This is a genomic window from Pseudomonas sp. R25(2017) (assembly GCF_002112565.1).
Classification (GTDB): domain Bacteria; phylum Pseudomonadota; class Gammaproteobacteria; order Pseudomonadales; family Pseudomonadaceae; genus Aquipseudomonas; species Aquipseudomonas ekonensis.
Map to the genome: position 1 here is coordinate 1 of NZ_NEHZ01000021.1, position 110,323 is coordinate 110,323.

At 63.1% G+C, this 110,323-nt stretch carries 114 protein-coding genes, 4 tRNA genes and 1 rRNA gene (1 of these 119 cut by a window edge); 78 read left to right on the plus strand and 41 right to left on the minus strand.

Annotated features, from left to right (window positions below; all coding sequences use genetic code 11):
* The first annotated feature begins 10 nt into the window (after window positions 1–10).
* The 51 genes from rrf to bfr all read left to right on the plus strand — a co-directional run bounded on the left by rrf (window position 11) and on the right by bfr (window position 36,860).
* Window positions 11–126, plus strand: a 5S ribosomal RNA gene (gene rrf / locus CAG31_RS23665).
* Window positions 127–259: 133 nt separating this feature from the next.
* Window positions 260–1,213, plus strand: a complete 954-nt coding sequence (birA, locus tag CAG31_RS23670) for a bifunctional biotin--[acetyl-CoA-carboxylase] ligase/biotin operon repressor BirA (RefSeq protein ID WP_085586008.1) — start codon at window positions 260–262, stop codon at window positions 1,211–1,213.
* Window positions 1,203–1,952, plus strand: a complete 750-nt coding sequence (locus CAG31_RS23675; RefSeq protein ID WP_085585784.1) for a pantothenate kinase — start codon at window positions 1,203–1,205, stop codon at window positions 1,950–1,952. Before birA ends, CAG31_RS23675 begins: the two co-directional genes overlap by 11 nt.
* A 7-nt stretch (window positions 1,953–1,959) precedes the next feature.
* Entirely contained in the window at window positions 1,960–2,397 is a 438-nt protein-coding gene (locus tag CAG31_RS23680) for a hypothetical protein (RefSeq protein WP_085585786.1), read from the plus strand.
* A 143-nt stretch (window positions 2,398–2,540) separates the two neighbouring features.
* Window positions 2,541–2,625, plus strand: a tRNA-Tyr gene (locus CAG31_RS23685).
* 25 nt (window positions 2,626–2,650) lie between these two features.
* Window positions 2,651–2,724, plus strand: a tRNA-Gly gene (locus tag CAG31_RS23690).
* Between the two features lie 26 nt (window positions 2,725–2,750).
* Window positions 2,751–2,826: transfer RNA gene (locus CAG31_RS23695), tRNA-Thr, on the plus strand.
* 83 nt (window positions 2,827–2,909) lie between these two features.
* The gene (gene tuf / locus CAG31_RS23700; protein WP_085585788.1) at window positions 2,910–4,103 is read left to right on the plus strand and encodes an elongation factor Tu; all 1,194 of its coding nucleotides are present in this window, start codon (window positions 2,910–2,912) and stop codon (window positions 4,101–4,103) included.
* 53 nt (window positions 4,104–4,156) lie between these two features.
* A tRNA-Trp gene (locus CAG31_RS23705) sits at window positions 4,157–4,232 on the plus strand.
* A gap of 45 nt (window positions 4,233–4,277) precedes the next feature.
* Entirely contained in the window at window positions 4,278–4,646 is a 369-nt protein-coding gene (secE, locus tag CAG31_RS23710) for a preprotein translocase subunit SecE (RefSeq protein WP_085585790.1), read from the plus strand.
* Between the two features lie 9 nt (window positions 4,647–4,655).
* Complete coding sequence (gene nusG, locus CAG31_RS23715; RefSeq protein WP_007957598.1) at window positions 4,656–5,189, plus strand: transcription termination/antitermination protein NusG; 534 nt, start codon at window positions 4,656–4,658, stop codon at window positions 5,187–5,189.
* Window positions 5,190–5,306: 117 nt separating this feature from the next.
* Window positions 5,307–5,738, plus strand: a complete 432-nt coding sequence (rplK, locus tag CAG31_RS23720; RefSeq protein WP_003176435.1) for a 50S ribosomal protein L11 — start codon at window positions 5,307–5,309, stop codon at window positions 5,736–5,738.
* Window positions 5,738–6,433, plus strand: a complete 696-nt coding sequence (rplA, locus tag CAG31_RS23725) for a 50S ribosomal protein L1 (RefSeq protein ID WP_085585792.1) — start codon at window positions 5,738–5,740, stop codon at window positions 6,431–6,433. Before rplK ends, rplA begins: the two co-directional genes overlap by 1 nt.
* A 197-nt stretch (window positions 6,434–6,630) precedes the next feature.
* On the plus strand, window positions 6,631–7,131 hold the full coding sequence (rplJ, locus tag CAG31_RS23730) for a 50S ribosomal protein L10 (protein WP_085585794.1): 501 nt from the start codon (window positions 6,631–6,633) through the stop codon (window positions 7,129–7,131).
* Between the two features lie 80 nt (window positions 7,132–7,211).
* A complete protein-coding gene (gene rplL, locus CAG31_RS23735) occupies window positions 7,212–7,583 on the plus strand; it encodes a 50S ribosomal protein L7/L12 (protein WP_085585796.1) in 372 nt (123 codons plus the stop codon).
* 218 nt (window positions 7,584–7,801) lie between these two features.
* Window positions 7,802–11,875 carry a DNA-directed RNA polymerase subunit beta gene (rpoB, locus tag CAG31_RS23740; protein ID WP_085585798.1) on the plus strand — a complete coding sequence of 1,358 codons (4,074 nt, stop codon included), beginning with the start codon at window positions 7,802–7,804 and terminating at the stop codon, window positions 11,873–11,875.
* Between the two features lie 63 nt (window positions 11,876–11,938).
* The gene (gene rpoC / locus CAG31_RS23745) at window positions 11,939–16,138 is read left to right on the plus strand and encodes a DNA-directed RNA polymerase subunit beta' (RefSeq protein ID WP_085585800.1); all 4,200 of its coding nucleotides are present in this window, start codon (window positions 11,939–11,941) and stop codon (window positions 16,136–16,138) included.
* A 216-nt stretch (window positions 16,139–16,354) separates the two neighbouring features.
* Entirely contained in the window at window positions 16,355–16,726 is a 372-nt protein-coding gene (gene rpsL, locus CAG31_RS23750; RefSeq protein WP_003186084.1) for a 30S ribosomal protein S12, read from the plus strand.
* Window positions 16,727–16,834: 108 nt separating this feature from the next.
* Window positions 16,835–17,308, plus strand: a complete 474-nt coding sequence (gene rpsG / locus CAG31_RS23755; protein WP_016772941.1) for a 30S ribosomal protein S7 — start codon at window positions 16,835–16,837, stop codon at window positions 17,306–17,308.
* A gap of 30 nt (window positions 17,309–17,338) precedes the next feature.
* A complete protein-coding gene (fusA, locus tag CAG31_RS23760; RefSeq protein WP_085585802.1) occupies window positions 17,339–19,471 on the plus strand; it encodes an elongation factor G in 2,133 nt (710 codons plus the stop codon).
* Window positions 19,472–19,501: 30 nt separating this feature from the next.
* Entirely contained in the window at window positions 19,502–20,695 is a 1,194-nt protein-coding gene (tuf, locus tag CAG31_RS23765) for an elongation factor Tu (protein ID WP_085585788.1), read from the plus strand.
* 156 nt (window positions 20,696–20,851) lie between these two features.
* Window positions 20,852–21,163, plus strand: a complete 312-nt coding sequence (gene rpsJ / locus CAG31_RS23770; RefSeq protein WP_003186070.1) for a 30S ribosomal protein S10 — start codon at window positions 20,852–20,854, stop codon at window positions 21,161–21,163.
* 80 nt (window positions 21,164–21,243) lie between these two features.
* Window positions 21,244–21,879 (plus strand): 50S ribosomal protein L3, encoded by a 636-nt coding sequence (rplC, locus tag CAG31_RS23775; RefSeq protein ID WP_085585804.1) that lies wholly within the window; start codon window positions 21,244–21,246, stop codon window positions 21,877–21,879.
* 12 nt (window positions 21,880–21,891) lie between these two features.
* Window positions 21,892–22,494 (plus strand): 50S ribosomal protein L4, encoded by a 603-nt coding sequence (rplD, locus tag CAG31_RS23780; protein ID WP_007924200.1) that lies wholly within the window; start codon window positions 21,892–21,894, stop codon window positions 22,492–22,494.
* On the plus strand, window positions 22,491–22,790 hold the full coding sequence (gene rplW, locus CAG31_RS23785; RefSeq protein ID WP_002555488.1) for a 50S ribosomal protein L23: 300 nt from the start codon (window positions 22,491–22,493) through the stop codon (window positions 22,788–22,790). Before rplD ends, rplW begins: the two co-directional genes overlap by 4 nt.
* Window positions 22,791–22,804: 14 nt before the next feature.
* The gene (rplB, locus tag CAG31_RS23790) at window positions 22,805–23,629 is read left to right on the plus strand and encodes a 50S ribosomal protein L2 (protein ID WP_011063775.1); all 825 of its coding nucleotides are present in this window, start codon (window positions 22,805–22,807) and stop codon (window positions 23,627–23,629) included.
* Between the two features lie 16 nt (window positions 23,630–23,645).
* Window positions 23,646–23,921, plus strand: a complete 276-nt coding sequence (gene rpsS, locus CAG31_RS23795; RefSeq protein ID WP_085585806.1) for a 30S ribosomal protein S19 — start codon at window positions 23,646–23,648, stop codon at window positions 23,919–23,921.
* Window positions 23,922–23,932: 11 nt separating this feature from the next.
* Window positions 23,933–24,265: a 50S ribosomal protein L22 gene (gene rplV / locus CAG31_RS23800; RefSeq protein ID WP_003304070.1), complete on the plus strand. Its 333-nt coding sequence runs from the start codon at window positions 23,933–23,935 to the stop codon at window positions 24,263–24,265.
* Between the two features lie 13 nt (window positions 24,266–24,278).
* Window positions 24,279–24,965 carry a 30S ribosomal protein S3 gene (gene rpsC / locus CAG31_RS23805; RefSeq protein WP_003176422.1) on the plus strand — a complete coding sequence of 229 codons (687 nt, stop codon included), beginning with the start codon at window positions 24,279–24,281 and terminating at the stop codon, window positions 24,963–24,965.
* A gap of 12 nt (window positions 24,966–24,977) precedes the next feature.
* A complete protein-coding gene (rplP, locus tag CAG31_RS23810; protein WP_003228729.1) occupies window positions 24,978–25,391 on the plus strand; it encodes a 50S ribosomal protein L16 in 414 nt (137 codons plus the stop codon).
* Window positions 25,391–25,582 (plus strand): 50S ribosomal protein L29, encoded by a 192-nt coding sequence (gene rpmC / locus CAG31_RS23815; protein WP_002555481.1) that lies wholly within the window; start codon window positions 25,391–25,393, stop codon window positions 25,580–25,582. The genes rplP and rpmC overlap by 1 nt, the downstream gene beginning before the upstream one ends.
* Before the next feature lie 2 nt (window positions 25,583–25,584).
* Window positions 25,585–25,851 carry a 30S ribosomal protein S17 gene (gene rpsQ / locus CAG31_RS23820; protein WP_003194644.1) on the plus strand — a complete coding sequence of 89 codons (267 nt, stop codon included), beginning with the start codon at window positions 25,585–25,587 and terminating at the stop codon, window positions 25,849–25,851.
* 23 nt (window positions 25,852–25,874) lie between these two features.
* Window positions 25,875–26,243: a 50S ribosomal protein L14 gene (gene rplN / locus CAG31_RS23825; protein WP_024778329.1), complete on the plus strand. Its 369-nt coding sequence runs from the start codon at window positions 25,875–25,877 to the stop codon at window positions 26,241–26,243.
* Window positions 26,244–26,254: 11 nt separating this feature from the next.
* Window positions 26,255–26,569 (plus strand): 50S ribosomal protein L24, encoded by a 315-nt coding sequence (gene rplX / locus CAG31_RS23830; RefSeq protein ID WP_003186046.1) that lies wholly within the window; start codon window positions 26,255–26,257, stop codon window positions 26,567–26,569.
* Window positions 26,570–26,589: 20 nt separating this feature from the next.
* Window positions 26,590–27,129 carry a 50S ribosomal protein L5 gene (rplE, locus tag CAG31_RS23835; RefSeq protein WP_022641376.1) on the plus strand — a complete coding sequence of 180 codons (540 nt, stop codon included), beginning with the start codon at window positions 26,590–26,592 and terminating at the stop codon, window positions 27,127–27,129.
* Window positions 27,130–27,142: 13 nt separating this feature from the next.
* On the plus strand, window positions 27,143–27,448 hold the full coding sequence (gene rpsN / locus CAG31_RS23840) for a 30S ribosomal protein S14 (protein ID WP_022641375.1): 306 nt from the start codon (window positions 27,143–27,145) through the stop codon (window positions 27,446–27,448).
* A gap of 208 nt (window positions 27,449–27,656) precedes the next feature.
* On the plus strand, window positions 27,657–28,049 hold the full coding sequence (gene rpsH, locus CAG31_RS23845; RefSeq protein WP_003228724.1) for a 30S ribosomal protein S8: 393 nt from the start codon (window positions 27,657–27,659) through the stop codon (window positions 28,047–28,049).
* Window positions 28,050–28,061: 12 nt separating this feature from the next.
* On the plus strand, window positions 28,062–28,595 hold the full coding sequence (rplF, locus tag CAG31_RS23850) for a 50S ribosomal protein L6 (RefSeq protein WP_085585808.1): 534 nt from the start codon (window positions 28,062–28,064) through the stop codon (window positions 28,593–28,595).
* Between the two features lie 10 nt (window positions 28,596–28,605).
* Complete coding sequence (rplR, locus tag CAG31_RS23855; protein WP_085585810.1) at window positions 28,606–28,956, plus strand: 50S ribosomal protein L18; 351 nt, start codon at window positions 28,606–28,608, stop codon at window positions 28,954–28,956.
* A 3-nt stretch (window positions 28,957–28,959) separates the two neighbouring features.
* Window positions 28,960–29,460 carry a 30S ribosomal protein S5 gene (gene rpsE / locus CAG31_RS23860; protein WP_085585812.1) on the plus strand — a complete coding sequence of 167 codons (501 nt, stop codon included), beginning with the start codon at window positions 28,960–28,962 and terminating at the stop codon, window positions 29,458–29,460.
* Between the two features lie 2 nt (window positions 29,461–29,462).
* On the plus strand, window positions 29,463–29,639 hold the full coding sequence (gene rpmD / locus CAG31_RS23865) for a 50S ribosomal protein L30 (protein WP_026144795.1): 177 nt from the start codon (window positions 29,463–29,465) through the stop codon (window positions 29,637–29,639).
* A 3-nt stretch (window positions 29,640–29,642) separates the two neighbouring features.
* Window positions 29,643–30,080 (plus strand): 50S ribosomal protein L15, encoded by a 438-nt coding sequence (gene rplO / locus CAG31_RS23870; protein WP_003228720.1) that lies wholly within the window; start codon window positions 29,643–29,645, stop codon window positions 30,078–30,080.
* Window positions 30,081–31,409: a preprotein translocase subunit SecY gene (secY, locus tag CAG31_RS23875; RefSeq protein WP_003228718.1), complete on the plus strand. Its 1,329-nt coding sequence runs from the start codon at window positions 30,081–30,083 to the stop codon at window positions 31,407–31,409.
* Window positions 31,410–31,436: 27 nt separating this feature from the next.
* Window positions 31,437–31,553: a 50S ribosomal protein L36 gene (gene rpmJ / locus CAG31_RS23880; RefSeq protein ID WP_002555468.1), complete on the plus strand. Its 117-nt coding sequence runs from the start codon at window positions 31,437–31,439 to the stop codon at window positions 31,551–31,553.
* 130 nt (window positions 31,554–31,683) lie between these two features.
* A complete protein-coding gene (gene rpsM / locus CAG31_RS23885) occupies window positions 31,684–32,040 on the plus strand; it encodes a 30S ribosomal protein S13 (RefSeq protein WP_003186020.1) in 357 nt (118 codons plus the stop codon).
* Window positions 32,041–32,070: 30 nt separating this feature from the next.
* Window positions 32,071–32,460, plus strand: coding sequence for a 30S ribosomal protein S11 (gene rpsK / locus CAG31_RS23890; RefSeq protein ID WP_002555466.1), 390 nt, complete (start codon window positions 32,071–32,073; stop codon window positions 32,458–32,460).
* An 18-nt stretch (window positions 32,461–32,478) separates the two neighbouring features.
* Window positions 32,479–33,099, plus strand: a complete 621-nt coding sequence (gene rpsD / locus CAG31_RS23895) for a 30S ribosomal protein S4 (protein ID WP_011063772.1) — start codon at window positions 32,479–32,481, stop codon at window positions 33,097–33,099.
* Between the two features lie 22 nt (window positions 33,100–33,121).
* A complete protein-coding gene (rpoA, locus tag CAG31_RS23900) occupies window positions 33,122–34,123 on the plus strand; it encodes a DNA-directed RNA polymerase subunit alpha (protein WP_003186012.1) in 1,002 nt (333 codons plus the stop codon).
* A 42-nt stretch (window positions 34,124–34,165) separates the two neighbouring features.
* Window positions 34,166–34,552, plus strand: coding sequence for a 50S ribosomal protein L17 (gene rplQ, locus CAG31_RS23905; protein WP_007955635.1), 387 nt, complete (start codon window positions 34,166–34,168; stop codon window positions 34,550–34,552).
* Between the two features lie 239 nt (window positions 34,553–34,791).
* Complete coding sequence (locus CAG31_RS23910) at window positions 34,792–36,246, plus strand: catalase (RefSeq protein ID WP_085585814.1); 1,455 nt, start codon at window positions 34,792–34,794, stop codon at window positions 36,244–36,246.
* A gap of 149 nt (window positions 36,247–36,395) precedes the next feature.
* Window positions 36,396–36,860, plus strand: coding sequence for a bacterioferritin (bfr, locus tag CAG31_RS23915; protein ID WP_085585816.1), 465 nt, complete (start codon window positions 36,396–36,398; stop codon window positions 36,858–36,860).
* 63 nt (window positions 36,861–36,923) lie between these two features.
* Here the strand turns inward: bfr and uvrA are convergent, their stop codons facing one another.
* The gene (gene uvrA, locus CAG31_RS23920; RefSeq protein WP_085585818.1) at window positions 36,924–39,758 is read right to left on the minus strand and encodes an excinuclease ABC subunit UvrA; all 2,835 of its coding nucleotides are present in this window, start codon (window positions 39,756–39,758) and stop codon (window positions 36,924–36,926) included.
* Window positions 39,759–39,949: 191 nt separating this feature from the next.
* On the opposite strand from uvrA, the gene CAG31_RS23925 reads away from it, so the two are divergent.
* Together CAG31_RS23925 and CAG31_RS23930 are read left to right on the plus strand one after the other, a co-directional pair.
* A complete protein-coding gene (locus CAG31_RS23925; RefSeq protein ID WP_085585820.1) occupies window positions 39,950–41,347 on the plus strand; it encodes an MFS transporter in 1,398 nt (465 codons plus the stop codon).
* Between the two features lie 9 nt (window positions 41,348–41,356).
* Window positions 41,357–41,881, plus strand: a complete 525-nt coding sequence (locus tag CAG31_RS23930) for a single-stranded DNA-binding protein (RefSeq protein WP_085585822.1) — start codon at window positions 41,357–41,359, stop codon at window positions 41,879–41,881.
* A 216-nt stretch (window positions 41,882–42,097) separates the two neighbouring features.
* On the opposite strand, the gene CAG31_RS23935 is transcribed toward CAG31_RS23930, so the two are convergent.
* The 7 genes from CAG31_RS23935 to CAG31_RS23965 form a co-directional block, all read right to left on the minus strand.
* Window positions 42,098–43,255 carry a glutathionylspermidine synthase family protein gene (locus tag CAG31_RS23935; protein WP_085586010.1) on the minus strand — a complete coding sequence of 386 codons (1,158 nt, stop codon included), beginning with the start codon at window positions 43,253–43,255 and terminating at the stop codon, window positions 42,098–42,100.
* Between the two features lie 2 nt (window positions 43,256–43,257).
* Window positions 43,258–43,947 carry a DUF1190 domain-containing protein gene (locus CAG31_RS23940; protein WP_085585824.1) on the minus strand — a complete coding sequence of 230 codons (690 nt, stop codon included), beginning with the start codon at window positions 43,945–43,947 and terminating at the stop codon, window positions 43,258–43,260.
* A gap of 17 nt (window positions 43,948–43,964) precedes the next feature.
* The gene (locus CAG31_RS23945; protein ID WP_085585826.1) at window positions 43,965–44,390 is read right to left on the minus strand and encodes a DUF350 domain-containing protein; all 426 of its coding nucleotides are present in this window, start codon (window positions 44,388–44,390) and stop codon (window positions 43,965–43,967) included.
* Between the two features lie 13 nt (window positions 44,391–44,403).
* A complete protein-coding gene (locus tag CAG31_RS23950) occupies window positions 44,404–45,054 on the minus strand; it encodes a DUF2491 family protein (RefSeq protein WP_085585829.1) in 651 nt (216 codons plus the stop codon).
* Between the two features lie 215 nt (window positions 45,055–45,269).
* Window positions 45,270–45,968, minus strand: coding sequence for a PspA/IM30 family protein (locus CAG31_RS23955; protein ID WP_085585831.1), 699 nt, complete (start codon window positions 45,966–45,968; stop codon window positions 45,270–45,272).
* 17 nt (window positions 45,969–45,985) lie between these two features.
* A complete protein-coding gene (locus CAG31_RS23960) occupies window positions 45,986–46,654 on the minus strand; it encodes a YjfI family protein (protein ID WP_085585833.1) in 669 nt (222 codons plus the stop codon).
* 153 nt (window positions 46,655–46,807) lie between these two features.
* Window positions 46,808–47,362, minus strand: coding sequence for a cysteine hydrolase family protein (locus CAG31_RS23965; protein ID WP_085585835.1), 555 nt, complete (start codon window positions 47,360–47,362; stop codon window positions 46,808–46,810).
* A gap of 101 nt (window positions 47,363–47,463) precedes the next feature.
* On the opposite strand from CAG31_RS23965, the gene CAG31_RS23970 reads away from it, so the two are divergent.
* The 4 genes from CAG31_RS23970 to CAG31_RS23985 all read left to right on the plus strand — a co-directional run bounded on the left by CAG31_RS23970 (window position 47,464) and on the right by CAG31_RS23985 (window position 53,913).
* Window positions 47,464–48,459 carry a GlxA family transcriptional regulator gene (locus tag CAG31_RS23970; RefSeq protein ID WP_085585837.1) on the plus strand — a complete coding sequence of 332 codons (996 nt, stop codon included), beginning with the start codon at window positions 47,464–47,466 and terminating at the stop codon, window positions 48,457–48,459.
* 42 nt (window positions 48,460–48,501) lie between these two features.
* Complete coding sequence (locus CAG31_RS23975) at window positions 48,502–51,873, plus strand: hypothetical protein (protein ID WP_085585839.1); 3,372 nt, start codon at window positions 48,502–48,504, stop codon at window positions 51,871–51,873.
* Between the two features lie 182 nt (window positions 51,874–52,055).
* Window positions 52,056–53,192 (plus strand): DUF3182 family protein, encoded by a 1,137-nt coding sequence (locus CAG31_RS23980; protein WP_085585841.1) that lies wholly within the window; start codon window positions 52,056–52,058, stop codon window positions 53,190–53,192.
* Window positions 53,155–53,913, plus strand: a complete 759-nt coding sequence (locus tag CAG31_RS23985; RefSeq protein ID WP_085585843.1) for a S9 family peptidase — start codon at window positions 53,155–53,157, stop codon at window positions 53,911–53,913. The genes CAG31_RS23980 and CAG31_RS23985 overlap by 38 nt, the downstream gene beginning before the upstream one ends.
* A gap of 66 nt (window positions 53,914–53,979) precedes the next feature.
* Here CAG31_RS23985 and CAG31_RS23990 read toward each other — a convergent pair whose 3' ends face one another.
* The 5 genes from CAG31_RS23990 to CAG31_RS24010 form a co-directional block, all read right to left on the minus strand.
* A complete protein-coding gene (locus tag CAG31_RS23990) occupies window positions 53,980–54,963 on the minus strand; it encodes a lysylphosphatidylglycerol synthase domain-containing protein (RefSeq protein WP_085585845.1) in 984 nt (327 codons plus the stop codon).
* Entirely contained in the window at window positions 54,960–56,243 is a 1,284-nt protein-coding gene (gene clsB / locus CAG31_RS23995) for a cardiolipin synthase ClsB (protein ID WP_085585847.1), read from the minus strand. Before clsB ends, CAG31_RS23990 begins: the two co-directional genes overlap by 4 nt.
* Window positions 56,240–57,037, minus strand: coding sequence for an endonuclease/exonuclease/phosphatase family protein (locus CAG31_RS24000; RefSeq protein ID WP_085585849.1), 798 nt, complete (start codon window positions 57,035–57,037; stop codon window positions 56,240–56,242). The genes clsB and CAG31_RS24000 overlap by 4 nt, the downstream gene beginning before the upstream one ends.
* A gap of 323 nt (window positions 57,038–57,360) precedes the next feature.
* On the minus strand, window positions 57,361–58,566 hold the full coding sequence (locus CAG31_RS24005; protein ID WP_085585851.1) for an MFS transporter: 1,206 nt from the start codon (window positions 58,564–58,566) through the stop codon (window positions 57,361–57,363).
* A 130-nt stretch (window positions 58,567–58,696) separates the two neighbouring features.
* Entirely contained in the window at window positions 58,697–62,986 is a 4,290-nt protein-coding gene (locus CAG31_RS24010; protein WP_085585853.1) for a DEAD/DEAH box helicase, read from the minus strand.
* A 298-nt stretch (window positions 62,987–63,284) separates the two neighbouring features.
* Between CAG31_RS24010 and CAG31_RS24015 the strand changes: the two genes are divergently transcribed.
* Together CAG31_RS24015 and CAG31_RS24020 are read left to right on the plus strand one after the other, a co-directional pair.
* The gene (locus CAG31_RS24015; RefSeq protein WP_085585855.1) at window positions 63,285–64,169 is read left to right on the plus strand and encodes a sugar nucleotide-binding protein; all 885 of its coding nucleotides are present in this window, start codon (window positions 63,285–63,287) and stop codon (window positions 64,167–64,169) included.
* Window positions 64,162–65,091 carry an NAD-dependent epimerase/dehydratase family protein gene (locus tag CAG31_RS24020; protein WP_085585857.1) on the plus strand — a complete coding sequence of 310 codons (930 nt, stop codon included), beginning with the start codon at window positions 64,162–64,164 and terminating at the stop codon, window positions 65,089–65,091. The genes CAG31_RS24015 and CAG31_RS24020 overlap by 8 nt, the downstream gene beginning before the upstream one ends.
* A gap of 244 nt (window positions 65,092–65,335) precedes the next feature.
* On the opposite strand, the gene CAG31_RS24025 is transcribed toward CAG31_RS24020, so the two are convergent.
* The 8 genes from CAG31_RS24025 to CAG31_RS28780 all read right to left on the minus strand — a co-directional run bounded on the left by CAG31_RS24025 (window position 65,336) and on the right by CAG31_RS28780 (window position 71,627).
* Window positions 65,336–66,034, minus strand: coding sequence for an OmpW family protein (locus CAG31_RS24025; protein ID WP_085585859.1), 699 nt, complete (start codon window positions 66,032–66,034; stop codon window positions 65,336–65,338).
* A gap of 213 nt (window positions 66,035–66,247) precedes the next feature.
* The gene (locus CAG31_RS24030; RefSeq protein ID WP_085585861.1) at window positions 66,248–66,766 is read right to left on the minus strand and encodes a DUF3299 domain-containing protein; all 519 of its coding nucleotides are present in this window, start codon (window positions 66,764–66,766) and stop codon (window positions 66,248–66,250) included.
* Window positions 66,767–66,777: 11 nt separating this feature from the next.
* Window positions 66,778–68,043 (minus strand): FtsX-like permease family protein, encoded by a 1,266-nt coding sequence (locus tag CAG31_RS24035; protein ID WP_085585863.1) that lies wholly within the window; start codon window positions 68,041–68,043, stop codon window positions 66,778–66,780.
* A gap of 1 nt (window position 68,044) precedes the next feature.
* Window positions 68,045–68,755 carry an ABC transporter ATP-binding protein gene (locus CAG31_RS24040; RefSeq protein WP_085585865.1) on the minus strand — a complete coding sequence of 237 codons (711 nt, stop codon included), beginning with the start codon at window positions 68,753–68,755 and terminating at the stop codon, window positions 68,045–68,047.
* 29 nt (window positions 68,756–68,784) lie between these two features.
* On the minus strand, window positions 68,785–69,378 hold the full coding sequence (locus CAG31_RS24045) for a DUF2796 domain-containing protein (protein WP_085585867.1): 594 nt from the start codon (window positions 69,376–69,378) through the stop codon (window positions 68,785–68,787).
* Between the two features lie 157 nt (window positions 69,379–69,535).
* The gene (locus CAG31_RS24050) at window positions 69,536–70,102 is read right to left on the minus strand and encodes a hypothetical protein (protein ID WP_085585872.1); all 567 of its coding nucleotides are present in this window, start codon (window positions 70,100–70,102) and stop codon (window positions 69,536–69,538) included.
* The gene (locus CAG31_RS24055; RefSeq protein ID WP_085585873.1) at window positions 70,099–71,049 is read right to left on the minus strand and encodes a CHAP domain-containing protein; all 951 of its coding nucleotides are present in this window, start codon (window positions 71,047–71,049) and stop codon (window positions 70,099–70,101) included. The genes CAG31_RS24050 and CAG31_RS24055 overlap by 4 nt, the downstream gene beginning before the upstream one ends.
* The gene (locus CAG31_RS28780; RefSeq protein WP_256575572.1) at window positions 71,046–71,627 is read right to left on the minus strand and encodes a PAAR domain-containing protein; all 582 of its coding nucleotides are present in this window, start codon (window positions 71,625–71,627) and stop codon (window positions 71,046–71,048) included. The genes CAG31_RS24055 and CAG31_RS28780 overlap by 4 nt, the downstream gene beginning before the upstream one ends.
* A 134-nt stretch (window positions 71,628–71,761) precedes the next feature.
* Here CAG31_RS28780 and CAG31_RS24070 point away from each other — a divergent pair, with 134 nt between their 5' ends.
* Complete coding sequence (locus tag CAG31_RS24070) at window positions 71,762–72,115, plus strand: hypothetical protein (RefSeq protein ID WP_085585874.1); 354 nt, start codon at window positions 71,762–71,764, stop codon at window positions 72,113–72,115.
* A gap of 4 nt (window positions 72,116–72,119) precedes the next feature.
* Here CAG31_RS24070 and trxA read toward each other — a convergent pair whose 3' ends face one another.
* The 3 genes from trxA to CAG31_RS24085 all read right to left on the minus strand — a co-directional run bounded on the left by trxA (window position 72,120) and on the right by CAG31_RS24085 (window position 74,175).
* Window positions 72,120–72,992 carry a thioredoxin gene (gene trxA, locus CAG31_RS24075; RefSeq protein WP_085585876.1) on the minus strand — a complete coding sequence of 291 codons (873 nt, stop codon included), beginning with the start codon at window positions 72,990–72,992 and terminating at the stop codon, window positions 72,120–72,122.
* Window positions 72,993–73,060: 68 nt separating this feature from the next.
* A complete protein-coding gene (locus tag CAG31_RS24080) occupies window positions 73,061–73,714 on the minus strand; it encodes a methyltransferase (RefSeq protein WP_085585878.1) in 654 nt (217 codons plus the stop codon).
* Window positions 73,711–74,175: a YbaY family lipoprotein gene (locus CAG31_RS24085; protein ID WP_085585880.1), complete on the minus strand. Its 465-nt coding sequence runs from the start codon at window positions 74,173–74,175 to the stop codon at window positions 73,711–73,713. The genes CAG31_RS24080 and CAG31_RS24085 overlap by 4 nt, the downstream gene beginning before the upstream one ends.
* Window positions 74,176–74,303: 128 nt before the next feature.
* Between CAG31_RS24085 and nrdR the strand changes: the two genes are divergently transcribed.
* The 12 genes from nrdR to CAG31_RS24145 all read left to right on the plus strand — a co-directional run bounded on the left by nrdR (window position 74,304) and on the right by CAG31_RS24145 (window position 83,029).
* Window positions 74,304–74,768, plus strand: a complete 465-nt coding sequence (gene nrdR / locus CAG31_RS24090) for a transcriptional regulator NrdR (RefSeq protein WP_007906838.1) — start codon at window positions 74,304–74,306, stop codon at window positions 74,766–74,768.
* Entirely contained in the window at window positions 74,765–75,895 is a 1,131-nt protein-coding gene (gene ribD, locus CAG31_RS24095; RefSeq protein WP_085585882.1) for a bifunctional diaminohydroxyphosphoribosylaminopyrimidine deaminase/5-amino-6-(5-phosphoribosylamino)uracil reductase RibD, read from the plus strand. Before nrdR ends, ribD begins: the two co-directional genes overlap by 4 nt.
* A gap of 47 nt (window positions 75,896–75,942) precedes the next feature.
* Window positions 75,943–76,608 carry a riboflavin synthase gene (locus CAG31_RS24100; protein WP_085585884.1) on the plus strand — a complete coding sequence of 222 codons (666 nt, stop codon included), beginning with the start codon at window positions 75,943–75,945 and terminating at the stop codon, window positions 76,606–76,608.
* Between the two features lie 31 nt (window positions 76,609–76,639).
* Complete coding sequence (ribBA, locus tag CAG31_RS24105) at window positions 76,640–77,731, plus strand: bifunctional 3,4-dihydroxy-2-butanone-4-phosphate synthase/GTP cyclohydrolase II (RefSeq protein ID WP_085585886.1); 1,092 nt, start codon at window positions 76,640–76,642, stop codon at window positions 77,729–77,731.
* Between the two features lie 91 nt (window positions 77,732–77,822).
* A complete protein-coding gene (ribE, locus tag CAG31_RS24110; protein WP_003228649.1) occupies window positions 77,823–78,299 on the plus strand; it encodes a 6,7-dimethyl-8-ribityllumazine synthase in 477 nt (158 codons plus the stop codon).
* A complete protein-coding gene (gene nusB, locus CAG31_RS24115) occupies window positions 78,296–78,796 on the plus strand; it encodes a transcription antitermination factor NusB (RefSeq protein WP_085585888.1) in 501 nt (166 codons plus the stop codon). Before ribE ends, nusB begins: the two co-directional genes overlap by 4 nt.
* A gap of 17 nt (window positions 78,797–78,813) precedes the next feature.
* On the plus strand, window positions 78,814–79,779 hold the full coding sequence (gene thiL / locus CAG31_RS24120; RefSeq protein ID WP_085585890.1) for a thiamine-phosphate kinase: 966 nt from the start codon (window positions 78,814–78,816) through the stop codon (window positions 79,777–79,779).
* Window positions 79,776–80,279 carry a phosphatidylglycerophosphatase A gene (locus tag CAG31_RS24125; RefSeq protein WP_085585892.1) on the plus strand — a complete coding sequence of 168 codons (504 nt, stop codon included), beginning with the start codon at window positions 79,776–79,778 and terminating at the stop codon, window positions 80,277–80,279. Before thiL ends, CAG31_RS24125 begins: the two co-directional genes overlap by 4 nt.
* 28 nt (window positions 80,280–80,307) lie before the next feature.
* Window positions 80,308–81,054 (plus strand): ABC transporter substrate-binding protein, encoded by a 747-nt coding sequence (locus CAG31_RS24130; protein ID WP_085585894.1) that lies wholly within the window; start codon window positions 80,308–80,310, stop codon window positions 81,052–81,054.
* A gap of 141 nt (window positions 81,055–81,195) precedes the next feature.
* Window positions 81,196–81,813, plus strand: coding sequence for a GTP cyclohydrolase II (gene ribA, locus CAG31_RS24135; RefSeq protein WP_085585896.1), 618 nt, complete (start codon window positions 81,196–81,198; stop codon window positions 81,811–81,813).
* Window positions 81,810–82,229: an MFS transporter gene (locus CAG31_RS24140; RefSeq protein WP_085585898.1), complete on the plus strand. Its 420-nt coding sequence runs from the start codon at window positions 81,810–81,812 to the stop codon at window positions 82,227–82,229. Before ribA ends, CAG31_RS24140 begins: the two co-directional genes overlap by 4 nt.
* Window positions 82,229–83,029: a cobalamin-binding protein gene (locus tag CAG31_RS24145; protein WP_085585900.1), complete on the plus strand. Its 801-nt coding sequence runs from the start codon at window positions 82,229–82,231 to the stop codon at window positions 83,027–83,029. Before CAG31_RS24140 ends, CAG31_RS24145 begins: the two co-directional genes overlap by 1 nt.
* Window positions 83,030–83,183: 154 nt before the next feature.
* Here CAG31_RS24145 and CAG31_RS24150 read toward each other — a convergent pair whose 3' ends face one another.
* The 4 genes from CAG31_RS24150 to CAG31_RS24165 all read right to left on the minus strand — a co-directional run bounded on the left by CAG31_RS24150 (window position 83,184) and on the right by CAG31_RS24165 (window position 88,328).
* Complete coding sequence (locus tag CAG31_RS24150) at window positions 83,184–85,067, minus strand: TonB-dependent receptor domain-containing protein (RefSeq protein ID WP_085585902.1); 1,884 nt, start codon at window positions 85,065–85,067, stop codon at window positions 83,184–83,186.
* A gap of 144 nt (window positions 85,068–85,211) precedes the next feature.
* Window positions 85,212–87,110, minus strand: a complete 1,899-nt coding sequence (dxs, locus tag CAG31_RS24155) for a 1-deoxy-D-xylulose-5-phosphate synthase (protein ID WP_085585904.1) — start codon at window positions 87,108–87,110, stop codon at window positions 85,212–85,214.
* Between the two features lie 91 nt (window positions 87,111–87,201).
* A complete protein-coding gene (gene ispA, locus CAG31_RS24160) occupies window positions 87,202–88,089 on the minus strand; it encodes a (2E,6E)-farnesyl diphosphate synthase (protein ID WP_085585906.1) in 888 nt (295 codons plus the stop codon).
* Window positions 88,086–88,328, minus strand: coding sequence for an exodeoxyribonuclease VII small subunit (locus CAG31_RS24165; protein ID WP_085585908.1), 243 nt, complete (start codon window positions 88,326–88,328; stop codon window positions 88,086–88,088). The genes ispA and CAG31_RS24165 overlap by 4 nt, the downstream gene beginning before the upstream one ends.
* A gap of 468 nt (window positions 88,329–88,796) precedes the next feature.
* Between CAG31_RS24165 and CAG31_RS24170 the strand changes: the two genes are divergently transcribed.
* The 4 genes from CAG31_RS24170 to CAG31_RS24185 are packed head-to-tail and all read left to right on the plus strand — an operon-like array spanning window position 88,797 to window position 96,538.
* Entirely contained in the window at window positions 88,797–89,588 is a 792-nt protein-coding gene (locus tag CAG31_RS24170) for a YfaP family protein (RefSeq protein ID WP_085585910.1), read from the plus strand.
* A gap of 37 nt (window positions 89,589–89,625) precedes the next feature.
* Window positions 89,626–91,332, plus strand: coding sequence for a DUF2138 domain-containing protein (locus CAG31_RS24175; protein ID WP_085585912.1), 1,707 nt, complete (start codon window positions 89,626–89,628; stop codon window positions 91,330–91,332).
* Window positions 91,302–91,967, plus strand: coding sequence for a DUF1175 domain-containing protein (locus tag CAG31_RS24180; protein ID WP_371856128.1), 666 nt, complete (start codon window positions 91,302–91,304; stop codon window positions 91,965–91,967). Before CAG31_RS24175 ends, CAG31_RS24180 begins: the two co-directional genes overlap by 31 nt.
* Window positions 91,964–96,538 (plus strand): alpha-2-macroglobulin, encoded by a 4,575-nt coding sequence (locus tag CAG31_RS24185; protein ID WP_085585916.1) that lies wholly within the window; start codon window positions 91,964–91,966, stop codon window positions 96,536–96,538. Before CAG31_RS24180 ends, CAG31_RS24185 begins: the two co-directional genes overlap by 4 nt.
* On the opposite strand, the gene CAG31_RS29105 is transcribed toward CAG31_RS24185, so the two are convergent.
* Window positions 96,531–96,836, minus strand: coding sequence for a hypothetical protein (locus tag CAG31_RS29105; protein WP_371856129.1), 306 nt, complete (start codon window positions 96,834–96,836; stop codon window positions 96,531–96,533). The genes CAG31_RS24185 and CAG31_RS29105 overlap by 8 nt on opposite strands.
* On the opposite strand from CAG31_RS29105, the gene CAG31_RS24190 reads away from it, so the two are divergent.
* Together CAG31_RS24190 and CAG31_RS24195 are read left to right on the plus strand one after the other, a co-directional pair.
* Window positions 96,735–98,159, plus strand: coding sequence for a DUF2300 domain-containing protein (locus CAG31_RS24190; protein WP_371856130.1), 1,425 nt, complete (start codon window positions 96,735–96,737; stop codon window positions 98,157–98,159). The two genes, CAG31_RS29105 and CAG31_RS24190, sit on opposite strands and share 102 nt — an antisense overlap.
* A 3-nt stretch (window positions 98,160–98,162) precedes the next feature.
* Entirely contained in the window at window positions 98,163–98,975 is an 813-nt protein-coding gene (locus CAG31_RS24195; RefSeq protein ID WP_085585921.1) for a YfaP family protein, read from the plus strand.
* Here the strand turns inward: CAG31_RS24195 and CAG31_RS24200 are convergent.
* The 12 genes from CAG31_RS24200 to eat form a co-directional block, all read right to left on the minus strand.
* Complete coding sequence (locus tag CAG31_RS24200; RefSeq protein WP_085585923.1) at window positions 98,962–100,137, minus strand: GGDEF domain-containing protein; 1,176 nt, start codon at window positions 100,135–100,137, stop codon at window positions 98,962–98,964. The genes CAG31_RS24195 and CAG31_RS24200 overlap by 14 nt on opposite strands.
* Window positions 100,138–100,372: 235 nt before the next feature.
* Window positions 100,373–101,458 carry a macro domain-containing protein gene (locus CAG31_RS24205; RefSeq protein WP_085585925.1) on the minus strand — a complete coding sequence of 362 codons (1,086 nt, stop codon included), beginning with the start codon at window positions 101,456–101,458 and terminating at the stop codon, window positions 100,373–100,375.
* Window positions 101,455–102,099 carry a DUF4433 domain-containing protein gene (locus CAG31_RS24210; protein ID WP_085585927.1) on the minus strand — a complete coding sequence of 215 codons (645 nt, stop codon included), beginning with the start codon at window positions 102,097–102,099 and terminating at the stop codon, window positions 101,455–101,457. Before CAG31_RS24210 ends, CAG31_RS24205 begins: the two co-directional genes overlap by 4 nt.
* Window positions 102,096–102,677 (minus strand): DarT ssDNA thymidine ADP-ribosyltransferase family protein, encoded by a 582-nt coding sequence (locus CAG31_RS24215; RefSeq protein ID WP_085586014.1) that lies wholly within the window; start codon window positions 102,675–102,677, stop codon window positions 102,096–102,098. The genes CAG31_RS24210 and CAG31_RS24215 overlap by 4 nt, the downstream gene beginning before the upstream one ends.
* Before the next feature lie 478 nt (window positions 102,678–103,155).
* On the minus strand, window positions 103,156–103,899 hold the full coding sequence (locus CAG31_RS24225; protein ID WP_085585931.1) for a helix-turn-helix transcriptional regulator: 744 nt from the start codon (window positions 103,897–103,899) through the stop codon (window positions 103,156–103,158).
* Between the two features lie 207 nt (window positions 103,900–104,106).
* Window positions 104,107–104,634 (minus strand): inorganic diphosphatase, encoded by a 528-nt coding sequence (ppa, locus tag CAG31_RS24230; protein WP_085585933.1) that lies wholly within the window; start codon window positions 104,632–104,634, stop codon window positions 104,107–104,109.
* A gap of 100 nt (window positions 104,635–104,734) precedes the next feature.
* Entirely contained in the window at window positions 104,735–105,547 is an 813-nt protein-coding gene (locus CAG31_RS24235) for a zinc-dependent peptidase (protein ID WP_085585935.1), read from the minus strand.
* Window positions 105,548–105,551: 4 nt separating this feature from the next.
* On the minus strand, window positions 105,552–106,208 hold the full coding sequence (locus CAG31_RS24240) for a DedA family protein (protein ID WP_085585937.1): 657 nt from the start codon (window positions 106,206–106,208) through the stop codon (window positions 105,552–105,554).
* Window positions 106,209–106,464: 256 nt separating this feature from the next.
* Window positions 106,465–106,926 (minus strand): N-acetyltransferase, encoded by a 462-nt coding sequence (locus tag CAG31_RS24245; RefSeq protein ID WP_085585939.1) that lies wholly within the window; start codon window positions 106,924–106,926, stop codon window positions 106,465–106,467.
* 116 nt (window positions 106,927–107,042) lie between these two features.
* Entirely contained in the window at window positions 107,043–107,867 is an 825-nt protein-coding gene (gene eutC / locus CAG31_RS24250; protein WP_085586016.1) for an ethanolamine ammonia-lyase subunit EutC, read from the minus strand.
* 5 nt (window positions 107,868–107,872) lie between these two features.
* On the minus strand, window positions 107,873–109,267 hold the full coding sequence (locus tag CAG31_RS24255) for an ethanolamine ammonia-lyase subunit EutB (RefSeq protein ID WP_085585941.1): 1,395 nt from the start codon (window positions 109,265–109,267) through the stop codon (window positions 107,873–107,875).
* Between the two features lie 106 nt (window positions 109,268–109,373).
* Window positions 109,374–110,323, minus strand: the 3' portion of a protein-coding gene (gene eat / locus CAG31_RS24260; protein WP_085585943.1) for an ethanolamine permease. Its footprint extends 421 nt past the window's final position; only the last 950 of its 1,371 coding nucleotides appear in the window; its start codon lies beyond the right edge, outside the window; the stop codon is at window positions 109,374–109,376.

Sequence of the window (110,323 nt, forward strand, 5' to 3'; positions counted from 1 at the left end):
CACAGAATTTCTTGACGACCATAGAGCGTTGGAACCACCTGATCCCATCCCGAACTCAGAAGTGAAACGATGCATCGCCGATGGTAGTGTGGGGTTTCCCCATGTGAGAGTAGGTCATCGTCAAGATTAAATTCCGAAACCCCAACTGCGAAAGCGGTTGGGGTTTTGTTTTGCCCGCAGGAAAGTTCCTACGTCGAGTTTCTATGCAACGGTGCAGGGCATGGCTATCATTCGGGCCTCATTACGAGGCGAGATCCGCATGCTGACGTTGTTGAATCTCCTGAAGGATGGCCAGTTCCATTCCGGTCAGGCCCTGGGAGCCGCACTAGGCATCAGCCGAAGTGCCGTATGGAAGCAGCTCCAGCATCTGGAGAGCGAGCTTGGGCTGTCCATTCATAAAGTCCGGGGGCGGGGCTATCAATTGGCGGCTCCCTTGACGTTGCTTGATCCTCACAAGATAGCGGAGGAGCTAAAGGACTGGCCGTCTTTCATCCTTGACTCAACTGACTCGACCAACGCGCAAGCATTGCGTGCGATTGACGAGGGGCGGCCTGCGCCATTTTTGGTGCTGGCCGAGCGGCAACTGGCGGGCCGCGGTCGCCGTGGTCGCAAGTGGGTGAGTCCGTTTGCCGAAAATCTCTATTACAGCCTCGTCTTGCGCATTGATGGCGGCATGCGTCAGCTGGAGGGGCTGAGTCTTGTTGTGGGCTTGGCGGTTCTGCAGGCCTTGCGCAAGCTGGGTGTGCCTGGATTGGGGTTGAAGTGGCCTAATGACGTCCTGGTTGGACGAAAGAAAATTGCCGGCATCTTGCTCGAAATTGTCGGTGATCCGGCTGATGTCTGCCATGTAGTGCTAGGCATCGGTATCAACGTCAATATGCAGGCCACGAACGAGGTGGATCAGCAATGGACGTCCATGCGGCTTGAGTCAGGCAAAAGCCATGACCGGAACCTGCTTGTGGTTGAGTTGAGCCATCAGCTTCAGGCTTATCTGCGGCGTCATCAGGTTGAAGGGTTCTCTGTGCTCCAGGCAGAGTGGGAAAGCAATCACCTGTGGCAGGATCAGCCGGTTTCTCTCACTGCCGGCGTCAATCGAACGGACGGCGTGGCACTTGGCATTGACAGTCATGGTGCATTGCGTCTGAAGGTGGATGGTGTGGAAAAGACTTATAGCGGTGGTGAGCTCAGTTTGAGGTTGCGTGATGATTCTTGAGCTCGATTGCGGTAACAGCTTTATAAAGTGGCGAGTGTTGTCCGTCCAGGCCGACGCGGTGATCCAGGAGGGGGTTGTCGACTCTGACCAGGCGCTGCTCGACGCTTTGCGCGAGCTGGATGGTATTTCGCTGCAGCGGTGCCGCCTGGTTAGCGTCAGAACCGCGGAGGAGACGAGCGATCTCATCAAGCTTCTGGAGCGTGATTTCCGTTTGCCTGTTGTGTGCGCGGCGCCGGCGCGTGAAATGTCCGGAGTCAGAAATGGATATGAAGACTATGAGCGTCTGGGGCTCGACCGTTGGTTAGCGATGCTTGGAGGCTTTCGCCTGGCCTCGGGCGCATGTCTGGTGCTCGATTTCGGTACAGCGGTGACCGCCGACTTCGTTGCGGCGGACGGTGAACACTTGGGGGGCTTCATTTGTCCCGGCATGCCGCTCATGCGCAACCAGTTGAGGACTCACACCCGAAAGATTCGTTATGGAGATCAGGCGGCCGAGCGCGCATTGGTCAGCCATGCGCCGGGGCGCAGCACGGTGGAGGCGGTGGAGCGCGGTTGCTCATTGATGCTGAGGGGGTTTGTATTGACTCAGATCGAGCTGGCCCGCGCCTACTGGGGGGAAGACTTCACGGTATTTGTGACGGGGGGCGATGCTGGCCTAGTATCGGGAGTAGTGCCGGAGGCAAAGGTCGTTCCCGATTTGGTGTTCGTGGGCTTGGCGATGGCCTGTCCTTTTTCCTGAGGTACGTATGCGTTGGTTGTTCCTGCTGCTTTTGGTTCTCAATGTGTTTTATTACGTCTGGCATCAGCAGGAAGCACCTTTGCGCGCAAAGGACGTCACGACTCTGAGCCTCTATCGAGGGGCGCAGCAGGATATCCGTTTGCTCAGCGAGGCCAAGGGTGTCTCTCGCGAGAAAAAGAATGTCACGTCGGCCAATGGTGAGTGCCTGTACGTGGGTGTCGTTGGCAGGTCTGAAGAGGCACAGCTTCTCGGTCGGCGTCTAGGTGAGTTGGGCATCAAGGCCCAGCAGCTCCAGAAAGAGTCCTCCGAGGCTGCCTATTGGTTCCGTATCCCAGCTGAAAGCCAGGGTTTGCTGGACGAAGGGCAGCTGCAAAACCTTTCCAAGGAATTCAATGAGTTAAAACATAAAATAATGATGTGTGAGGGGGTTGCGCCCTCCGAATAGTTTGCATAGAATGGCGCCCGCTCCACAGCGAAGACCTGAAGAGGTTGAAGAAGTGGGGTGATGTCAAAGCAGCTAACCTCAAGATTTTAAATGAGAAAATGCTTGACAGAAGGCTGGCATAGTATAGAATGCCGGCTCGCTTAGGAGGGGTTCCCGAGCGGCCAAAGGGATCAGACTGTAAATCTGACGTCTACGACTTCGAAGGTTCGAATCCTTCCCCCTCCACCAGATTTTAGCGTGAGCTGCAAGCTCCGCGGGTATAGTTTAGTGGTAGAACCTCAGCCTTCCAAGCTGATGATGCGGGTTCGATTCCCGCTACCCGCTCCAAGTTTGCAGGTTGTGCAAAGTGTTACGCTCTTGTAGCTCAGTTGGTAGAGCACACCCTTGGTAAGGGTGAGGTCAGCGGTTCAAATCCGCTCAAGAGCTCCATATGACAAGGCAGATATGAAAATATCTGCCTTTGTTTTAATGGTCTGCGTAGTTCGCTTAATTCTACTCCTAGGGTGATTTCGATGGCTAAGGAAAAGTTCGAACGTAGTAAGCCGCACGTCAACGTCGGTACCATTGGTCACGTTGACCACGGTAAAACCACTCTGACCGCTGCGTTGACTCGCGTTTGCTCCGAGGTTTTCGGTTCGGCTGTTGTTGACTTCGACAAGATCGACAGCGCCCCGGAAGAGAAGGCTCGTGGTATCACCATCAACACTGCGCACGTAGAGTACGATTCGAACATTCGTCACTACGCGCACGTTGACTGCCCGGGTCACGCCGACTACGTCAAGAACATGATCACCGGTGCTGCCCAGATGGACGGCGCGATCCTGGTTTGCTCGGCCGCCGATGGTCCGATGCCGCAAACCCGTGAGCACATCCTGCTGTCCCGTCAGGTAGGCGTTCCGTACATCGTGGTTTTCCTGAACAAGGCTGACCTGGTAGACGACGCTGAGCTGCTGGAGCTGGTTGAGATGGAAGTTCGCGACCTGCTGTCCACCTACGACTTCCCAGGCGACGACACCCCGATCATCGTTGGTTCGGCCCGTATGGCGCTGGAAGGCAAAGACGACAACGAAATGGGCACCACCGCTGTCAAGAAGCTGGTTGAGACTCTGGACAGCTACATCCCAGAGCCTGAGCGTGCCATCGACAAGCCGTTCCTGATGCCGATCGAAGACGTGTTCTCGATCTCGGGTCGCGGTACTGTTGTGACCGGTCGTGTTGAGCGTGGCGTTGTCCGCATCCAGGAAGAAGTTGAGATCGTCGGCCTGCGCGACACTCAGAAAACTACCTGCACCGGCGTTGAAATGTTCCGCAAGCTGCTCGACGAAGGTCGTGCTGGCGAGAACTGCGGCGTTCTGCTGCGTGGCACCAAGCGTGACGACGTTGAGCGTGGCCAGGTTCTGGTCAAGCCAGGTTCGGTCAAGCCGCACACCAAGTTCACCGCAGAAGTCTACGTGCTGAGCAAGGAAGAAGGCGGTCGTCACACTCCGTTCTTCAAAGGCTACCGTCCACAGTTCTACTTCCGTACCACTGACGTGACCGGTAACTGCGAACTGCCGGAAGGCGTTGAAATGGTAATGCCAGGTGACAACATTCAGATGACTGTTACCCTGATCAAGACCATCGCAATGGAAGACGGTCTGCGCTTCGCTATCCGTGAAGGCGGTCGTACCGTCGGCGCCGGCGTCGTAGCTAAAGTTATCGAGTAAACGGTTGTAATGTCTTTTTCGGGCCGGCATAATGGTCGGCCTGATTTTGTTTTAGGTCAGTAGCTCAATTGGCAGAGCGACGGTCTCCAAAACCGTAGGTTGGGGGTTCGATTCCCTCCTGACCTGCCAGATTCACTCGGTGTGTCTGGCTTTCTTTTCACAGGATCTTCACAGATGACTCCTAAAGCTGAAGCCCAAAGCTCTCGCTTTGATCTGATCAAGTGGCTTGTAGTGGTTGCCTTGGTGGTTGTTGGTGTTGTCGGCAATCATTATTTCTCCGCTTCGCCGATCCTGTACCGCGTGCTTGCTCTGCTTGCCATCGCTGCTGTTGCTGCCTATGTGGGTCTGCAAACTGCAAAAGGCAAGTCGTTCTTCGCGCTGGCAAAGGAAGCTCGTACCGAGATTCGTAAAGTCGTATGGCCAACTCGTCAGGAAACCACGCAGACTACGCTGATTGTCGTAGCTGTTGTCCTGGTTATGGCGTTGCTGCTGTGGGGGCTTGATTCCCTCCTCGGTTGGCTTGTTTCCCTGATTGTAGGCTAAGGGTGTCCCGTGGCTAAGCGTTGGTACGTTGTGCATGCTTACTCGGGTTACGAGAAGCATGTAATGCGCTCCTTGATCGAGCGTGTGAAGCTGGCTGGCATGGAAGATGGCTTCGGCGAAATTCTGGTTCCCACTGAAGAAGTGGTTGAAATGCGTAACGGCCAGAAGCGCAAAAGCGAGCGTAAGTTCTTCCCAGGCTATGTGCTGGTTCAAATGGATATGAATGAGGGTACTTGGCACTTGGTCAAGGATACTCCTCGGGTGATGGGTTTTATCGGTGGTACTGCCGACAAGCCTGCGCCAATCACTGACAAAGAGGCGGAAGCCATTCTGCGTCGTGTTGCCGACGGCAGCGACAAGCCTAAGCCGAAGACTCTGTTCGAGCCGGGCGAGACTGTTCGTGTCAATGACGGTCCTTTCGCTGATTTCAACGGCGTTGTTGAAGAAGTTAACTACGAAAAGAGCCGGATCCAGGTCGCGGTGCTCATTTTCGGACGCTCTACTCCGGTGGAGCTGGAGTTCAGTCAGGTCGAGAAGGTCTAACTGGGCAAGCATCCCAACCCCGCAGCCGTAGGCTGTGGGGTTTTGTCGTCACTGGGATAAACGCGCAAGTAACCGGGGAGCCTTTCGAGGCGTTCGAACCCGTAATTGGAGTGCCTCATGGCCAAGAAGATTACCGCTTACATCAAGCTGCAAGTGAAGGCCGCTCAGGCTAACCCAAGCCCACCCGTCGGCCCAGCTCTGGGTCAGCACGGCGTGAACATCATGGAGTTCTGCAAGGCTTTCAACGCCCGTACCCAGGGTCTTGAGCCAGGTCTGCCGACTCCAGTGATCATCACTGTCTACAGCGACCGTAGCTTCACTTTCGAAACCAAATCCACCCCTGCTTCGGTTCTGCTGAAGAAGGCGGCCGGTCTGACCAGCGGCTCCGCTCGTCCGAACACCGTTAAGGTTGGCACTGTTACCCGTGCTCAGCTGGAAGAGATCGCGAAAACCAAAAACGCGGATCTGACTGCAGCTGATATGGATGCAGCCGTGCGTACTATCGCCGGTTCTGCTCGTAGCATGGGCCTTAACGTGGAGGGTGTGTAATGGCTAAGCTGACCAAGCGTCAAAAGGCTATCGCCGGCAAAATCGAAGCAGGCAAGGCCTACAACATTGTAGACGCCGCCGCTCTGCTGGCCGAGCTGTCGACTGTCAAGTTCAGCGAGTCGTTCGACGTTGCTGTAAACCTGGGCGTAGACCCACGTAAATCCGACCAGGTTGTTCGTAGCGCTACCGTGCTGCCGCACGGCACCGGCAAAACCGTTCGCGTTGCTGTGTTCACCCAGGGCCCGGCTGCTGAAGCCGCTCTGGCTGCCGGCGCTGACCGCGTAGGCATGGACGATCTGGCTGCAGAAATGAAAGCCGGCGACCTGAACTACGACGTAGTGATCGCATCCCCGGATGCCATGCGCGTTGTGGGTCAGCTGGGTCAGGTTCTCGGTCCTCGCGGCCTGATGCCTAACCCTAAAGTCGGTACCGTGACTCCAGACGTCGCTGGCGCTGTCAAGAACGCCAAGGCTGGCCAGGTTCGCTACCGCACCGACAAAAACGGCATCATCCACACTTCCGTTGGCAAGATCGGCTTCGACGCCGTCAAGCTGAAGGAAAACGTTGAAGCCCTGATCGCTGACCTGAAGCGTATCAAGCCGGCTTCCTCGAAAGGCATCTACGTCAAGCGCGTTACCCTGAGCACCACCATGGGCCCAGGTCTGGTCATCGACCAAAGCTCGCTGGACGCGTAAGACAATAAGCGGCGCGAGCGATCGCGCCACTTGAAGATTGGGGTCCCTGCCTGGCGGGGGCTATCCAAGACCGTAGGCGGCGCAAGTCTTAAACCTCAAGCCTACGCAGATGGTGCTCCCGGTTCCTTACCGAATCAGACACCAAAACGACATCCGGCTTCGGCCAGATGAAACGGTAACAAGCAGGAGTTTTACCCGTGGCAATTAAACTCGAAGACAAGAAGGCCATCGTCGCTGAAGTCAACGAGGCTGCCAAAGTCGCTCTGTCCGCTGTCGTGGCTGATGCCCGTGGTGTGACTGTAGGCGCAATGACCGGACTCCGTAAAGAGGCTCGCGAAGCTGGCGTATACGTACGTGTCGTACGTAACACCCTGCTCAAGCGCGCTGTTGCCGACACTGAATTCAGTGTCCTCAACGACGTGCTCGCTGGCCCGACCCTGATCGCGTTCTCCAACGAACACCCGGGCGCTGCTGCTCGTCTGTTCAAGGAATTCGCCAAGGGTCAGGACAAGTTCGAGATCAAGGCAGCTGCGTTCGACGGCAAGTTCCTTGCCGCCAACCAGATCGACGTGCTGGCAACCCTGCCAACTCGCGACGAGGCTATCGCACAGCTGATGAGCGTTATCCAAGGTGCTACCAGCAAGCTGGCTCGTACCCTGGCAGCTCTGCGCGACCAGAAAGAAGCTGCTGCTGCCTAAGGCGGCGTAGATCCTTTCGAAATCAAACGTTTAATTTGATGGCCGCGTAGGCTGTCACCCCAATACAGGAATTCATAGTCATGTCTCTGACTAACGAACAAATCATCGAAGCAATCGGCCAGAAAACCGTTCTGGAAATCGTTGAGCTGATCAAAGCGATGGAAGAAACCTTCGGCGTTACCGCTGCTGCCGCTGTTGCCGCTGGTCCAGCTGCTGGCGCTGCTGCTGCCGTTGAAGAGCAAACCGAGTTCAACGTTGTCCTGGTTGAAGCCGGCGACAAGAAAGTGAACGTGATCAAGGCAGTTCGTGAACTGACCGGTCTGGGCCTGAAAGAAGCCAAAGAGAAAGTCGACGGCGCTCCTCAGGTTGTAGCTGAAGGCGTTTCGAAAGAAGCCGCTGAAGACGCTAAGAAGAAGCTGGAAGAAGCAGGCGCTAAAGTCGAGCTGAAGTAAGCATCGACTTTGCTCCTCCAGCCCGAGCGTCAAGCGAAAGGCTGATGGCTGGTGGCTTATGCCACCGGCCTTTTTCCGTTATTGGCAGCCGGCCAGGCCGGCGCCGATAGCGGATCCACCACCCGATGCGGTGGCGCAAACCAAGGGGTTTGCACGATTTTCTGGCTGCTCCCGCCGGGAGGGGCCAAACAAGCAGGTGACCAAGCTGGGGAACGCTGATGGCTTACTCATATACTGAGAAAAAACGTATCCGCAAGGACTTTAGCAAGTTGCCGGACGTCATGGATGTGCCGTACCTCCTGGCCATCCAGCTGGATTCGTATCGTGAATTCTTGCAAGCGGGAGCGACTAAAGATCAGTTCCGCGACGTGGGCCTGCATGCGGCCTTCAAATCCGTTTTCCCGATCATCAGCTACTCCGGCAATGCTGCGCTGGAGTACGTCGGCTATCGCTTGGGCGAGCCGGCATTTGATGTCAAAGAATGCGTATTGCGCGGTGTGACTTTCGCCGTACCTTTGCGGGTAAAAGTGCGCCTGATCATTTTCGACAAAGAATCGTCGAACAAAGCGATCAAGGACATCAAAGAGCAAGAAGTCTACATGGGTGAAATCCCCCTGATGACTGAGAACGGTACCTTCGTGATCAACGGTACCGAGCGTGTGATCGTTTCCCAGCTGCACCGTTCCCCGGGCGTGTTCTTCGACCACGACCGTGGCAAAACGCACAGCTCCGGCAAACTGCTGTATTCCGCGCGCATCATTCCTTACCGCGGTTCGTGGTTGGACTTCGAGTTCGACCCGAAAGACTGCGTATTCGTGCGTATCGACCGTCGTCGCAAGCTGCCGGCTTCCGTGCTGCTGCGCGCGCTCGGCTATACCACCGAAGAAGTGCTCGACGCGTTCTACACCACCAACGTATTCCATGTGAAGAGCGAAGGCCTGAGCCTGGAGCTGGTGCCTCAGCGCCTGCGTGGTGAAGTCGCCGTCCTCGACATCCAGGACGACAAAGGCAAGGTGATCGTAGAGCAGGGCCGTCGTATTACCGCCCGCCACATCAACCAGCTGGAAAAGGCCGGGATCAAAGAGCTGGACGTGCCGCTGGACTACGTCCTGGGCCGCACCACCGCCAAGGCCATCGTTCATCCGGCCACCGGCGAGATCCTGGCAGAGTGCAACACCGAACTGTCGACCGACCTCCTGGTGAAGATCGCCAAGGCCGGCGTCGTTCGCATCGAGACTCTGTACACCAACGACATCGACTGCGGTCCGTTCGTCTCCGACACGCTGAAGATCGACTCCACCAGCAACCAACTGGAAGCGCTGGTCGAGATCTATCGCATGATGCGTCCGGGCGAGCCGCCGACCAAAGACGCTGCCGAGACCCTGTTCAACAACCTGTTCTTCAGCCCTGAGCGCTATGACCTGTCTGCGGTCGGCCGGATGAAGTTCAACCGTCGTATCGGTCGCACCGAGATCGAAGGTTCGGGCGTGCTGTGCAAGGAAGACATCGTTGCGGTCCTGAAGACCCTGGTCGACATCCGTAACGGCAAAGGCATCGTCGACGACATCGACCACCTGGGTAACCGTCGCGTTCGCTGCGTCGGCGAAATGGCCGAGAACCAGTTCCGCGTTGGCCTGGTACGTGTTGAGCGTGCGGTCAAAGAGCGTCTGTCGATGGCCGAAAGCGAAGGCCTGATGCCGCAAGACCTGATCAACGCCAAGCCAGTGGCTGCGGCGGTGAAGGAGTTCTTCGGTTCCAGCCAGCTGTCGCAGTTCATGGACCAGAACAACCCGCTCTCCGAGATCACCCACAAGCGTCGTGTGTCCGCACTCGGCCCGGGCGGTCTGACTCGTGAGCGCGCAGGCTTCGAAGTCCGTGACGTACACCCGACTCACTACGGTCGTGTCTGCCCGATCGAAACGCCGGAAGGTCCGAACATCGGTCTGATCAACTCCCTGGCTGCTTACGCTCGCACCAACCAGTACGGCTTCCTCGAGAGCCCGTACCGTGTGGTGAAAGAGGGTGTGGTCACCGACGACATCGTGTTCCTGTCCGCCATCGAAGAAGCCGATCACGTGATCGCGCAGGCTTCGGCGACCATGAACGAGCAGAAAGTCCTGATCGACGAACTGGTGGCCGTACGTCACCTGAACGAATTCACCGTCAAGGCGCCGGAAGACGTCACCTTGATGGACGTTTCGCCGAAGCAGGTAGTTTCGGTCGCGGCGTCGCTGATTCCGTTCCTCGAGCACGACGACGCCAACCGTGCGTTGATGGGTTCCAACATGCAGCGTCAGGCTGTACCGACCCTGCGTGCCGACAAGCCGCTGGTGGGTACCGGCATGGAGCGCAACGTTGCCCGTGACTCCGGCGTTTGCGTCGTGGCCCGCCGCGGCGGCGTGATCGACTCCGTCGATGCCAGCCGTATCGTGGTTCGCGTTGCCGATGACGAAGTCGAAACCGGTGAAGCCGGTGTCGACATCTACAACCTGACCAAGTACACCCGCTCCAACCAGAACACCTGCATCAACCAGCGTCCGCTGGTGAGCAAGGGTGACAAGGTTCAGCGTGGCGACATCATGGCCGACGGCCCGTCCACCGACATGGGTGAACTGGCGCTGGGTCAGAACATGCGCATCGCGTTCATGGCGTGGAACGGCTTCAACTTCGAAGACTCCATCTGCCTGTCCGAGCGTGTGGTTCAGGAAGACCGCTTCACCACGATCCACATCCAGGAACTGACCTGCGTGGCTCGTGACACCAAGCTTGGCCCAGAGGAAATCACTGCGGACATCCCGAACGTGGGTGAAGCCGCACTGAACAAGCTGGACGAAGCCGGTATCGTCTATGTCGGCGCCGAAGTCGGCCCTGGCGACATCCTGGTCGGCAAGGTCACTCCGAAAGGCGAGACCCAGCTGACTCCGGAAGAGAAATTGCTGCGCGCGATCTTCGGTGAGAAGGCCAGCGACGTTAAGGACACCTCCCTGCGCGTGCCGACCGGCACCAAGGGTACCGTCATCGACGTTCAGGTCTTCACCCGTGATGGCGTCGAGCGTGACAGCCGTGCCCTGTCGATCGAGAAGAGCCAGCTCGACGAGATCCGCAAGGATCTGAACGAAGAGTTCCGCATCGTTGAAGGCGCGACCTTCGAGCGTCTGCGTGCCGCTCTGGTCGGTCACAAGGTCGAAGGCGGTGCCGGTCTGAAGAAAGGCCAGGACATCACCGACGAAGTGCTGGACGGTCTTGAGCATGGTCAGTGGTTCAAGCTGCGCATGGCTGAAGACGCTCTGAACGAGCAGCTCGAGAAGGCTCAGGCCTACATCGTCGACCGTCGCCGTCTGCTGGACGATAAGTTCGAAGACAAGAAGCGCAAGCTGCAACAGGGCGACGACCTGGCGCCGGGCGTGCTGAAGATCGTCAAGGTGTACCTGGCTATCCGCCGTCGCATCCAGCCTGGCGACAAGATGGCCGGCCGTCACGGTAACAAGGGTGTGGTCTCCGTGATCATGCCGGTTGAAGACATGCCGCACGATGCCAACGGCACCCCGGTCGACGTCGTCCTCAACCCGTTGGGCGTACCGTCGCGTATGAACGTCGGTCAGATCCTCGAAACCCACCTGGGCCTCGCGGCCAAGGGCCTGGGCGAGAAGATCAACCGGATGGTCGAAGAGCAGCGCAAGGTCGCTGAGCTGCGTACCTTCCTGGACGAGATCTACAACCAGATCGGCGGTCGCAACGAAGACCTCGACAGCTTCTCCGATCAGGAGATCCTGGATCTGGCGAAGAACCTGCGTGGCGGCGTACCAATGGCCACCCCGGTGTTCGACGGTGCCAAGGAACGCGAGATCAAGGCCATGCTGAAACTGGCGGACCTGCCAGAAAGCGGCCAGATGCAGCTGACCGACGGGCGTACCGGCAACAAGTTCGAGCGCCCGGTCACCGTTGGCTACATGTACATGCTGAAACTGAACCACTTGGTAGACGACAAGATGCACGCGCGTTCTACCGGTTCGTACAGCCTGGTTACCCAGCAGCCGCTGGGTGGTAAGGCGCAGTTCGGTGGTCAGCGTTTCGGGGAGATGGAGGTCTGGGCACTGGAAGCTTACGGTGCTGCCTACACCCTGCAAGAAATGCTCACAGTGAAGTCGGACGATGTGAACGGCCGGACCAAGATGTACAAGAACATCGTGGACGGCGATCACCGTATGGAGCCGGGCATGCCCGAGTCCTTCAACGTGTTGATCAAGGAAATTCGTTCCCTCGGCATCGATATCGATCTGGAAACCGAATAACACGTGACGCGATCGAGAGCGGGGCAGGATTGCCCGCTCTCTGCTCCGCCAGGAGGAAAGGCCTTGAAAGACCTACTGAATTTGCTGAAAAACCAGGGTCAAGTCGAAGAGTTCGACGCCATCCGCATCGGATTGGCCTCGCCTGAGATGATCCGTTCGTGGTCGTTCGGTGAAGTTAAAAAGCCGGAAACCATCAACTACCGTACGTTCAAGCCTGAGCGTGACGGCCTGTTCTGCGCCAAGATCTTTGGCCCGGTAAAGGATTACGAGTGCCTGTGCGGTAAGTACAAGCGCTTGAAGCATCGTGGTGTGATCTGCGAGAAGTGCGGCGTTGAAGTCGCGCTGGCCAAGGTTCGTCGTGAGCGCATGGCGCACATCGAACTGGCTTCGCCGGTTGCCCACATCTGGTTCCTGAAGTCGCTGCCGTCCCGTATCGGCCTGCTGATGGACATGACCCTGCGTGATATCGAGCGCGTTCTCTACTTCGAGAGCTATGTCGTCATCGACCCGGGCATGACCACCCTTGAAAAGGGTCAGCTGCTGAACGACGAGCAGTATTTCGAAGCGCTGGAAGAGTTCGGTGACGATTTCGACGCCCGCATGGGTGCCGAAGCCGTCCGCGAGCTGCTGCACGCTATCGACCTGGAACACGAGATTGGCCGTCTGCGCGAAGAGATTCCGCAAACCAACTCCGAAACCAAGATCAAGAAGCTGTCCAAGCGCCTGAAGCTGATGGAAGCCTTCCAGGGCTCCGGCAACCTGCCTGAGTGGATGGTGCTGACCGTTCTGCCGGTTCTGCCGCCGGACCTGCGTCCGCTGGTTCCGCTGGACGGCGGTCGCTTCGCGACTTCCGACCTCAACGATCTGTATCGTCGGGTGATCAACCGTAACAACCGTCTGAAGCGCCTGCTCGACCTGTCCGCTCCGGACATCATCGTGCGCAACGAAAAGCGCATGCTGCAGGAAGCTGTCGATGCACTGCTCGACAACGGCCGTCGCGGTCGCGCCATCACCGGCTCGAACAAGCGTCCTCTGAAATCCCTGGCCGACATGATCAAGGGTAAGCAAGGTCGTTTCCGTCAGAACTTGCTCGGTAAGCGCGTTGACTACTCGGGCCGTTCGGTGATCACCGTAGGTCCGACCCTGCGCCTGCACCAGTGCGGTCTGCCGAAGAAGATGGCTCTGGAGCTGTTCAAACCGTTCATTTTCGGCAAGCTGGAAATGCGCGGTCTGGCGACCACCATCAAAGCCGCCAAGAAAATGGTCGAGCGCGAGCTGCCGGAGGTTTGGGACGTTCTCGCTGAAGTGATCCGCGAACACCCGGTCCTGCTCAACCGTGCACCGACCCTTCACCGTCTGGGCATCCAGGCGTTTGAACCGGTACTGATCGAAGGTAAGGCCATCCAGCTGCACCCTCTGGTCTGCGCCGCGTACAACGCCGACTTCGACGGTGACCAAATGGCCGTGCACGTGCCGCTGACGCTGGAAGCCCAGCTGGAAGCGCGCGCGCTGATGATGTCGACCAACAACATCCTGTCGCCAGCCAACGGTGAGCCGATCATCGTTCCGTCGCAGGACGTGGTACTGGGTCTGTACTACATGACCCGTGAAGCGATCAACGCCAAGGGCGAAGGTCGTGTGTTCGCGGATCTGCAGGAAGTCGACCGCGTGTTCCGCGCCGGCGAAGCCGCGCTGCACGCCAAGATCAAGGTTCGTATCAACGAAACCGTGAACGACCGTGACGGCAACAGCGTGAACAACACCCGTATCGTCGACACCACCGTCGGCCGTGCGCTGCTGTTCCAGGTTGTGCCGAAAGGCCTGTCGTTCGACGTCGTCAACCTGCCGATGAAGAAGAAGGCGATCTCCAAGCTGATCAACCAGTGCTATCGCGTTGTGGGTCTGAAAGAGACCGTGATCTTCGCCGACCAGTTGATGTACACCGGTTTTGCCTACTCGACCATTTCCGGCGTTTCCATCGGCGTTAACGACTTCGTTATCCCGGATGAGAAAGCGCGCATCATCGGTGCCGCCACCGACGAAGTGAAAGAGATCGAGAGCCAGTACGCCTCCGGCCTGGTGACCCAGGGCGAGAAGTACAACAAAGTGATCGACCTTTGGTCGAAAGCGAACGACGAAGTCTCCAAGGCGATGATGGCCAACCTCTCGAAGGAGAAGGTCATCGACCGTCACGGCGACGAAGTCGAGCAGGAATCGTTCAACTCGATGTACATGATGGCCGACTCGGGTGCGCGGGGTTCCGCAGCACAGATTCGTCAGCTCGCCGGTATGCGTGGCCTGATGGCCAAGCCGGACGGCTCCATCATCGAGACGCCGATCACCGCGAACTTCCGTGAAGGTTTGAGCGTACTCCAGTACTTCATCTCGACCCACGGTGCTCGTAAAGGTCTGGCGGATACCGCGTTGAAGACAGCGAACTCCGGTTACCTGACCCGTCGTCTGGTTGACGTGGCACAGGATCTGGTCGTGACCGAGATCGACTGCGGCACCGAACACGGTCTGCTGATGACGCCGCACATTGAAGGCGGCGACGTTGTTGAACCGTTGGGTGAGCGCGTACTGGGTCGTGTGGTTGCCCGTGACGTGTTCAAGCCGGGCACCGAGGACGTCATCGTTCCTGCCGGCACCCTGGTCGACGAGAAGTGGGTCGAGTTCATCGAGCTGAACAGCATCGACGAAGTGGTCGTGCGTTCGCCGATCAGCTGCGAAACCCGTTACGGCATCTGCGCCAAGTGCTACGGCCGCGATCTGGCCCGTGGTCACCAGGTGAACATCGGTGAAGCGGTCGGCGTCATCGCTGCCCAGTCCATCGGTGAGCCGGGTACCCAGCTGACGATGCGTACGTTCCACATCGGTGGTGCGGCAAGCCGTACTTCCGCTGCCGACAGCGTTCAGGTGAAGAACGGCGGTACCGTCCGTCTGCACAACCTGAAGCACGTTGAGCGTGTGGACGGCAACCTGGTTGCCGTGTCCCGTTCCGGTGAGCTGGCGATCGCCGACGACTTCGGTCGTGAGCGCGAGCGCTACAAGCTGCCGTACGGTGCCGTGCTCTCGGTCAAGGAAGGTGACAAGGTCGACGCTGGCGCCATCGTGGCGAAGTGGGATCCGCACACGCACCCGATCGTTACTGAAATGAAAGGTAACGTGACCTACGTGGGCATGGAAGAAGGCATCACGATTAAGCGTCAGACCGACGAATTGACCGGTATGACCAACATCGAAGTGCTCGACGTCAAAGACCGTCCGGCTGCCGGCAAGGACATCCGTCCTGCGGTGAAGATGGTCGACGACAACGGCAAGGATCTGTTGCTGCCAGGCACTGACGTTATCGCTCAGTACTTCCTGCCGGCGAACGCCCTGGTCGGTGTTGCGGACGGTGCGAAGATCGCGATCGGTGACGTTATCGCGCGTATCCCGCAAGAGACTTCGAAGACCCGTGACATCACCGGTGGTCTGCCGCGTGTTGCCGACCTGTTCGAAGCCCGTCGTCCGAAAGAGGCGTCGATCCTGGCAGAAGTCAGCGGCACCATCGCGTTCGGTAAGGAGACCAAGGGCAAGCGCCGTCTGGTCATCACCCCGAACGACGGCAGCGATCCGTACGAGGAGCTGATTCCGAAGTGGCGTCACCTGAACGTGTTCGAAGGCGAACAGGTGAACCGCGGCGAAGTTATCTCCGACGGTCCGAGCGATCCGCACGACATCCTGCGTCTGCTGGGTGTGAGCGCGCTGGCCAAGTACATCGTCAACGAGATCCAGGACGTTTACCGTCTGCAAGGCGTGAAGATCAACGACAAGCACATCGAGACCATCCTGCGTCAGATGCTGCGCAAGGTTGAGATCTCCGAGTCGGGCGATTCCAGCTTCATCAAGGGCGACCAGATGGAACTGACCCAGGTGCTGGTGGAGAACGAGCGTCTGAACGCGGAAGACAAGTTCGTCTCCAAGTTCACCCGTGTTCTGCTGGGTATCACCAAGGCGTCGTTGTCGACCGAATCGTTCATCTCGGCGGCTTCCTTCCAGGAAACCACCCGAGTGCTGACCGAAGCGGCCGTCACCGGCAAGCGCGATTACCTGCGCGGCCTGAAAGAAAACGTGGTCGTGGGTCGTCTGATCCCGGCTGGTACCGGTCTGGCCTACCACAGCGAGCGCAAGCGTCGCCGTGATGCGGACAAACCGTTGCGCGTAAGCGCCAGTGAAGTGGAAGCTGCACTGACCGAAGCGCTGAACTCGAGCGGTAACTGAGTTCTGCGGTAAATGAGCGTAAGGCCCTGACCGCTCCGTTCATCGAATCGAGACATTTTGTCGAGTTTCGGTGGGCGGGGAGGCCGGGGCCTTGCCTTGACTGGGGACAAGATCCTCTTTAGACTCTTGATCCCCTAAATTTGGCGGGAATCCGTTCCCGCCATTTTGCTTTTCTTGCAAGACAATAGCGTCGCAAGACAACAGTGGAGCTAGTAGATGGCAACTATCAACCAGCTGGTACGTCAGCCGCGTAAGCGTATCGTCGAGAAATCCGACGTGCCTGCGCTGCAGAACTGCCCGCAACGTCGTGGCGTGTGCACCCGCGTGTACACCACTACGCCGAAAAAACCTAACTCGGCACTGCGTAAAGTATGCCGTGTGCGTCTGACCAACGGTTTCGAGGTTTCCTCGTACATCGGCGGTGAAGGCCACAACCTGCAAGAACACAGCGTGGTTCTGATCCGTGGCGGTCGTGTAAAAGACTTGCCAGGTGTTCGCTACCACACCGTTCGCGGCTCCTTGGATACTTCCGGCGTTAAAGGCCGTAACCAGGGTCGTTCGAAGTACGGTACCAAGCGTCCGAAGTAATCGGCCGCTTTGCAGTTATTCATTTTATTGAGTCGATAAGAGTAAGGTCGGGCACGCATCCGAAGGATCTGTCCCGAGCTAACCTGAAGACCGTTTGAGGGCTTATCAATGCCAAGACGTCGCGTAGCAGCCAAGCGTGAGATTCTGGACGATCCGAAATACGGAAGCCAAATCCTCGCCAAATTCATGAACCACGTTATGGAAAGCGGCAAGAAAGCCGTTGCCGAGCGTATCGTTTATGGTGCCCTGGAAACCGTTGCGGCCCGTAAGGCTGGCACCGATCCCCTGGAACTCTTCGAAAAAGCACTCGACGCCATCGCTCCGCTGGTCGAAGTGAAGTCGCGCCGCGTTGGTGGTGCTACTTACCAGGTTCCGGTCGAGGTTCGTCCTTCCCGTCGTAACGCTCTGGCAATGCGCTGGTTGGTAGACTTCGCCCGCAAGCGTGGCGAGAAGTCCATGGCCCTGCGTTTGGCTGGCGAGCTGCTGGATGCTGCTGAAGGTAAAGGTGCAGCAGTTAAGAAGCGTGAAGACGTGCACCGTATGGCCGAAGCCAACAAGGCTTTCTCGCACTACCGCTTCTAATATCAGCATCATTCATTTTGCGAGGGCTTTATGGCTCGTACTACAGCAATCAACCGCTACCGTAACATTGGTATTTGCGCCCACGTTGACGCGGGCAAGACTACCACTACCGAGCGGATCCTGTTCTACACAGGTCTGAGCCACAAGATGGGCGAGGTGCACGACGGCGCCGCGACCACCGACTGGATGGTGCAGGAGCAGGAGCGGGGTATCACCATTACCTCCGCTGCCGTTACCACTTTCTGGAAAGGTTCCCGTGGTCAGTACGACAACTACCGCGTAAACGTCATCGATACCCCCGGCCACGTAGACTTCACCATTGAAGTAGAACGTTCGCTGCGCGTACTCGATGGCGCGGTCGTTGTTTTCTGCGGCACCTCCGGTGTTGAACCTCAGTCCGAAACCGTATGGCGTCAAGCCAACAAGTACGGCGTTCCGCGTGTTGTTTACGTGAACAAGATGGACCGTGCCGGCGCGAACTTCCTGCGCGTTGTCGGCCAGATCAAGAACCGTCTGGGCCACACCCCGGTTCCGGTTCAGCTGGCCATCGGTGCAGAAGATAACTTCCAGGGTCAGGTCGACCTGATCAAGATGAAGGCTATCTACTGGAACGAAGACGACAAAGGCACCACCTATCGCGAGGAAGAGATTCCTGCCGATATGGTTGAGCTGGCCAACGAATGGCGCAACAACATGGTCGAGGCTGCGGCCGAAGCCAACGAAGAGCTGATGAACAAGTACCTTGAAGAAGGTGACCTGTCCGTCGAAGAGATCAAGGCTGGTCTGCGCGCCCGTACCCTGGCGAGCGAGATCGTTCCTGCGGTCTGCGGTTCTTCGTTCAAGAACAAGGGCGTTCCCCTGGTTCTCGACGCCGTTATCGACTTCCTGCCTGCTCCGACCGAGATCCCTGCAATCCAGGGCATCCACCCGGACAACGTCGAAGACGAAAACGCTCCGAAGATCGAGCGTCACGCCGACGACGCCGAGCCGTTCTCGGCCTTGGCGTTCAAGATTGCCACCGACCCGTTCGTGGGCACTCTGACCTTCGTCCGCGTCTACTCGGGCTTCCTGACCTCCGGTGACTCCGTCATCAACTCGGTCAAGGGCAAGAAAGAGCGCGTTGGTCGTATGGTGCAGATGCACGCCAACCAGCGTGAAGAGATCAAGGAAGTGCGCGCAGGCGACATCGCCGCTCTGATCGGCATGAAGGACGTCACCACCGGTGACACCCTGTGCGATCTCGAGAAGCAAGTGATCCTTGAGCGTATGGACTTCCCTGAGCCTGTGATTTCGGTGGCTGTAGAGCCGAAAACCAAGCAGGACCAGGAAAAGATGGGCATCGCACTGGGCAAGCTGGCTCAGGAAGACCCGTCGTTCCGCGTCAAGACCGACGAAGAAACTGGTCAGACCATCATCTCCGGTATGGGTGAGCTGCACCTGGACATCCTCGTTGACCGCATGAAGCGCGAGTTCAACGTCGAGGCCAACATCGGCAAGCCGCAGGTTTCGTACCGCGAGAAGATCAGCAAGAGCAACGTTGAGATCGAAGGCAAGTTCGTTCGTCAGTCCGGCGGTCGCGGTCAATTCGGTCACTGCTGGATCCGTTTCTCGGAGCCAGACGTTGACGAGAAGGGCAACATCACCGAAGGCCTGGTCTTCACCAACGAAGTTGTGGGTGGTGTGGTTCCGAAGGAATACATCCCGGCTATCCAGAAGGGTATCGAAGAGCAGATGAAGAACGGCGTCGTTGCCGGCTATCCGCTGATCGGCCTGAAGGCTACCGTGTTCGATGGTTCCTACCACGACGTCGACTCCAACGAGATGGCGTTCAAGGTGGCGGCCTCCATGGCGACCAAGCAGCTGGCCCAGAAGGGCGGCGGTGTTGTGCTTGAGCCGATCATGAAGGTTGAAGTAGTAACCCCAGAAGACTACATGGGTGACGTGATGGGTGACCTGAACCGTCGTCGTGGTCTGATTCAGGGTATGGAAGACTCGGTGTCCGGTAAGGTAATCCGTGCTGAAGTTCCACTGGGTGAGATGTTCGGTTATGCGACCGACGTCCGTTCCATGTCTCAGGGTCGCGCGAGCTACTCCATGGAATTCTCCAAATACTCCGAAGCTCCGTCGAACATCGTCGAAGCTCTCGTTAAAAAACAAGGCTGATTCAGCCCTTTAGGCTAGGAGTTTATTGTCGTGGCTAAAGAAAAATTTGAACGTAGCAAACCGCACGTCAACGTTGGCACCATCGGTCACGTTGACCACGGTAAAACCACTCTGACCGCTGCTCTGACCCGTGTTTGCTCCGAGGTTTTCGGTTCGGCCGTTGTTGACTTCGACAAGATCGACAGCGCCCCGGAAGAGAAGGCTCGTGGTATCACCATCAACACCGCTCACGTAGAGTACGATTCGAACATTCGTCACTACGCGCACGTTGACTGCCCAGGTCACGCCGACTACGTCAAGAACATGATCACCGGTGCTGCCCAGATGGACGGCGCGATCCTGGTTTGCTCGGCCGCCGATGGTCCGATGCCGCAAACCCGTGAGCACATCCTGCTGTCCCGTCAGGTAGGTGTTCCGTACATCGTGGTTTTCCTGAACAAGGCTGACCTGGTAGACGACGCTGAGCTGCTGGAACTGGTTGAGATGGAAGTTCGCGACCTGCTGTCCACCTACGACTTCCCAGGCGACGACACCCCGATCATCGTTGGTTCGGCCCGTATGGCGCTGGAAGGCAAAGACGACAACGAAATGGGCACCACCGCTGTCAAGAAGCTGGTTGAGACTCTGGACAGCTACATCCCAGAGCCTGAGCGTGCCATCGACAAGCCGTTCCTGATGCCGATCGAAGACGTGTTCTCGATCTCGGGTCGCGGTACTGTTGTGACCGGTCGTGTTGAGCGTGGCGTTGTCCGCATCCAGGAAGAAGTTGAGATCGTCGGCCTGCGCGACACTCAGAAAACTACCTGCACCGGCGTTGAAATGTTCCGCAAGCTGCTCGACGAAGGTCGTGCTGGCGAGAACTGCGGCGTTCTGCTGCGTGGCACCAAGCGTGACGACGTTGAGCGTGGCCAGGTTCTGGTCAAGCCAGGTTCGGTCAAGCCGCACACCAAGTTCACCGCAGAAGTCTACGTGCTGAGCAAGGAAGAAGGCGGTCGTCACACTCCGTTCTTCAAAGGCTACCGTCCACAGTTCTACTTCCGTACCACTGACGTGACCGGTAACTGCGAACTGCCGGAAGGCGTTGAAATGGTAATGCCAGGTGACAACATTCAGATGACTGTTACCCTGATCAAGACCATCGCAATGGAAGACGGTCTGCGCTTCGCTATCCGTGAAGGCGGTCGTACCGTCGGCGCCGGCGTCGTAGCCAAAGTCATCGAGTAAGTCTCTTTTAGAGTCAGCTTGATGAAATGAAAAAGCCTCCGCTCAGCGGGGGCTTTTTTATTGGGTTGACACCTATATGGGGCGTCTATAGAATTGCGCCTCCTTTTAACGGGCGTATTGCGCCCGGTGGGAATAGCAGCCGGAGTCTGAAATCCAATGCAAAATCAGCAAATCCGTATCAGGTTGAAGGCTTTTGACCATCGCCTGATCGACCAATCAACCCAGGAAATCGTGGAAACCGCGAAACGTACTGGTGCTCAAGTGCGTGGTCCTATTCCACTGCCTACCCGTAAAGAGCGGTTTACCGTTCTGGTTTCCCCGCACGTCAACAAAGACGCGCGTGACCAGTACGAAATCCGCACTCACAAGCGTGTACTGGACATCGTCCAGCCAACGGATAAAACCGTTGACGCGCTTATGAAGCTGGATCTTGCGGCCGGTGTGGAAGTGCAGATCAGCCTCGGCTAAGACTTGGTCTTGGTCGTGTAACGCTCTGAAATGGGCGGCCATAGCGGGTGAAAGCCCCGTACACTCATGAGGTTTACAACATGACTATTGGTGTAGTCGGTCGTAAATGCGGTATGACCCGTATTTTCACCGAAGAAGGTGTCTCCATTCCGGTCACGGTCATCGAGATCGAGCCGAATCGCGTCACCCAGTTCAAAACTGAAGAAACCGATGGCTATCGGGCAGTGCAAGTCACTGTCGGCGAGCGTCGTGCTTCGCGCGTAACAGCTGCTCAGGCAGGCCACTTCGCCAAGGCGAACGTTGCTGCCGGTCGTACCGTCCTGGAATTCCGTCTTGAAGAAGGCGAATACAAGGCCGGCGACCTGATCAACGCTGAAATCTTCGCCGCTGGTCAACTGGTCGACGTGACCGGTCAGTCCAAGGGTAAAGGCTTCCAGGGTACGATCAAGCGCTGGAATTTCCGCGGGCAAGATAACACCCACGGTAACTCCGTATCCCACCGCGTCCCAGGCTCTATCGGCCAGTGCCAGACTCCTGGTCGTGTATTCAAGGGCAAGAAAATGTCCGGTCATATGGGCGCTGAGCGCGTGACCGTACAGTCCCTCGAAGTAGTGCGCGTGGACGCTGAACGCAATCTGTTGTTGGTCAAGGGCGCTGTTCCTGGCGCTACTGGCGGCAACGTGGTTGTACGTCCAGCAGCCAAGGCTCGCGGTTAAGGGGAAGCTGACATGCAATTAAATGTAAATGACGCTCAAGCGATCGAAGTTTCCGAACTGACATTTGGCGGCGAGTTCAACGAGACGCTGGTTCACCAAGCAGTCGTGGCCTACATGGCTGGCGGCCGTCAAGGTAGCAAGCAGCAGAAGACCCGTTCCGACGTTTCCGGTGGCGGCAAGCGCCCATGGCGTCAGAAAGGTACTGGCCGTGCTCGTGCCGGTACTATCCGTAGCCCAATCTGGCGCGGCGGCGGCACCACCTTCGCAGCTCGTCCACAAGATCACTCCCAGAAGCTGAACAAGAAGATGTATCGCGCAGCAATGCGTTCCATCCTTGCTGAGCTGGTGCGTACTGATCGTCTGGTCGTGGTTCAGGATTTCGCTGTTGAAACTCCGAAAACCAAAGATCTGCTGGGTAAGCTGAACAACATGAGCCTGACCGACGTTCTGATCGTGTCGGACGCTGTTGACCAGAACCTGTACCTGGCTGCTCGCAACCTGCCGCACGTAGATGTACGTGACGTGCAAGGTTCCGATCCAGTTAGTCTGATCGCATACGACAAGGTGTTGATCACCGTGTCGGCCGTGAAGAAATTCGAGGAGCTGCTGGGATGAACCAGGAACGCGTATTTAAAGTTCTGCTTGGCCCGCACGTTTCCGAGAAGGCTACGGTTCTGGCAGACAAGAAAGGCCAGTTCGTTTTCAAGGTTGCCACTGACGCAACCAAGCTGGAAATCAAGAAGGCCGTCGAAAGCCTGTTCAGCGTGAAAGTAGAACGCGTGACTACCCTGAACGTTCTGGGTAAGAGCAAGCGTACCGCTCGCGGTCTGGGCAAGCGTAATGACTGGAAGAAGGCAGTTATCTCCCTTCAGCCAGGCCAAGATCTCGATTTCAGCAGCAGTGCTGAGTAAGGAAGGGGTGCATCATGGCAATCGTTAAATGCAAACCGACTTCCCCTGGCCGCCGTTTTGTGGTCAAGGTGGTCAACCAGGAGCTGCACAAAGGCGCTCCTCACGCACCGCTGCTCGAGAAAAAATCGAAGTCTGGTGGTCGTAACAACAATGGCCGCATCACCACTCGTCACGTTGGTGGTGGTCATAAGCAGCATTACCGTCTGGTCGACTTCCGTCGCAACGACAAAGATGGCATCGCTGCCACTGTCGAGCGTATCGAATACGATCCAAACCGTACCGCTCACATCGCCCTGCTGCTGTACGCAGATGGCGAGCGTCGCTACATCATCGCCCCTAAAGGCGTGAGCGCTGGCGACCAGCTGATCGCAGGTGCCCTGGCACCGATCAAGCCGGGCAACGCTCTGCAGCTGCGCAACATTCCAGTTGGTAGCACCGTACACGGCATCGAACTGAAGCCAGGTAAAGGCGCACAGATCGCACGTTCCGCTGGTGCTTCGGCTCAGCTGGTCGCTCGTGAAGGCGTTTATGTAACCCTGCGTCTGCGTTCCGGTGAAATGCGTAAAGTCCTGGCTGAATGCCGTGCGACCCTGGGCGAAGTCTCGAACTCCGAGCACAGCCTGCGTTCGCTGGGTAAAGCCGGTGCCAAACGCTGGCGTGGCGTTCGCCCAACCGTTCGTGGTGTTGCCATGAACCCGGTTGACCACCCACATGGTGGTGGTGAAGGTCGTACCTCTGGTGGTCGTCATCCGGTATCGCCATGGGGCTTCCCGACTAAGGGCGCGAAGACTCGTGGTAATAAGCGTACCGACAAAATGATCGTCCGTCGTCGCAAGTAAATAGAGGGATACGACAGTGCCACGTTCTCTGAAAAAAGGTCCATTTATTGATCTTCACCTACTGAAGAAGATCGAAGTGGCGGCGGAAAAGAACGATCGCAAACCAGTTAAGACCTGGTCGCGTCGTTCGATGATCCTGCCACAAATGGTCGGTCTGACCATCGCAGTACACAACGGTCGTCAGCACGTCCCAGTTCTCGTCAACGAAGACATGGTCGGCCACAAACTGGGCGAGTTCGCCGGTACCCGCAACTATCGCGGGCACGTGGCAGACAAGAAAGCCAAGCGTTAAGGGGTAAGGAAATGGAAGTAGCCGCTAAGTTGTCGGGCGCTCGAATCTCCGCCCAGAAAGCCCGCTTGGTCGCCGACCAGATCCGCGGGAAGAAGGTGGGCGATGCGCTCAACCTGCTGGCTTTCAGCAGTAAGAAAGCCGCCGAGATCATGAAGAAAGTGCTGGAGTCGGCCGTAGCCAACGCCGAGCATAACGAAGGCGCAGACGTTGATGACCTGAAGGTCAGCACCGTGTTCGTCAACGAAGGGCGTTCGCTGAAGCGCATCATGCCGCGTGCCAAAGGCCGTGCTGATCGCATCGTCAAGCGGTCTTGCCATATCACTGTCAAGGTTGCTGACAAGTAACGGAGTCGAAGAGATGGGTCAGAAAGTACATCCCATTGGCATTCGCCTGGGAATCGTCAAGGAGCACACCTCCGTCTGGTACGCAGACGGTCGGACTTATGCGGACTACCTGTTCGCTGATCTGAAGGTGCGTGAGTACCTCCAAGACAAACTAAAAAGCGCGTCCGTAAGCCGTATCGATATTCATCGTCCGGCTCAAACTGCACGCATCACCATCCACACCGCTCGTCCAGGTATCGTTATCGGGAAGAAAGGTGAAGATGTTGAAAAACTGCGTCAGGACCTGACCAAGCAAATGGGTGTGCCTGTGCACATCAATATCGAAGAGATCCGCAAGCCGGAGCTCGACGGTATGCTGGTTGCCCAGAGCGTAGCTCAGCAGCTGGAGCGTCGTGTGATGTTCCGTCGCGCCATGAAGCGCGCCGTACAGAACGCCATGCGCATTGGTGCCAAAGGCATCAAAATCCAAGTGAGCGGTCGTCTCGGCGGTGCTGAAATCGCACGTACTGAATGGTATCGCGAAGGTCGTGTGCCTCTGCACACCCTGCGTGCCGACATCGACTATGCCAACTACGAAGCTCACACCACCTACGGTGTGATCGGTGTAAAGGTTTGGATCTTCAAAGGCGAAGTGATTGGTGGTCGCCAGGAAGAGCTGAAGCCGCAAGCACCAGCGCCTCGTAAAAAAGCTGCTAAGTAAGGGGTACGCCAAATGTTGCAACCAAAGCGTACGAAGTTCCGCAAGCAAATGACCGGCCACAACCGTGGTCTGGCACTGCGCGGTAGCAAAGTCAGCTTCGGCGAGTTCGCGCTGAAGTCTGTTGCTCGTGGTCGTCTCACCGCTCGTCAGATCGAGTCGGCACGTCGTGCCCTGACCCGTCACGTAAAACGTGGCGGCAAGATCTGGATCCGTGTATTCCCGGACAAGCCTATCTCCAAAAAACCACTCGAAGTTCGGATGGGTAAAGGTAAGGGTAACGTCGAATACTGGGTTGCCCAGATTCAGCCAGGCAAAGTCCTGTATGAAATCGAGGGTGTTTCTGAAGAGCTGGCGCGTGAGGCTTTCGCCCTGGCTGCTGCAAAGCTGCCGCTCGCCACCTCCTTTGTTAAACGGACGGTGATGTGATGAAAGCGAATGAACTTCGTGAAAAATCCGCACAGCAGCTGAACGAGCAACTGCTCGGCCTGCTGCGCGACCAGTTCAATCTGCGCATGCAGAAGGCAACTGGCCAGTTGGGGCAGTCTCATCTGCTCTCGCAAGTTAAGCGTGACATCGCTCGCGTGAAAACTGTGCTCAACCAGCAGGCAGGTAAGTGATCATGGCTGAAGCCGAAAAAACTGTCCGTACGCTGACTGGCCGTGTTGTCAGCGACAAGATGGACAAAACCATCACCGTTCTGATCGAGCGTCGCGTTAAGCACCCGATCTACGGTAAATACGTTAAGCGTTCGACTAAGCTGCACGCGCACGACGAAACCAATCAGTGCCACATCGGCGACAAAGTCACTATTCGTGAAACTCGTCCGATGGCCAAGACCAAGTCTTGGGCGCTGGTTGATGTTCTCGAACGCGCTGTGGAAGTCTAAGGGCTAGGGGTCGGAGAAATTATATGATTCAGACTCAATCCATGCTCGATGTGGCCGATAACAGCGGCGCTCGCCGCGTTATGTGCATCAAGGTGCTGGGTGGCTCCCATCGTCGTTACGCTGCCATTGGCGACATCATCAAGGTTACCGTGAAGGAAGCGATTCCTCGCGGTAAAGTGAAAAAAGGCCAGGTAATGACTGCTGTCGTAGTCCGTACCCGTCACGGCGTACGTCGTGCTGATGGCTCCATTATCCGCTTTGATGGCAACGCTGCTGTTCTGCTGAACAACAAGCAAGAGCCGATCGGCACCCGTATCTTTGGGCCAGTGACCCGTGAACTTCGTACCGAGAAGTTCATGAAGATCGTCTCGCTCGCCCCAGAAGTGCTGTAAGGAGATCCGACATGCAAAAGATTCGTCGTGACGACGAGATCATCGTGATCGCCGGCAAAGACAAAGGTAAGCGCGGTAAGGTGCTGAAGGTTCTCGCTGACAACCGTCTGGTTGTCGGTGGTCTGAACCTGGTCAAGCGTCATACCAAGCCTAACCCGATGTCGGGCGTACAGGGCGGTATCGTCGAGAAAGAAGCGCCACTGCACGCTTCCAATGTCGCCATCTTCAACGGCGAAACCAACAAGGCTGACCGCGTTGGTTTCAAAGTAGAAGACGGTAAGAAAATTCGTGTCTTCAAGTCGACCCAAAAAGCGGTTGATGCTTGAACACTGCTAGGTAGAAGACCATGGCACGACTCCAAGAGATTTACCGGAAGGAAATCGCACCGAAACTTAAGGAAGAACTTAAGCTTTCGAACGTGATGGAAGTTCCGCGCGTTACCAAAATCACTCTGAACATGGGTCTGGGCGAAGCGATCGGTGACAAGAAAGTCATCGAGCACGCGGTAGCTGACCTGGAAAAGATCACCGGCCAAAAAGTCGTTGTGACTCACGCTCGTAAATCCATCGCAGGCTTCAAAGTCCGCGAAGGTTGGCCGATCGGTGTCAAAGTGACCCTGCGCCGTGAGCGTATGTACGAGTTCCTGGATCGTCTGCTGTCGATCTCCCTGCCTCGGGTTCGCGACTTCCGCGGCCTGAATGCCAAGTCCTTTGACGGTCGTGGCAACTACAGCATGGGCGTGAAAGAGCAGATCATCTTCCCGGAAATCGACTACGACAAGATCGATGCTCTGCGCGGTCTGGACATTACCCTGACCACCACTGCCAAGAACGATGACGAAGGCCGCGCTCTGCTGCGTGCTTTCAAATTCCCGTTCCGCAACTGATTGGAGTAGGAAAATGGCCAAGAAGAGCATGAAGAACCGTGAGCTGAAGCGTCAGCTCACCGTTGCCAAGTACGCCGCCAAGCGTGCAGCGCTGAAAGCTATCATCGTCGATCTGAACGCAAGTCCAGAAGCGCGTTGGGAAGCTACCGTAGCCCTGCAGAAGCAACCACGTGACGCAAGCGCCTCGCGCATGCGTAACCGTTGCCGCCTGACCGGTCGTCCGCACGGCGTTTACCGCAAGTTCGGCCTGGGCCGTAACAAGCTGCGTGAAGCTGCCATGCGTGGTGACGTGCCAGGTCTGGTGAAAGCCAGCTGGTAAGCGCCTTCAAAACCCCGGTGGTTCGCTCGAAAGAGTCTGACCGCCGGTGGTCTTGAACTTGAATCAAGCCCCTTTTGGGGCTTGATTCATTTCCGGGGGGTGTCTAGAATGACCGGCTCGCCTGAGCCCGTGTTTTTTGTGCCCGGAGTTTCTCGGCGACAAGTAGTAGCCGCAAGGCTAATTTTTCTGTTTTAGGAGCGTCTAGCCCATGAGTATGCAGGACCCGTTAGCGGACATGCTAACTCGAATCCGTAATGCCCAGATGGCTGAAAAGTCCGTCGTAAGCATGCCGTCTTCCACGCTGAAGGTGGCTGTAGCAAAAGTCCTGAAGGACGAAGGTTACATCGCGGGTTATCAGATCAGCAGCGAAACCAAACCTCTGCTGTCCATCGAGCTGAAGTACTTCGAAGGCCGTCCGGTCATCGAGGAAGTCAAGCGCGTCAGCCGTCCAGGCCTGCGCCAGTACAAGTCCGTCGAAGATCTGCCAAAAGTACGTGGCGGCCTCGGCGTGTCTATCGTCTCCACCAACAAAGGTGTGATGACTGATCGTGCTGCGCGCGCTGCCGGTGTCGGCGGCGAAGTTCTTTGCACAGTGTTCTAAGGGGGGATAAGCATGTCTCGCGTCGCTAAGAACCCCGTTAAGCTGCCGGCCGGCGTCGAAATCAAATTCGTAGGCCAACAGCTTTCGGTGAAGGGTGCCAAGGGCACTCTCGAACTGAACGTCCATTCGTCCGTTGAGATCGTTGAAGAAGCCGGTGAGCTGCGTTTCGCTGCTCGCAATGGCGATCAACAGACCCGCGCAATGGCCGGTACCACTCGTGCGTTGGTAAACAACATGGTCCAAGGCGTAAGCCAAGGCTTCGAGCGCAAGCTCCAGCTGGTCGGTGTTGGTTACAAGGCGCAAGCAAAAGGTCAGGTTCTGAACCTGGCTCTTGGCTTCTCGCACCCTGTGGATTACGAACTGCCGGCAGGCATCACTGCTGAGACTCCTAGCCAGACCGATATCCTGATCAAGGGCATCGACAAGCAGCTGGTAGGTCAAGTGGCCGCCGAGATCCGCGACTTCCGTCCACCAGAGCCTTACAAAGGTAAAGGTGTGCGCTACGCGGACGAAGTCGTCCGTCGTAAAGAAGCCAAGAAGAAGTAGGGCATAGCAAATGACCGACAAAAAAGTTACTCGACTGCGTCGCGCTCGCAAAGCACGCCTGAAAATGCACGAACTCGAAGTCGTGCGTCTCTGCGTGTTCCGCTCTTCGCAGCACATCTACGCCCAGGTCATTTCGGCCGACGGCAACAAAGTCCTGGCCAGCGCCTCGACTTTGGATAAAGAACTGCGTGATGGTGCCACCGGCAACATCGACGCGGCCACTAAGGTTGGCCAGCTGGTCGCTACGCGTGCTAAGGCCGTGGGCGTCTCGCAGGTGGCTTTCGACCGCTCTGGCTTCAAGTACCACGGCCGCGTTAAGGCGCTGGCTGATGCTGCTCGTGAAGCTGGGCTGGAGTTCTAAGTTATGTCAAATAACGACCAAAAGCGCGACGAAGGCTACATCGAGAAGCTGGTTCAAGTTAACCGCGTAGCCAAAACCGTTAAAGGCGGCCGTATCTTCACTTTCACCGCGCTGACCGTGGTGGGTGATGGCAAGGGTCGCGTTGGCTTCGGCCGTGGCAAGTCGCGTGAAGTGCCTGCTGCGATCCAGAAGGCAATGGAAGCTGCTCGCCGCAACATGATCCAGGTTGATCTGAACGGCACCACCCTGCAGTACGCCACCAAGTCCGCCCACGGCGCGTCGAAGGTGTACATGCAGCCTGCTTCTGAAGGTACCGGTATCATCGCTGGCGGCGCAATGCGTGCCGTTCTCGAAGTTGCTGGCGTTCAGAACGTTCTGGCCAAGTGCTACGGCTCGACCAACCCTGTAAACGTGGTTCACGCCACTTTCAAGGGTCTGAAGGCCATGCAGTCTCCTGAATCCATTGCCGCCAAGCGTGGCAAGCGCGTTGAGGAGATCGTCTGATCATGGCTACCGTAAAAGTAACGCTGATCAAAAGCACCAGCGGCCGCATCCCTAGCCACAAACTGTGCGTGAAGGGTCTGGGTCTGCGTCGCATCGGTCACACTGTAGAAGTCCAGGATACTCCCGAGAATCGCGGGATGATCAACAAGGCCTACTACATGCTGCGTGTCGAGGGTTAATCGATGAAACTCAATGATCTGAGTCCAGCGCCGGGTTCCCGTCGCGAAAAGCATCGTCCGGGCCGTGGTATCGGTAGCGGTTTGGGTAAGACTGGTGGCCGTGGTCACAAAGGTCAGACCTCCCGTTCCGGTGGCACCATCGCTCCAGGCTTTGAAGGCGGTCAACAGCCGCTGCACCGTCGCCTGCCGAAGTTCGGTTTCGTTTCCCTGAAAGCCATGGACCGCGCAGAAGTGCGTCTGTCCGAGCTGGCCAAAGTGGAAGGCGACATCGTCACCGTGCAGTCCCTGAAAGATGCCAACGTGATCAACGTCAACGTACAGCGCGTGAAAATCATGCTGTCCGGTGAAGTGACTCGCGCTGTCACTATCGGCAAGGGAATCGGCGCCACCAAAGGTGCGCGCGCGGCTATCGAAGCAGCTGGCGGCAAGTTCGAGGAATAAATGGCTAAGCAAGGTGCTCTCTCTGCGCTCGGCAAAGGCGGTATGTCTGAACTCTGGGCTCGTCTGCGTTTTCTGTTCCTGGCGATCATCGTCTACCGAATAGGCGCACACATCCCGGTTCCAGGTATCAACCCGGACCGTCTCGCAGACCTGTTTCGACAGAATGAGGGGACCATTCTTAGCTTGTTCAACATGTTTTCCGGCGGCGCGCTGGAGCGGATGAGCATCTTTGCACTGGGGATCATGCCGTACATTTCGGCATCGATCATCATGCAACTGATGACCGCCGTCAGCCCGCAGCTGGAGCAGTTGAAGAAGGAAGGTGAAGCTGGCCGTCGCAAGATCAGCCAGTACACCCGCTACGGCACCGTCGTCCTAGCTCTCGTTCAGGCCATTGGCATGTCCATTGGCCTGGCGGGGCAGGGCGTTGCGTTCACTGGTGACTTCGGCTTCCATTTCGTCGCGGTATCCACGTTTGTGGCTGGCGCGATGTTCATGATGTGGCTGGGTGAGCAGATTACTGAGCGTGGTGTAGGCAACGGTATCTCGATGCTGATTTTTTCGGGTATCGTCGCCGGTCTTCCGAGAGCGATCGGGCAGTCTTTCGAGTCTGCGCGTCAGGGTGACATCAACATTTTCGCCCTGGTTGCCATCGGTCTGCTGGCAGTAGCGATTATCGGTTTCGTGGTGTTCATTGAGCGTGGTCAGCGTCGTATCGCCGTTCACTACGCCAAGCGTCAGCAGGGCCGCAAGGTCTTTGCTGCGCAGACCAGCCACTTGCCGCTGAAAGTGAACATGGCCGGTGTCATTCCGGCTATTTTCGCAAGCAGCATTCTGCTGTTTCCGGCTTCGTTGGGTGCCTGGTTCGGTCAGTCTGAAGGTATGGGCTGGTTGCAGGACATCTCGCAGTCGATCGCTCCTGGTCAGCCGTTGAATATTCTGCTGTTTAGTGCAGGGATTATTTTCTTCTGCTTCTTCTATACGGCGTTGATGTTCAATCCGAAAGACGTAGCGGAAAACCTGAAGAAGTCCGGTGCCTTTATTCCGGGCATCCGTCCAGGTGAGCAGTCTGCGCGCTACATTGATGGCGTTCTGACTCGCTTGACCATGTTCGGTGCTCTTTACATGACGGCCGTGTGCCTGCTGCCCCAGTTCCTGGTGGTTGCGGCAAACGTTCCGTTCTACCTTGGCGGGACCTCGTTGCTGATCGTGGTCGTGGTTGTGATGGACTTTATGTCCCAAGTACAATCGCACCTCGTTTCGCACCAGTACGAATCCCTGATGAAGAAAGCCAACCTGAAGGGTTACGGCAGCGGCATGTTGCGCTGAGTACCCATAAGGTTCGAGGAGTTGGTGATGAAAGTTCGTGCATCGGTGAAAAAGCTGTGCCGTAACTGCAAGATTATTCGCCGCGAAGGTGTTGTTCGAGTAATTTGCAGCGCGGAACCGCGTCACAAGCAGCGCCAAGGCTGAGTGTGATCGTGCTTCAAGCCCGGCAGCTAGTGTGCTGCCGGGTTGATTATTTGTTATTACAGCGATATTATCTCGCGCCCTATTTCTTGGCTTCCGGGGCGTAGGTAGCTGTCAATTGGAGTCCCACTGAATGGCCCGTATTGCAGGCGTTAACATTCCAGATAACAAGCATACTGTTATCTCGCTGACCTACATCTATGGTGTCGGTCGCACTACCGCGCAGAAAATCTGTGCGGTGACTGGGGTAAACCCAGCAGCAAAGATCAAGGATCTGAGCGACGAGCAAATTGAACAGCTGCGTGGCGAAGTCGCGAAGTTCACCACTGAAGGTGACCTGCGTCGCGAAATCAACATGAAAATCAAGCGCTTGATGGACCTCGGTTGCTATCGCGGTCTGCGTCATCGTCGTGGTCTGCCAGTACGCGGTCAGCGTACCAAGACCAACGCGCGTACCCGTAAAGGTCCGCGTAAGCCGATCCGCAAGTAATCGCCCCAGCGAATCGACAGGAATTTAATCATGGCAAAACCTGCTGCTCGTCCTCGTAAAAAAGTTAAAAAGACAGTGGTTGATGGCATCGCCCACATCCATGCCTCTTTTAACAACACCATCGTGACCATCACCGACCGTCAAGGTAACGCTCTTTCCTGGGCTACCTCCGGTGGTTCGGGTTTCCGCGGTTCCCGCAAGTCCACCCCGTTCGCGGCTCAAGTAGCTGCTGAGCGTGCTGGTCAAGCTGCGCTGGAATACGGCCTGAAAAACCTCGACGTGAACGTCAAGGGCCCAGGTCCAGGTCGTGAATCCGCAGTCCGCGCTCTGAACGGCTGTGGCTACAAGATCGCCAGCATCACCGACGTGACGCCAATCCCGCACAACGGGTGCCGTCCGCCGAAGAAGCGCCGCGTGTAATCCAGGAGATTGTAAAGAATGGCTCGTTACATTGGTCCAAAATGCAAACTGGCTCGTCGCGAAGGCACCGATCTCTTCCTGAAGAGCGGCGTGCGCGCGATCGAATCGAAGTGCAACATTGAAGCAGCACCTGGTATCCACGGCCAGCGCCGCGGTCGCCAGTCCGACTACGGCACCCAACTGCGTGAGAAGCAGAAGGTTCGTCGTATCTACGGCGTTCTCGAGCGTCAGTTCAGCGGCTACTACAAGCAAGCCGCTGGCAAGAAAGGTGCAACCGGTGAAAACCTGCTGCAACTGCTCGAATGCCGTCTGGACAACGTCGTATACCGTATGGGCTTCGGCTCCACCCGTGCCGAATCCCGTCAGCTGGTATCGCACAAGTCGATCAGCGTTAACGGTCAGACCGTAAACGTTCCGTCCTACCAGGTTCGTGCTGGTGACGTGGTCGCTGTTCGCGAGAAAGCAAAAAACCAACTTCGCATTGTCCAAGCTCTCGATCTGTGTGCTCAACGTGGCCGCGTAGAGTGGGTAGAAGTAGACACTGAGAAGAAGTCGGGCGTTTTCAAGAACGTTCCAGCTCGCAGTGATCTGTCCGCCGACATCAACGAAAGCCTGATTGTCGAGCTCTACTCCAAGTAAGGGCTAGAAAATAGGTGCATCCATGCAGATTTCGGTAAATGAGTTCCTGACACCCCGCCATATTGATGTGCAGGTTGTCAGTCCAACCCGCGCCAAGATCACCCTCGAGCCTCTCGAGCGTGGTTTTGGCCACACCCTGGGCAACGCGCTGCGCCGCATCCTGTTGTCCTCAATGCCCGGCTGCGCAGTAGTCGAGGCCGAGATTGACGGTGTGCTCCACGAGTACAGCGCCATCGAAGGTGTACAGGAAGACGTAATTGAAATCCTGTTGAACCTTAAAGGTCTGGCTATCAAGCTGCATGGCCGTGACGAAGTTACGCTGACCTTGTCGAAGAAGGGTTCGGGGGTGGTTACCGCTGCCGATATTCAGCTGGATCATGATGTCGAGATCGTTAACCCCGATCACGTAATCGCTAACCTGGCGTCCAACGGCGCCCTGAACATGAAGCTCACCGTAGCTCGTGGTCGTGGTTATGAGCCGGCCGACTCGCGTCAAAGCGATGAAGACGAAAGCCGCAGCATCGGTCGCTTGCAGCTCGACTCTTCGTTCAGCCCGGTTCGCCGTATCGCATACGTGGTGGAAAACGCCCGTGTCGAGCAGCGCACCAACCTGGACAAGCTGGTTATTGATCTGGAAACCAACGGTACCCTGGATCCTGAAGAGGCCATCCGTCGTGCTGCAACCATCCTGCAACAGCAGTTGGCTGCGTTCGTCGACCTCAAAGGTGACAGTGAGCCAGTGGTTGTCGAGCAGGAAGACGAGATCGATCCGATCCTGCTTCGCCCGGTTGACGATCTGGAACTGACTGTACGTTCGGCCAACTGCCTTAAGGCGGAAAACATCTACTACATCGGCGACCTGATTCAGCGCACCGAAGTAGAGCTGTTGAAGACTCCGAACCTGGGCAAGAAATCCTTGACCGAAATCAAGGACGTTCTGGCCTCCCGCGGTCTGTCCCTCGGCATGCGCCTCGACAACTGGCCGCCTGCAAGTCTTAAGAAGGACGACAAGGCGACTGCCTGATCGTCGTAATCACCGAACGTTGTGTTTGGTAAGGAATGAACCATGCGTCATCGTAAAAGTGGTCGTCACCTGAGCCGCACCAGCTCCCACCGTAAGGCTATGTTCCAGAACATGGCGGTGTCGCTGTTCGAGCACGAGCTGATCAAAACTACTCTGCCAAAAGCCAAAGAACTGCGCCGCGTTGCCGAGCCGCTGATCACTCTGGCCAAGACAGACAGCGTTGCTAACCGTCGTCTGGCTTTCGACCGTACTCGTTCGAAAGCGATCGTCGGCAAGCTCTTCAACGATCTGGGCAAGCGTTACGCTACCCGTGAGGGTGGCTACCTGCGCATCCTCAAGTGCGGTTTCCGCGCTGGCGACAACGCTCCTATGGCGTACGTCGAGCTGGTTGATCGCGCTGTCGGCGGCGAAGCTGTATCCGCTGAGTAAGACGTCAGTCTGAAACAAGAAAACCGGGCCTGGTGCCCGGTTTTTTTGTGCCCGCAAGAAATGCGTCTTGCGTACAAGCCAATGGCTGCTTTCCGTTGTCACTATGGCGTGGGATTTGTAATTGAAAATATCTATTGCTGCCTGCGAGTTTATGAATTTGTAGCTATCAAAGTGATGGTCAATACTCCCCACCAAGCCGATTAGCCGGCAGTTCCAGACTGACAGAGGAAGAAGATCGCATGAGCCAGAGCAAGACGCTTACGACCGCCAGTGGCGCACCTGTCGCCGACAACCAGAACTCCCGTTCCGCCGGGCCGCGCGGCCCATTGCTGTTGGATGACTTTCATCTGATCGAGAAGCTTGCCCACTTCAACCGCGAAAACATTCCGGAGCGTCGTGTGCACGCCAAAGGCTCGGGGGCTTACGGTACCTTCACGGTCACGCGTGACATCACCCAGTACACCCGGGCCAGTCTGTTCTCGGCGGTCGGCAAGCAAACCCCGACATTCCTGCGCTTCTCCACTGTCGGCGGTGAACGCGGATCGGCGGACACCGAGCGCGATCCCCGCGGCTTCGCGTTGAAGTTCTACACCGAGGAAGGCAACTGGGACATCGTCGGCAACAACACGCCGGTGTTCTTCATTCGCGACCCATTGAAGTTCCCGGACTTCATCCACACCCAAAAGCGCCTGCCGCAGAGCAACCTGAAAAGTGCACAGGCCATGTGGGATTTCTGGTCGCATTCCCCGGAGGCGCTGCACCAGGTCACGATCCTGTTTTCCGACCGCGGCATTCCTGACGGATACCGTCACATGCACGGTTTCGGCAGCCACACCTACAGCTTGATCAATGCCAACGGCGAGCGTCATTGGGTGAAGTGGCACTACAAGACCCTGCAAGGCATCAAGAACCTGGCGCCGGCGGACGCGGCCCGTTTGGCCGGCACCGATCCTGATTACGCCCAGCGTGACCTGTTCGAAGCCATCGAGCGCGGTGATTTCCCGAAATGGCGCGTGTGCATTCAGATCATGACCGAGGCCCAGGCCTCCGCGCATTACGAGAACCCGTTCGATGTGACCAAGACCTGGTCGCAGAAGGAGTTTCCGTTGATCGAGGTCGGCGAGCTCGAGCTCAACCGCAACCCGCTGAACTACTTCGCCGAGGTCGAGCAGGCGGCGTTCGGCCCAAGCAACATGGTGCCCGGCGTCGGCCTGTCGCCGGATCGCATGCTGCAAGGTCGCGTGTTCGCCTACGCCGATGCGCACCGCTATCGTGTCGGCACCAATCACCAGCAACTGCCGGTGAATGCGCCGCGCAGCCCGGTGAACACCTATCAGCGAGACGGTTCCATGGCTTTCGGCAGCAATGGCGGGGCTGCGCCCAACTACGAGCCGAACAGCTACGTGGAGTCGCCGAAGCAAGCGCCGCATTATGCGGAGCCGGCATTGGTCCTCAGCGGGGCTGCGGATCGCTACGATCACCGTGAGGACACCGACTACTACAGCCATGCCGGTGCGCTGTTCCGGCTGATGAGCGACGAGCAGAAGGCGTTGCTGACCCGCAACATCGCCGGTGCAATGGCCGGTGTGTCGAGCGATGTCGTCGACCGCCAGCTGCAGCATTTCTTCAAGGCCGACCCGGCGTATGGAGAAGCGATCGCAAAGCTGCTCAACGTACAGCTGAGCGAAGTCTAAACGAGAAGCAGAACCGCCCTCATTAGGGCGGTTTTTGCGTTATTTAGGCTGGTTTTCTAAGAATATCTTCGCTTTTATTGCGCGAAACGGGTGACCTTCCAGTCAGGTTGGTTCAAACTACAGACTTTCAGGAAGGGAGATGTAGGGCGATGCAAGGCCACCCAGACGTTATCGATTACCTCAACACGTTGCTGACCGGCGAACTGGCCGCGCGTGACCAATATTTCGTTCACTCGCGGATGTATGAGGACTGGGGATTCACCAAGCTCTACGAACGGATCAACCACGAGATGGAAGAAGAGGCCGGTCACGCAGACGCGCTGATGCGCCGGATCCTGATGCTCGAAGGCACGCCGCGCATGCGCCCGGATGACCTGGATGTCGGCACCACCGTGCCGGAGATGCTCGAAGCGGATCTGCGCCTGGAGTACAAGGTTCGCGCCGCGCTGTGCAAAGGCATCGAACTCTGCGAGCAGCACAAGGACTACGTCAGCCGCGAGATCCTGCGGGTTCAGCTCAACGACACCGAAGAAGACCACACCTACTGGCTCGAAAAGCAGTTGGGCCTGATCAAGCTGATCGGTCTCGAGAACTACCTGCAATCCCACGCTTGAGGGTTGCGATGTAAAAAAGCCCCGGCCACCTCACGGTGACCGGGGCTTTTTCATGCCCGGGGATCAGGCCCGGTCGCGGATCAGCAACGGTTTGAGGTAGTGGCCGGTGTGCGACTGCGGCATCTCGGCGACTTCTTCCGGCGTGCCGGTGGCGATGATCTGTCCGCCCTTCGATCCGCCTTCCGGCCCCAGGTCCACCAGCCAGTCGGCCGTCTTGATCACATCCAGGTTGTGCTCGATCACCACCACGGTGTTGCCGTGGTCGCGCAGGCGATGGAGCACGTCGAGCAGTTGCTGGATGTCGGCGAAGTGCAGGCCTGTGGTCGGCTCGTCGAGGATGTACAGGGTCTTGCCGGTGTCGCGCTTGGACAGCTCGCGGGACAGCTTGACCCGTTGCGCCTCGCCGCCGGACAGGGTCGTCGCCGACTGTCCGAGCTTGATGTACGACAGCCCCACGTCCATCAGCGTCTGCAGCTTGCGCGCCAGGGCCGGCACCGCGTCGAAGAACTCCCGCGCTTCCTCGATGGTCATTTCGAGGGTTTCGTGGATGCTCTTGCCTTTGTATTTGATCTCAAGGGTCTCGCGGTTGTAGCGCTTGCTCTTGCACACGTCGCACGGCACGTAGATGTCCGGCAGGAAGTGCATCTCCACCTTGATCAGGCCGTCGCCCTGGCAGGCCTCGCAGCGCCCGCCCTTGACGTTGAACGAGAAGCGCCCCGGCCCGTAGCCCCGGGAGCGGGACTCGGGGACGCCGGCGAACAGTTCGCGGATCGGCGTGAACAGCCCGGTGTAGGTCGCCGGGTTGGAGCGCGGCGTCCGGCCGATGGGGCTCTGGTCGATGTCGACCACCTTGTCGAGGTGATCCAGGCCCTTGATGCTGTCGTGCGGCGCCGCTTCCAGGGTGGTGGCGCCGTTCAGCGCGGTGGCGCTCAGCGGGAACAGCGTGTTGTTGATCAGCGTCGATTTGCCCGAGCCGGACACGCCGGTCACGCAGGTCAGCAGGCCGATCGGGATCTCCAGGTCGACGTTGCGCAGGTTGTTGCCGCGGGCGCCCTTGAGCGACAGCACCTGCTTCTTGTTGCGCGGTGTGCGCTTGGCCGGCACTTCAATCTTGACCCGGCCCGACAGGTACTTGCCGGTCAGGGACTCCGGATGCGCCATGACTTCGTCCGGCGAACCCTCGGCCACGATCTGCCCGCCATGGACGCCGGCGCCCGGGCCGATGTCCACCACGTAGTCGGCCAGGCGGATCGCGTCTTCGTCGTGCTCGACCACGATCACCGTGTTGCCGATGTCGCGCAGGTGCTTGAGGGTGCCCAGCAGGCGGTCGTTGTCGCGCTGGTGCAGGCCGATGGAGGGTTCGTCGAGGATGTACAGGACGCCGACCAGGCCCGCGCCGATCTGGCTGGCCAGGCGGATCCGCTGGGCCTCGCCGCCGGACAGGGTGTCGGCGCTGCGGTCCAGCGACAGGTAGTCGAGGCCGACGTTGACCAGGAACTGCAGGCGCTCGCGGATCTCCTTGAGGATCTTGTCGGCGATCTCGCCGCGGCGGCCGGTCATCTTCAGGTCGCCGAAATAGTCGCAGGCGTCGCCGATCGGCAGGTTGGTCACCGCCGGCAGGGTCTTCTCGCCGACCCACACGTGCCGCGCTTCGCGGCGCAGGCGGGTGCCGCGGCAATCCGGGCAAGCCTGGGTGCTGAGGAACTTGGCGAGCTCCTCGCGCACGCTGGCCGACTCGGTCTCGCGGTAGCGGCGCTCCAGGTTCGGCACGATGCCTTCGAACGGGTGCGAGCGCTTGACGATGTCGCCGCGGTCGTTGAGGTACTTGAAGTCGACGTTCTGCGAGCCGCTGCCGTGCAGGATGTACTTCTGGTGCTCGGCGGACAGCTGGTTGAACGGCTGCTCCAGGCTGAACCCGTAATGGGACGCCAGGGAACCCAGCATCTGGAAGTAATAGACGTTGCGCCGGTCCCAGCCGCGGATGGCGCCTTCGGCCAGGGTCAGTTCGCCGTTGACCAGGCGCTTGATGTCGAAGAACTGCTTCACGCCCAGGCCGTCGCAGGTCGGGCAGGCGCCGGCCGGGTTGTTGAAGGAGAACAGCTTCGGCTCCAGCTCGCTGATGGCGTGGCCGCAGACCGGGCAGGCGAAGCGCGCGGAGAAGATCATCTCCTCGCCCGGTTCGTCGTCCATCGGCGCCACCAGGGCGATGCCGTCCGCCAGCTTCAGTGCGGTCTCGAACGACTCGGCCAGGCGCTGCTGCAGGTCGGCGCGCACCTTGAAGCGGTCGACCACGACTTCGATCGTGTGCTTCTTCTGTTTGTCCAGCTTCGGCAACTCGTCGAGCTCGAAGAGCTTGCCGTTGACCCGGGCCCGGACGAAGCCCTGGGCGCGCAGTTCTTCGAACACCGACAAGTGCTCGCCCTTGCGCTCGCGGATCACCGGGGCCAGCAGCATCAGCTTGCTGCCTTCGGGCTCGGCCAGCACCAGGTCGACCATCTGGCTGACGGTCTGCGCCTCCAGCGGGATGTCGTGGTCCGGGCAGCGCGGCGTGCCGACACGGGCGTAGAGCAGGCGCAGGTAGTCGTAGATTTCGGTGATGGTGCCGACCGTGGAGCGCGGGTTGTGCGAGGTCGACTTCTGTTCGATGGAGATCGCCGGCGACAGGCCTTCGATGGTGTCGACGTCGGGTTTTTCCATCATCGACAGGAACTGCCGGGCGTAGGCCGACAGGGACTCGACATAGCGGCGCTGGCCTTCGGCGTACAGCGTGTCGAAGGCCAGGGACGACTTGCCGGATCCGGACAGGCCGGTGATGACGATCAGCTTGTCCCGCGGCAGGGTCAGGTCGATGTTCTTCAGGTTGTGGGTACGGGCCCCACGAATCAGGATCTTGTCCAAAGTGGCCTCGCTCGGCGGGCGTCGAAAACACAGGAGTATAAGGCTAAATACTGGATGGATGCACACTATCGGGCGAAGGGATTTTTCCCTTGCATGAAGAGAATTTCATCTGCACGCGTCATAGCGTCGCGATATATCCCGTCAATCGGTGGGACTGGTAGAATCGCCGCCGGTTCACACGAGGTTTTTCCATGCACGATCCCCACAGCGAACGCATGAGTGGCAGCGAGACCCGCGCGGCGAGCGGTCTGGCCCTGGTGTTCGCCTTCCGTATGCTCGGCATGTTCATGGTGCTGCCGGTGCTGGCGACCTATGGCATGGACCTGGCGGGAGCGACCCCGGCCCTGATCGGGCTGGCGATCGGCGCTTACGGCCTGACCCAGGCGCTTTTCCAGATCCCGTTCGGGATCATTTCCGACCGCATCGGCCGCCGGCCGGTGATCTACCTGGGGCTGGTGGTCTTCGCCCTCGGCAGCGTGCTGGCCGCCCAGGCTGATTCGATCTGGGGCGTGATCGCCGGGCGGATCCTGCAGGGCGCCGGGGCGATTTCCGCAGCGGTCATGGCGCTGCTCTCCGACCTGACCCGCGAACAGCACCGCACCAAGGCCATGGCCATGATCGGCATGACCATCGGCCTGTCGTTCGCCGTGGCCATGGTGGTCGGGCCGCTGCTGACCCGCGCGTTCGGCCTGTCCGGGCTGTTCCTGGCCACCGGCGCGATGGCGCTGGTCGGCATCGCGATCATCCTGTTCATGGTGCCGCGCTCCACCGGGCCGTTGAGCCACCGCGAGTCCGGCGTGGCCCGCCAGGCGCTGCTGCCGACGCTCAAGCATCCGGACCTGCTGCGCCTGGACCTTGGCATCTTCGTGCTGCACGCGATGCTGATGTCGAGCTTCGTCGCCTTGCCCCTGGCCCTGGTGGAAAAGGCCGGGCTGCCCAAGGAACAGCACTGGTGGGTCTACCTCACCGCGCTGCTGATCTCGTTCTTCGCCATGATCCCGTTCATCATCTACGGCGAGAAGCGACGCAAAATGAAACGAGTTTTGCTCGGCGCCGTGCTGACGCTGATGCTCACTGAGCTATTCTTCTGGCAGTTCGGCGACAGCCTGCGGGCGCTGGTGATCGGCACGGTGGTGTTCTTCACCGCGTTCAACCTGCTGGAGGCGTCCTTGCCGTCGCTGATCAGCAAGGTGTCGCCGGCGGGCGGCAAGGGCACGGCCATGGGCGTGTACTCCACCAGCCAGTTCCTGGGTTCCGCCCTGGGCGGGATCCTCGGCGGCTGGCTGTTCCAGCATGGCGGTCTGTCGGTTGTCTTCCTCGGATGTGCCGGCCTCGCTGCACTTTGGCTGGCCTTTGCTGTTACCATGCGCGAACCACCCTACGTGACGAGCCTGCGCTTGCCGTTGTCGCCCGAGGCGATCCGCGAAGCGGGTCTGGTCGAGCGCCTCAAGGCCCTCGTAGGGGTAACAGATGCAGTGATCGTCGCCGACGAAGCGGCGGTCTACATCAAACTGGATAAAGAATTAGTGGATCGCACCACCCTCGAACGCCTGGTGAACAACCCGGCCGAGGCGGCTTGCGAAGCCTAGGAGAACGTTATGGCCCGTGGGGTTAACAAAGTCATCTTGGTCGGCACTTGCGGCCAGGATCCCGAAGTACGCTACCTGCCCAACGGTAACGCCGTGACCAACCTGAGTCTGGCGACCAGCGAGCAGTGGACCGACAAGCAGACCGGCCAGAAGGTCGAGCGCACCGAATGGCACCGCGTGTCGATGTTCGGCAAGGTCGCCGAGATCGCCGGTGAGTACCTGCGCAAAGGTTCGCAGGTCTACATCGAAGGCAAGCTGCAGACCCGCGAGTGGGAAAAGGACGGCATCAAGCGCTACACCACCGAAATCATCGTCGACATGCAGGGCACCATGCAGCTGCTGGGTGGCCGTCCGCAGCAGGGCGACCAGAACAACTACCAGCAGGGCGGCGGCAACAACTACCAGCAATCGGCCCCGCGCCAGCAGGCTCCGCGTCCTCAGCAGTCGGCTCCGCAGCAGCGCCCGGCGCCGCAGCAGGCCGCACCGCAGCCGGCTCCGGACTTCGACAGCTTCGATGACGACATTCCGTTCTGATTCGCTGCTGCATCTGCGCTGAATGAAAAAGGCCCGTCGTTGAACACGACGGGCCTTTTTCGTTGGGGGGAGGCGGTGCCTTGGCTGTCGCCATCGCCAGCAGGCTGGCTCCCACAGGGTTTCGGGGTGAATGCACGATCTGTGTTCACCACAACACTGTGTGGGAGCCAGCCTGCTGGCGATGGCATCAATGAGACCACCACATGGCAGGCCCGCTCAGTCGAGGATCAGGTGCGGCAGGAACCGGCTCGAATCCTTGGTGATCAGGCTGTTGTCTTCCCGTACGCCGATCCCCGCCGGCTGGTCGCCGATCACCCAGGAGCCGATCAGCGTGTAGCTGTCGCCGAACTTCGGTAAAGGCGCGAGTTCCTGCAGGATGAACGGCGCATCGGTGTAGGGCCCGTCCTCTTTGACGGTCAGGCCTTCAGCGGTCTGCAGTTCGATGTTGGCGCCTTCCCGGGAGAAGTACGGCTTGCGCACCCAGCCCTTGGGCACCGCAGCGGCCGGGTTCGGATCGAGGTGGGCGGCCAGCAGGTTGGGATGGCCGTTGTGCATTTCCCACAGCAACGGCAAGACGCCCTTGTTGGAGAGGATCGCCTTCCACGCCGGCTCGAAGAACTGTGTGTCGCACTGGGCGATCGCCGCGCCGAACGGTTCGTGGAAGATGAATTCCCAGGCGTGCAGCTTGAACAGGTGGGGGATCCAGCGATCCTCCAGGTCGACAAAGCGGCCGTCGGCGCTCAGGCCGATGTCTTCGATGTCGATGTGGCGCGATTCGATGCCGGCCTTTTCCGCGATCAGGCGCAGGTAATCCGTGGTGCCCTTGTCCTCGACCGAACCTTTCATCGAGGCGAAATAGAATGGCCGTTTCAGCCGCAGATGGGCGAAGGCCTCGTGCAGCCGGGTGTCGATGCTGTTGAACTGGTCGGCGCGCGCCGGCAGCGTCCCGCGCGCGATGCCCTGTTCCAGCCAGCCCCACTGGAACGCCGCCGCCTCGTACAGGCTGGTGGGGGTGTCGTAGTTGAGTTCCAGCAGTTTCGCCGGGCCGTTGCCGCTGTAGGAGAAGTCCATGCGCCCGTACAGATGCGGATGACCTTCCAGCCAGGACGTTCGGATCATGTCGTAGTACGGTGCGGGAATGCTCAGGCGATCCAGCAGTTCTTCGCTGTGCACCACCCGATCCACCAGATCCATGCACATCTCGTGCAGTTCGGCGGTCGGGTCCTCAAGGTCGTTTTCGATCTGCGCCAGGGTGAAGCGGTAGTAGGCGCTTTCGTCCCAGTAAGGCTCATCGTCGATGGTGTGGAACAGAAAGCCGAGGCTTTCGGCCGTCTGTTTCCAGTCGGGGCGCTCGGCGCACAGGATCTTTTCCATGGTCAGCTGCTCGAGCGACCCCATCCGCCCCACCCGCTGCGGGCGCTGGACTGACTGCCGAAGCCGCCGCGGGAGGTGGCCGAGGCCACGTTGACCGGTTTGCGGTAGTCGCTGTCGTAGTCCTGCCGGCTTCTGGCCGGCGCCGATTCGATCCGCCGGTTCAGCGTCGAGGTGTCATAGGTCTGGCGCGTGTTGCGTTCGCGGTAGACCGGCGGCGGGCTGTAGGTCGAACGGCTGTTGCTCAACGCATTGCCGATCAGCAGGCCGGTGAGGAAACCGTTGCCCGAGCCGCCGGACGAGTGGGTGACATGGGTCGTTTGGGCGGCCTGGGCTTCGCCGGCCGGCATCGGCGCATCGGCGATCGCATCCAGATCCTGCACCGCTTCGCCGTTGCGCGGCACCTTGAAGCCGCCGAGCTTGGGCACGAACCGGCCGGCGGAATTCTTCTGACACCAGTCGGCGGCAAAGTCCGCGTCGCAGGCGGCCTTGTCGTCGTAGGCCGGGGCGATGCGCCGGTGTTCGGCCAGGGCCGCGACGTACGCATCCGAGCAGATGTCCGCCGCCACGTCGGCATCCACGCACTGTTCCACGCTCTGGAAGCTGCGCGGTTGCTCCACCGCACCTGCCTGGCCGGAGATGGCCAGCGCCACCGAGGCGGCCAGGGACATCTGGACGTACTTGCTTCGTTTCATCACAGGCTCCCTGCCGGTCAGTTGGACGGTGTCATGCACGCAGCGTTGAGCATGCCCACGCTGATCGCCACGGCGGCGACATAAATGCCGGAGGCGATTTCGCCGTTGGCGATGCGCTGGGACGTGCCCTTGAGCACCAGGCCGGTGGCCAGGAACGCCAGCAGTTGAACGGCAGCGGCGATCACCGCCCAGAGGACGAAATCCAGGAGGTTGATCGAGTAGGCGATGACGTTGCTGGCCGGGATGGCGAAACCGATGATCGCGCCGGACAGGGCGATGGCCGCCGCGCTGTTGCCGGCGCGGATCAGCTCGAATTCCTTGTGCGGGGTGATGCGGGTGTAGACGAACTGAAACAGCATGAACAGCAGCACGGCGCCGATCAGGTAGACGACGAAACCGACCAGTGCGGTCTTGTTCAGGGAAACGGACAGCGCTTCCAGCATGGCAAACTTCCTTTTAAACGGTGCTCAGGTCGGTGGTGTACAGCGAGATGCCCAGCGAGGTGCTCAGGCTGACGGTGCCTTCTTCGTCCTGTTCGACGGAGAACAGCAGCAGTTCGCGACGCTCGGTCAGGCCGGTTTCCCGGGCGTAGAGCATCGAGTGGTGTTCGATGGTGTAGGTTTCGTCCGGGTTGGCGACGTGTTCGGTCAGCGGCACCAGCTCGGTCTGGCCGCGTTCGGTGCCCCACTCACGGCTGAACGACACGCCGTCGAGGGAGTAGGTCGGCAGGCCGACGGGGCTCTGGGCGCCGGCCAGGCGTTGCAGTTCCGCGTCGCTGTTGACGGTCACGTAGTCGACGTAGTTGAACAGCGTCACCGATTCGATCTGGTCGTCGCCGGTCACGTGGACCTGCAGCCAGAAATCTTCGTTGTCCAGGTAGTAGCGGTGCAGCTTGTTCGACTGGCCGAGGTCGATCCAGCCGGCGCTCCAGATCGCCTGGGCGTCGGGTACCCGCACCGACGAGCTGCCGTCGAGCAGAAGCCCCAGGGTCGAATCGAAACGGATTGCCTTGCCCTGCGCCAAGCCGAGCGGGCCGTCTGACGGTCCGGACGCTTGCGGTGCCGTCTGCCAGTTGCTGGTGCCCAGCAAGTCTTTGAACCATCCCATGGGTACTGTCCTTGAGGCGGGTGGAGGTGATCGTCAGCGAAAAACGCGGCTAGTGTACCGGGCTGCGGGCTGAACGAGCAGAGGGATTTGCCGATGGGGGACTGATTGAGGCGGTGGTTCCGCCGGCGCCATCGCCAGCAGGCGGGCTCCCGCCGGTTCCGGATCTTGCGCAACGCTGTGGGAGCGAGCCCGCTCCCACAGGTGGTGCAGGCGGTTTACTGGGCCGACTTCTGCTTCAGGCGCTCAAGGATCGCGTTGGCGCTGCCTTCGTTCGGCGTGATGCCGGCTTCGCGCAGCTTGCGGTCCAGGTCGTTGCCGGTCGAGGCATCGGCCAGTTCGTCCGCCGCGCTGAGCTCGGCGGCGCGCTGTTGCTGCTTGGCCTGCAGACGGTTCAGCGTACCGACGGCGGTCTCCAGCTTGCCGTTGGCGCCGCCGCTGGCGATGGACGCGCTGACCTGGGCCTTCTGCACGCTTTCGCGGGCCTTGGCCATGTCCACTTGCTGGCGCAGGCTCTTGATCCGCGCCTCGGCCTTGTTGATGTCCTTGCGCATGTTCTCGGCGTAGGTGCCGAACTCGTCGCTTTGCTTCTTCTCGGCGTCGAGGTCGTTGGTCAGGGTCGAGATCGCTTCGGCCACTTCCAGCGCCAGGTCTTCGCGGCCGGCGTTCAGGGCCGACACGGCCTTGGCTTCCAGGTCCTTGATCTTGGCGTCGTACTCGCTCACGCGGTCGGCGGACAGCTTGTGCTTGGCCATGATGGTGACCAGCTCGCGGCGGGCGTTGGACAGGGCGCTGTCGGCATCGCGGATTTCCTGGTCGAGGATGCGCAGGGCCTGCTGGTCGACGATCGCTTCGCCGACTTCGTTGGCGCCGCCGCGCAGTGCGGTGAACAACTTGCTCCAGATGGACTGAGTCATTGGATTTTCCCTGTTGGTTACTTGAAGAAGTGCGCGAAGGCTTCGCTGGCGCGCTGCACGTTGTCGACCAGGGTCTTCACCTCGGTGACCACGTTGGTCAGGCTCGACTCGGCGCTGAGGGCGCCGAACATGTTGTAGACGGTCTGGCCGTTGGGCATGGACTCGATGCCGATGGACGACAGCGGGAACATTTCCCGGCTGCGCAGCACGGCGTCGTTGAAGGCGCGCACGTCGGTGATCGAGTCGATGTCCACCAGCACGGTATCGACGATGATCTGCGCACCGGCGATGGCGATGTGAATCGGCAGGCCGCCGAAGTCGTTCATCTCCAGCTTGAGGCTGGGTTCGGAGCTCTGGATCAGAGACAGCGTGATCTCCTGCGAAGCGACCTCGTCCAGCGCCTTGAAGGCGGTGTAGAGGCTATCGATGTTCCAGTTGTTGCCTGCGCTCATGTAATTCTCCGACATGAATGAGCCAGCCAGAATCGGTTGGCGTAGCTGTTGCTCCATTTGCTTGAGCACGCCCCGGTTCTCGGGAAGCACCCAAGCTTCGTGTTTCACATAACCGGCGGCCGCCAGGCCCGCGCGCATCTGCTTCATGTAGAAGCTCGACGGTTTCTTCGCGGACGGTGTCGAGCGCACTCCCTTCGGGCTTTTCGGTTCCGCATCGGGGGAGCGGCTTTTCATGGCGATGACTCCGTTATGAACATCTCACGCGTGAGCCACACTACAGCCAATCCAAAGTGCCATCAATGGCTCACGCGTGAGATTTTTTCCGCTGCACGAAAGAAGGCCCGCAACAGGGCGGGCCAAGGTTTTTCCGGTTGTTTCAAACAGTGGTCAGCGGTTGGCCGACAGGAACTCGGCGGTGGACACCACGCTGGCGTAGGCAAAGGCCAGCGACGCCATGAAGGCGGCATGGACGTGGTCGGCCGGCACGGTGAGGCCGTTGAACTCCAGGTCGCGGGTGGCGCAGGCGTCGTGGATCACCGTGACACCGTAGCCCAGGTCCGCGGCGGCCCGGGTGATGCCGTCGATGCACATGTGGCTCATGCTGCCGACCACCACCAGTTCCTTGATGCCTTGCCCGTCGAGCAGCGCCTGCAGTTCGGTGTCGCGGAAAGCATTGACGAAATGCTTGAGCACCACCGGCTCGCCGGCGCGGTTGAGCACTTTGGGGTGCAGCTTGGCGCCGTCGGAGCCGGGGGTGAAGAACGGCGCGTCGGCGGAGGTGAATTCGTGGCGGATGTGGATCACCGCGTCGCCCGTCTCGCGGAACGTAGCGAGCAATTGCGCGGCGTTGTCGGCGGCGGCGTCGGCGCCGGTCAGCGTCCATTTGCCTTGGGGGAAGTAGTCGTTCTGGATATCGACTAGGATAAGCGCTTGCTTGGCCATGGGTGTGTCCTCGAAGGTTGGCGTGTCTGTGGGTTCAGTATTGGCGACGGGGCGCGTTCCGAGGATTGGCCGCCCCGACATTACACAGGGGAAAACTGACAATGGGCGCAGATAGGGCCGTCGTCGAGCTCGGGGTGCTGATCTACCCCGGCGCGCAGATGGCGGCGGTGCATGGCCTGACCGACCTGTTCGCGGTGGCCGACGCCATCGCCGCCGAACATCAGACCGTGCAGCGCCCGCTGCTGCGGGTCAGCCATTGGCGGGCGGCAGACGAACATGCGCCGGCGCGGGTCTACGACAGCCGCCCCGGCCCGGATGCCGGGCTGGTGGCGGTGACGATTCCTCCCTCCATCGGCGGCTTCGATGCGGCGACGGTGCCGGGCGGGCTGATGCCGTGGATACGGCAGCAACACGCGGCTGGCGCGACGCTTGGCGGTGTCTGCGTAGGCTCCTGGCTGCTGGCCGAAAGCGGCCTGCTGGACGGCCGCCGCGCCACCGCCCACTGGACGGCAGCCAAGGCGTTCGCCGAACGTTATCCAGCCATCGAGCTCAAGGCCGACACGCCGATCGTCGATGACGGCGACCTGATCACCACCGCCGGGCTGATGGCCTGGTCGGAACTGGGGCTGCGGCTGGTCGACCGGTTGCTGGGGCCGAGCGTCGCCAGCGCCACCGCACGGTTCCTGGTGGTGGAACACAGCGACAGCGCCAGCGAATGCGGCAGCAACTTCGCGCCGATCCTCAACCATGGCGACGCGGCGATCCTCAAGGTGCAGCACTGGCTGCAAGGCACCGGTGCGACCGATGTGTCGCTCGCGGCCATGGCCGAACGCGCCGCCCTGGAGGAACGCACCTTCCTGCGCCGTTTCCGCGCGGCCACCGGCCTGAAACCCACCGAGTACTGCCAGCACCTGCGGGTGGGCAAGGCCCGGGAGCTGCTCGAATTCACCAACGGCACCATCGACCATATCGCGTGGACGGTGGGGTATCAGGACCCCGGCGCGTTCCGGGGCACGTTCAAGAAGATCACCGGACTGGCGCCGAGCGATTACCGGAAGAGATTTGGTAGCATGCCGCCATCACCGGGCCGTGCTTGACGGCCATCGGCCCCGACTCAGGCGATACCGACAAGGATGTTCATGAACGATTCTCCCGACAGCAACCCACGAGGTTCCGCCGGCGGCGCCGCCAGCACCGGCGGGGCGGTCTATGCCGGCTCGGTCGGAGCATGGTGCGCCGTCGAGATGCTGCTGGGCCATGCGGCGTCGTTGCCCTGGAAACTGAGCGACCGGCACAGCATTGTCTCGATCACCTGTGAGAGCTCCACGCAGGTTGACGACCTGGTGCTGCGGCTGCTGCCCGAAGGCTCGGTCTACATTCAGGTCAAGCACGGCCTGGTGATGGGGCCTGAGTTCAAAAAGGCGATGGACCAGATGGTCCGGCAGTTCTGGAGCGACGGTTTCTCCCGCACCGAAGATCGGCTGGTCATCGCGACGGACTCCTCCGCGTCGGGCACGGTACGGGTGGCCGTGCAGCAAGTGCTGAACACGTGCCGCGATCTGGCCAGCGACGCAAAGCTTGAAGGGTGCGTGACCAGCGAGGCGACGGGGGCGGCGTTCAAGCGGTTGAGAACCTGTTTCGTCGACGAGTCGAAAAGACTGAAAAAGACGGATGCGGACATCGAGGAGGGCTTTCGCGGGTTTCTGGGCTGCACCCACCTGTCGGTCTTCGACACGCTCCTGGATCTGGAGCAGCATCACGCGATAGAGAAACTGCGTCAGGTCGTCGATCCGCAGCAGGCTTCGCAAACGTGGACCCTGTTGAATGTCACCTGCCTCGACATGGCAAAAAACCGCAAGTCCGTGGATCGTCCCGGACTCTGGAACATCCTGCGGCGCGAGCGCATCGATGTGTCCCATCACCGGTTGTCGTTGGCCGGGATGCAGGTTCGGCTCGAAGACATACTCCGGGGCATGACCGAGCAGCGGATCGACCAATTGCTGGGGCTGGGGAAATTCATACCCCATCTTTATGTGCCGCGCGTGGATCTGGATCGGCACCTGGAACAGTTCTGCGAGGCGCCCAGCTCCTTGATGGTGATCGTGGGCGGCTCGGGTCAGGGGAAAACTTCCTGGTGCGCGCAACGCGGCCGAACCGTGACGAAACGGCCGACCCTGCTGATCGGGGCGGAAAGCCTGGCGGTCGGCGATGCGAGCCTGAATGACAGTCTGAGCCGGCTCATCGTCGGGTATGTCCAAGAGCACGGCGGTTATCCGCTGCAAGCGCCCGAGCTGGCGCAGTGGCTCAAGCACACGCCGCTGCTGGTGATCATCGATGGCCTGGACCGGGCGTCTTCGTTCAGCGGGCATCTGAGCCAATGGATGGACGCCAGCCTGGCGCAACTGACCCAATCGCAACTGCAACTGGTGCTGACCGGGCGTCAGGAAACGATGGATCGCCTGAAGGCCCCGCTGGAGCTTTCTTCGTTGGTCTATCGACCGCAGAAGGGGGGCTGGCAAATCCGGCTCCAGGAATTCTCCAAGGAGGAGGCTTTCGCCGCCGCCGTTCTGTTGGGGGATGTCGGACTCGCGCGCTACCGGCATCCGAGCATGATGTCGTTCTGTGCGCAGATCCGCGCGCGCAGTGACGTTGAGCTTGAGCAGACGCAGATCTTCGATCGTTTCATCGAACATCGCATGAGTCAGGTGATCAATGAACACACGATCCTGGAGGAACAGTTGAGCCTGTTTGTCGAGCGCCTTTCGCGGGCCTTGGCGAATTCGGAGCAAGGGGTGCTGGCCAAGCAAGAAGTGTTTGGCATGCCCGGCTTCGACCCCTCAGCCTATGAGGCCCTCAAGCGGGCCAACTTCATTGTCCAGAACCAAGGTGTGTTCCGCATCGAGCCGGACGAGATCTCGGAGCGCCTTCAGGGGCACCATGTGGATGTGCCGCAAACCATCGCCGGGCTGGATCGGGTCAAGGCGTTCCCCCTGAAGGTGGGCGCCTTGCGCTTTGCCCTGGCTGACCTGGCCCGGCGCGATGCGGGTCGGGCCATCGAACAACTTGAGCACCTGGTCGAGTACGCCGGGCATGAGCGCTTCGGCATCGCCCGCAGCCTGGTCTGTTCGACATTTGAGGCGTTGTCCGATTGGCGCTCGCTGGAGCCTTTGGCGACGAAGCTGGGTGAGGGCTACACAGGCAACAGCATCCTGATGCTGCTTGAGTCCGACAACGCATTGCTTGACTTGATGGCATCAGGGCGATGGAGCGCCGAACAACGGGTTCGTCTGCTCTGGACGCTGGCGAAGACAGAGACGGGAAGTGAGTGGCGCCAGAGGCATTGGAGACGGATTGACCGGGAGCCGAACTTCCGTGTGACGCCCTGGCGCGAGCGGATGCTGGCCGCCGTGCGGGAACCGCAGTCCGATGCCTGGCGTTTTCTGATTGAGCGCTTCGACTCGGAGGCGGCCTTCGGGGATTACGACGAGGCCAACCTCGGGCACCTCGCCCGGGGGCTGTTCTTTCTCGGCGCCGAGACCTGCATCTGGGCAGCGCTCCAGGCTTTGACGCAGTCAGAGGGCAAGGAAAGCGCGGACATGATGGAAATGCTCGCCAGAGAATACGCCGGGCAAGTGCTCGGCCTGATGGCGCAAGTGCAGGCTTCGGCCCTGTTTGGGGTGAGGCACAAGCAGGCGCTGGCCCGGGGCCTGTCAGCACTGCCGGTCCCCCCGGAAATCGCGCAGGCCGCATCGGGGTTGATGGAGGCAACGGACGATCCCGAGCTGCGCACCACCTGTCTGCGCATGCTGGCGCGAGGAGGCGATGCGGCGTCGGTGTGGAAACTGATCAACGCACCGGGTTTGGCTGATGTCGATGTGGCCGTGTGCCTGAGTTATTCGGGCACGCAGTTCCAGGCATTCGCCGAGCGTGTGTTCGAGCGGGTGCTGCAGCGCGAAGCCGAAGTGCAGGCCTTGAGCGGATTTCATTACGGGCTGGGCAAGCCTGAACAGATCGGTGCCCGTTTCGCCGTGCTGGCGCCGCTTTTCACGCAAGTGCTTGTGCGGTTGCCCGAAACCGCGAATCCGGTGGCGCGGATCCTTGAGAGCTTCATTCGCGAAGCGATCGATCACGACGCGACATGGCCCGGCGTGTTTGAGCTCGCTGAGCGAGTCCTGCTCTCGGAAGACGTGAATGCGCGGCGAAAAATCCTTTACGCCTGCACCGGGGAAGACTCGGATACGCCGGGCATCGAGGGGCAGCGGTTGCGTACCCGAATAATCGACACGCTGGTCGAGCGGGAGACGGATCCCAAGAACCTCGAACTGTTGCAGGTGAAACTGCTGTCCGATCAGATCGGTCACCCCGATGTGCCGCGGTGGCTCTCTCGGATGATGAGCAAAGATGCCGGCGTGCCCAGTGAGGATACGGTCATGCAGGCTGGATGGAATGCGGATGCTCAGCGAATCGAACACGTCGTGAATGCGGCGCGGTCTCTTCTGTGGAACGAATAGGCTGTGTGACCCTTCGTGCAGAATGCCGTGCACTTTCGGCGAGTCGTGCAAAATGCGACAGGCGCAGCGCCATCAGCCCATGGGCGGGCGCCTGAATCCGTTGGTTTTTTTCGAGGGCGGCACCTGGCCTGATCCCTGCACCGCTTCCGACTGAATCCATCGAACCGCCGGAAGGGGAGCCCATGGCCCCGACATCCCGCAGGAAACTGGTGGTCGCTCATTCGGTGCGGCCCGATGCGCCGCAGCATGAGGTGCAGACCAACACCGCGCTGGCCCGTTGGCTGGCGCAGATACTCGGGCTGAAGTTCGGCGGCGCCTTCGATCCGGCCAGGCACCGTGGCCGCGACCTTTACCTGCTGCCGACCCAGACTGTCGTCGGCTCTGAGGCGGCTCGGAACCTGGGCATCCACGGCCCGGACGACCTATGGGGCGGCTACGTCGAGCACGATTTCATCTGCACCAAAGCCATCAGCCACGGACTGCGCAGCCATCAGGCCCATGCGCCGGCGGGGTGGTCGCCGCTGTTTTCCGAGCGGGTGCGCACGGTCGTGCTCGACGGCCTGAGCGTGTTCGCCCTCGAAGATGCGCGGCCCGCCGCCGAGCACCTGCTGTACGGCGGGCCGATCCGCCTCAAGCCGATCCACGCCTGCGCCGGACGGGGACAGGAGGTGATCGCCAGCCTCGACGCCCTCGACGAAGTCCTCGCCCGGCCGGACGCCGCAACGCTGTTCGGCGACGGCGTGGTGCTGGAGCAGGACTTGAGCGAGGTGGTCACCCACAGCGTCGGCCAGTCGTTCATCGGCGATACGGTGCTCAGTTACTGCGGCGATCAGTACTTGACCGAAGACGCGTCAGGCGAAGCCGTCTACGGCGGCTCGAACCTGCTGGCGGTGCGCGGCGGCTACGAAGCCCTGCTGGCGCTGGATCTGGCAGATGACGTGCGGCTGGCCGTCGGCCAGGCCCAGGTGTTCGACCGCGCCGCCGATGAGGCGTACCCGCGCTTCTACGCCTCGCGTCGCAACTACGACATCGCCCAAGGCCTGGACAGCGCCGGCAAGCCGCGCAGCGGCGTGCTGGAGCAATCCTGGCGCATGGGCGGCGCGAGCAGCGCTGAAGTCGCGGCGCTGCAGTGTTTCATCAACGATCCGCAGATGCCGGCGGTGTATGTCTCATCCGTGGAAACCTACACCGACCAGGCCCTGCCGGCGGACGCCATCGAGGTCTACCGGGGGCCGGCGGAGCACAGCGGTTTCCTCCTCAAATACGTGACGGTCAACGCCTATGACGGCCAGAAGCGAAAGCATTCAAATCGACATTGACGACGAACAGATGAGCGGGACGTTCCTCAGTCCCAAATCCAAGGTGCCCGGCGTGCTGTTCGTGCACGGTTGGGGCGGCAGCCAGGAGCGTGACCTGGAACGGGCCAAGGGCATCGCGGGGCTGGGCTGCGTGTGCCTGACCTTCGACCTGCGCGGCCACACCGGCGGCACCGGCATCCCCTTGAGCCGGGTCACCCGCGAAGACAACCTGCGCGACTTGATCGCGGCCTACGACCGACTGCTGGCCCACCCGGCGCTCGACACCTCGGCCATCGCCGTGGTCGGCACCAGCTACGGCGGTTACCTGGCGGCGATCCTCACCTCGCTGCGCCCGGTGCGCTGGCTGGCGCTGCGGGTGCCGGCGCTGTACCGCGACGAGCAGTGGCACCTGCCCAAGCGTGACTTGGACAAGGCCGACCTGCGCGACTACCGCGCCACGTTGGTGCCGGCCGGCAGCAACCGGGCGCTGCACGCCTGTTCGCAGTTCACCGGGGATGTGCTGCTGGTGCAGTCGGAGACCGACGACTACGTGCCCCACGCCACGATCATGAGTTACCGCGCCGCGTGCCAGCAGACCCATTCGCTGACCCACCGCATCATCGACGGCGCCGACCACGGGCTGAGCGATCCGGTGTCGCAGCAGGCCTACACCTCGATCCTGGTCGACTGGATCACCGAGATGGTGGTGGGTGAGCGGCTGAGCATCATCCAGTCCCGCTGAATCAGGCGTAATGCCTGCTGGCGCCATCGCCGGCAGGCTGGCTTCCTCGGAACGATGACGCCGTCCTCAGGAGGCCTTTCTCTCGATCCGCAGCGCCTTGGCCTTGGCCTCCACCACCAGGTACATCACCACCGTGATCAGCAGCGGCAGCAGGAAATAGATCGCCCGGTACGCCAGCAGCCCCGCCACCAGGCTGCCCCGCGACGCCTCGTGCTGGAGCAGGGCGACGAACACCGCCTCCAGCACGCCAAGCCCCGCCGGAATGTGGGTGACGACCCCGGCGATCGCGCTGATCAGCAGCACCCCCAGCACCAGCGGATAGTCGAGCTTGCCCGGCAGCAGGGTGAAGATCACCGCCGCCATCAGCGACCAGTTGAAGGCGCCCAGAAGCAGTTGCAGCCCCGCCATGCGCAGCGACGGCAAGTTGATTTCCACGCCCCGCACCGACCATTCCCGGCGCCGGGAGAACCGGCACGCCGCCAGGTAGCCGGTGCTGGCCAGCAACAGCAGGGCGCCCACCCCTTGCAGCGCATCGCTGCTCAGTTTCCAGCCCGGCGGCATGCTCACCAGACCGCTGCTGAACACGACGCCGGCGATGGTCATGTAGCCGAACCAGTTGGTGGCCAGGCTCAGGCCGAGGATCTTGGCGATGTTGCCCTTGCTGACGCCCAGCCGCGAGTACAGCCGGTAGCGCATGGCGATGCCGCCGACCCAGGCGCTGAGGTTGAGGTTGAAGGCGTAGCTGATCAGGCCCACCGGCAGGATCTGTTTCCAGGTCAGGTCCTGGCGGATGTAGGTGCGGCCGATCAGGTCGAAACTGGCGTACACCAGAAAGCTCAGCAGCGTCAGGCTGGAGGCGATGAGCAGCGTGCGGGCCTTGAAGTCGGCCAGGGTCTGCAGCACCTCGGCCCATTCGATGCGGCTGGCGAACATCGTCAGCAGCACGATCAGCGCCAGGAAGAACAGCAGCGTCAGCGGGCGCTTCCAGCGGTGCCAGCGGGAGCGGGCCGGCGCTGCCGGATGCGCCGCTTCGGCAGTCGGGCGGCTCATCGGATTTCGCTGCCGGGTGTGTGGGTGAACGGCGCCAACCTGGGCTTGTGCGCCGGCAGCCAACCGGCCATGGCCGGGAAGTGGCGCAGGAAGTGGAACACCAGCAAGCCCACGGTCATGCGCCAGAGCCGCCCGCGCGGCACGCTGGCGGGATCGACCGCCCGGCAGTGGTCGCGGCTGAGCTGTTCCAGGTGCTCGTGCAGTTCGCGGTTGAACGTGCGGTCGCGGATCAGCACGTTGGCCTCCAGGTTCAGCGACAGGCTCAACGGGTCGAGGTTGCTCGATCCGACGGTGCTCCAGTCCTCGTCCGCCAGTGCGACCTTGCCGTGCAACGGGCGCTCGCAGTACTCGTGGATCTGCACCCCGGCCCGCAGCAGGTAGTCGTAGGTCAGGCGTGCGGCGAGTTTGGCCACTTGCATGTCCGGCTGGCCCTGGAGGATCAGCCGCACCTCGACGCCGCGCCGGGCTGCATTGCGGATCTCGCGCAGCAGCCGGTAGCCGGGGAAGAAGTACGCGTTGGCGATCACCACCCGGCGCCGGGCGCTGCGCAGCACCTGCAAGTACACGTCTTCGATGTCGCGGGGGTGCCGGTCGTTGTCGCGGAACACCAGGCGCACCTGGCCGTCGTGCCCGTCCAGGGCCAGTTGCGCCCGGCGGTCGCGGCGGCGCAGCCACCAGAACCGCGCCCGGCCCGGGCGGCCGCTCTGCAGCAGGGCGAAGTGGTGGATGTCGGCCACCGCCGGCCCCTGGATCTGCACCGAATAGTCCTGCTTGGCTTCGGGGCCGAAGTCCGCCAGGTGGTCGCCGGAGAAGTTGATCCCGCCCATGAACGCGATTTGGCCGTCGACCACCACGATCTTGCGGTGCAGGCGCCGGAACCAGTTGGTGCGGATGCCCAGGCGCTTGGGCGCCGGGTCGAAGATCTGCAGGTGCACGCCGGCCTCGCTGAGCGCCGCGAGGTAGCCGGCGCTCAACTCGCCGCAGCCGAACCCGTCGAAATTGACGGTGGTGCGCACACCGCGCCGGGCGGCGTCGATGAGGATCTGCTGCAGTTCGAGGCCGACCTTGTCCTCGAACACGATGAACGTCTCCAGCAGGATTTCGCTCTGAGCCCCGCGCAACGCGGCGAACACCCGGGGGAAGTAGGCTTCGCCGTTCACCAGCAGTTCGACCCGATTGTTGCCTTGCCAGCCGTAGTCGACCTCGACGGCGCCGGGCTCGCGCACCGGGGCGGCGGGCAGGGACGCAAGTGTGGATTTCTCCAGCGGTGCGCTGCTCATGCTTCGATCTCCACGGACAGCGGCACATGGTCGGACAGATGTGACCAGGGCCGGTTGGCCAGCACTTGTGGGCGGCTGGCCTTCAGGTTGCGCACGTAGATGCGGTCCAGGCGCAGCGCCGGCAGGCGGGCGGGAAAACTGCGTGCGGGTTTGCCGTGGCGCTCGGCGAACACCTCGCGCAGGCCACAGGGCCCGAGCAGCGCATCGGCCTGCTGGCGCCAGTCGTTGAAGTCGCCGGCGACGATCACCGGCGCGTCGTCGGGCAGTCCGGCCAGGTATTCGGCGAGCCGCATCAACTGGCGGGTGCGGTGGCTTTCGCGCAGGCCCAGGTGCACGCAGAACGCATGCAGTTCACGGTCGTCCCCCGGCAGGCGCAGCACGCAATGCAGCAGCCCGCGGTTCTCGTGGCCGCTGATCGACACGTCGAGGTTGTCATGGCGCACGATCTGGAATTTCGACAGCAGCGCATTGCCGTGGTCGCCCTCCGGGTACACCGCGTTGCGCCCGTAGGCGAACTGCGGCCACAGGCTGTCGGCGAGGAACTCGTACTGCGGCATGGTCGGCCAGTCGGCGAAGCGCTTGGGGTGGTGTTCATGGGTGCCGTGGACTTCCTGCAGAAACACCACGTCGGCGGACACGCTGCGCACCGCTTCGCGCAGCTCCGGCAGGATGAAGCGCCGGTTCAGCGCGGTGAAACCCTTGTGGGTGTTGACGGTGAGCACCGTGAACCGGCACGTGGTGACGGACACCGTGGCCTGCTCGTCGGTGACGCCGATCGGCTCAGGGATGCTCATGGCCGCACCCCGCGATGCCTTGGGTATTCGATTGGATTCGCCGCCATGCCGTCCTCCCGTCCGAAGGCCGTTTGCAGGCCCTGTCTGTGGAGGACTGGCGTCATGACGGGAAAGTTTCGGCGGGGCTACGGGCGGTAGGACGCCCCTGGGGGGCCTTCGCTGGCAACATCGCCAGCAGGCTGGCTCCCACAGGTTCAGCTGCCCCCCGCAATTCCTGTGGGAGCGGCGGTGCGACGACTCGACTTGCCCGCGATGACGGCGGCTGGTCGGGCCTCAATGCCTCAGACCGCTCGTCATCGCCGGCAAACAGCAGCCGGGAGAACTCAGTGCCCGATGACCACGCGGCCCGCCGTCGGCTCGGCCTGCACCGGCCCCAGGCGATCCAGCCGACCGCTCCACGCCGTCAGCGCCAGGGCCGCCAGCACCACCAGGCCGCCGATCCATGCGGTGTGGATCAGGCCCAGGTGTTCGACGATCAGCCCGCCGCCCCACGCCCCGCCGGCGATTCCCAGGTTGAACGCGGCGATGTTCAGCCCCGACGCCACGTCCACCGCCCGTGGCGTGTGATGCTCGGCCTGGCGCACCACGTACACCTGCAGGCCCGGCACGTTGCCGAACGCGACGGCGCCCCACACCAGCACGGTGGCCAGGGCCAGCCATGGGTTGGCGGCGGTGAAGGTCAGGGCGAACAGCACGGCGGCGAGCAGGGCGAAGATGATCTTCAGGGCGCCGATGGGCCCGCGCCGGTCCGCCAGACGGCCGCCCCAGAGGTTGCCCGCCGCGACGGACACGCCGTACACCAGCAGCACCAGGCTGACCGCCCCGGCGCTGAAGCCGGAGATGTCCTGAAGGATCGGCGCCAGAAAGGTGAAGGCGATGAACGAGCCGCCGTAGCCGATGGCGGTCATGGCGTACACCAGCAGCAGGCGCGGCTGCTTGAGCACCTGCAACTGCTGCACCAGCGACGCCGGTTGGCTGTGGGCGATGGACTTGGGCACGTACAGCAGGCTGCCGATGAACGCGACCACGCCCAGCGCCGACACGGCGAGGAAGGTTTCGCGCCAACCGAAATGCTGGCCGATGAACGTGCCCAGCGGCACTCCGGTGACCAGCGCCACGGTCAGGCCGGTGAACATCACCGCGATCGCGCTGGCGGCCTTTTCCTTGGGCACCAGGCTGGTGGCGATGGTCGAGCCGATGGAGAAGAACACCCCGTGGGCCAGGCCGGTGACGATCCGCGCCAGCACCAGCGACTCATAGGTCGGCGCCAGCCAGGCCAGCAGGTTGCCGAGGGTGAACAGCACCATCAACGACAGCAGCAACAGCTTGCGCGGGACTTTGCCGGTGAGGGCGGTGAGCACCGGAGCGCCGACGGCGACCCCGAGCGCGTACAGGCTGACCAGCAGCCCGGCGGACGGCAGGCTGACGCCCAGGTCGGCGCCGATGGTGGGAAGCAGGCCGACGATGACGAACTCGGTCGTCCCGATGGCGAATGCGCTGAGCGTCAGCGCGAGCAAGGCAATGGGCATGACTGCACTCCGGTAGGGAATTGGATGGAGCGCAGTGTCGGGGTTGGGGCCTTGCGGAAAAATACAGGGGCGGGCATTTGATATTTGCCGGCGAAGCAAAGATCCCGGCGCACCCCGTGACCGGGCGTTTCTAGCGGTGCTGGATCAGTTTGTTGCGCAGCGCCGTCATGTCGTCCGGCGCCAGCTCCAGCCAGTACTGCTGTTTGCCTGCGATCTCGGCGGCGGCTGGCACGCCGTCTCGGTACACCAGCCGGTTGCCCGCCAGCGCCGGCACTTTCGCGCCCGGCAACAGGGTACCGGCCAGGTTCAGCGGGTCGACCCCGCACACCGCCACCAGGCTGCCGTCGTGGGGCCGGCGGCGGACCTCGCGCAGCAGCGGGATCGCTTCAGGCAGGGCGAACTGCTCGCCCGCCAGGCCGCTGACGAAGCGCCCGCCACGGATTTCGCCCCGGGCCTCCAGGCGATGAAAGGTGTGGAGCAGCTCGCGCCAGCTCGGCAGCCAGTCCGCTTCGCGCTCCAGCAAGCGCCAGAACACCACGCCGTAGCGGCGCAGCAGGGTCATGGCGATGTGTTCCAGGGCTTTGGGTTTATCCACAGGCGCGCCGCGCCGCAGCAGGGCCCAGCGTCCGGCATCGTCCATGCCGCCGGCGAAGGCGCCGCGCCCGCGCCGGTGGCTGCGTTGCGGGCGTTTGCCGGCCGGAGCGGTCAGCGCCCGCAGACCGGCAAAGCTGTCGGCGTTCACCAGGCCCGCGCCCACCAGTTCCTGCAAGGCGATCTCCAGTTCCGAACGCAGCAGGTGCGCTTCGTGGATCAGTTCGTCGAAAAACAGCGCGCCGTGCAGGCTCAGGGCCTCGAACACTTTTTGGGCTTTGGGCGACAGTTCATCGCTCGGCGTCTGCTCGGTCAGCCCGCTCCACAGCCCCACCCGGCTGCGCGGCAGCAGCACCACCGGCGTGCTGCGCAGGGCGCTGGCGCCCGAGGCCGGTCGGGCGTTCAGGCGCATCCACACCTGTTTGCCGCTGCGGCACAGCTCGTCCAGCCAGCCCGGCGAATAGTCCTTGAGCCTGGCCGGCAGCAGGTCGCTGTCCCAGGCCGACGCGGCCGCCGGGTAGCCTTCGAACTGGGCGACGATGGCCGGCAGCACGGCGTTGCCCTGGCCTTGGGTGGCGGCGGACAGGTGCTGCCAGTCGAACAGGAAGCGCATGAAGTCCTGCAGCGTCACCGGTTCGATTTCCCGGCGCAGGCGCTTGACCGTGTAGCGATGGATCCGCGCCAGCAGGTGCCGCTCGCACCACTCTTCGACGTCCAGCCCCGGGGTGAAACGGCCACGCAGCACATAGCCCTCGTGCTCCAGCCGGGCCAGGGCCTGCCGGATGAGCGAGGCCGGCTGCGCCAGCGGTTCGCCGATGGCCTCCACCGGCAACGGGCCGAAGCCGCCGAGCCGGGCGCGGATCACCTCGACCAGCGCGTCATCGGCCGTCCAGGCTTCGTCGAAGCCGGGCAGCGGCTCCAGCGCCGGATGCCGTTCGGCCTGTGGATAAAGCGCCAGCAGACAAGCGAGGCGTTCCCGCGCCAGCCACAGTTCCTGCTGTGCACCGATCCGCAAACGGCAGGCGCGTCCGCTGTCGGCCAATGCCTCCAGCCATTGCGGCCAGCGTGGATCGGCCTGGGCCTCGCGGTCGCTGACGCAGGCCAGGCTCATCAGCGCTTCGTGCATTTCGTCGAGGTTGCCCGGTGCCGGCCAGGCCTCTTGCGCGACGGCGGCAATCGCCTCGGCGTCGAGGGCGCCGAGGTCGTCGGTGGACTGCGGATCGCTCCAGCGGCGGTTGAGCACCGCCTGGGTGCGGCGCTCCTCCAGCGGTGCGTCATCGAGGAAGGTGTAGGGGCGGGCGCTGAGGATCTCGGCGGCCAGCGGCGAGGGCGCCGGCAGGTCGCGGCTGACCAGGCGCACGTCGCCGCGCTCGATGCGCCGCAGCAGGGCGAGCCAGCCTTCGGTGTCCATCGCTTCGTGCAGGCAGTCGTCGATCGTCTGCTCGACCAGCGGATGGTCCGGGATCTCACGCTCGCCGGCGAGGTTCTCAAGGCAGGCGATCTGGTCGGGAAACACGCTGGCGATCAGGTCTTCGCTTTTCATCCGCTGCAGCTGCGGCGCGACCTTGCGCCCGCCGACGAAGCGCGGCAAGGCCAGCGCCACCCCGGCGTTCCAGCGCCAGCGCACGCCGAACAGCGGTGCGTCCAGCAGCGCCTGGATCAGCACGTGTTCGGCGCTGTCGCTGCGCAGGTAACGCCAGACGTCGTCGAGGGTGAAGCTGTGGCTGGTGGACAGCGACAGCACGATGGCGTCTTCGCTGGCGGCCGCCTGCAGCTCGAAGTTGAAGGTACGGCAGAAACGCTTGCGCAGGGCCAGGCCCCAGGCGCGGTTGATGCGGCTGCCGAACGGCGAGTGGATGATCAGTTGGGTGCCGCCGGACTCGTCGAAGAAGCGCTCCATCAGCAGCGTGTCCTGGGAGGGCAGGGCGCCGAAGGATTGGCGGGCGCGGGCCAAGTAGTCCACCAGTTGCTCGGCGCTTTCGGGGTTCAGGCCGAGGGTCGCGGTCAGCCAGTCGAGGGTCGGTTGCAGGTCGCCAGGGTGGGCGCCGAGCAAGGCGTCGAGCTGCGCGTGCAGGCGGGCCACCGCCGCCGACAGTTCGGCGCTGCGTCCCGGCGCTTCGCCGAGCCAGAACGGGATGGTCGGCGGCTGGCCCTGGGCGTCCTCGACCCGCAGCTTGCCGGTCTCCACCCGCAGGATGCGGTAGGACGTGTTGCCGAGCTGGAACACATCGCCGGCGATGCTCTCCACGGCGAAATCTTCGTTGACGCTGCCGACATTCAGGCCCTGGGGCTCCAGCAGCACGCTGTAGTCGGCGTTGTCCGGGATGGTGCCGCCGCTGGTCACGGCGGTCAGCCGCGCGCCGCGCCGGCCGCGCAGGGTGCGGCCGACGGCGTCGCGGTGCAGGTAGGCGCTGCGGATGCCCTGGCGGCCGTTGTAGCCTTCGGCGAGCATCGTCAGCAGCGCCTGATAGTGCTTGTCGTCGAGGCCGGCATAGGGTTCGGCCTGGCGCAGCAGCGTCAGCAGCGAGGCTTCGTCCCATTCCCGGCAACTGACTTCGGCGACGATCTGCTGCGCCAGCACGTCCAGCGGCGCTTCGGGGATATGCAGACGGTCGAGTTCGCCCCGGCGCACGCAGTCGAGCAGGGCCGCGCATTCGATCAGGTCGTCGCGGGAGGTGGCGAACAGCCGGCCCTTGGGCGTGCCGCCGACCTGGTGCCCGGAACGCCCGACCCTTTGCAGGAACGCGGCGATCGAGCGCGGCGAGGCGATCTGGCACACCAAGTCGACCTCGCCGATGTCGATGCCCAGCTCCAGCGCGGCGGTGGCCACCAGCACGCGCAGCTCGCCGCGCTTGAGCCGCTGTTCGGCCTCCAGCCGCGATTCCTTGGCCAGGCTGCCGTGGTGCGCCGCCACCGCGTCCTTGCCCAGACGCTCGCTCAAGTGCCGGCTCAGGCGTTCGGCCAGGCGCCGGGTGTTGACGAACACCAGGGTGGTGCGGTGTTCGCGCACCAACGTGGCGAGGCGCTCGTAGACCAGTTCCCAGACGTCGTTGGCCATCACGGCCGACAGCGGCACGGGCGGCACCTCGATGCCCAGGTCCCTCGGCCGGGCGTGGCCGATGTCGATGATCTCGCAGGGGCGGCCATGGCCGGCCAGGAACCGCGCCACCGTCTCGATGGGCGTTTGGGTGGCCGACAGGCCGATGCGCAACAGCGGCTCCGGACACAAGGCCTGCAAACGCTCAAGGCTCAGGGCCAGGTGGCTGCCGCGCTTGCTCGCGGCCATGGCGTGGATCTCATCGACGATCACCGTGCGCACGGTGCCGAGCATCTGCCGCCCGGACTCCGAGCCGAGCAGCACGTAAAGCGATTCGGGGGTGGTCACCAGAATGTGCGGCGCGCGCTTGCGCATCGCGGCGCGGTCGTTCTGCGGAGTGTCGCCGGTGCGCACGGCGGTGGTGATCTCCAGCGCCGGCAGGTCCATCCGGCGCAATTGCTCGGTGATGCCCGCGAGCGGATCCTGCAGGTTGATGCGGATGTCGTTGGACAACGCCTTGAGCGGCGACACGTAGACCACCAGGGTCGCGTCCGGCAGCCCGTCCGGGTTTTCCAGGCCACGGCGCACGAGGTCGTCGAGCACGGCGAGGAAGGCGGTGAGGGTCTTGCCGGAGCCGGTGGGCGCCGCGATCAGGGTCGAACGGCGCTGGCGGATCAGCGGCCACGCGCGGGCCTGGGCGGCGGTGACCGTCGGGAAGGTGCTGGCGAACCAGGCGCTGACGGCGGGATGAAAGCCTGCCAGGGCGCTGTCGGCGGGGAGGGGCAGATTCATGGGGCCAGTTATGCGGGCGGGCGTTCGAAGATGCAAGTACCGCTGGAGATCTTCGGCGACACCGATCGCCGGCAGGCTCCCACAGGTTTTCGGGGGGACGACGCCCGTCCCTTGTGGGAGCCAGCCTGCTGGCGGTGGGGCCTGCCGCCGCACCACAAAACCGGGGGGATCTACACTTTGCGGGTGACGGTTGCGCACTAAACCCGCAAAATGCAACGATTCCGGCAATGACCGGCGGCGGCGCCAGCCGCGCCGCCGCCATCGCCATGTTTCCCATCAGACTGGGCCTGCTGACTCTATGCGAATGCGCCTTATGTTACTGGGCGGCGGAAATGCCCTTGGGCAGGCGCTGATTCGCCTCGGTGCAGAGGAAGACATCGGTTTCCTCGCCCCCCGCCCGCCCGAAGACGGCTGGGATGCCGCGAGCCTGACCCAACTGCTCGACGACACCCGTCCCGACGCGTTGATCAACCTCGCCTACTATTTCGACTGGTTCCAGGCCGAGGCCGTCAGCGAAAGCCGCCTGGCCGGGCAGGAACGCGCCATCGAGCGTCTGGCCGAACTGTGCCAGCACCACAACATCATCCTGTTGCAGCCCTCCAGCTACCGGGTGTTCGACGGCTCCCGCGCCACCGCTTACAGCGAAAAGGACGAACCGGTGCCGCTGGGCCTGCGCGGCCAGGCCCTGTGGCGCATCGAACAGAGCGTGCGTGCCACTTGCCCGCAGCATGTGCTGCTGCGCTTCGGCTGGCTGCTGGACGACAGCCCAGAGGGCACGTTGGGCCGTTTCCTCGCTCGCGCCGAACAGCCGGACGAACTGCTCCTGGCCGATGACCGCCGGGGCAATCCGACTCCGGTGGACGACGCGGCACGGGTGATCATTTCGGTGCTCAAGCAACTCGATTGCGCGGCGCCGTTGTGGGGCACGTACCATTACGCCGGCCAGGAGGCGACCACGCCGCTGGCGCTGGGCCAGGCGATCCTGACCGAAGCGCGCGGCCTGCATCCGCTGGCCGTCGAGGCGCCGACCGCCCAGGCCCACGCCGCGCGTCCCGACGCCGCCGAAGAGCCGCAGCACGCGGTGCTGGCCTGCAAGAAAATTCTGCACACCTTCGGGATCAAGCCGCGCGCCTGGCGCGCCGCGCTCCCGGGCTTACTGGATAGGTTTTACCGTCATGGCTGAAGGCCCTGTTTTAATCACCGGCGGCGCCGGTTTCATCGGCTCGCACCTGGTCGACGCACTGCTCGCCAAGGGCCGTTCGGTGCGGGTGCTCGACGACCTGTCCACCGGCAAGCGCAGCAACCTGCCGCTGGACAACCCCAAGGTCGAACTGGTGGTCGGCGATGTCGCCGACGCGGCGCTGGTCGCCACGGCGATGCAGGGCTGCAGCGCGGTCGCCCACCTGGCCGCTGTGGCCTCGGTGCAGGCGTCGGTAGACGACCCGGTGAAGACCCACCAGAGCAACTTCATCGGCACCCTCAACGTCTGCGAGGCCATGCGTGTGGCCGGCGTCAAACGTGTGCTGTTCGCCTCCAGCGCGGCGGTGTACGGCAACAACGGCGAAGGCCAGGCGATCGACGAAGACACCCCCAAGGCCCCGCTGACGCCCTATGCGTCGGACAAGCTGGCGGGCGAGCATTACTTTGATTTCTACCGGCGCCAGCACGGCCTGGAACCGGTGATCTTCCGTTTCTTCAACATCTTCGGACCGCGCCAGGATCCGTCCTCGCCGTACTCCGGCGTGATCAGCATCTTCAGCGAGCGGGCGCAGAAGGGCCTGCCGATCACCGTGTTCGGCGACGGCGAGCAGACCCGCGATTTCCTCTACGTCGAGGATCTGGTCGATGTGCTGGTGCAGGCCATCGAGAAGCCCGAAGCGCAGCCGGGTGCGGTGAACGTCGGCTGGAACCGCGCGACCAACCTCAAGCAGATGCTGGCCGAGCTGGAAAAGGTCGTCGGGCAACTGCCGACCGTGAGCTACGGCCCGGCCCGCTCCGGCGACATCCGCCACTCGCGGGCCGACAACCGGCGTTTGCTGGAGCGCTTCGAACTGCCGGCGCAGACGCCGATGAGCGTCGGCCTGGCGCGGCTGTTGGGCCGCTAAGCCGCCACAAACAAAAAAGGCGCCTTTGCAGGCGCCTTTTTTGCGGGCGGGGTATCGCGGTGAAGCCCGATGCGATCCCTGTGGGGAGGGAGCTCGCTCCCGCTCGACTGCGCAGCAGTCGCAGATCCAGTCAACGCGGTTTTTCTGAAGCACCGCTTCTGTCCGGTCCGGGGCCGCTTTCGCAGCCCGGCGGGAACGAGTCCCCTCGCCGCATTAGCCCTCATCCACCACCACGTGAACGTTCTTAGAACTTGTAGCCCAGACCGACCATGTACACAAACGGATCGACGTCCACGTTCACCCGTGCGCGGGTGCCCGGAGCCACGGCGTTGTTCTCCACGGTGGCGCGGGTGTCGATGTCGATGTAGCGCACCTGGGCGTTGAGCATGATGTTGTCGGTCAGCATGTAGTCGGCGCCCACCTGCCAGGCCAGGCCCCAGGAGTTCTTCGCCTTGAAGTTGCTGAAGCCGTTGGACTGGGCCTGGCTGCCGACGTGTTCGTCGTAGATCCAGGTGTAGTTGATGCCGCCGCCGATGTACGGCTGGAAGGCCGATTTCGAGTCCAGCGGGTAGTAGACCAGGCTCAGGGTCGGCGGCAGGTGCTTGAGGGTGCCGAGCTTGCCGTTGGCGGCGGCCAGGCCCGTGCCCTTGAGCTTCACGTCATGTTCGAACGGGGTCGCGGCGAGCAGCTCGACGCCCAGGTTCGGCGTGATCATGTAGGCGAAGTTCAGGCCCAGCTGAGTGTCGCTGCTCATGGTCGCCTTGCCGCCCAGGTTGGCGCCGCTCAACGGACCCTGGTCGACCTTGACGCTGGAGCTGTCGGCCTTCGGGTTGACGGTGATCGCGCCGGCGCGAACGATGATGTCGCCGGCTTCGTGGGCATGGGCGAGCGGGGCTGCGAGCGCAAATGCAAACAGCGAGGCGCTGAGCAAGGACTTGTTCATGGGGGCTCCAAAAGGACGTTGAAAAGGTTCGATGTCCAAATGGTACGGAGCCGTCTGATACGGTCTTTTGATTCAGCTCAATGAAACAGTGATCGTCGTTTTTTCTGCGGAACTTCGCCGGCCCCCGCTTGGATTTGTGCCTGAACACCGATCCCTGTGGGAGCCAGCCTGCTGGCGATGGCGAGCGCCCAGGCCCCGCCGCAGCCGGCGGATTCACTCCGGCAGTTCATAGACATAGATCTTGTCCGCCGCCATCTGATACCCGGCATCGGCCAGTTCGCTGGTGGACGGCTTGACCTGCAGCGGCCCCTCGACCCAGTAGGGCTGGTACAGCTCGTCGAGCTTCACGCCCAGCTCGCTCTTCACGTGCACGATCTGGTTCGACGGCGGTGGCGGCACGTGGATGCAGGCGCCGAAGTACGGCACCAGCAGGAAGTCCGTGGTGCGGCCTTCCTCGCTGACCTCCAGCGGCACGATGTAGCCCGGCAGGCGCACGTTCTGCCCGTCGAGGCTCTGCACCACCGGGGCGTTGGGCATGTCCTGCTTGGCCGCCGGGGCGGACTCGGCGGACAGCGCGTCGCCCATCTTCGACAGGTCGTGCAGCGGCGTCATGTTCGGCGTCTCCGCCGGCGCGTCCGGCGGGATCATCTCCGACCAGGTCAGGTCTTTCGGCGCGGCCGCCCACACGGGCAGGGCCATCAGCAACAGCAGCGCGAGCGCGGCGCGGGGCATGGGGGACATCCTCATAGTCGGATCGACAGGCCATCGGCCAGGGATTGGCGGTAGGCGCGCCAGGCCGGCACGCTGCCCATCAGCAGCGCGGCCGCCAGAATGCCACCGAGCAGCGTCCATTCATACTCGCTCGGCCAGGCCAGCGGCAGGTACAGCCCGTAGTTGGCCTGCACGTAACCTTGCGCCACGGCGATGCCGGCGTACAGCAAGGCCAGCCCGGCCACTGTCCCGGCCAGCGCCAGGACAAAGGCTTCCAGCACCAGCAAGCTTGCGATGTGCCAGGGCCGTGCGCCCACCGAACGCAGGATCGCCATCTCCCGGCGGCGTTCGTTGAGGCTGGTGAGGATCGCCGTGAGCATGCCGATCAACCCGGTCAGCACGACGAACAGCGACACCACGAACAGGGCCTTTTCGGCGGTGCCCATCAGGCTCCACAGCTCCTGGAGGGCCACGCCGGGCAGGATCGCCAGCAGCGGTTCGCCGCGGAATTCGTTGATCTCCCGTTGCAGGGCGAACGTGGAGATCTTGCTGTTGAGGCCGAGCATGAACGCGGTGATCGCCTGGGGCGTCAGGTCCATGTTGCGCGCCTGGTCGGCGCTGATCCGCCCGTTGCCCCGGGCCGGCACGCCGTTGTGCCAGTCGATGTGAATCGCCTCCATGCCGCCCAGGCTGATGTGCAGCGTGCGGTCCACCGGCGTGCCGGTGCGCTGGAGGATGCCGACCACCGTGAACGGCTTGTCGTCGTGCTTGACCAGGCTGATCGCCGCCACGCCGTGGGCCAGCACCAGTTTGTCGCCGAGCTTGTAGTGCAGCGCCTCGGCCACTTCGGCGCCGAGCACCACTTCGAACGGATCGGTGGCGAAGGCACGGCCGTCGGCCAGGGCCAGGTGCTGCTGGCGGCCGTAAAGGTAATGCTCGAAGTAGGCGCCGGTGGTGCCCATCACCCGGTAGCCCCGGTGGGAGTCGCCGAGGGACATGGGGATCGCCCATTTCACTTTCGGGTCGTTGGCGAAGCGCTCGAAGCTGTCCCAGCGGATGTTGTTGGTGGCGTTGCCGATGCGGAACACCGAGTACAGCAGCAGGTTCACCGAGCCCGAGCGGGCGCCGACGATCAGGTCGGTGCCGCTGATGGTGCTGGCGAAACTGGCCTTGGCCTCGGTGCGCACCCGTTCCACCGCCAGCAGCAGGCAGACGGAGAGGGCGATCGCGAACGCGGTCAGCAGGGCGGTGAAGCGGCGGTTGGCGAGGCTGGCCATGGCCAGGCGGAACAGATACATCTCAGACCTCGGCGGACGTGGCGGCGCGATTGAGTTCGGCCAGGGACAGGTGACGGTCGAACAGCGGGGCCAGGCTCTGGTCGTGGCTGACGAACAGCAGGCTCGATCCGGCGTCGCGGCATTCGGCGAACAGCAGGCGGAGGAAGTTTTCCCGGGCATCGTGATCCAGCGCCGAGGTGGGTTCGTCGGCGATCACCAGTTCCGGCTGACCGATCAAGGCCCGTGCCGCCGCCACCCGTTGCTGTTGGCCGATGGACAGCGAGTCGGCGCGGCGGCCAAGGATGCCTTTATCGTTCAGGCCCAGGTGGGCGAGCAGGGTGGCGGCGGCCTGGTCGACGCTGCCGTGGCGTTGCTTGGCCCGCTGCGCCCGCAGCTTCGAGAAGTGGCAGGGCAGCTCGACGTTCTCGCGCACCGACAGGAACGGCAGCAGGTTGAACTGCTGGAAGATATAGCCGGTGTGATCGACCCGGAAGCGGTCGCGGGCGCCGGCGCCGAGGTCGGTCAGTTCCTGGCCGAGCAGGCGGATGCTGCCGCGGCCGGGCTTCTGCACCCCGCCGAGCAGGCCGAGCAGGGTGGTCTTGCCGCTGCCGCTGGGACCTTTGAGGAACAAGGTCTCGCCGGCCTCCAGACGGAACGCCGGGATGTCCAGCAGCGGCGGGTGGCCGGGCCAGCTGAAGCCCAGGTCCGACAGTTCGATGAGTGCTTGGGTCATGGTGCCGATCCCACAGGGTTTGGGTGGGTTCAGAACTTCAGGGCCGCGGCCTTGGCCGTCACTTCGGTGCCTTGCTGACCGCTTGGGCCGATCAGTTGCACCTGGATTTTCTGGGTGGCCGGGAAGCTGCTGAACACCTTCGAAAGGTCCAGTGCCTTCAGCGCACCCGGCGTCGCGCAGCTGAACTGGTAGTGAGCGTGGATCTCGCTGTGGTCGTGGTGATGCTCGTGGCCGTCCTTGTCGGCTTCCTCGTCATGGTCGTCGTCGGCGTCGGGCTTGTCGCCGAACAGCGGGCTTTCCAGTTCCTGGCGGGTGACCTTGCAGCCGGCGGCGGCCGGCAGGCTGAACAGCGCCAGCGGTTGCTCGAGCTGCGCGCGGGCGGCGGCGACCTTGGCCTTGTCGGCTTCGCTGGTGGCGGCATGTTCGAAGCCGACCAGGTTCATCGCCGGGCTTTCCAGTTCCAGCTCCAGGGTCTGGCCGTCGAGCGCCGCGTTCAGGCGGCCGACGCCATGCTCGTGGGCACCGAGGCTGCCGTGTTCGTGGTCATGGTCGTGCTCGTCGGCGGCCTGGGCGACGGCCAGCGGCAACAGGGCAAACGGCAAAGCGAGCAGCAGACGGCGCATGGCGGTCTCCGGAAAGTAAAGTGAAGAGTTTGTTATGTAATCTTATAACGAAAGTGCGGAGAGTTTGCCCGCCCGCCCCGCATTGCGCAAGACATGAGCGCACGTTGCCCCCGCCAGGTCGCGGGCAACGCTCAGGTGTTCGAAGGCGTCCGGACGGTCAGAACCCGTTGCCCGGATAGTCGAACCAGTAACGGCCCGACAGCACCTGACGGATGAAGCCGGGCTCCAGCACGTCCGGCGCATCGCGGTTGAAGCGCTGGCGCCAGGCCGGCAGCCACCAGTAATCGACGGCCGTGCCGCGTGGGTGCACCACCAGCGTCAGCACCTCCCGGTCGATGCTGGCCTGTTCGTACAGCTGGTGGCTGCGATCCATGAATCCCAGGTACTGGCTGATCGGCAGCCGGAACATCAGCGCGGTGGCGTAGACCTTCTCGCTCTGGCTGAACGCCGGGTTCTGCAGGATCTGCACGGCCTCGCAGGCATAGGCTTGGGGTTGATCGGCGATCACGCGGCCCTGGGGCGTGGAGAGCACGTCGAAGCGGTTGTCGAGTTCGCGCCAGTCCACCCGGCCGTTGCGCTCGAAGTAGCCGTGGACGAAGGCGCTCAGGGGCCCCGGCGCGCCGTCGCCGGGCGGGCAGGCCGTCAGGTCGGCGGGCGACCAGGACCGCCAGGCCGCGATCAGCGCCAGCGCAAGCACCGGGAAAATCCAGAAGAGTCGTTTCATTGGGGTGTGCTGTGCTTGTACCGTCGGAAAATGGTGAAGTCATGGTCGCTGTCGATGCCGTTGCCGGCGATCTGCCGGAAGCCGGCGTCGTTGACTTCGACCCTCTCCCAGCCGGCGGAAATGCACACGCCCTGTGCCAGGATAAAGCCGACGTGACCGCTCGCGTTGGAATAATTGACAGCATACGCGCCGATGTCGCCGGGTAAAGCCGAACGCTCCACCTTCCAGTTGTTGAGCAGCCGGGTGTCGTCGGCCCACTCGCCGGCCAGCGGCGGGCTGAGGTTCTTGACGCCCGGCAAGTACTTCGATTTGCCGTGCTCGATCAGTGCCACGTTGACCCCGATGGAGGTCAGCACGTCGTACACGAACAGGTTGCATTTGTTGGTGCCGGCCGCGAACTCCACGCTCTGCTTGAGCGTCGGGTGCTCCAGCGACCTTTTGCTCGTTTTGCCGGCCCATGCCGTGGAGCCCCGGTGCTGTAGGGCCGCGAGCAGTATCCGGCGCGGCATGTCCTGGATCATCACCTTGACGGTGCGGGTCTGGTTCTTGCGCTTGACCCCGTATTCCACCTCATAGAAAACATCGTTCGTGACGGCGCCGGTGGTGGACAAGGGCACCCTGACCCAGGGCGACACGGCCACCATCGTCAGGCGTGTGCCCGGGGTCAGCGTGGCGGTGTTGAGCGCCTTCTGCGCGCCGGAAGTCCCGACGACCCGCAGGCTGACTTCATGGCTGTCGCGGGTCTTGATGGTCTTGGTCTTTCCCGTGTCCTTGATGGTGACGAGGGTCTGCACCTTGTCCGGCTGCAGCAGATACGTCTGGTCGGGGCCGTCCGCTTGGGTGATCGCGTCGTCGATGACGTTGCCGTCGATCAGCAGCTGAAACTTCACGCCCCGGGGCGCCTGCATCAGGAAGTCCTTAAAGACCAGTCTGATTTCCGATTTCATGACGCCTCCTGATCCAGCGGCTCTTCGTAGACATAGAACGACCACTCGGCGTCTTCGCCGACCAGCAGGGTGTCGTAGTCTTCGGGGTTCTCCACGGCGTGTTCGCAGCCTTCGCCGGTGGCTGTGCAGGTGCTGTCTTCGAGAATGGCGGCCTTGTTCTTGTCCTTGAGGCGGTAGGCCAGGCCCGGTTTCTCGGTGTCGTCCTGGCGCTCGACGATCACCTGCAGGTACCGGCGGGAGGCCAGGGCGGCGATGGGCGGGCCCATGTCGATGGGGGCGGGCCGACCGATGCCGGCGTAGCCGCTGTGCTGTTGGGTCAGTACCTTGTTGGCCATGGGCGGGCAGCCGCAGGCGACGTAGTCGCCCTCAAGCGCCGCGGGGCCTGCGGGCAGCATCAGGGTGCGCTCTCCCACCGCGACGATCGGCCCTTGGCCTGCGCTGCAGGCCGGGCAACTGGCGAGCTGCCCGATGGAGGCGATGATCTGCCCTTCGATCCTGAGATTTTCATTGCCTTCGAGCACCACGCCACCGGTAGAGGTGGGGGCTCCCTTGGAGGCCAGTTTCCTGCCTGCGGACATGGGCATCCTTCCCATGGAAAAAACAGAAATATAGACGCTCCCGGAGAATCTGCCCGGAGGCCGCTCATCGTGCGCTTGGCGTTGTGCACCGGCCATGGGAGCATGCCGGCCATACAGATGCGGGAGCGAAGCTTATGTTGCGGATACGCGGAACCGTCGGCGATGTGCCGGTGGACTTGACGCTGGAACTGGATGACGGCGACTGGGCGCGGCTCGGTACGCACTTCGGCGCATCCTTGCAGGCGGCGCCGCAGGCCGCCGCAACGCCTGCGGCGAAACCGTCGAACCAGGACGACGCATTGTGGCAGACCGCGCAGGAGCTGCTGCGCAAGGCCGGGCAGCTCAGCGGGCCGGACCTGCTGGAGCAGCTGGAAGGGCTGACCGGCAGCGCCGCGGCGGGCAAGCGCCTGCTGGTGCGGCTGCGCCACTCGTCGCAGGTGAAGGTGGCGAGCGGCGGGGATACGCCGCTCTACAGCTGGACCGAGTGACCGGTCAGTACAGCGCCGCGAACACCTTGCGCCGGTAGACGGTCACCAGCGGGTGATCGTTGCCCAGCAGTTCGAACACTTGCAGCAGGGTCTTGTGCGGCAGGCCTTCGCCGTAGCTGCGGTTGCGGATGAACAGCTTGAGCAGGGCGTCCAGCGCCGCTTCGTATTGCTGGCGGGCCAGTTGCTGGATCGCCAGTTGGTACACCGCTTCATCGTCCTGCGGGTTCTGCGCAAGGCGCGCCTTGAGCTCGGCGGCGTCCGGCAGGTCCCGGGCCAGGCCGAGGAACTTGATCTGGGCCTTGGCCCCGGCCAGCGCGGCCTTGTGCTCATCGCTCTTGACCGCGTCGAGCACGGTCTGCGCCTCGCCCAGCTCGCCGCGTTCGGTGAGGCAGCGGGCATACAGGATCAGCGCCTTGGCGTTGGTGTTGTCTTCGCCCAGGATCGCGACCAGCGCCGCTTCGGCGTCCGCGAACCGGCCGGCGTCGAACAGCGCCTGGGCCTGTTCGAACGGGTCGGCGGCGGCCGGCGGCGGCATCTGCACATGGGGCTCGAGCATCGCGCGCACGGCGGACTCGGGCTGCGCGCCGGCAAAGCCGTCCACCGGCTGGCCGTCCTTGAACAGCACCACGGTCGGCAGGCTGCGGATGCCGAAGCGGGCGACGATATCCTGCTCGATGTCGCAGTTGACCTTGGCCAGCAGCAGCTCGCCCTGATAGCTCTCGGCGATGCCCTGGAGCATCGGCATCAGCGCCTTGCACGGCGCGCACCATTCGGCCCAGAAATCCACCAGCACCGGTTTGTGGAAAGAGTTCTCGATCACCGACCGGTCGAAATCGGCGGTCGTGGCGTCGAAGATGTAGGGCGTTTGCTCGCTCATGGGGGCTCTCGTGAAAGCGTGGATGGGGCAACTATACGGGGTGGCGGGGTGTGGCCGGAAGCGGTTGGCTAGCGCCGCGCATGGTAAAGGCTGACATGCCGGAACTCTTCCGGTTCGGCCAGATCCGGCAGGGTCATGGCCTCCAGCATCTCGATGCGGGTGTACTGCGGATGGCGGAAGTCGCGCACCCGGGAGTCGGCCACCAAGGCCTCGCGCCCACGGCTGAGGAACGCGTCGAGCAGCGGCAGGTTGGCCCGGTCGTAGAGCACGTCGGCGACCAGGATCAGGTCGAAGCGGTCCGCCTCGGCGAAGAAGTCCGTCGAGTAGCCCATCTCCACGCCGTTGAGGCTTGCGTTGGCCCGGCACGCGGCAATCGCCAACGGGTCGAGGTCGCAGGCCACCACTTCCAGCGCGCCGGCCTTCACGGCGGCGATCCCGGCGATGCCGGAGCCAGCGCCGAAGTCCAGCACCCGCTTGCCCCTGACCCATTCGGGATGTTCGGCCAGGTAACGCGCCACCGCCAGGCCGCTGGCCCAGCAGAAGCTCCAGTATGGCGGCTCGTGGAGGATGCGGCGGGTTTCGTCCGGGGTGAATTCCCGGGCCATGTTGTCGCCGTCGATCAGCCACAGGCGCAGGTCGGTGCCCGGCAGCGGGCAAGCCACCAGCCGGGCGTCGCCGAGCAGTCCGCTCAAGGCCTGCTGCAGGTCGAACGGTGCATTCATGGCGCTTTGACGAACTGCAGCGGGCCCAGTGCCTGGGTGGTCGGCTGGGTGATGGCCTGCGACGGCAGGTGCAGGATCAACTGGCCGGACTGGCTGGCGCGGCCGCGCAGCTCGACCCGGGCGCCGGCGGGGAAGGCGTCGGGGTTGAAGCGCAGGTGGAACGGCAGCGCCCGGTCGTTGCCGATCAGCGTGGCGCTGGCCAGCAGTTGCTGCGGCCGGTCCTTCTCGTCGATCACCAGCAGCGCCAGTTCGACTTCGGCGCCGGCGGGCACGCCTTGCAGGGTGCCGCTCAGCTCGCGCTGGTAGGCCGGCAGCGGGCCGAGGTCGGCGGCTTCCCGGGCCTTTTTCTGCGCCTGCTGCGGCGCAGGGCCCGGTGTCGGCGGCTGGGGCTTGGGCGCATCGCTGCCGCAGGCCACCAGCAGGCCGAAGAGACTGAGCAAAACGAGCGGACGTAACGGCATTGGCGGCTCCGTAAAAGTGAAATCCATGGATCGTCAGATCATGGCAGTCTGTATACCGCAAAGCCTATGGCTTGTCTTGCCACGGGGATGCGCTACCATGGCCCTCCCATTTTTTGTTGCCAGCCACCATGCACTGTCCCTTCTGCGGTGCCAACGACACCAAGGTCATCGACTCGCGTCTGGTCGCCGAGGGCGAGCAGGTGCGCCGCCGGCGTGAATGCCTGGCCTGCGGCGAACGTTTCACGACGTTTGAGACGGCCGAGCTTGTGTTGCCGCGCCTGATCAAAACCGACGGCAGCCGCCAACCCTTCGACGAAGAGAAACTCCGCGCCGGCATGCAGCGTGCGCTGGAGAAACGTCCCGTCAGCGTCGAGCGCCTCGAGTCCTCCCTGGTGCACATCAAGCACAAGCTGCGCGCCACCGGCGAGCGCGAGGTCAAGTCCCTCGTGGTGGGTGAGTTGGTGATGGCCGAACTGAAAAAACTCGACGAAGTCGCCTACATCCGCTTCGCGTCGGTGTACCGCCGCTTCCAGGACCTCAACGAGTTCCGCGAAGAGATCGACCGCCTGGCCCGCGAACCGGTGAAAGAATGACCGCCGCCGAACAGGCCATCCTCGACGCGCACTTCATGGCCCGGGCCCTGGAGCTGGCGCGCAGGGGCCACTACACCACCCACCCGAACCCGCGGGTCGGCTGCGTGGTCGTGCGCGACGGGCAGATCGTCGGCGAAGGCTGGCACGAACGCGCCGGCGAACCCCACGCCGAAGTCCACGCCCTGCGCGCCGCCGGCGAGCAGGCCCGGGGCGCCACCGCCTACGTCACCCTTGAGCCGTGCAGCCACCATGGCCGCACGCCGCCGTGCGCCGACGCGCTGGTCAAGGCCGGCGTCGGGCGGGTGGTGGCGGCGATGCAGGATCCGAATCCGCAGGTCGCAGGCCAGGGCCTGCAACGCCTGGCCGACGCCGGTATCGCCACCGCCAGCGGGGTGCTGGAAGGCGAGGCGCGCAAGCTCAACGAAGGCTTTCTCAAGCGCATGGAGCACGGCTTGCCGTTCGTGCGGGTCAAGCTGGCCATGAGCCTCGACGGCCGCACGGCCATGGCGAGCGGCGAGAGCCAGTGGATCACCGGCCCCGCCGCGCGCTCGGCGGTGCAGCGCCTGCGGGCCCAGGCCAGCGTGGTGCTGACCGGCGCCGACACGGTGCTGGCCGATGGCGCACGCTTGACCGTGCGGGCTGACGAATTGGGGCTGGATGCGGCGCAGACCGCGCTGGCCATGAGCCGGCCGCCGCTGCGGGTGCTGGTCGACGGCCGCCTGCGGGTGCCGCTGGATGCGCCGTTCTTCAAGGCCGGTCCCGCGCTGGTCGCCACCTGCGCGGCTGTGGAAGAGCAGCACGTCGACGGCCCCGAATGCCTGCACGTGCCGGGCGATGACGGCCAGGTCGACCTGCGCCGGCTGCTGGCCGAACTGGCCGGCCGCGGCGTCAACGAAGTGCTGGTCGAAGCCGGGCCGCGCCTGGCCGGTGCCTTTGCGCAGCAGAGGCTGGTCGACGAGTTCGTGATCTTCATCGCCGGCAAGTTCTTGGGCTCCGCGGCGCGTCCGCTGCTCGACTGGCCGCTGGCGTATATGAAGGACGCGCCGGAACTGAAAATCAGCGAAATCCGCGCGGTGGGCGATGACTGGCGAGTCACCGCAATCCCTCTGCCTGCCGCGAGCGTATAATTCCCGGCCATCGCGTTAGCGCAGGCGCCGTTCTCAAGGAGAACCCCATGTTCACCGGCATCATCGAATCCATCGGCAGCATCCGTGCACTGATCCCCAAGGGCGGTGACGTGCGGGTGCATGTCGAAACCGGCAAGCTCGACCTGAGCGACGTCAAGCTGGGCGACAGCATCGCGGTCAACGGCGTTTGCCTGACGGCGGTCGAACTGCCGGGCAACGGCTTCGCCGCCGACGTCAGCCGCGAAACCCTCGACTGCACCGCCATGAATGACCTCAAGAGCGGCAGCCCGGTCAACCTGGAAAAGGCCCTGACCCCGACCACCCGCCTGGGCGGGCACCTGGTCAGCGGCCACGTCGACGGCGTCGGCGAGGTGGTGTCGCGCAGCGACAACGCCCGCGCCGTGGAATTTCGCATCCGCGCGCCGAAGGAACTGGCCAAGTACATCGCCCACAAGGGCTCGATCACCGTCGACGGCACCAGCCTGACGGTGAACGCGGTCGACGGCGCCGAGTTCCTGCTGACGATCATTCCGCACACCCTGAGCGAAACCATCATGGCGTCCTACAAGCCGGGCCGCCGGGTGAACCTGGAGGTCGACCTGCTGGCGCGCTACCTGGAGCGCCTGCTGCTGGGCGACAAGGCCGCCGAGCCGAGCGCCGGCGGCACCATCACCGAAAGCTTCCTGGCCGCCAACGGCTATCTCAAATCCTGAAACTCAATTTCTGAAAGAATGGGGGTGCCTTGTGGCGCTCAATAGCATCGAAGAGCTGGTTGAAGACATCCGCCAAGGCAAGATGGTCATCCTCATGGATGACGAAGACCGCGAGAACGAAGGCGACCTGATCATGGCCGCCGAATGCTGCAAGGCCGAGCACATCAACTTCATGGCCAAGCATGCCCGCGGCCTGATCTGCATGCCGATGACCCGCGAGCGCTGCGAGACCCTGAAGCTGCCGCTGATGGCGCCGCGCAACGGTTCCGGGTTCGGCACCAAGTTCACCGTGTCGATCGAGGCCGCCGAAGGCGTGACCACCGGCATCTCCGCCGCCGACCGCGCCCGCACCGTACAGGCCGCGGCCGCTAAGGACGCCAAGGCCGAAGACATCGTCAGCCCCGGCCATATCTTCCCGCTGATGGCCCAGGCCGGCGGCACCCTGGCCCGCGCCGGCCACACCGAAGCGGCCTGCGACCTGGCGCGCATGGCCGGTTTCGAGCCGAGCGGGGTGATCTGCGAAGTGATGAACGACGACGGCACCATGTCCCGCCGCGCGGAACTGGAAACCTTCGCTGCCGAACACAACATCAAGATCGGCACCATCGCCGACCTGATCCACTACCGGATGATCCACGAACGTACCGTTCAGCGGATCGCCGAGCAGCCGCTGGACAGCGAACTGGGCCAGTTCAACCTGGTCACCTACCGTGATTCGGTCGAAGGCGACGTGCACATGGCCCTGACCCTGGGCAACGTCTGCGCCGAAGAGCCGACCCTGGTGCGCGTGCACAACATGGATCCGCTGCGCGACCTGCTGATGGTCAAGCAACCGGGCCGCTGGAGCCTGCGCGCCGCCATGGCCGCCGTGGCCGAGGCCGGCAGCGGCGTGGTGCTGCTGCTCGGTCACCCGCTCGACGGCGACGTGCTGCTGGCGCACATCCGCGAGACCGGCGATCAGGCGGCGGCGAAAAAACCGACCACCTACAGCATCGTCGGCGCCGGTTCGCAGATCCTGCGCGACCTGGGCGTGCGCAAGATGCGTCTGATGAGCGCGCCGATGAAGTTCAACGCGATATCCGGTTTCGATCTGGAAGTTGTAGAATACGTGCCCTCCGAATGATGACCGGTTGTTTCCGGCCCTTGATTCGCGGTTCAAATATCCCTGAGGGGCGCGTAACAGACGCGTCCCGGCTCTTTAAGAGATCTGACGAATGACCCTGAAGACCATCGAAGGTACTTTCATCGCTCCAAAAGGCCGCTACGCTTTGGTAGTGGGCCGTTTCAACAGCTTCGTGGTTGAAAGCCTGGTCAGCGGCGCAGTCGATGCCCTGGTTCGCCACGGCGTGAGCGAAAGCGACATCACCATCATCCGCGCACCGGGCGCCTTCGAAATTCCGCTGGTCGCGCAGAAAGTCGCCCAGAAAGGCGAATTCGCAGCGATCATCGCGCTGGGCGCGGTCATTCGTGGCGGCACCCCGCACTTCGAATACGTGGCCGGCGAATGCACCAAGGGCCTGGCCCAGGTCTCCATGGAGTTCGGCGTACCGGTCGCCTTCGGCGTGCTGACCGTCGATTCCATCGAGCAAGCCATCGAACGTTCCGGCACCAAGGCCGGCAACAAAGGTGCCGAAGCTGCCCTGTCCGCCCTGGAAATGGTCAGCCTGCTGGCGCAGTTGGAGGCCAAGTGATTAGCGACGACAGCGATCGTTTCAACCCGCGCGATCCCAAACCAGCGAACGCCGGCAAGCCCTCGAAGAGCGCCAAGCGACGCGAAGCCCGTCAGCTCGCGACGCAGGCGCTGTACCAGTGGCACATGGCCCGGGCTTCGTTGAACGAGATCGAGGCACAGTTTCGGGTCGACAACGATTTCACCGATGTCGACGGCGCGTATTTCCGCGAGATCCTGCACGGGGTTCCGGCCAACCGCACCGAGATCGACAACGCGCTCACGCCTTGCCTGGACCTGGCCATCGAAGAGCTGGATCCGGTCGAGCTGGCGGTGCTGCGCCTGTCCACCTGGGAGCTGCTCAAGCGCGTCGACGTGCCTTACCGCGTGGTGATCAACGAAGGCATCGAACTGGCGAAGGTCTTCGGTTCGACCGACGGTCACAAGTTCGTCAACGGCGTGCTGGACAAACTGGCCCCGCGCCTGCGTGAAGCTGAAGTGAAGGCGTTCAAGCGCTGACCGGCGCTTGAGACCTCATGGGCGAGTTTGAGCTGATCCGCAACTTCTTCGCCGCCGCGCCCTGTGCGCAGGGCGGCGAGGGCGTTGCCCTGGGGATCGGCGACGACTGCGCCTTGCTGGCGGTTCCTTCCGGGGAACAGCTGGCGGTTTCCACCGATACGCTGGTGGCCGGCGTGCATTTCGCCGACCCCTGCGATCCGTTCCTGCTCGGTCAGCGTTCGCTGGCCGTGGCGGTCAGCGACCTCGCTGCCATGGGTGCCACGCCCGTTGCCTTTACCCTTGCCCTGACCCTGCCTTCGGTGACCGCCGACTGGCTGCAGGCCTATGCCCGCGGCTTGAGCCAGATGGCCCAGGGCTGCGGCGTGGCGCTGGTGGGCGGGGACACCACCCGTGGGCCGCTGAGCCTGACCATGACCGTGTTCGGCCGCGTGCCGGCGGGCCAGGCCCTGACCCGCAGCGGCGCGCGCCCAGGCGACCTGCTGTGCGTCGGCGGCGAGCTGGGCAATGCCGCCGGTGCCTTGCCGCTGGTGCTGGGGCAGCGCGAGGCGGCGGCCGATATCGCAGGACCGCTGCTGGCGCACTACTGGTCGCCGCAGCCGCAACTGGCCTTGGGCCAGGCGCTGCGCGGCAAGGCCACGGCGGCGCTGGACATCTCCGACGGCTTGCTCGCCGACTGCGGGCACATCGCCCTGGCGTCGAACGTGCGGCTGGAGGTGGAGCGCGAGCGGGTGCCACTGTCGGACGCACTGGTGGCGTTCCTCGGCCAACCGGGCGCCGAGCGTGCGGCCCTGAGCGGCGGCGACGACTACGTGCTGGCCTTCACCTTGCCGTCCGTCGAATTGCCGGCGCTGCTGGCCGACGGGTGGCCGGTGCATGTGATCGGCCGCGTGGCGCAGGGGCAGGGCGTGGCGCTGCTCGACCGCGACGGACGCGACATCACCCCGCAGATCCGGGGTTATCAACATTTTCAGGAGTCACCGTGACAGATCACCCGAAACAGGTTCCGGCCGAATGCGTTCCGCCGTCGGTCTGGCGCAATCCGTGGCATTTCCTGGCCTTCGGATTCGGTTCCGGCACCTTGCCCAAGGCGCCGGGCACCTGGGGCTCGCTGGTTGCGCTACCCTTTATTCCGTTGTGGCAGATGTTGCCCGACTGGGGTTACTGGCTGATGCTGGGCATCACCATGCTGTTCGGCTTCTGGCTGTGCGGCAAGGTGGCCGACGACCTGCGGGTGCATGACCACGAAGGCATCGTCTGGGACGAGATGGTCGGGATGTGGATCACCCTGTGGCTGGTGCCGGAAGGCTGGTACTGGCTGCTGGCCGGGTTTGTGGTGTTCCGCTTCTTCGACATACTCAAGCCGTGGCCGATCCGCTGGGTGGACCGGCATGTGCACGGCGGCGTCGGGATCATGCTCGACGACGTACTGGCCGGCGTGTTCGCTTGGCTTGCGATGCAGGGACTGGTGTGGATTTTCGCCTGAGCGCTCAGGCGTGCACGGGGGACTAAGGATGGCTCGACGCTGGTTGGCGCTGTTGGTTGTTGTCTGGCTCGGTTTCGGGGGCGCTTGCCTGGCCCGGGCCGAGGATGCACCGCCCGCGGTCATTCACCTGGCCAGCGAGGAATGGGAAGACTACACCGCCGCCGACGGCCACGGTCTGGCCTGGGACGTGCTGCGGCTGGTGTTCGAGCAGGCCGGCGTGACGCTGGACATCCGCACCGTGCCGTACACCCGTTCGGTGGGGCTGGTGCAGCTCAAGGAGGTCGACGCCCTGGTCGGCTCCTACCGCGATGAAGCCGAGCAGGTGCTGTACCCGCGCTGGAACTTCGACTCCGACCACATCTACGCCCTGGGGCTGGCAAGCAATCCGGCGCCGACCCAGGCCTCCCTGGGCAAGTACCGCCTGGCCTGGGTGCGGGGCTACCGCTACGAGAACTACCTGCCCAACATCAAGCGCTACAACCAGATCGAGCGGCGCACGGGGATCTTGTCGATGCTCAAGCAGGGGCGGGTGGATTTCTACATCGATGCGTTGACCGAGATCGAAGCGGTGCTCAAGGACGCCGACGATCCGGCGCAGTACCGCTATTCGCATCTGGCGGAGCTGCCGCTGTACCTGGGGTTCGCCGACACACCCCAGGGCCGCGCCCTGATGGCGCTGTATGACCGGCGCATGGAGCAGTTGGTCAAGACGGGCGAGCTCAAGGCGGTCTTCGAGCGCTGGAAACAGCCGTATCCGTTCGATCCGAACGGCTGACGTGCCCGCCCTCGCCATGACCATCCTCGCATCAAACTTTTTGATGAATATGGCCGACAATTCAGCCTAAGCGTCTGTCGGAACCTGCTGTTACAATGCCGCCCAGCGAATCTTCAGACTTTTCAGATCAGGAGCACACCGGTGCCTGTCGTTTTTGTCGCCGCTTCCAAGCTGCCAACGCCTTTTGCGCAATTCACCATGCACGGTTTTCTCGATGAAGCCACCGGCCGCGAGCACGTCGTGCTGAGCCTGGGCGAGATCGCGGACGGTGCCCCGGTGCTGGGCCGGCTGCATTCCGAATGCCTGACCGGCGATGCCTTGTTCAGCCAGCGCTGCGACTGCGGTTCGCAACTGGAAGCCGCCCTGCGCGCCATCGCCCGCGAAGGCCGTGGCGTGCTGCTGTACCTGCGCCAGGAAGGCCGCGGCATCGGCCTCTTGAACAAGATCCGCGCCTACGAACTGCAGGACGGCGGCGCCGACACCGTCGAGGCCAACGAGCGCCTTGGCTTCGCCGCCGACCAGCGCGACTACGCCATGTGCCTGCCGATGCTGGAGCACCTGGGCGTCAAGTCGCTGCGCCTGATGACCAACAACCCGCGCAAGGTCAAGGCGCTGACCGACATGGGCATCGTCGTCGCCGAGCGCGTGCCGCTGCACACCGGGCACAACCCGCACAACAAACTATACCTGGCGACCAAGGCCAGCAAGCTCGACCACATGATGGGCAACGAGCACCAGGGCGAGGTCGACCGGGCGTGACCCGCGGTCAGGTGCGTCGCCGCCTGTCGGTGGCCTGGTGGAAATACCTGGCGCTGGCGCTGCTGCCGCTGTTCGTGATCAACGGCGTGTTCGGCCAGGGCGAGGCGGTCTTGCCGGTGCTGGCGATGCCGCTGTTCATCGCCGGCGTGGCGTCGATGTTCGTCAGCCTGAAGTTCTTCGGCCGCTACAAGCATGCGTTGATCGCCACCCAGAAATCCCTCGACACCCCCGAAGAGCCCGGCGCGTGGATCGCCTTGGCGGCCCGTCGCCGTACGGCGTTCCTGGCGGCGGCGTTGCCGACCTGGATCGGCGCGCTGGCGGTGTTCGTCGGCCTCGAAGCCGTGCCGCTGATGCTGCTGGCGCTGTCCACGGCCGTGCTGTTCTACCTCTACCGCATTCCGCGTCAGCTCGGTTGATGCGGCGCCTCTGGCTGGCGGTTCTGCTGCTGGCCGCCAGCGGCGGGGCCCTGGCCGACCTGCGGGTGGTCAGCCTCGCGCCTTCCCTGTCGGAAATCGTCGTTGAACTGGATTCGGCCGACCTGCTGGTGGGCGTGCTGGATGCCGGCGAGCGGCCGGACGCGCTCAAGCAAGTGCCTTCGGTGGGGCGCTACGGGCAGCTCGACATGGAGCGCTTGCTCAGCCTCCAGCCCGATTTGCTGCTGCTCTGGCCCGGCAGCGTCGGCCCGGCCCAGCGCGAGCAGCTCAAGCGGCTGAACATCCCGACCTTCGTGGCCGAACCCCACAGCCTTGACCAACTGCTCGAACAGATCGATGCCATCGCCCGGCGGCTTGGCCGGCCGGAGCGCGGGACAGAACGGGCGGCGGCATTGCGCAAAGACCTTGAAGCGCTCCGCACGCGCTATCGCCGGGAAAGCCCTCTGCGGGTGTTCTACCAGGTCTGGGACAAGCCGCTGTACACCGTCGGCGGCGGGCAGATCATCAGCGATGCGCTGGCGGTGTGCGGTGCCCGCAACGTGTTCGCCGACCTGAGTTTGCCGGCGCCGCAGGTCAGCGTCGAGGCGGTGCTGCAGCGCGATCCCGAAGTGATCCTGGCCGGCGAGCAGACGCAGCTCGATGCCTGGAAAGCCTGGCCGCAGGTGGCGGCGGTGCGTCAGGGGCAATTGCTGCGGGTGAGCGACAAGGGCCTTGAGCGGCCGAGCGGGCAGATGATCGAAGCGACCGCCAAGCTCTGTCGGTTGATTGCGCCCGGGCGTTGAGGTTTTTGCGTAGCGGTGCCCTGGGTGGAGCCATCGCCAGCAGGCGGGCTCCCACAGGGGATCTCGGTTGTACGCAGAATCTGCGGTCACCGCGAAAACGGTGGGAGCCAGCCTGCTGGCGATAGCGGCAGTCAAAACCCCGCCGCAGTTCCGCTCAGAGCTGCGGCGTCCAGGTCACTGCGAACATCCACGCCCGGCCTTCCTCGCGGTAGCCGTACTGGCTGCTGCCGTGGCTGTACAGCACCCGGCTGTAGTCCTTGTCCAGCAGGTTGTCGACCTTGAGGTCCAGCTTGATCTCCCGGCTCAGCGCCCAGCTGCTGCGCAGCCCGAGCAGGCCATAGCCGCCCAGGGCATGCTGGTTGTTCAGGTCGTCGTAGCTGCCGCTGACCGCCTGCCAGGTGGCGCCGAGGCCGAGCCGGTCGAATTGCCGGTCCAGGTCCCAGCTCAGCGTGCGGCGGGCGCGGCGGGCCAGGGTGTGGCCGCTGTCGCGGTCGCGCGGGTCGATGACCGCCACGCCGAGGTTGCTCTGCCAGCCGTACAGTTCCTGTTTCAGCGCCGCTTCGAAGCCGTTGATCCGCGCCGAGGCGACGTTCTGCGGCCGTGAGTTGCTGCCGGAAATGATCGCGTCCTCAAGGTCGGTGCGGTACAGCGACGCTTCGAGGCGGCTGCTGTCGCTCAACTGGCTGCGCCATTGCAGCTCGTAGCTTTTCGAGGTTTCCGGTTTCAGGTCCGGGTTGCTGAAGCCCGGGTAGTACAGGTCGTTGAAGGTCGGGGCGCGGAAGCCTTCGCTGTAGCTCAGCAACAGGTCGTTGTCCGGGTTCACCGGCACGGTGAGGGTGCCGCTCCAGCTGTTCTGGCCGCCGAACTGCTGGTTCTGGTCGCGGCGCAGGCCCAGTTCGGTGGAGAAGCTGTCGGCCTGGTAGCGGTGCTGGATGAAGGCGGCGCGGTTCCAGCGGCTGTCCTCGTCGAACGAGGTGCTGCTGTTGACCCGGTCTTCGTACCAGTCGCCGCCCAGGATCAGGCTGTTGCGGGCGTCGAGTGTCAGGTCGTTCTGCCAGTTCACCGAATCGCGGTAGGTGTTGAACACCGAGCGTTCGTCGCTGAGCTTGTCGAGGGTCTTGTCGCGGTTTTCGCTGTGGCCCAGCTCCAGGCGGGACTTCCAGCGCTCATTGAGCCGCGCGTCCACGTAACCGCTGAAACTGCTGACGGCGAAGTCGCTGTAGGGCTGCTGCTGATAGCTGGTGTCTGTCTGGAAGTCGTAGCGGCCGAACGGGCTGTCGAATCCGTTCTTGCCGCGGTTGTCCAGCAGGTTGGCGCCCACTTCGACGTCGTCGCTCAGGGCGTGGCTCAGGCTCAGGCTGAGGGACTGGTTGCGGTAGGCGTCGTGGTCGCTGTCGCTTGAGTACGACTCATGGGTGCGGTCGATGCCGGCAGTCTCGTCCAGGCTCGCGCCGAGGTTGAAGCGGGTTTTCTCATCGCCGCCGGACAGGCCGAGGCTGCGCTCCCAGGTCTGATTGCTGCCGAAACCGACATGCATCCGCGGCTGCAAGCCTGGCTCGGCGCCGCGCCGGGTGAAGATCTGGATCACCCCGCCGATCGCATCGCTGCCGTAGATCACCGAGCGGGAGCCGCGCAGCACTTCCACCCGCTCGATCTGTTCGATGTTCAGGTGCTGCAGGTTGCTGTCACCGGAGGTGGCGTTGCCGATGCGCTGGCCGTCCACCAGCACCAGGCTCTGGGCCGATTGGGTGCCGCGGATGTAGATCCCCGGCTGGCTGCCGCGCCCGCCTGACTGCGTAACCTGCACGCCCGGCACCCGTTGCAGCAGGTCGGTGACGCTCTGCGGCTGCAGGCGCTCGATGTCGTCGCGGGTGAACACGGTGTTGGCGGCGCTGCTGTCGTTGCGCGCCTCGACCTGGCGGTTGGCGCTGATCAGCATGTCCGGCAGCTTCAGGGCTTCGTCGCGTTCGAAGGCGTCGGCGAATGCCGGGCTGGCGGGGAGCAGGAGGAGGGGCAGGGCGAGGCGCGAAAACTTCATGGGCAGTCCATTGGAGACAACATTTATGACACCGCAAAACACTGTGGGAGCGGGCTTGCCCGCGAAGGCGTCGGCACATTCAACGCAGATGTTGGATGTGCCGGCCTCTTCGCGGGCAAGCCCGCTCCCACAGGGAGGGTGTGTTCAGCGGTCGAGCAGTTGCAGGCGCTCGCGCACCGCCGCTTCGATCCCGGCCTCGTCCAGCCCGCACTCGGCGAGCATCTGCGCCGGTTTGGCGTGTTCGACGTAGATGTCCGGCAGGCCCAGGTGCAGGATCGACCTGAGCACGTTCTCGCGGGCGAGGAACTCGCTGACCGCGCTGCCGGCGCCGCCCATCACCGAGTTCTCCTCGATGGTCACCAGCAGGTCATGGTTGGCGGCGGCTTCGCGCACCAGCGCTTCGTCCAGCGGTTTGACGAAGCGCATGTCGATGACCGTGGCGTCCAGTTTCTCGGCGACGTTCAGCGCCTCGGCCAGTTGCACGCCGAACACCAGCAGGGCGACCTTGCTGCCCTCGCGGCGCACCACGCCCTTGCCGATCTCGATCGGTTCCAGGCTTTTCTCGATGGTGGCGTTCGGGCCGGTGCCGCGCGGGTAGCGCACCGCCGCCGGGCCGTTGTACAGGTGGCCGGTGCTGAGCATCTTGCGCAGTTCGTTCTCGTCGCTCGGGGTCATGATGACCATGCCCGGGATGCAGCGCAGGTACGACAGGTCGAAGCTGCCGGCGTGGGTCGGGCCGTCTTCGCCCACCAGGCCCGCGCGGTCGATGGCGAACAGCACGTCAAGGTTCTGCACCGCGACGTCGTGGACCAGTTGGTCGTAGCCGCGCTGCAGGAACGTCGAGTAGATCGCCACCACCGGCTTGGCGCCTTCGCAGGCCATGCCGGCGGCGAGGGTCACGGCGTGCTGTTCGGCGATCGCCACGTCGAAGTAGCGCAGCGGGAAGCGTTCGCTGAACGCCACCAGGTCCGAGCCTTCCTTCATCGCCGGGGTGATGCCCACCAGGCGCGGGTCGGCGGCGGCCATGTCGCACAGCCATTCGCCGAACACGCCGGAATACTTCGGCCCGCCGGCCTTCTTCGGCGCAGCGGCCGGGGCGTCCAGCGGTTCGAGCTTGGTGATGGCGTGGTAGCCGATCGGGTCGACCTCCGCCGGAGCGAAGCCCTTGCCCTTCTTGGTGACCACGTGCAGGAACTGCGGGCCCTTCAGGTCGCGCATGTTGCGCAGGGTGGCGATCAGGGTCGGCAGGTCGTGGCCGTCGATCGGGCCGATGTAGTTCCAGCCCAGCTCTTCGAACAGGGTGCCGGGCACCAGCATGCCCTTGGCGTACTCTTCGGTGCGGCGGGCGATCTCCCAGGCGCCGGGCAGGCGCGACAGCACTTTCTTGCTGCCTTCGCGCATGCTCGCGTAGGTGCGGCTGGAGAGGATCTTGGCCAGGTAATTGGACAGGCCGCCGACGTTGCGCGAGATCGACATGTCGTTGTCGTTGAGGATCACCAGCATGTTGGCGTCCACTTCCGGCGCGTGGTTCAGCGCCTCGAACGCCATGCCGGCGGTCAGCGCGCCGTCACCGATCACGGCGATCGCCTTGCGGTCGCTGTTCTGCAGGCGGGCGGCGATGGCCATGCCCAGCGCGGCGCTGATCGAGGTGCTGGAGTGGCCGACGCCGAAGGTGTCGTACTCGCTCTCGGAGCGGCGCGGGAAGGCGGCGATGCCGTCCTTCTGGCGCAGGGTGCCCATGCGCTCGCGGCGGCCGGTGAGGATCTTGTGCGGATACGCCTGATGGCCGACGTCCCACACCAGCCGGTCGTCCGGGGTGTCGAACACGTAATGCAACGCGATGGTCAGCTCGATGACGCCCAGGCCGGCACCGAAATGCCCACCGGTCTGGCCGACCGTGTAGAGCAGTTCCAGGCGCAACTCATCGGCCAGGGTCTCCAGCTCGGCTTCGCCTAACCGGCGCAGGCCGTCCGGCGTGTTCGCGCGGTCGAGCAGGGGCGTGGTCGGGCGCTTGCGGGGAATCTCATGAAACGTCGTGGGCATCAGGCGAATCGTTATAGGTATAAAAGATGCGGCAGTTTACCTGATGCATCGCCCCCTGCCCACGCGTAGGTCCTTTTTGGCGGATCTGCCGTCAGTGGCGGCGCTCGACGATGTACCGGGCCAGGTCGCGCAGCGGCTCGGCGGCCGCGTCAAACGGTCGCAGCGCGTGCAGGGCCTGATCGCGCAGTTCCAGCGCATAGGCCTTGGCCGCGTCGAGGCCGAGCAGGGCCGGGTAGGTCGGCTTGTCGCGGGCGATGTCGGCGCCCTGGCGCTTGCCGAGGGTTTCGGTGTCGCTTTCGACGTCGAGGATGTCGTCCTGCACCTGGAACGCCAGGCCGATGGCCTGTGCATAAGTCTGCAGGGCCTTGAGCTCGTCCTTCTCGGCGCGGCCGCTGGCCAGGGCGCCGAGCTTGACGCTGACCTCGATCAGCGCGCCGGTCTTGTGCCGGTGCATCTGCTCAAGGGCCTTCTGGTCGAGCTTGAGGCCCACCGAGCCGAGGTCGATGGCCTGGCCGCCGACCATGCCGGCGGGACCTGCGGCGTGGGCGAGGGCGGTGACCATCTGCAGGCGGATGTCGGCGCCCAGGTCGCTCAGGCGCAGGTCGAGCAGGGCGCTGAACGCCAGGCTCTGCAGGCCGTCGCCGGCGAGGATCGCGCAGGCTTCGTCGTACTTCTTGTGGGTGGTGGGCTGGCCGCGGCGCAGGTCGTCGTCGTCCATCGCCGGCAAATCGTCGTGCACCAGCGAGTAGGCGTGGATCAGCTCCACCGCGCAGGCCGCGCCGTTGGCCTGTTCGGCCTTGCCGCCGAGGGCTTCGCAGGCGGCGTAGGCCAGCAGCGGACGCACGCGCTTGCCGCCGATCATCACGCTGTAGTGCATCGCCTCATACAGGCGCGCCAGCTCCGGCAAAGGCGCCTTGAACAGGATCTCCAGCGCCGCGTTGACCCGTGCCTGGCTGGCGGCCGAATACGCGGCGATCATTCCGGCAAGTCCGCATCGAACGGGGCTTCGGCCAGTTCGCCGTCGCGCTCCAGCAGGATCTGCACCTTCTGCTCGGCCTGGGCCAGCGCCGCCTGGCAGTCGCGGGTCAGGCCGATGCCCTGCTCGAAGGCGGCCAGCGAGTCCTCCAGCGACAGTTCGCCGTTCTCCAGACGCTCCACCAGCGTTTGCAGGTCGGCGAGGGACTGTTCGAAATCCAGTGCAGCTTTTTTGCGGGCCATGGCGGCGGTTTCCGGTAGACGTTAAACCGGCGCGACACTAGCAGATAGGGGGGGGCAGGGGCAAATGAGCGGGGCGTTCCCCATGGCGGGGGCGCGTGTTCCCGCCGGGCTGCGCAGCTGTCCCGGGCGTGGCCGAATTCAGGGCCGGATTCTGGGGTTCGGGGTCGATTCGCAACCTGATGGGAGCGAGCTCTCTTGCTGCGAATTGATGTGCTTTGGCTGGGCAAATGTTTATTCGGCTCATTTCGTGAGCCGAATAAGTCCGCTATTCGGCTCACGCACCGTAAATGTGCGTGATTCTTGCCGCAAATCCAGATGTGTCCGATTGTTAAACAACGGCCGAATCGTTAATCTTCGCGCCTTCTACGTCCCCGTTTTCAGGGGCTTTCAGACGAAACGCAGTACGCGCCACTGTGAAGCGCCGAGGATCGGGCGCAAGGTTTCGTCAGGCATGGCAGGAGGCATCACGTGCGTTCGTTTCTTTTGCTGCTGATCGGGTTGGTCTGCGCGCCCGCGCTGCTGGCTGCGCCGAGCGCCGAGCTGTCGGAGCCCCAGGGCGGCTGGCGCTACCACGGCCTGCTCGACCGCACGGAAAACCCCCAGGTGGCTTACCCCACGCCGCCCATCGACCGCGGCATCCAGCGCAACCGCACGATGATCCAGGGCCAGCTCAAGGCCCTCGGCCACCAGCGCGGGCCGCATACCCTGGCGGTGAACGGCAATCCGCTGAACCTGTACACCGACGATGACGGGCGTTTCGCCAGGCCCTACGCCTTCGGCGCCGGCTCCAACAGCGTCGAAGTGCGCAGCGCCGAAGGGCAGTCGCTCAAGCGCGTCCAGTTCTATGAGGCCAACGACCTGCGCACGCCGGCGCGGATCCGCGTGGTGCTGGGCTGGGACGACCCCAAGGCCGAGCTCGACCTGCACATCGTCACGCCGGACGGCCAGCATGCCTTCTGGGCGCGCCCGGCCTTGAGCAACGGCGGCGGCCTGGATCCGGACGGCGTCGACGGCCCGGGCCCGGAAATGTTCACCATGACCGCGCCGCTGCACGGCACCTATCTGGTTTACGTCAACTATTGGGGCAACTTCGGCGACGGCGGCTATAACTTCGAGGAGGCCAGCAACCAGAACGAGGTCATCACCTCGCAAATCACGCTGGTGACCCAGGAAAACACTGTCGACGAAAAACGCGAAACGTTCATCGTGCCCCTGCGGGCGATCGGTGATCTGCTGCTGGTCAAGACTTTCAACTATTAAGCATCCCGTCCACGGATGAATCTCGGGTTTTGTGAACATGAGTGATAACGCTGCTTCTCCGGCCGTCCCGACACCGACCGGCCAACCTTCCCGGCGCTGGCCGCTGCTGCTGGCCGGGCTGTGCCTGGTGGCCGGCGTCGCGGGTGGCCTGGGCTGGCTGCTGCACAAGCCCAAGGCGCCGCCGGCGGAACTGGCGAGCGACAAGCTGGGCATGAGCCGTCCCGACGCGCTGCTGGAGACCCGCTCCCTGAGCCAGTTGCCCAAGGACCTGTTGGCGGTGCCGTTCCTCAAGGCCACGCTCACCGAGGATTTCGTCTTCTATTACGAGAGCCATGCCGACCGCCTCGGCCTGATCGGCAGCCTGCGGCGGATCGTCTACGAACATGACCTGAAGCTGCAGGACAGCCTGATCGAGCAACTGTTCGACCAGCCGGCGGACGTGGCGCTGTGGCGCGGGGCCGACGGCCGGCTCAAGGATTTCCTGCTGGTGATGGACCGCGGCGGCCTGGCCAAGGTGCTGGAGCCGCTGGCGAAAGTGGCGCTGGACGACTCGCAGCTGGGCCAGTTGGGCGAGCTCAAGGTCGGCGGCGACACGGTGCCGCTGTACCAGCTCAGCTACAACGCCGGCAAATCGCTGCTGTTCGCCTCCCATGGCGACAAGCTGGTGGTGCTGTCCAACCCGGCCAAGTACTACGACCCGCAGAGCGGCGCGTCCGAGGAGTCGGGCCACGTGTCGCCCGAAGCGCTCGCGGCGTTGCTGGGCGGCCAGAAGCTGTTCCCCGAGGCCTTCGGCCTGGCGGCCAAGGCGCCGGAGATCAAGCAGCGCCTGTCGGTGAACGCCAGTGTGCTCGCGATGGGCTACCAGCGCTTCATCCCGAACTTCGCCGGCCTGCGCTTCGACATGGACGACAAGGGCTGGCACAGCTTCCTGGCCATGGACGAACTCGACAATCAGCCGGACTTCGACTTCAAGCCGGTGTGGCAGGCCATGCCCTTGGGCGCCAGCGCCTGCGTGACCTTGCCGGTGGCCGCCGAACCGCAGAAGCCGCTGCTGGTGAAGCTGGGCGCCGAAGAGGCCGCCGCACAGAAACTCACCGAACACGTGGCCGGCGCGGCGGGGCTGTGCTGGTACGCCGATTCGCGGTTGTACACGCCGCTGCTGGTGGCCAGCCTGAACGACGGCGACAAGCTCGACGGCGACCTCGGTGCGCTGTTCGGTTCGATGGTCGGTGCCTATGAAGGCAACGTCGACGAACACGCGTTCCCGGTGGTGGAGAAGCAGGAAGGCCAGAGCCACCTGTGGCAGCGGCAGGTCAGCTCGAACTTCGGCCCCTATGCGGCCAAGGACGCCGAGAACCCCGACGCCATCACCGGCCGGGCCTTCATGAAGGTCAGCCTGGCGCGCCACGGCTCGACCCTGTTGTTCTCCCTCGACGACAAACTGGTCGACAAGGCCCTCGGCACCCTCGACAAGCGCTTCCCGCCGATGGCCGACGTGCTGCCCAAGGATGTGCTGATGCCGATCTACTTCGGCCCGGACTCGATCGCCCAACTGATGCAGCAGGAAACCCTCGACAGCCTGCCGCAGGACATGGAGCCGGTGTTCTACAACGCCGCGCAGACCTACCTGATCCCGAAACTGCGCACCCTCGGCGGCTACGGCAAATACGCCCTGACCCTGCCTGAGGGCAGCGAGCCCGACGGCCACTGGCAATGGCTGCCGCTGGAGTGGAAAGCACTGTGACCGGACTGATCCGCCGCCTCGGCCTGCTGGCGCTGCTGTTCTGCGCCGAGGCTGGCGCCATGGAAACCCCTGCGCTCGATCCGCAGCAATCCCAGGTGTTCCGCGCCTGGTTCGTGCGCATCGCCCAGGAACAGCTGAGCCAGGGCCCGAGCCCGCGCTGGTATCAGCAGGACTGCGCAGGGCTGGTGCGTTTCGCCGCCAACGAAGCGCTGAAGGTGCATGACGACAAGTGGCTGCGCAGCAACGGCCTGTCCAACCGCTACCTGCCGCCGGAGCTGGCGCTGAGCGCCGACCAGCGCAAGCTCGCCCAGCAGTGGCAGCAGGGCGGCGGCAAGGTCGGGCCCTACGTCAACGCGATCAAGCTGATCCAGTTCAACAGCCGCCTGGTGGGCCGCGACGTGTCCCAGGCGCGGCCGGGCGACCTGATGTTCTTCGATCAGGGCGACGACCAGCACCTGATGATCTGGATGGGCCGCTACATCGCCTACCACACCGGCACCACCACCCCAACCGACAACGGCATGCGCTCCGCAAGCCTGCAACAACTCATGACATGGAAGGACACCCGATGGATTCCCGACGCAGCCAACCCCAACTTCATCGGCGTCTATCGACTGAACTTTCTCTCCCAATGACCGGTGCCCGCATGCTGCGCATTTGCTCGAAAATCCCTCTGCTGCTGGCGCTGCTGCTGCCATTGGCGACCGTGAACGCCGAAGACACCGTGGCCCCCAGCGGCTACACGCCGGTGGGCGGCGAAAGTTTCTTCCTGCTGGCCGACAGCAGTTTCGCCAGCGACGAACAGGCGATGGTGCGCCTGGAAGCGCCGGGCCGCGATTACCGCAGGTTCCGCATGGAGCCCTACGGCGGCGCCGATATCCGGGTGTACCGGATCGACAAGCCGCTGGACTTCCTCAAGCGCCAGAAGAACCTGCACCGGGTGGTCAGCGACGGCCAGTTCAAGGGTGAGGGCCTGTCCAACACCTTGGCGTACCTGTGGGACAACTGGTACCGCAAGTCCCGTCGGGTGATGCAGCGGGCGTTCTCCTACGAGTCGCGCAAGCAGGTCACCGACGAGGTGCCGGAACTGAAGATGGGCAACGCCATCGCCGCGCCGACGCCGTATGACGCCCAGCCGCAGTTCGCCCTGATCCCGGGCCTGCCGGTGGTCACCCAATTCCGTTATCCGCTGTGGCAGGCCAAGCCGATCCAGCCGCCGGAAGGGGTGAAGCTGGCCGGTTCGTCCAGCGAGTTCGTCAGCGTCGCGCCGGGCAACGTCTACATTCCGCTGGGCCAGCTGAAGCCGGGCCTGTACCTGGTCGAAGCGCTGGTGGGCAAGTACCGGGCGACCACCATGGTGTTCGTCTCCAACACCGTGGCGGTGAGCAAGATCGCCGGCGACGAGTTGCTGGTGTGGGCGGCGCGCAAGCATGAAGGCAGTTCGGTGGCCAAGGCCAACGTGCTGTGGACCGACGGCCTGGGCGTGATGAGCAGCGGCGCCACCGATGCCGATGGGTTGCTGCGTCTGAAGCACGTCAGCCCCGAGCGTTCGTTCGTGATCGGCGAAGACGAAGAGGGCGGGGTGTTCGTCTCCGAGAACTTCTACTACGACAGCGAGATCTACGACACCAAACTCTACGCGTTCACCGACCGGCCGCTGTACCGGCCGGGGGACTGGGTGTCGCTGAAGATCGTCGGCCGCGAGTTCAAGAACGCGCGGGACTCGGTGCCGCCGGGCGCGGCGGACGTCAGCGTCAGCGTGCTCGACGCCACCGGCACCGAGCTGCAGACCCTCGACCTGAAGCTCGATTCGAAGGCCGGCACCCAGGGCCGCTTCCAGTTGCCCGACAACGCCGTGGCCGGCGGTTACGAGCTGCGCTTCAACTACAAGGACCAGGCCTACAGCAGCGCCTTCCGGGTGGCGGAGTACATCAAGCCGCACTTCGAGATCTCGCTGAACCTGGCCAAGCAGGATTACCGCACCGGCGAGCCGGTCAAGGGCAGCCTGGTGCTGCTCTACCCGGACGGCAAACCGGTGGCCAACGCCAAGCTGACCCTGAGCCTGCGGGCCCAGCAGCTGTCGATGGTCGACAACGAGCTGCAATACCTGGGGCAGTTCCCGGTGGAGCTGACCAGCACCGAACTGACCACCGACGGCAAAGGCAACGCGACCCTGGACCTGCCGGCCGCCGACAAGCCGAGCCGCTACATGCTCACCGTGTTCGCCAGCGACGGCGCGGCGTACCGGGTCAAGACCACCAAGGAAATCCTCATCGACCGGGGCGCGGCCAGTTTCCGCCTGAGCGCGCCGCAGCGGTTCAGCGCGGCGGGCGACAAGGTCGCGTTCAGCTACGTCAACGAGGGCGGCAGCGAACCGGCCAAGGCCGTGACGCCGAGCGGCTACAGCTGGGTGCGCCTGGAAGACCAGAGCACCGGCGAAGGCAAGCTGGCGGCCAGCGACAAAGGCTTCAGCCTGGCCTTCGAGCGCCCGGGCACCTACAACCTGACGCTCAAGGATCAGCACGGCCGGGTGCTCGGCGCCACCGGCCATTCGGTGACCGGCGAAGGCGTGAAAGCAGTGCCGGGCACCGTGGAGATCGTCCTCGACAAACCCGAGTACAAGGCCGGCGACGAAGCGCTGGCGCTGATCACCTTCCCGGAACCGGTCAGCGATGCGCTGCTGTCGCTGGAGCGCGACAAGGTCGAGGCCACTGCGCTGCTGGCCAAGGGCGGCGACTGGCTGAAGCTGGAAAAGCTCAGCGACACCCAGTACCGCGCGCGCATCCCGGTGAAGGACACCTTTGCGCCGAACATGACCTTCTCGGCGCTGTACACCAAGGGCGGTCAATACAGCTTCCAGAACGCCGGGATCAAAGTGGCCGCGCCGCAGATCGACGTCGCGATCAGCACCGACAAGCCCGTTTACCTGCCGGGGGACACGGTGACGGTGGACCTGTCCACCCAGTTCGCCGGCAAAGCGGTGCCGGCTCACCTGACGGTCAGCGTCGTCGATGAAATGGTCTACGCGCTGCAGCCGGAGATCGCGCCGACCATCGACCAGTTCTTCTACCACCCGCGCCGCAACAACGTGCGCACCAGCGCCAGCCTGTCGTTCATCAGTTACGACGTGGCGCTGCCGGGCAGCCCCGGCGCACCGGGCAAGGCCAACCGCAGCGAGCGCGGCGTGAAGGTGCTGGAGCGTCCGCGCCGCGAAGACGTCGACACCGCCGCCTGGCAGCCGGAGCTGTTGACCGGCGCCGACGGCAAGGCTCGTTTCACCTTCAAGATGCCGGACTCGCTGACCCGTTGGCGCATCACCGCACGGGTCATCGCCGATGACGGCCTGGTGGGGCAGAAGAAGCAGTTCGTCCGTTCGGAAAAACCGCTGTACCTGAAGTGGAGCGGGCCCAGCACGTTCCGCAAGGGCGACCGGCCGCAACTGGGTGTGTTCGCCTTCAGCCAGGCCGAGAAACCGGTCAAGGCCGAACTGGTGACCCGTTACGCCGGCACTGAGCAGCGCCTACCGGTGACCCTCGACAACGGCATCAACTACCTGCCGCTGCCGGCGTTCGCCCTGGCGTCCGGCGAGTGGACGGCGGAGCTGGTGCAGGACGGCAAGACCGCCGACTCCCTCGCCGTGCGCCTGACCGCGACCGGCGAAGGCTGGCAGGTCACCCAGACCCAGAGCCTGGACGTGGCCGCCGGCGACACGCCGCTGAGCCTGCCGGCGGACGCCACGGATATCCGCCTGCGCCTGGATGACAGCCCGCAAGCGCTGTTCCGCTCGGCCCTCGACGATCTGCTGAGCTACCCGTACGGCGGCGTCGAGCAGACCGCCAGCCGCCTGCTGCCGCTGAGCATCGCCTATCCGTCGCTGGCGTCGAGCCCGCAGATCCGCGACCGCCTGCGCCTGATCATGCAGAACAGCCGCCTGCGCCTGGTGCAGATGGCCGGGCCGTCGGCGAGCTTCACCTGGTGGGGCTTCGACGGCGAGCCGGACGCGTTCCTGACCGCCTACGCCTACTACGCCGACTGGAACGCCAGCCAGGCGCTGGCGCTGACCCTGCCGCCGGAGCACTGGCAGCGGGTGCTGGAGGTCTACGCCAAACAGGCGCCGAACACGCCGCTGCTGCAACGGGCGCTGATCCTGTCGTTCGCCCGGCAGATGCACTTGCCGGTCAACACGCTGCTCAGTGGCCTGATGGAAGACCTGGCCAAGGCCGGCGAAGGCAATGCCGAAACCCTGATGGACGACGGCGAGGACAGCCTGGTGATGGGCGATCCGGATTCGGCGCTGGGGCTGGCGGCGGCACGGGTGCTGACCGCCTCGTTGGCCAAACAGGTGAAAGTCGCGTTGCCTGAAGCGTTCAACCGTCAGGTGGACGCGGCGCAGCAACGGCTGGCGGTGAGTTCGCAGCCGTTCGCCGAAGCCCTGAACCTGTCGCAGCAGGCGTTCGATCAGGCGCGGGCCAAGGCGTTGCTGCAACGCCTGTTGCCGCAGCAATCGACCCTGGAGCGCGCATTGGCACTGACCTGGCTGCAACGCAGCATCGAGCAGGCGTCGCCGACCATCGCGCTGGCGCCGGGCGAAGGCTGGAAGAAACAGTACGGTGCGAGCGGCGAGATGTTCTGGACCTGGCAGGGCGCCGCGCCGGTACCGGCGGTGCTGTCGGTGTCCGGCACGCAGGAGCGTCCGCTGCGTGCGGCGTTGAGCTTCAAGACCGCGCAACCTTCGGTCGAGCCGATGGCCGTGACCGTCACCCGGCGCCTGTCGCGCCTGGTGCCGGGCGACGAAGCGTTCACCTTCAAGCTGGAGCCGGTGGGCACCAAGCCGTTGTCCAGCGACAGCCTGTACCTGGACGAAGTGATCCTCACCGGCAAAGCCGCCAGACCGCTGCGCTACGGCATGCTCGAAGTGCCGCTGCCGCCGGGCGCCGATGTCGAGCGCACCACCTGGGGCATCAAGCTACAGGGCAAGGACGGCACCGAACCGACCGCCCTGGAGAAGGCCCGCTTCGAGCCGGGGCAACTGGCCTACGCGGTGCCGGTGGATGCCCTGAGCGGCGAACTGCGCCTGCGGCATCTGGTGCGCTTCTCGCAGAAGGGCCAGTTCAACCTGCCGCCGGTGCGTTTCACCCAGGTGTACGCGCCGCAGCATCAGGCCCAGGAAGCGAAAGCGGCCCTGGGTCAGGTCACGGTCAACTGACATGAGCCGGCCGCTGGTCTGGCTGCTGTTGTGTCTGGTTCCTGCGCTGGCGACGGCGCAGGACGAGCCGTTGCGCCTGGCGTACAAGGGCGAGCTGCTGTCGCTGAACCGCACGCAGCTGATCAGCCGTGAGCCGTTGCCCGAGACGTTGCAGGCGCCGCTGGGCAGCCTGTGGAAACTGTTCGTCTACGCCTGGCTGGCGGACACCGGCGCCCAGGAGCCGGCCTATGAATGTCGCGGGCAGTCGAAAGAGGAAGTCTACTGCTGCTCCGCCGGCGGCAAGGTCGAGCGCGATCAGGCGTTGGTGAAGTCCTGCGGGCTGTATTTCGAGCCGGCGCGGCTGGGCATTTCCGCTGTCGATTGGCGTAGCTACTGGCAGGCGCACAACGCGCCGGGATGGTTGCTGGACCTGCCGTCGGTGCAGCCGGCGCAACGGGTTCTCGTGGCCGAACTGCTGCGGGTGCTGGCCTCCGTTCCCGCCCAGGCGCAGATGCGCCGGGTACTGCTCGATGTGGTGCTGGGCGCGGCGGACGGCAATGCCGTCGGCGAGCTGGGCGCACGCCTGCGGGTGAAGACCTGGAGCTGGCTCGGCGACCGGGACGCCGCGTCGAGGCAGGGCGGCTTCGCCGGCTGGACGGCGGACGGTACGCCGGTGTGGGCGGGCGGGCGCGGCACCAGCCAAATGGTGTTGCGGCACTACGGGCAGGCGCTGGCTTCGGTGCTGCCGGCTGCGTGGCCGGCGGAGTCCGGGCGTTGCGTCGAAGTGGGGTTGTTCTCGCGCTACCCGCTTGCGCGCGTGATGTCGGCGGGGCACGCCGTGACCTCCGGTCCGCTGGTGGGCGACTACCGCGTCGAGTTCGCCAACGGCAATGCATTGGATATCCACAGCGCCGGCGAACTGTTCCTGCTCAACGACAGGCTGGTGGCGCGGCTGGACCGGGAAGAGTACGTCGCCCGCGTCCTCGACCGCGAAGCCAAGCCCGAGCCCGCCGAAGCCGCCAAGGCCCTGGCCGTGGCGATCCGCACCTACCTGCTGCAGAACGCCGCGCGCAGCGGCGAATGCCTGAGCATCGACGACAGCAGCAACCGCCAGCGGGTGGCGCCGCGTCCGGCGTCCGCCGAGTCACGCGGGATCGCGGCGTGGACGGCGGACCTGGTGCTGGCCGGCAGCACCGTCACCTACCACTCCGACCAGCCGGGCCCGGACAGGCTCGCCTGGCAGCAGGCCGTCGAACAGGCCAACGCGGGCCAGCGCTATGACGCGATCCTGCTGCACGCCTATCCGCGTGCCAGCCTCAGCCGCTGGGACAACCCGGTCGCCTCCTGCGAGGCGCTGCCCGCCGCCCAGGACTGGCTGCAGAAGCAGCGGCGCGGCTGGCGTCCGAGGCTGGAAGGCGAAACCGGCTACAACGAGGTCAGCGCCTTTGCGGTCTGCAAGCTCGCGTTCGGGCGGCCGTTCGTCGACCGCGAACGCCAGCGCATTTATGTACGCGGTGTCCTCACCCTGCAGGACCGCCTCGACCTGACCCACGAATACCTGCACCTGGCCTTTGAGGCACACCCCAACGGCCAGGACGAAACCTACATCGAAGGGCTTGCCCGTCACCTCTTGCTGGAATAGACCATGACACTCCGTTATCCACAGGTCTTGCTGTTGCTCTGTGCTTTCGCCGCGCTGTCGCCGGCGACGGCCGCCGACGGCGTCAAACTCGACACCCCGGTCGGCGGCTGGCGCACCGGCGCGCCGGAGGGCGAAGGCGAAAGCTTCCGCCAGACCGTCAACTACCCGGCCTCGTCGGTCAACACCAAGGCCGGCCAAGCCAATACCGCGCGCATCAGCGGCCAGATCAAGGCAGCGCCCAAGGGCAACGCACCGGGACGGCTGATCGTCAACGGCGTCAGCATGCCGCTGAAGATCGATGACGCCGGCCGCTTCGACCGCCCGTTCTCCTTCCCCAACGGCAGCAACAGCGTCGAAGTCCGCAGCCCCGACGGTCAGCAGCGTCACCGCACCCAGTTCCTCAACGCCAGCGGCGGCGCCACCCCGGCCAAATTGCGCGTGCTGCTGGCCTGGGACAGCGACGGCACCGACCTCGACCTGCACCTCGTCACCCCCGACGGCGCCCACATCTGGTACGGCGACCGCACCGCCCCCAACGGCGCCGCCCTCGACGTCGACGTCACCACCGGCTACGGCCCGGAAATCTTCGCCATGCCCGCGCCGATCAAGGGCCAGTACCTGGTCTACGTGAACTACTACGGCGGTGGCTACCGCGGGGACGACGAAGGCGGCGACGAGGCGGTGCAGCCGCTGACTACGGCGCAGGTGACGGTGATCACCGAAGAAGGCACGCCGAGCGAGAAGATGGAGACGTTCGTGGTGCCGATGCGGGCGGTGGGGGAACTGACGCTGGTGAAGTCGTTCAGTTATCCGTGAGGCTCAGGTACAGCTGACGCAGGGTCTGCACGCGGTTGCGTCCCCGGTCCTTGGCGCCGTACAACGCTTCGTCGGCTTCCGAGAGCAGGCGTGACAGCTCATAACCCGACTCTCGTGTCGTAACGACACCGATGCTGACGCTGAGCAGCCCCGGTGCGGGCATGGGCAAGCGCGAGAAGGCCCGCCGCATGCGCTCCGCCACCTGCACGGCGGTCTGTTCGTCACAGGCGCCCAGCAGGCAGGCGAACTCCTCGCCACCGATCCGGCCGCAGACGTCTTGCTTGCGCAGGCTCTGGGCCATGACCTGGCTGAACGCAACCAGGGCCTGATCGCCTGCGGGGTGCCCATAGGTGTCGTTCAAGTTCTTGAAGTGATCCAGGTCGCAGAGCAGCAACGCCGCCGACTCTCCCCGCCGCTTGCTGTCGGCCAGCGTTTGCGCGGCGTGAAGCATGAAGGCGCGGCGGTTGCCGATGCCGGTCAGCGGGTCGGTCAATGCGGCGGCCCTGAACTTCAGTTCGGCGCGTTCCTTCACCATCGCCAGCGTCATGTAGCCGATGCCGATGACGTACAGCATCGACTCGAACAGCATGAAGGCGAAGAACTGTGCGCCGCTGACCGTGCCCGATGCGGCGTGATCCGGTTTCAGGCCTTGATCGGTGACGCTGCGCACGGCATAGAACACGGTGTGCAGCAGGATCAGCACCAAGGCCGGCATGAACGCGACCTCCAGGCGCTTGCGACCGCGCCAGAACTCCAGTGCCGTGAGCACACCGTAACCGACCGTCAGCAGCGAATACGCCGTCACCCGGGCCGACATGTTGCCGTAGAAGGTAGGGATCAGGCACAGGGTCAGCCAGATGACGGCCCCGGCCAACATGCCCGGCACCGAGGGAGAGCGGCCGACGAACACGCGGATCGCCGTCCAGTTCAGCGCCGCGCCGAGCAACAGGATCACGTTGCCGATCACGATCGGAATGAAGTCGATGCCGTGGTCGCGCCAGCTGACCAGCAACATGCCCAGGGTTGCCGACACCATCATGCCGCCCAGGTACGCCAGCGGCCGCTCGCGGGTTTCGCGATGCCAGGCATGGAGCGTCAACAGCCCCATCAAAAAGAACACGAAGACCGACACGGCCAGCAGGGTAGGGATGTGAAGCGCCATTCCTTGGGGTTCCCTAAGGGGCTCTGTACCGAAATCCGGTCGGTGGAGGGGGAGTCGTTGAGGTGTGCTGCAAGGGCGGGATTTAGCACCGAGGGGGGTGAGGTTGGCAAGGGGCGGGTTTGCAGGGATACGCACGGGCGAGACTTCAACATGTGCGGCAGGGTTGCTGCACATGTTGAAGTCTTCATCGTTGGAGGCGGGTAGTTTGGGGGGTTACCTGAGTTCGGTGAGTTGCTCAGGCCGCCAACTCGGGACGGAAACTACTGGAGGTCAGGCGTTTGAGTGCGATTTCAAGTGCCCGATCATTGAACAGTCTGTTCTTGCGGGTGGCAGCGCCGACGCCCCCGTCCCATTGCTGCAAAGCTTCGCGTACAGCCGCAACCGTCGGGGAAATGCCTTGCCGGCTCAAGAGCCAGTCCACTGTCGCCAGCAGTTCCATTCCAAATGGCGATTCAAAGCCGTCGATCAGTTCGGCGGTGCGTTCCAACGCCTGAGAGTACTCCTTGGCCTCAGTGTTGAGGTACGTCTGTAAAAAAGCTTTGCGTGTCTGGTCAAACCAGATCACGTCATCAATGCCGGCATCGCTGATGCGCTTTTCACAATGCAGGTAACTGCCGTCGAGATTGTCGAGCAGGTGTTCCAGCCGATTGGCGTATGGGCCGTATTTATGCGCGACAAACTTCAGGTTCAGCGGGTTCTCTGTCTCCGGAAGCTTATCGATGGCGCGTTCAAGGAACCATGCAAGTTTCTGAATCTCCAGCAGACTGCACTCCATGCCCAATACCCAGTAACGTCTCACCAGTTCGGCGATAAGGGCGCGGGCTGGCGTGAGCTTCTCCACACCGCTGCGTTTGGCGACATTCAGATACTGGTTGGAAGGCTCGAAGACCAATACGTCGGCATCCAGATCCCCTAGCACCTCAACAATTTGTTCGCGGACGTCAGGCCACTTCAATCCACCGTTGCCGGCCCCGAGGGGGGGAACCGCAACGGACTTCACGTCATTTTCAATCAGGAACCGACGCAAATCGTGTAGACCTTCCGTAATCCAGGCCATCTGCGACGGCGAGCGCCAATGGCGCTTGGTCGGGAAGTTGATGATCCAGCGAGGGCCGGCCAGTTCATTGGTGGCAGTCACGTACATCTTGCCGGTTTCTACTTCATTGGCCTTGCACGCGGCTGCATACAGACGATAGTTCTGCGCGAAGCGCTCCTTGAACATCAATGCGATGCCTTTGCCCATGACGCCCACGGTGTTCACCGTGTTGACGAGGGCTTCGGTCTTGGCTTCCAGCAGGTTGCCTTGGGTGAACCGGATCATTGGAAATACCAGTTGGAACGCGCATGGACAGGCAACGTCAGGCCTCTGGCGGTGACGTCTCGCTCAATGCGTACTTTTATTGCATCGGAGTGGCACATGATGCCCAGCAGTCCCGTAATCGGCAGGTGATGGTGGATCAGCGCTTCAGCCTGATACCGCTCCATTTTGCGAGGGTCATCAGGATCGCGCTTGAAGTCGCGCCGTTGAAGGATAGACCAATCGATCTGGCCAAGATTCGCCAGGTCGCAGTAATAGTCTGTCCAGCCCGGATAGGCGTGTGCGTTTGTGAAGACAAACGGCAGGCCAAGCTCCGTAACCCGATGCAGGCTGGACACCAGAATCACGATTTCGTCGTTATGACGCTGCTGAACGCCCCAGCCCGAGTGGATGTTCTGCATCATCACCGAGAAAGGGGTGAAATAGAAGGGCACGTAGTCGGCCAGCACTCCTCCCGGCGCGATAGGCACCTGACGAGTTCGGCGCTTGTCGATCAGATCGACGTTGCCGATGTTCACGTACTGCGGTGCCTGTGTTTGCGAGCTGGAGCAATGCAGACCGTTTTCCAGAATCCAGGGCAGGTTATCGCGATGGACGATACGCCAAATCAGAGCTTTCTCTGGATTCAGGCTGGTGTAGTTCATTGATAAAACATTCTCTGATTGACGCCGGTGAGTACATTAACACCGGCGGCCCGCATTTTAGCTGCGCAGAGCGCATCGACTTCGTCGTTGGGCGTGAAGATCTTGAAGAAGTCGGCGGGCTTCACGACCCCAGGGGCAAGACATTCGGCCATGCAGATGCTTTTACAATGCGAATCGTGATATTCGCGACTGCTCATGACATCCCAATCGATGCTCTCAAAGCCTTGGTCATAATCGAGCAAATCTATCGAGTCTCCCGCCAGTGGGTGACGAGGAATGATTTTCCAACCGTTTTTCTTTGCCGTGGATCGATAGACCGTGATCAGCACAAACTGGGTGAAAGGCCTGTCACGTTGCACACTCCCGTCGAAAGGGTTTCCAGCGAACCAGTGAAAGGGGACGTAGTGTTCCAACTGCAAGGCTTGTCGCTTCTTGAGGATGTCGGGATCTGCTACATCATTGAATCCCGAAAGGTTGGCGCGTGGTTTCAAGCCTTCCTTGAAAATGCCATCCAGGTTTTCAACTGAAGTGAGATGGTAGAGAAGTTTCTGTTCCTTGATGTTTCTGATTTCCGACATGGTGGTCTCCTTGACCTGCATATCATTGCAACTGGCTAGAGTCTGATCTGCCCCACGCAAAGGGTGACCCGCAATCCTTGGGGCCTTGAAAAACAGTGGAGTGATTCTAGAGTGCCATCTTTTCTGGCCGCAAGCGCTGCACCGGAAACTACAGGGCTTTTCTTTCAGGCATTAAAAAGCCGGCTTGTGGCCGGCTTCTCGGGGACTGGCTTGGCCTATTTTTGGTAAGCCGCGCCAGCCTTCAAAACGTACACCCGGATCTTGCGTCCGGCTGTGGGACTTGGTCAGACAGTGGTCTGCCGCGTCGGGCGTCATCCGGGCCGCTGGGCGGGCCGATGCGCTGAGGTGGGGCGCAGGATACTGAGTTTTGCGGGGGATTCCCAGCCCGGAGTGCGGAATAGAGCGATCCAATCGGGAGAAATCCGGCATTTGTACGGTTTTTCAGGGGCTCATTGCAGAGTAGACGGGTGCCCGGCGCTCAGAGGAACGGCACCACCGGCCGGCGCTTGTTCAGGGTCGACCACCAGAACACCCAGCCCAGCACGTGGATCCGCTGCTCTTCGATCTGGGCGGCGCGGAAGATTTCGTCCGGGTACTGGGCGCTGTTGTGGCTGCGCAGGCGCAGGGCGTTGCCGGGCATGCGGTGCAGGTACTTGATGCGCAGCATGCCGTCGTGCTCGATGGCGTAGATTTCGCCGTCCACCACCTGGGTGAGGCTGCGGTCGATGGCGAGGGCGGAGCCGTCTTCGATCTTTTCGGCCATGCTGTTGCCGATCATGTGGGCGCAGATGGCGTCGGTGTGCTTGATCTCCAGGGCGTCGAGGTGGCTGCGTGGCAGGCGGACGGTCTGGTCCGGGTCGCGGATGACGTGGGTCTTGCCGGAGCCGGCGGCGGTGGGGACTTCCTTGTAGAGAGGCAAGGCGATGTCCAGGTGATCGACCACGGCGTAGACGCCGCGCAGGGCCTGGGCGTCGAGGGCGTCGCCGGCGTCGGGCGAGCGCACGCGGGTGGAGTCCTTCGGGCCTTCGCCGGTCTTGAGCCAGTCGCTGTTGACCGACAGCAGGCGCGCGACTTCTTCCATGCGGTAGGCCGGTACGCCGCGGGTGTACCAGTTATGGATGTTTTGGGCTTCCGTGCCCCAGAACCTGGCGAATCCCGTGGTGGTGATGTTCGCAGCTTCCAGGAGTGCCTTGAATCGTGGACCGCTAGTGTTCTTTCTCATGAACACAGAGTCTACGGCCGTGCCAGAGCGGTTTGAATAAACCGGCCGTTCAAAATGGGCGGCAATTTAAGACCGGATGTAAGTTGCATTTTGGAAAGTTTAAACAGCCGGCAACCGTGGCGTCTCGTGTTAAACGCGCTGTTGAAAAGCCGGATCGACAGGCACAAAAAACCCCGGATCGACCGGGGTTTTCTTCAAGCGGTGCGCTTAGCCCTTGTAGGCGGCCACCGACTTGGTGATCGCGGCGCGGGCGGCATCGGCGCCGTCCCAGCCTTCGATCTTGACCCACTTGCCCTTCTCAAGATCCTTGTAGTTCGCGAAGAAGTGCTCGATCTGCTGGATCAGCAGCGGCGGCAGGTCGGTGTATTCCTTCACGTCAACGTACAGCTGGGACAGCTTGTCGTGAGGAACGGCAACGACCTTGGCGTCGCCGCCGCCGTCGTCGGTCATGTTCAGGATGCCGACCGGACGGGCGCGGATCACCGAACCTGGGGCGACCGGGTAAGGGGTCACGACCAGCACGTCCAGGGGATCGCCGTCGTCGGCCAGGGTGTTCGGGATGTAACCGTAGTTGGCCGGGTAGAACATCGGGGTGGCCATGAAACGGTCAACGAACAGGCAATCGCTGTCTTTGTCGATTTCGTATTTGATCGGCGCGTGGTTGGCCGGGATCTCGATCGCGACGTAGATGTCGTTCGGCAGGTCTTTGCCAGCCGGGATCTTGCTGTAGCTCATTGGGCGGTGCCCCCGTTAGTTGACCAAAAACACTTGGCCGGATTGACCAAAAAGTGGCGGCGATTATAGGCACATTCTGTTGCCGGTGCCACGTGCCGCCTCAGTCGTGAGCCTGATAGACCGGGTCGTGCGCCTGAAGTTGCCGCAGCCTGCCCAACGGATCCTGGCGGTAGAAAAGCCGCAACTGCGCGTACACCTGTGGATAACTCTCGTGCAGCAGGTCCGGGGCGCTGAAAAAGTACTCGCTGGTGACGGCAAAGAACTCGGCCGGGTTCTCGGCGGCGTAGGGGTCGATGGCGGTTTCGGCGTCGGGGTTGCGGTCGAGCTGGCGGTTGAGATCGTCGTAGGCCGCCTGCATGACCGTCGCCCAGTCCTTGACCCGCATGTCGGCGTGCAGCGGCGGCAGGCCGTTGGCGTCGCCGTTGAGCATGTCGAGCTTGTGCGCCAGTTCGTGGATGACCAGGTTGTAGCCTTCCCAGCCGCCGCTGGCCATCACGCCGGGCCAAGCCATGATCACCGGCCCGTGCTGCCAGGCTTCGCCGCTGTGCTCGGCGTCCCACTCGTGCTCCACGCCGGCGGCGTCGCGGTGGCGCTGGGGGCTGAGGAAGTCGTCGGGGTAGAGGATGATTTCGTGGAAGCCCCGGTACCAGTTCAGGTCGCCCAGGTGCAGCAGCGGCAACTGGGCCTGGACGGCGAGCAGCAGGCGCTGCTCCTGGTGCAGCTCGACGCCGGGCAGCGCGGTGAGGTGCTTGTCCTCAAGGAACAGCACGCTGGCCTCGCGCAGCCAGCGGTCTTCGTCGGCGCTGATGCCGTCGAGGAAGCTCAGCTGATGGCGCACCCGTTGCCAGAGGTCATCGGCAATCGGGTGCCTGGCCAGGATGCGCCGGCGTCGCCAGGCGCTCAGCGACCACACGGGATCAGCGCGAAGCGGCTTTGGAGCCGGCGCCGCCGAGGCGGCTGCGCACCACGCCGATGATCATCGGCACCAGCGACAGCAGGATGATGCCGACCACCAGCAACGACAGGTTCTTCTTGATGAACGGCACGTTGCCGAAGAAGTAGCCCAGGGTCACCAGGCCGCCGACCCACAGGACGGTGCCGAACACGCTGAACGCGAAGAAGCGCGGGTAAGGCATCTTCGCCACGCCGGCGACGAACGGCGCAAACGTGCGGATGATCGGCAGGAAGCGCGCCAGGGTCACGGTCTTGCCGCCGTGCTTGTCATAGAAGTCGTGGGTCTGCTGCAGGTAGTCCCGGCGGAAGATTTTCGAGTTCGGGTTGCTGAACAGCTTCTCGCCCGCCGTTCGTCCGATCACGTAGTTGGTGCTGTCGCCGAGGATCGCCGCCAGCATCAGCAGGCCGCCCAGCAGCACCGGATCCATGCCGCCGCCTGCCGCCACGGCGCCGGCGATGAACAGCAGGGAGTCGCCCGGCAGGAAAGGCATCACCACCAGGCCGGTCTCGCAGAAGATCACCATGAACAGGATGGCGTAGATCCAGGTGCCGTAGTTGGTCACCAGCATGTCGAGGTAGACGTCGAGATGCAGGATCAGGTCGATCGGGTTGAAATCCATGTGGGCACCTGTGGTGACGGCCCGACTCGGCAGGCCTGTGCGGATGACTTCGTGAAAGGCTACACGCAGGTGTAGTTTTTCTTACAAGCCGGAAAGGTCGGGATTATACGGTTTGAGACGTGAAAAGCGTGTTGGTTTTGTAGCGGGGAATGTCGCGGTGTGAGGAATTGTCAGTCTGGCGGGGCCGTGGCGAGGGAGCGCTTGAGCGGGCGCCGGCTCCCTCGCAAAAGGAGCCGGCTCCGTCATCGGTAGGCGTTCAAAGCTCGTCGCTGATCGGCAGCACGTAGTTCTTGAACTCGGTGTCTTCCTTGAAGCCGATGGACTCGTAGGTTTTCTGCGCCACTTCGTTGTTGCTGCTGGTGGACACGCGCATGCGCACGGCCTGGGTGTCCTTGGCCATTTTCTTGGCCGTGCGGATCAGGTTGTCGGCCACCAGTTGCCGGCGGGCGTCTTCGGCGACGTAGATGTCGTTGAGGATCCACACGCGCTTGAGCGACAGTGAGGAGAAGCTCGGGTAGAGCTGGCAGAAGCCCATCAGTTTGCGGTCGTCGTCATCGGCCAGGGCCAGGTAGATCACTGACTCCTTGCGCCGCAGGCGTTTTTCCAGGAACGCCCGGGACGAGTCCGGATAAGGCAGCGAGCCGTAGAACTCGCGGTATTTGACGAACAACGGGGTCAGCAGATCCAGGTGTTCGAGGGTCGCTTGGATAATCCGCATGGTAGGTCTCGTCCTTCAATTGGCTGTCTTCACGTGCGCTGACGGCAATGGGAAACCCGGGCGGCCGTGCGTCGATCCTGCCTCAAACCGACGCGCGAAGGCAATGCGGAAACGGTTCAGGCCGGGGGCGGATCCAGCAGGAAATTGCTTTTCATGTCTGTTCCGTCTTCCGACTCCAGTGTCTGAACCTGCGCTTCGTCCTTCAGGTTCACGCCCGACAGCTGCCGCCGGCAGGCTTCGCGCATCAGGTACAGCAAACGGTGGGCCGCCATGCCGTAGCTCAAGCCCTCCAGCCGCACGTTGGAGATGCAGTTGCGGTAGGCATCGGTGAGGCCGACCTTAGGATTGTAGGTGAAATATAAACCCAGGCTGTCCGGCGAACTGAGGCCCGGGCGCTCTCCGATCAGCATCACCACCATTTTGGCGCCCAGCAGTTGGCCGATCTCGTCGCCGATGGCCACGCGGCCCTGTTCCACCAGGATCACCGGCGCGCATGACCATCCGTCGGCGCCCATCTGCTCTTCCAGGCGCGTGAGGAACGGCACGGTGTGGCGATGGACGGCCAGCGCCGAGAGGCCGTCGGCCACGACGATGGCCAGGTCGACGCCGCCGGGATGGGCGGCGGCGTATTCGCGCAGGGCCTGCGCCGACGGTTCGCTGAGCCTGCGCCCAAGGTCCGGGCGTTGCAGGTAGCTGTTGCGGTCGCTCGCGGCGCTGTGCAGCAGCAGGCTGTCGCGCCCGCGTCCGTTCAGTTGCCCGGCGAGCCCGGCGTGGTCGAACGGCAGGTGCACCGCGTCCCGGGCCTGGGCGTGGGCGTACTGGAAGTCCAGCTGCGCGCGGGTCGGCAGGCTGGTGCCGGTGCGGCCCAGGGCGATGCGTGCAGGGGTCAGGTTGCGCAGGGCCAGCCAGGGGTTTTGCGGATCGACGGGCGGTTTTTCCATGAGGCTCATCCCAGTTGCGCCAGCGCCTGGCGGAAGGCCGGCGGCAGTTGGTTGCCGAAGCGGACCGTGCCGTCCGCCTGGGTGAAGATGCCCATGTTCGCCAGCCACCGCTCGAACTCCGGCGCCGGCTTCAGGCCCAGGGTCTGGCGGGCGTAGAGGGCGTCGTGGAAGGAGGTGGTCTGGTAATTGAGCATGATGTCGTCGGAGCCGGGGATGCCCATGATGAAGTTGATCCCGGCCACGCCCAGCAGGGTCAGCAGGGTGTCCATGTCGTCCTGGTCGGCTTCGGCGTGGTTGGTGTAGCAGATGTCGCAGCCCATCGGCACGCCCAAAAGCTTGCCGCAGAAGTGGTCTTCGAGGCCGGCGCGGATGATCTGCTTGCCGTTGTAGAGGTACTCCGGGCCGATGAAGCCGACGACGGTGTTCACCAGGAACGGCTTGAAGTGCCGCGCCACGGCGTAGGCCCGGGTCTCGCAGGTCTGCTGGTCGACGCCGTGGTGGGCGTTGGCCGACAGCGCGCTGCCTTGGCCTGTCTCGAAATACATCAGGTTCTGCCCCAGGGTGCCGCGGTTCAGGCTCAAGCCTGCTTCGTAGCCTTCCTGCAGCACATTGAGGTTGATGCCGAAGCTGGCGTTGGCCGCTTCGGTGCCGGCGATGGACTGGAACACCAGATCCAGCGGCACGCCCCGGTTGATCGCCTCGATGGAGGTGGTGACGTGGGTCAGCACGCAGGCCTGCGTGGGGATGTCGTAGCGCTGGATGATGGCGTCGAGCATCTCCAGCATCGCGCAGATCGAGGCGATGCTGTCGGTGGCCGGGTTGATGCCGATCATGGCGTCGCCGTTGCCGTACAGCAGGCCGTCGAGGATGCTCGCGGCGATCCCGGCGGGCTCGTCCGTCGGGTGGTTCGGCTGCAGGCGCGTGGACAGGCGTCCGCGCAGGCCCAGGGTGCCGCGGAACTTCGTGACCACGCGGATCTTCTGCGCCACCAGCACCAGGTCCTGCACGCGCATGATCTTCGACACGGCGGCGGCCATCTCCGGGGTCAGGCCGGGGGCGAGGGCGCGCAGGCTGGCTTCGTCGGCGGCTTCGCTGAGCAGCCAGTCGCGAAAGCCGCCGACGGTGAGGTGGCTGACGGCGGCGAAGGCCTGTCGGTCGTGGCTGTCGATGATCAGCCGGGTGACTTCGTCGGACTCGTAAGGGATCAGCGCTTCCTGGAGGAAGTGCGTGAGCGGGATGTCGGCCAGCGCCATCTGCGCGGCCACCCGTTCGCCGTCGTTGAGCGCGGCGACCCCGGCCAGGAAGTCGCCGGAGCGGGCGGGGCTGGCCTTGGCCATCACCTCCTTGAGGCTGTCGAAGCGGTAGGTCTGGGCGCCGACGGTATGGGCGAATGCGGCCATGGGGCGCGTTCCTCCTGAATCTGTGGATGACTCTGTTCCCTGCGGGAGGGACTGCATGCACTTCTATAAGGCAGACACCGGGCGCGCGGCCCGGTGCCGGTGCATCTCATACACCTTCGAGCATAGCGTCCGCCGGCGCTTCGGAACGTTGCTTGGCGGTCAGTTGGAAGTACAGGTAGCCGGCGGCCATGAACCCGAGGAACACGCAGCCGATCAGGGCGTTGAACCATGCCATTGCCACCAGGCACACCACCGCCAGGAACAGCGCGATGGCCGGCACCACCGGATAGCCCGGCGCGCGGAAGGTGCGCTCCAGGTTCGGTTCGGTGCGGCGCAGCTTGAACAGGCTGAGCATGCTGATGATGTACATCACGATGGCGCCGAACACCGACATGGTGATCATCGCCGCCGTCAGGCTCATGCCTTGCAGGTTGACCAGGCCGTCGCTGTAGATCGCGGCGATGCCGATGACGCCGCCGGCGATGATCGCCCGGTGCGGGGTCTGGAAGCGCGACAGCTTGGCCAGCCCCTTGGGCAGGTAGCCGGCGCGGGCGAGGGCGAAGAACTGGCGCGAGTAGCCGAGGATGATACCGTGGAAGCTCGCCACCAGGCCGAACAGGCCGATCCACACCAGCATGTGCATCCAGGTCGAGTTGTTGCCCACCACCGCCTTCATCGCCTGAGGCAGCGGGTCGTTGATGTTCGACAGCTGGCGCCAGTCGCCGACGCCGCCGGCCATCACCATCACGCCGATGGCGAGGAACACCAGGGTCAGGATCCCGCTGACGTAGGCCCGCGGAATCGTGCGTTTGGGGTCCTTGGCTTCCTCGGCCGCCATGGCCGCGCCTTCGATGGCGAGGAAGAACCAGATCGCGAACGGGATGGCGGCGAAGATCCCCGGCACCGAGGCCAGGCTGAACTCGTTGGCGCCGGACCAGCCGTTGAGCACGAAGTTGCTGAAGCTGAAGCCCGGCGCGACCACGCCCATGAACACCAGCAGCTCGGCCACCGCCAGCACGGTGACCACCAGCTCGAAGGTGGCGGCGATGCTGACGC

What these genes read in the sequence shown, in the direction of transcription:
- birA (WP_085586008.1), top strand. Translation starts at nt 260, where the DNA reads ATGCTGACGTTGTTGAATCTCCTGAAGGATGGCCAGTTCCATTCCGGT.
- CAG31_RS23675 (WP_085585784.1), top strand. Translation starts at nt 1,203, where the DNA reads ATGATTCTTGAGCTCGATTGCGGTAACAGCTTTATAAAGTGGCGAGTG.
- CAG31_RS23680 (WP_085585786.1), top strand. Translation starts at nt 1,960, where the DNA reads ATGCGTTGGTTGTTCCTGCTGCTTTTGGTTCTCAATGTGTTTTATTAC.
- tuf (WP_085585788.1), top strand. Translation starts at nt 2,910, where the DNA reads ATGGCTAAGGAAAAGTTCGAACGTAGTAAGCCGCACGTCAACGTCGGT.
- secE (WP_085585790.1), top strand. Translation starts at nt 4,278, where the DNA reads ATGACTCCTAAAGCTGAAGCCCAAAGCTCTCGCTTTGATCTGATCAAG.
- rplK (WP_003176435.1), top strand. Translation starts at nt 5,307, where the DNA reads ATGGCCAAGAAGATTACCGCTTACATCAAGCTGCAAGTGAAGGCCGCT.
- rplA (WP_085585792.1), top strand. Translation starts at nt 5,738, where the DNA reads ATGGCTAAGCTGACCAAGCGTCAAAAGGCTATCGCCGGCAAAATCGAA.
- rplL (WP_085585796.1), top strand. Translation starts at nt 7,212, where the DNA reads ATGTCTCTGACTAACGAACAAATCATCGAAGCAATCGGCCAGAAAACC.
- rpoB (WP_085585798.1), top strand. Translation starts at nt 7,802, where the DNA reads ATGGCTTACTCATATACTGAGAAAAAACGTATCCGCAAGGACTTTAGC.
- rpsL (WP_003186084.1), top strand. Translation starts at nt 16,355, where the DNA reads ATGGCAACTATCAACCAGCTGGTACGTCAGCCGCGTAAGCGTATCGTC.
- rpsG (WP_016772941.1), top strand. Translation starts at nt 16,835, where the DNA reads ATGCCAAGACGTCGCGTAGCAGCCAAGCGTGAGATTCTGGACGATCCG.
- fusA (WP_085585802.1), top strand. Translation starts at nt 17,339, where the DNA reads ATGGCTCGTACTACAGCAATCAACCGCTACCGTAACATTGGTATTTGC.
- rpsJ (WP_003186070.1), top strand. Translation starts at nt 20,852, where the DNA reads ATGCAAAATCAGCAAATCCGTATCAGGTTGAAGGCTTTTGACCATCGC.
- rplC (WP_085585804.1), top strand. Translation starts at nt 21,244, where the DNA reads ATGACTATTGGTGTAGTCGGTCGTAAATGCGGTATGACCCGTATTTTC.
- rplD (WP_007924200.1), top strand. Translation starts at nt 21,892, where the DNA reads ATGCAATTAAATGTAAATGACGCTCAAGCGATCGAAGTTTCCGAACTG.
- rplW (WP_002555488.1), top strand. Translation starts at nt 22,491, where the DNA reads ATGAACCAGGAACGCGTATTTAAAGTTCTGCTTGGCCCGCACGTTTCC.
- rplB (WP_011063775.1), top strand. Translation starts at nt 22,805, where the DNA reads ATGGCAATCGTTAAATGCAAACCGACTTCCCCTGGCCGCCGTTTTGTG.
- rplV (WP_003304070.1), top strand. Translation starts at nt 23,933, where the DNA reads ATGGAAGTAGCCGCTAAGTTGTCGGGCGCTCGAATCTCCGCCCAGAAA.
- rpsC (WP_003176422.1), top strand. Translation starts at nt 24,279, where the DNA reads ATGGGTCAGAAAGTACATCCCATTGGCATTCGCCTGGGAATCGTCAAG.
- rplP (WP_003228729.1), top strand. Translation starts at nt 24,978, where the DNA reads ATGTTGCAACCAAAGCGTACGAAGTTCCGCAAGCAAATGACCGGCCAC.
- rpmC (WP_002555481.1), top strand. Translation starts at nt 25,391, where the DNA reads ATGAAAGCGAATGAACTTCGTGAAAAATCCGCACAGCAGCTGAACGAG.
- rpsQ (WP_003194644.1), top strand. Translation starts at nt 25,585, where the DNA reads ATGGCTGAAGCCGAAAAAACTGTCCGTACGCTGACTGGCCGTGTTGTC.
- rplN (WP_024778329.1), top strand. Translation starts at nt 25,875, where the DNA reads ATGATTCAGACTCAATCCATGCTCGATGTGGCCGATAACAGCGGCGCT.
- rplX (WP_003186046.1), top strand. Translation starts at nt 26,255, where the DNA reads ATGCAAAAGATTCGTCGTGACGACGAGATCATCGTGATCGCCGGCAAA.
- rplE (WP_022641376.1), top strand. Translation starts at nt 26,590, where the DNA reads ATGGCACGACTCCAAGAGATTTACCGGAAGGAAATCGCACCGAAACTT.
- rpsN (WP_022641375.1), top strand. Translation starts at nt 27,143, where the DNA reads ATGGCCAAGAAGAGCATGAAGAACCGTGAGCTGAAGCGTCAGCTCACC.
- rpsH (WP_003228724.1), top strand. Translation starts at nt 27,657, where the DNA reads ATGAGTATGCAGGACCCGTTAGCGGACATGCTAACTCGAATCCGTAAT.
- rplF (WP_085585808.1), top strand. Translation starts at nt 28,062, where the DNA reads ATGTCTCGCGTCGCTAAGAACCCCGTTAAGCTGCCGGCCGGCGTCGAA.
- rplR (WP_085585810.1), top strand. Translation starts at nt 28,606, where the DNA reads ATGACCGACAAAAAAGTTACTCGACTGCGTCGCGCTCGCAAAGCACGC.
- rpsE (WP_085585812.1), top strand. Translation starts at nt 28,960, where the DNA reads ATGTCAAATAACGACCAAAAGCGCGACGAAGGCTACATCGAGAAGCTG.
- rpmD (WP_026144795.1), top strand. Translation starts at nt 29,463, where the DNA reads ATGGCTACCGTAAAAGTAACGCTGATCAAAAGCACCAGCGGCCGCATC.
- rplO (WP_003228720.1), top strand. Translation starts at nt 29,643, where the DNA reads ATGAAACTCAATGATCTGAGTCCAGCGCCGGGTTCCCGTCGCGAAAAG.
- secY (WP_003228718.1), top strand. Translation starts at nt 30,081, where the DNA reads ATGGCTAAGCAAGGTGCTCTCTCTGCGCTCGGCAAAGGCGGTATGTCT.
- rpmJ (WP_002555468.1), top strand. Translation starts at nt 31,437, where the DNA reads ATGAAAGTTCGTGCATCGGTGAAAAAGCTGTGCCGTAACTGCAAGATT.
- rpsM (WP_003186020.1), top strand. Translation starts at nt 31,684, where the DNA reads ATGGCCCGTATTGCAGGCGTTAACATTCCAGATAACAAGCATACTGTT.
- rpsK (WP_002555466.1), top strand. Translation starts at nt 32,071, where the DNA reads ATGGCAAAACCTGCTGCTCGTCCTCGTAAAAAAGTTAAAAAGACAGTG.
- rpsD (WP_011063772.1), top strand. Translation starts at nt 32,479, where the DNA reads ATGGCTCGTTACATTGGTCCAAAATGCAAACTGGCTCGTCGCGAAGGC.
- rpoA (WP_003186012.1), top strand. Translation starts at nt 33,122, where the DNA reads ATGCAGATTTCGGTAAATGAGTTCCTGACACCCCGCCATATTGATGTG.
- rplQ (WP_007955635.1), top strand. Translation starts at nt 34,166, where the DNA reads ATGCGTCATCGTAAAAGTGGTCGTCACCTGAGCCGCACCAGCTCCCAC.
- CAG31_RS23910 (WP_085585814.1), top strand. Translation starts at nt 34,792, where the DNA reads ATGAGCCAGAGCAAGACGCTTACGACCGCCAGTGGCGCACCTGTCGCC.
- bfr (WP_085585816.1), top strand. Translation starts at nt 36,396, where the DNA reads ATGCAAGGCCACCCAGACGTTATCGATTACCTCAACACGTTGCTGACC.
- CAG31_RS23925 (WP_085585820.1), top strand. Translation starts at nt 39,950, where the DNA reads ATGCACGATCCCCACAGCGAACGCATGAGTGGCAGCGAGACCCGCGCG.
- CAG31_RS23930 (WP_085585822.1), top strand. Translation starts at nt 41,357, where the DNA reads ATGGCCCGTGGGGTTAACAAAGTCATCTTGGTCGGCACTTGCGGCCAG.
- CAG31_RS23935 (WP_085586010.1), bottom strand. Translation starts at nt 43,255, where the DNA reads ATGGAAAAGATCCTGTGCGCCGAGCGCCCCGACTGGAAACAGACGGCC.
- CAG31_RS23940 (WP_085585824.1), bottom strand. Translation starts at nt 43,947, where the DNA reads ATGAAACGAAGCAAGTACGTCCAGATGTCCCTGGCCGCCTCGGTGGCG.
- CAG31_RS23945 (WP_085585826.1), bottom strand. Translation starts at nt 44,390, where the DNA reads ATGCTGGAAGCGCTGTCCGTTTCCCTGAACAAGACCGCACTGGTCGGT.
- CAG31_RS23950 (WP_085585829.1), bottom strand. Translation starts at nt 45,054, where the DNA reads ATGGGATGGTTCAAAGACTTGCTGGGCACCAGCAACTGGCAGACGGCA.
- CAG31_RS23955 (WP_085585831.1), bottom strand. Translation starts at nt 45,968, where the DNA reads ATGACTCAGTCCATCTGGAGCAAGTTGTTCACCGCACTGCGCGGCGGC.
- CAG31_RS23960 (WP_085585833.1), bottom strand. Translation starts at nt 46,654, where the DNA reads ATGAAAAGCCGCTCCCCCGATGCGGAACCGAAAAGCCCGAAGGGAGTG.
- CAG31_RS23965 (WP_085585835.1), bottom strand. Translation starts at nt 47,362, where the DNA reads ATGGCCAAGCAAGCGCTTATCCTAGTCGATATCCAGAACGACTACTTC.
- CAG31_RS23970 (WP_085585837.1), top strand. Translation starts at nt 47,464, where the DNA reads ATGGGCGCAGATAGGGCCGTCGTCGAGCTCGGGGTGCTGATCTACCCC.
- CAG31_RS23975 (WP_085585839.1), top strand. Translation starts at nt 48,502, where the DNA reads ATGAACGATTCTCCCGACAGCAACCCACGAGGTTCCGCCGGCGGCGCC.
- CAG31_RS23980 (WP_085585841.1), top strand. Translation starts at nt 52,056, where the DNA reads ATGGCCCCGACATCCCGCAGGAAACTGGTGGTCGCTCATTCGGTGCGG.
- CAG31_RS23985 (WP_085585843.1), top strand. Translation starts at nt 53,155, where the DNA reads ATGACGGCCAGAAGCGAAAGCATTCAAATCGACATTGACGACGAACAG.
- CAG31_RS23990 (WP_085585845.1), bottom strand. Translation starts at nt 54,963, where the DNA reads ATGAGCCGCCCGACTGCCGAAGCGGCGCATCCGGCAGCGCCGGCCCGC.
- clsB (WP_085585847.1), bottom strand. Translation starts at nt 56,243, where the DNA reads ATGAGCAGCGCACCGCTGGAGAAATCCACACTTGCGTCCCTGCCCGCC.
- CAG31_RS24000 (WP_085585849.1), bottom strand. Translation starts at nt 57,037, where the DNA reads ATGAGCATCCCTGAGCCGATCGGCGTCACCGACGAGCAGGCCACGGTG.
- CAG31_RS24005 (WP_085585851.1), bottom strand. Translation starts at nt 58,566, where the DNA reads ATGCCCATTGCCTTGCTCGCGCTGACGCTCAGCGCATTCGCCATCGGG.
- CAG31_RS24010 (WP_085585853.1), bottom strand. Translation starts at nt 62,986, where the DNA reads ATGAATCTGCCCCTCCCCGCCGACAGCGCCCTGGCAGGCTTTCATCCC.
- CAG31_RS24015 (WP_085585855.1), top strand. Translation starts at nt 63,285, where the DNA reads ATGCGAATGCGCCTTATGTTACTGGGCGGCGGAAATGCCCTTGGGCAG.
- CAG31_RS24020 (WP_085585857.1), top strand. Translation starts at nt 64,162, where the DNA reads ATGGCTGAAGGCCCTGTTTTAATCACCGGCGGCGCCGGTTTCATCGGC.
- CAG31_RS24025 (WP_085585859.1), bottom strand. Translation starts at nt 66,034, where the DNA reads ATGAACAAGTCCTTGCTCAGCGCCTCGCTGTTTGCATTTGCGCTCGCA.
- CAG31_RS24030 (WP_085585861.1), bottom strand. Translation starts at nt 66,766, where the DNA reads ATGCCCCGCGCCGCGCTCGCGCTGCTGTTGCTGATGGCCCTGCCCGTG.
- CAG31_RS24035 (WP_085585863.1), bottom strand. Translation starts at nt 68,043, where the DNA reads ATGTATCTGTTCCGCCTGGCCATGGCCAGCCTCGCCAACCGCCGCTTC.
- CAG31_RS24040 (WP_085585865.1), bottom strand. Translation starts at nt 68,755, where the DNA reads ATGACCCAAGCACTCATCGAACTGTCGGACCTGGGCTTCAGCTGGCCC.
- CAG31_RS24045 (WP_085585867.1), bottom strand. Translation starts at nt 69,378, where the DNA reads ATGCGCCGTCTGCTGCTCGCTTTGCCGTTTGCCCTGTTGCCGCTGGCC.
- CAG31_RS24050 (WP_085585872.1), bottom strand. Translation starts at nt 70,102, where the DNA reads ATGAAACGACTCTTCTGGATTTTCCCGGTGCTTGCGCTGGCGCTGATC.
- CAG31_RS24055 (WP_085585873.1), bottom strand. Translation starts at nt 71,049, where the DNA reads ATGAAATCGGAAATCAGACTGGTCTTTAAGGACTTCCTGATGCAGGCG.
- CAG31_RS28780 (WP_256575572.1), bottom strand. Translation starts at nt 71,627, where the DNA reads ATGTCCGCAGGCAGGAAACTGGCCTCCAAGGGAGCCCCCACCTCTACC.
- CAG31_RS24070 (WP_085585874.1), top strand. Translation starts at nt 71,762, where the DNA reads ATGTTGCGGATACGCGGAACCGTCGGCGATGTGCCGGTGGACTTGACG.
- trxA (WP_085585876.1), bottom strand. Translation starts at nt 72,992, where the DNA reads ATGAGCGAGCAAACGCCCTACATCTTCGACGCCACGACCGCCGATTTC.
- CAG31_RS24080 (WP_085585878.1), bottom strand. Translation starts at nt 73,714, where the DNA reads ATGAATGCACCGTTCGACCTGCAGCAGGCCTTGAGCGGACTGCTCGGC.
- CAG31_RS24085 (WP_085585880.1), bottom strand. Translation starts at nt 74,175, where the DNA reads ATGCCGTTACGTCCGCTCGTTTTGCTCAGTCTCTTCGGCCTGCTGGTG.
- nrdR (WP_007906838.1), top strand. Translation starts at nt 74,304, where the DNA reads ATGCACTGTCCCTTCTGCGGTGCCAACGACACCAAGGTCATCGACTCG.
- ribD (WP_085585882.1), top strand. Translation starts at nt 74,765, where the DNA reads ATGACCGCCGCCGAACAGGCCATCCTCGACGCGCACTTCATGGCCCGG.
- CAG31_RS24100 (WP_085585884.1), top strand. Translation starts at nt 75,943, where the DNA reads ATGTTCACCGGCATCATCGAATCCATCGGCAGCATCCGTGCACTGATC.
- ribE (WP_003228649.1), top strand. Translation starts at nt 77,823, where the DNA reads ATGACCCTGAAGACCATCGAAGGTACTTTCATCGCTCCAAAAGGCCGC.
- thiL (WP_085585890.1), top strand. Translation starts at nt 78,814, where the DNA reads ATGGGCGAGTTTGAGCTGATCCGCAACTTCTTCGCCGCCGCGCCCTGT.
- CAG31_RS24130 (WP_085585894.1), top strand. Translation starts at nt 80,308, where the DNA reads ATGGCTCGACGCTGGTTGGCGCTGTTGGTTGTTGTCTGGCTCGGTTTC.
- CAG31_RS24145 (WP_085585900.1), top strand. Translation starts at nt 82,229, where the DNA reads ATGCGGCGCCTCTGGCTGGCGGTTCTGCTGCTGGCCGCCAGCGGCGGG.
- CAG31_RS24150 (WP_085585902.1), bottom strand. Translation starts at nt 85,067, where the DNA reads ATGAAGTTTTCGCGCCTCGCCCTGCCCCTCCTCCTGCTCCCCGCCAGC.
- dxs (WP_085585904.1), bottom strand. Translation starts at nt 87,110, where the DNA reads ATGCCCACGACGTTTCATGAGATTCCCCGCAAGCGCCCGACCACGCCC.
- ispA (WP_085585906.1), bottom strand. Translation starts at nt 88,089, where the DNA reads ATGATCGCCGCGTATTCGGCCGCCAGCCAGGCACGGGTCAACGCGGCG.
- CAG31_RS24165 (WP_085585908.1), bottom strand. Translation starts at nt 88,328, where the DNA reads ATGGCCCGCAAAAAAGCTGCACTGGATTTCGAACAGTCCCTCGCCGAC.
- CAG31_RS24175 (WP_085585912.1), top strand. Translation starts at nt 89,626, where the DNA reads ATGAGTGATAACGCTGCTTCTCCGGCCGTCCCGACACCGACCGGCCAA.
- CAG31_RS24180 (WP_371856128.1), top strand. Translation starts at nt 91,302, where the DNA reads ATGGCTGCCGCTGGAGTGGAAAGCACTGTGACCGGACTGATCCGCCGC.
- CAG31_RS24185 (WP_085585916.1), top strand. Translation starts at nt 91,964, where the DNA reads ATGACCGGTGCCCGCATGCTGCGCATTTGCTCGAAAATCCCTCTGCTG.
- CAG31_RS24195 (WP_085585921.1), top strand. Translation starts at nt 98,163, where the DNA reads ATGACACTCCGTTATCCACAGGTCTTGCTGTTGCTCTGTGCTTTCGCC.
- CAG31_RS24200 (WP_085585923.1), bottom strand. Translation starts at nt 100,137, where the DNA reads ATGGCGCTTCACATCCCTACCCTGCTGGCCGTGTCGGTCTTCGTGTTC.
- CAG31_RS24205 (WP_085585925.1), bottom strand. Translation starts at nt 101,458, where the DNA reads ATGATCCGGTTCACCCAAGGCAACCTGCTGGAAGCCAAGACCGAAGCC.
- CAG31_RS24210 (WP_085585927.1), bottom strand. Translation starts at nt 102,099, where the DNA reads ATGAACTACACCAGCCTGAATCCAGAGAAAGCTCTGATTTGGCGTATC.
- CAG31_RS24215 (WP_085586014.1), bottom strand. Translation starts at nt 102,677, where the DNA reads ATGTCGGAAATCAGAAACATCAAGGAACAGAAACTTCTCTACCATCTC.
- CAG31_RS24225 (WP_085585931.1), bottom strand. Translation starts at nt 103,899, where the DNA reads ATGAGAAAGAACACTAGCGGTCCACGATTCAAGGCACTCCTGGAAGCT.
- ppa (WP_085585933.1), bottom strand. Translation starts at nt 104,634, where the DNA reads ATGAGCTACAGCAAGATCCCGGCTGGCAAAGACCTGCCGAACGACATC.
- CAG31_RS24240 (WP_085585937.1), bottom strand. Translation starts at nt 106,208, where the DNA reads ATGGATTTCAACCCGATCGACCTGATCCTGCATCTCGACGTCTACCTC.
- CAG31_RS24245 (WP_085585939.1), bottom strand. Translation starts at nt 106,926, where the DNA reads ATGCGGATTATCCAAGCGACCCTCGAACACCTGGATCTGCTGACCCCG.
- eutC (WP_085586016.1), bottom strand. Translation starts at nt 107,867, where the DNA reads ATGGAAAAACCGCCCGTCGATCCGCAAAACCCCTGGCTGGCCCTGCGC.
- CAG31_RS24255 (WP_085585941.1), bottom strand. Translation starts at nt 109,267, where the DNA reads ATGGCCGCATTCGCCCATACCGTCGGCGCCCAGACCTACCGCTTCGAC.